78 protein-coding genes (2 of these 78 only partly in view) are annotated in these 115,343 nt (G+C 71.3%); 34 read left to right on the top strand and 44 right to left on the bottom strand.

Features of this window, described 5'->3' with window-relative positions; translation table 11 throughout:
• Positions 1-675, bottom strand: partial view of a cellulose binding domain-containing protein gene (locus VKK44_RS10280; RefSeq protein ID WP_343446653.1) — the 5' portion only. It extends 501 nt beyond the left edge of the window; the window shows 675 of its 1,176 coding nt (coding positions 1-675); the start codon lies at positions 673-675; its stop codon lies off the left edge, out of view.
• Between the two features lie 124 nt (positions 676-799).
• Between VKK44_RS10280 and VKK44_RS10275 the strand changes: the two genes are divergently transcribed.
• Together VKK44_RS10275 and VKK44_RS10270 are read left to right on the top strand one after the other, a co-directional pair.
• Positions 800-1,786 (top strand): TIGR01777 family oxidoreductase, encoded by a 987-nt coding sequence (locus VKK44_RS10275; RefSeq protein WP_343446651.1) that lies wholly within the window; start codon positions 800-802, stop codon positions 1,784-1,786.
• A gap of 56 nt (positions 1,787-1,842) precedes the next feature.
• Complete coding sequence (locus VKK44_RS10270) at positions 1,843-3,357, top strand: cellulose binding domain-containing protein (RefSeq protein WP_343446650.1); 1,515 nt, start codon at positions 1,843-1,845, stop codon at positions 3,355-3,357.
• A gap of 58 nt (positions 3,358-3,415) precedes the next feature.
• Here the strand turns inward: VKK44_RS10270 and VKK44_RS10265 are convergent, their stop codons facing one another.
• Entirely contained in the window at positions 3,416-5,821 is a 2,406-nt protein-coding gene (locus tag VKK44_RS10265) for an ATP-binding protein (protein ID WP_343446648.1), read from the bottom strand.
• Positions 5,822-6,085: 264 nt separating this feature from the next.
• Here VKK44_RS10265 and VKK44_RS10260 point away from each other — a divergent pair, with 264 nt between their 5' ends.
• Both VKK44_RS10260 and VKK44_RS10255 read left to right on the top strand, forming a co-directional pair.
• The gene (locus VKK44_RS10260; protein ID WP_343446647.1) at positions 6,086-8,842 is read left to right on the top strand and encodes a glycosyltransferase; all 2,757 of its coding nucleotides are present in this window, start codon (positions 6,086-6,088) and stop codon (positions 8,840-8,842) included.
• A complete protein-coding gene (locus VKK44_RS10255; RefSeq protein ID WP_343446646.1) occupies positions 8,842-10,296 on the top strand; it encodes a radical SAM protein in 1,455 nt (484 codons plus the stop codon). Before VKK44_RS10260 ends, VKK44_RS10255 begins: the two co-directional genes overlap by 1 nt.
• Before the next feature lie 4 nt (positions 10,297-10,300).
• Here VKK44_RS10255 and VKK44_RS10250 read toward each other — a convergent pair whose 3' ends face one another.
• From VKK44_RS10250 to VKK44_RS10205, 10 genes are read right to left on the bottom strand one after another with little or no spacing between them, the layout of a single operon-like run.
• Entirely contained in the window at positions 10,301-11,542 is a 1,242-nt protein-coding gene (locus VKK44_RS10250; RefSeq protein ID WP_343446644.1) for an MFS transporter, read from the bottom strand.
• Positions 11,539-13,302, bottom strand: a complete 1,764-nt coding sequence (locus tag VKK44_RS10245) for a carbamoyltransferase family protein (RefSeq protein WP_343446642.1) — start codon at positions 13,300-13,302, stop codon at positions 11,539-11,541. Before VKK44_RS10245 ends, VKK44_RS10250 begins: the two co-directional genes overlap by 4 nt.
• A gap of 37 nt (positions 13,303-13,339) precedes the next feature.
• Positions 13,340-14,698: an ATP-grasp domain-containing protein gene (locus VKK44_RS10240; RefSeq protein ID WP_343446641.1), complete on the bottom strand. Its 1,359-nt coding sequence runs from the start codon at positions 14,696-14,698 to the stop codon at positions 13,340-13,342.
• Positions 14,686-14,925, bottom strand: coding sequence for a hypothetical protein (locus VKK44_RS10235; protein ID WP_343446640.1), 240 nt, complete (start codon positions 14,923-14,925; stop codon positions 14,686-14,688). The genes VKK44_RS10240 and VKK44_RS10235 overlap by 13 nt, the downstream gene beginning before the upstream one ends.
• Positions 14,926-14,942: 17 nt before the next feature.
• Complete coding sequence (locus tag VKK44_RS10230; protein ID WP_343446639.1) at positions 14,943-15,869, bottom strand: ornithine carbamoyltransferase; 927 nt, start codon at positions 15,867-15,869, stop codon at positions 14,943-14,945.
• The gene (locus VKK44_RS10225) at positions 15,866-16,924 is read right to left on the bottom strand and encodes an ornithine cyclodeaminase (RefSeq protein ID WP_343446638.1); all 1,059 of its coding nucleotides are present in this window, start codon (positions 16,922-16,924) and stop codon (positions 15,866-15,868) included. Before VKK44_RS10225 ends, VKK44_RS10230 begins: the two co-directional genes overlap by 4 nt.
• Complete coding sequence (locus VKK44_RS10220; protein WP_343446637.1) at positions 16,921-17,841, bottom strand: diiron oxygenase; 921 nt, start codon at positions 17,839-17,841, stop codon at positions 16,921-16,923. Before VKK44_RS10220 ends, VKK44_RS10225 begins: the two co-directional genes overlap by 4 nt.
• Complete coding sequence (locus VKK44_RS10215) at positions 17,838-18,848, bottom strand: pyridoxal-phosphate dependent enzyme (protein ID WP_343446636.1); 1,011 nt, start codon at positions 18,846-18,848, stop codon at positions 17,838-17,840. Before VKK44_RS10215 ends, VKK44_RS10220 begins: the two co-directional genes overlap by 4 nt.
• A 3-nt stretch (positions 18,849-18,851) precedes the next feature.
• Entirely contained in the window at positions 18,852-20,255 is a 1,404-nt protein-coding gene (locus tag VKK44_RS10210; RefSeq protein WP_343446635.1) for an amino acid permease, read from the bottom strand.
• Between the two features lie 3 nt (positions 20,256-20,258).
• On the bottom strand, positions 20,259-21,704 hold the full coding sequence (locus VKK44_RS10205; protein WP_343446634.1) for a coproporphyrinogen-III oxidase family protein: 1,446 nt from the start codon (positions 21,702-21,704) through the stop codon (positions 20,259-20,261).
• Positions 21,705-22,244: 540 nt separating this feature from the next.
• Between VKK44_RS10205 and VKK44_RS10200 the strand changes: the two genes are divergently transcribed.
• Positions 22,245-22,667 carry a YbaK/EbsC family protein gene (locus tag VKK44_RS10200; protein WP_343446633.1) on the top strand — a complete coding sequence of 141 codons (423 nt, stop codon included), beginning with the start codon at positions 22,245-22,247 and terminating at the stop codon, positions 22,665-22,667.
• 3 nt (positions 22,668-22,670) lie between these two features.
• Here the strand turns inward: VKK44_RS10200 and VKK44_RS10195 are convergent, their stop codons facing one another.
• Complete coding sequence (locus VKK44_RS10195) at positions 22,671-23,879, bottom strand: MFS transporter (RefSeq protein ID WP_343446631.1); 1,209 nt, start codon at positions 23,877-23,879, stop codon at positions 22,671-22,673.
• The gene (locus VKK44_RS10190; RefSeq protein ID WP_343446630.1) at positions 23,876-24,841 is read right to left on the bottom strand and encodes a GNAT family N-acetyltransferase; all 966 of its coding nucleotides are present in this window, start codon (positions 24,839-24,841) and stop codon (positions 23,876-23,878) included. Before VKK44_RS10190 ends, VKK44_RS10195 begins: the two co-directional genes overlap by 4 nt.
• A 493-nt stretch (positions 24,842-25,334) precedes the next feature.
• Here VKK44_RS10190 and VKK44_RS10185 point away from each other — a divergent pair, with 493 nt between their 5' ends.
• From VKK44_RS10185 to VKK44_RS10155, 7 genes are read left to right on the top strand one after another with little or no spacing between them, the layout of a single operon-like run.
• On the top strand, positions 25,335-26,363 hold the full coding sequence (locus VKK44_RS10185) for a hypothetical protein (RefSeq protein WP_343446629.1): 1,029 nt from the start codon (positions 25,335-25,337) through the stop codon (positions 26,361-26,363).
• Positions 26,360-26,968 carry an anthranilate synthase component II gene (locus VKK44_RS10180; protein ID WP_343446628.1) on the top strand — a complete coding sequence of 203 codons (609 nt, stop codon included), beginning with the start codon at positions 26,360-26,362 and terminating at the stop codon, positions 26,966-26,968. The genes VKK44_RS10185 and VKK44_RS10180 overlap by 4 nt, the downstream gene beginning before the upstream one ends.
• Positions 26,961-28,367 (top strand): coproporphyrinogen-III oxidase family protein, encoded by a 1,407-nt coding sequence (locus tag VKK44_RS10175; RefSeq protein WP_343446627.1) that lies wholly within the window; start codon positions 26,961-26,963, stop codon positions 28,365-28,367. Before VKK44_RS10180 ends, VKK44_RS10175 begins: the two co-directional genes overlap by 8 nt.
• 7 nt (positions 28,368-28,374) lie before the next feature.
• Positions 28,375-29,697 carry a chorismate-binding protein gene (locus tag VKK44_RS10170; RefSeq protein WP_343446626.1) on the top strand — a complete coding sequence of 441 codons (1,323 nt, stop codon included), beginning with the start codon at positions 28,375-28,377 and terminating at the stop codon, positions 29,695-29,697.
• A 13-nt stretch (positions 29,698-29,710) separates the two neighbouring features.
• Positions 29,711-31,507 (top strand): carbamoyltransferase family protein, encoded by a 1,797-nt coding sequence (locus VKK44_RS10165; protein ID WP_343446625.1) that lies wholly within the window; start codon positions 29,711-29,713, stop codon positions 31,505-31,507.
• Positions 31,497-33,296: an anthranilate synthase family protein gene (locus VKK44_RS10160; protein WP_343446624.1), complete on the top strand. Its 1,800-nt coding sequence runs from the start codon at positions 31,497-31,499 to the stop codon at positions 33,294-33,296. Before VKK44_RS10165 ends, VKK44_RS10160 begins: the two co-directional genes overlap by 11 nt.
• Positions 33,281-34,582 (top strand): hypothetical protein, encoded by a 1,302-nt coding sequence (locus tag VKK44_RS10155; protein ID WP_343446623.1) that lies wholly within the window; start codon positions 33,281-33,283, stop codon positions 34,580-34,582. Before VKK44_RS10160 ends, VKK44_RS10155 begins: the two co-directional genes overlap by 16 nt.
• On the opposite strand, the gene VKK44_RS10150 is transcribed toward VKK44_RS10155, so the two are convergent.
• Genes VKK44_RS10150 through VKK44_RS10135 form a run of 4 tightly spaced genes read right to left on the bottom strand, consistent with a single transcriptional unit; the run spans position 34,547 to position 43,336 of the window.
• Positions 34,547-36,094, bottom strand: coding sequence for an amino acid adenylation domain-containing protein (locus VKK44_RS10150; protein ID WP_343446622.1), 1,548 nt, complete (start codon positions 36,092-36,094; stop codon positions 34,547-34,549). The two genes, VKK44_RS10155 and VKK44_RS10150, sit on opposite strands and share 36 nt — an antisense overlap.
• A complete protein-coding gene (locus VKK44_RS10145) occupies positions 36,091-36,852 on the bottom strand; it encodes a hypothetical protein (protein ID WP_343446621.1) in 762 nt (253 codons plus the stop codon). The genes VKK44_RS10150 and VKK44_RS10145 overlap by 4 nt, the downstream gene beginning before the upstream one ends.
• Positions 36,849-39,800 (bottom strand): type I polyketide synthase, encoded by a 2,952-nt coding sequence (locus tag VKK44_RS10140; protein ID WP_343446620.1) that lies wholly within the window; start codon positions 39,798-39,800, stop codon positions 36,849-36,851. Before VKK44_RS10140 ends, VKK44_RS10145 begins: the two co-directional genes overlap by 4 nt.
• The gene (locus VKK44_RS10135; RefSeq protein ID WP_343447736.1) at positions 39,797-43,336 is read right to left on the bottom strand and encodes an amino acid adenylation domain-containing protein; all 3,540 of its coding nucleotides are present in this window, start codon (positions 43,334-43,336) and stop codon (positions 39,797-39,799) included. The genes VKK44_RS10140 and VKK44_RS10135 overlap by 4 nt, the downstream gene beginning before the upstream one ends.
• A 172-nt stretch (positions 43,337-43,508) precedes the next feature.
• Between VKK44_RS10135 and VKK44_RS10130 the strand changes: the two genes are divergently transcribed.
• Positions 43,509-44,705: an MFS transporter gene (locus VKK44_RS10130; protein WP_343446619.1), complete on the top strand. Its 1,197-nt coding sequence runs from the start codon at positions 43,509-43,511 to the stop codon at positions 44,703-44,705.
• An 87-nt stretch (positions 44,706-44,792) separates the two neighbouring features.
• Positions 44,793-45,851, top strand: a complete 1,059-nt coding sequence (locus VKK44_RS10125; RefSeq protein WP_343446618.1) for a thioesterase domain-containing protein — start codon at positions 44,793-44,795, stop codon at positions 45,849-45,851.
• Positions 45,852-45,889: 38 nt separating this feature from the next.
• Here the strand turns inward: VKK44_RS10125 and VKK44_RS10120 are convergent, their stop codons facing one another.
• Complete coding sequence (locus VKK44_RS10120; protein WP_343446617.1) at positions 45,890-46,429, bottom strand: copper resistance CopC family protein; 540 nt, start codon at positions 46,427-46,429, stop codon at positions 45,890-45,892.
• On the bottom strand, positions 46,426-46,899 hold the full coding sequence (locus tag VKK44_RS10115) for a hypothetical protein (protein ID WP_343446616.1): 474 nt from the start codon (positions 46,897-46,899) through the stop codon (positions 46,426-46,428). The genes VKK44_RS10120 and VKK44_RS10115 overlap by 4 nt, the downstream gene beginning before the upstream one ends.
• A gap of 251 nt (positions 46,900-47,150) precedes the next feature.
• Here VKK44_RS10115 and VKK44_RS10110 point away from each other — a divergent pair, with 251 nt between their 5' ends.
• Positions 47,151-48,506 carry a squalene monooxygenase gene (locus tag VKK44_RS10110; protein WP_343446615.1) on the top strand — a complete coding sequence of 452 codons (1,356 nt, stop codon included), beginning with the start codon at positions 47,151-47,153 and terminating at the stop codon, positions 48,504-48,506.
• Positions 48,507-48,565: 59 nt separating this feature from the next.
• Here VKK44_RS10110 and VKK44_RS10105 read toward each other — a convergent pair whose 3' ends face one another.
• The 8 genes from VKK44_RS10105 to VKK44_RS10070 form a co-directional block, all read right to left on the bottom strand.
• The gene (locus tag VKK44_RS10105) at positions 48,566-49,414 is read right to left on the bottom strand and encodes a maleylpyruvate isomerase N-terminal domain-containing protein (RefSeq protein ID WP_343446614.1); all 849 of its coding nucleotides are present in this window, start codon (positions 49,412-49,414) and stop codon (positions 48,566-48,568) included.
• 224 nt (positions 49,415-49,638) lie between these two features.
• Positions 49,639-50,694, bottom strand: a complete 1,056-nt coding sequence (locus tag VKK44_RS10100) for an enediyne biosynthesis protein (protein WP_343446613.1) — start codon at positions 50,692-50,694, stop codon at positions 49,639-49,641.
• The gene (locus VKK44_RS10095) at positions 50,691-52,616 is read right to left on the bottom strand and encodes a CRTAC1 family protein (protein ID WP_343446612.1); all 1,926 of its coding nucleotides are present in this window, start codon (positions 52,614-52,616) and stop codon (positions 50,691-50,693) included. Before VKK44_RS10095 ends, VKK44_RS10100 begins: the two co-directional genes overlap by 4 nt.
• Positions 52,617-52,754: 138 nt before the next feature.
• On the bottom strand, positions 52,755-54,050 hold the full coding sequence (locus VKK44_RS10090) for a cytochrome P450 (RefSeq protein ID WP_343447735.1): 1,296 nt from the start codon (positions 54,048-54,050) through the stop codon (positions 52,755-52,757).
• Between the two features lie 62 nt (positions 54,051-54,112).
• Complete coding sequence (locus tag VKK44_RS10085; RefSeq protein WP_343446611.1) at positions 54,113-54,646, bottom strand: flavin reductase family protein; 534 nt, start codon at positions 54,644-54,646, stop codon at positions 54,113-54,115.
• On the bottom strand, positions 54,643-55,083 hold the full coding sequence (locus VKK44_RS10080) for an acyl-CoA thioesterase (protein WP_343447734.1): 441 nt from the start codon (positions 55,081-55,083) through the stop codon (positions 54,643-54,645). The genes VKK44_RS10085 and VKK44_RS10080 overlap by 4 nt, the downstream gene beginning before the upstream one ends.
• Positions 55,084-55,085: 2 nt before the next feature.
• Positions 55,086-60,872 (bottom strand): type I polyketide synthase, encoded by a 5,787-nt coding sequence (locus VKK44_RS10075; RefSeq protein WP_343446610.1) that lies wholly within the window; start codon positions 60,870-60,872, stop codon positions 55,086-55,088.
• Entirely contained in the window at positions 60,869-61,864 is a 996-nt protein-coding gene (locus VKK44_RS10070) for a DUF1702 family protein (protein WP_343447733.1), read from the bottom strand. The genes VKK44_RS10075 and VKK44_RS10070 overlap by 4 nt, the downstream gene beginning before the upstream one ends.
• Before the next feature lie 945 nt (positions 61,865-62,809).
• On the opposite strand from VKK44_RS10070, the gene VKK44_RS10065 reads away from it, so the two are divergent.
• The 4 genes from VKK44_RS10065 (at position 62,810) to VKK44_RS10050 (ending at position 67,953) form a co-directional block, all read left to right on the top strand.
• Positions 62,810-63,634 carry an AraC family transcriptional regulator gene (locus VKK44_RS10065; RefSeq protein WP_343446609.1) on the top strand — a complete coding sequence of 275 codons (825 nt, stop codon included), beginning with the start codon at positions 62,810-62,812 and terminating at the stop codon, positions 63,632-63,634.
• 1,144 nt (positions 63,635-64,778) lie between these two features.
• Positions 64,779-66,323 (top strand): MFS transporter, encoded by a 1,545-nt coding sequence (locus VKK44_RS10060; protein ID WP_343446608.1) that lies wholly within the window; start codon positions 64,779-64,781, stop codon positions 66,321-66,323.
• Positions 66,301-66,951, top strand: coding sequence for a MerR family transcriptional regulator (locus VKK44_RS10055; RefSeq protein WP_343446607.1), 651 nt, complete (start codon positions 66,301-66,303; stop codon positions 66,949-66,951). Before VKK44_RS10060 ends, VKK44_RS10055 begins: the two co-directional genes overlap by 23 nt.
• Positions 66,952-67,074: 123 nt before the next feature.
• Entirely contained in the window at positions 67,075-67,953 is an 879-nt protein-coding gene (locus VKK44_RS10050; RefSeq protein ID WP_343446606.1) for a S41 family peptidase, read from the top strand.
• 182 nt (positions 67,954-68,135) lie between these two features.
• Here VKK44_RS10050 and VKK44_RS10045 read toward each other — a convergent pair whose 3' ends face one another.
• From VKK44_RS10045 to VKK44_RS10020, 6 genes are all read right to left on the bottom strand, one after another.
• A complete protein-coding gene (locus tag VKK44_RS10045; RefSeq protein ID WP_343446605.1) occupies positions 68,136-69,716 on the bottom strand; it encodes an alpha/beta hydrolase in 1,581 nt (526 codons plus the stop codon).
• A gap of 127 nt (positions 69,717-69,843) precedes the next feature.
• Positions 69,844-70,497, bottom strand: a complete 654-nt coding sequence (gene dpgB / locus VKK44_RS10040) for an enoyl-CoA-hydratase DpgB (RefSeq protein WP_343446604.1) — start codon at positions 70,495-70,497, stop codon at positions 69,844-69,846.
• Between the two features lie 98 nt (positions 70,498-70,595).
• Positions 70,596-71,684 carry a 3,5-dihydroxyphenylacetyl-CoA synthase DpgA gene (gene dpgA / locus VKK44_RS10035; RefSeq protein WP_343446603.1) on the bottom strand — a complete coding sequence of 363 codons (1,089 nt, stop codon included), beginning with the start codon at positions 71,682-71,684 and terminating at the stop codon, positions 70,596-70,598.
• 1,094 nt (positions 71,685-72,778) lie between these two features.
• The gene (locus VKK44_RS10030; protein WP_343446602.1) at positions 72,779-73,939 is read right to left on the bottom strand and encodes an epoxide hydrolase family protein; all 1,161 of its coding nucleotides are present in this window, start codon (positions 73,937-73,939) and stop codon (positions 72,779-72,781) included.
• 122 nt (positions 73,940-74,061) lie between these two features.
• A complete protein-coding gene (locus VKK44_RS10025) occupies positions 74,062-75,243 on the bottom strand; it encodes an acyl-CoA dehydrogenase family protein (protein WP_343446601.1) in 1,182 nt (393 codons plus the stop codon).
• Positions 75,244-75,381: 138 nt separating this feature from the next.
• Positions 75,382-76,764: an FAD-dependent oxidoreductase gene (locus tag VKK44_RS10020; RefSeq protein WP_343447732.1), complete on the bottom strand. Its 1,383-nt coding sequence runs from the start codon at positions 76,762-76,764 to the stop codon at positions 75,382-75,384.
• A gap of 588 nt (positions 76,765-77,352) precedes the next feature.
• On the opposite strand from VKK44_RS10020, the gene VKK44_RS10015 reads away from it, so the two are divergent.
• Together VKK44_RS10015 and VKK44_RS10010 are read left to right on the top strand one after the other, a co-directional pair.
• Positions 77,353-79,023 carry a B12-binding domain-containing radical SAM protein gene (locus VKK44_RS10015; RefSeq protein WP_343446600.1) on the top strand — a complete coding sequence of 557 codons (1,671 nt, stop codon included), beginning with the start codon at positions 77,353-77,355 and terminating at the stop codon, positions 79,021-79,023.
• A 578-nt stretch (positions 79,024-79,601) separates the two neighbouring features.
• A complete protein-coding gene (locus VKK44_RS10010) occupies positions 79,602-80,801 on the top strand; it encodes a pyridoxal phosphate-dependent aminotransferase (RefSeq protein ID WP_343446599.1) in 1,200 nt (399 codons plus the stop codon).
• 93 nt (positions 80,802-80,894) lie between these two features.
• Here VKK44_RS10010 and VKK44_RS10005 read toward each other — a convergent pair whose 3' ends face one another.
• Positions 80,895-85,832, bottom strand: coding sequence for an amino acid adenylation domain-containing protein (locus VKK44_RS10005; RefSeq protein ID WP_343446598.1), 4,938 nt, complete (start codon positions 85,830-85,832; stop codon positions 80,895-80,897).
• Between the two features lie 803 nt (positions 85,833-86,635).
• On the opposite strand from VKK44_RS10005, the gene VKK44_RS10000 reads away from it, so the two are divergent.
• Positions 86,636-87,838 (top strand): FAD-dependent oxidoreductase, encoded by a 1,203-nt coding sequence (locus tag VKK44_RS10000; RefSeq protein ID WP_343446597.1) that lies wholly within the window; start codon positions 86,636-86,638, stop codon positions 87,836-87,838.
• Positions 87,839-87,945: 107 nt separating this feature from the next.
• Positions 87,946-88,743 carry a hypothetical protein gene (locus VKK44_RS09995; RefSeq protein WP_343446596.1) on the top strand — a complete coding sequence of 266 codons (798 nt, stop codon included), beginning with the start codon at positions 87,946-87,948 and terminating at the stop codon, positions 88,741-88,743.
• A gap of 596 nt (positions 88,744-89,339) precedes the next feature.
• Here the strand turns inward: VKK44_RS09995 and VKK44_RS09990 are convergent.
• Complete coding sequence (locus VKK44_RS09990; RefSeq protein ID WP_343446595.1) at positions 89,340-90,335, bottom strand: DUF1702 family protein; 996 nt, start codon at positions 90,333-90,335, stop codon at positions 89,340-89,342.
• Positions 90,336-90,392: 57 nt separating this feature from the next.
• A complete protein-coding gene (locus VKK44_RS09985; RefSeq protein WP_343446594.1) occupies positions 90,393-91,472 on the bottom strand; it encodes a carboxymuconolactone decarboxylase family protein in 1,080 nt (359 codons plus the stop codon).
• A 309-nt stretch (positions 91,473-91,781) separates the two neighbouring features.
• Between VKK44_RS09985 and VKK44_RS09980 the strand changes: the two genes are divergently transcribed.
• On the top strand, positions 91,782-92,594 hold the full coding sequence (locus tag VKK44_RS09980; protein ID WP_343446593.1) for a TIGR03084 family metal-binding protein: 813 nt from the start codon (positions 91,782-91,784) through the stop codon (positions 92,592-92,594).
• 345 nt (positions 92,595-92,939) lie between these two features.
• Positions 92,940-93,839 carry an AraC family transcriptional regulator gene (locus VKK44_RS09975; RefSeq protein WP_343446592.1) on the top strand — a complete coding sequence of 300 codons (900 nt, stop codon included), beginning with the start codon at positions 92,940-92,942 and terminating at the stop codon, positions 93,837-93,839.
• A gap of 70 nt (positions 93,840-93,909) precedes the next feature.
• Here the strand turns inward: VKK44_RS09975 and VKK44_RS09970 are convergent, their stop codons facing one another.
• Complete coding sequence (locus tag VKK44_RS09970; RefSeq protein WP_343446591.1) at positions 93,910-94,359, bottom strand: SCP2 sterol-binding domain-containing protein; 450 nt, start codon at positions 94,357-94,359, stop codon at positions 93,910-93,912.
• Between the two features lie 301 nt (positions 94,360-94,660).
• Between VKK44_RS09970 and VKK44_RS09965 the strand changes: the two genes are divergently transcribed.
• From VKK44_RS09965 to acs, 7 genes are all read left to right on the top strand, one after another.
• Positions 94,661-95,191, top strand: a complete 531-nt coding sequence (locus VKK44_RS09965) for a DUF5987 family protein (RefSeq protein ID WP_343447731.1) — start codon at positions 94,661-94,663, stop codon at positions 95,189-95,191.
• Positions 95,188-96,825 (top strand): GMC family oxidoreductase, encoded by a 1,638-nt coding sequence (locus VKK44_RS09960; protein ID WP_343446590.1) that lies wholly within the window; start codon positions 95,188-95,190, stop codon positions 96,823-96,825. The genes VKK44_RS09965 and VKK44_RS09960 overlap by 4 nt, the downstream gene beginning before the upstream one ends.
• A gap of 70 nt (positions 96,826-96,895) precedes the next feature.
• Complete coding sequence (locus tag VKK44_RS09955) at positions 96,896-97,984, top strand: carboxymuconolactone decarboxylase family protein (RefSeq protein ID WP_343446589.1); 1,089 nt, start codon at positions 96,896-96,898, stop codon at positions 97,982-97,984.
• A 442-nt stretch (positions 97,985-98,426) separates the two neighbouring features.
• Positions 98,427-98,867 carry an SgcJ/EcaC family oxidoreductase gene (locus tag VKK44_RS09950; RefSeq protein WP_343446588.1) on the top strand — a complete coding sequence of 147 codons (441 nt, stop codon included), beginning with the start codon at positions 98,427-98,429 and terminating at the stop codon, positions 98,865-98,867.
• 430 nt (positions 98,868-99,297) lie between these two features.
• Positions 99,298-100,608, top strand: a complete 1,311-nt coding sequence (locus VKK44_RS09945) for an extracellular solute-binding protein (RefSeq protein ID WP_343446587.1) — start codon at positions 99,298-99,300, stop codon at positions 100,606-100,608.
• A 476-nt stretch (positions 100,609-101,084) separates the two neighbouring features.
• Positions 101,085-101,903, top strand: a complete 819-nt coding sequence (locus VKK44_RS09940) for a methyltransferase domain-containing protein (RefSeq protein ID WP_343446586.1) — start codon at positions 101,085-101,087, stop codon at positions 101,901-101,903.
• A gap of 137 nt (positions 101,904-102,040) precedes the next feature.
• A complete protein-coding gene (gene acs, locus VKK44_RS09935) occupies positions 102,041-104,020 on the top strand; it encodes an acetate--CoA ligase (RefSeq protein ID WP_343446585.1) in 1,980 nt (659 codons plus the stop codon).
• A gap of 263 nt (positions 104,021-104,283) precedes the next feature.
• Here acs and dpgD read toward each other — a convergent pair whose 3' ends face one another.
• Both dpgD and VKK44_RS09925 read right to left on the bottom strand, forming a co-directional pair.
• Positions 104,284-105,075, bottom strand: a complete 792-nt coding sequence (dpgD, locus tag VKK44_RS09930; RefSeq protein ID WP_343446584.1) for an enoyl-CoA-hydratase DpgD — start codon at positions 105,073-105,075, stop codon at positions 104,284-104,286.
• Positions 105,072-106,544 (bottom strand): FAD-binding oxidoreductase, encoded by a 1,473-nt coding sequence (locus VKK44_RS09925; RefSeq protein WP_343446582.1) that lies wholly within the window; start codon positions 106,542-106,544, stop codon positions 105,072-105,074. The genes dpgD and VKK44_RS09925 overlap by 4 nt, the downstream gene beginning before the upstream one ends.
• Before the next feature lie 631 nt (positions 106,545-107,175).
• On the opposite strand from VKK44_RS09925, the gene VKK44_RS09920 reads away from it, so the two are divergent.
• Entirely contained in the window at positions 107,176-108,786 is a 1,611-nt protein-coding gene (locus VKK44_RS09920; protein ID WP_343446581.1) for a condensation domain-containing protein, read from the top strand.
• A 368-nt stretch (positions 108,787-109,154) separates the two neighbouring features.
• Here the strand turns inward: VKK44_RS09920 and VKK44_RS09915 are convergent, their stop codons facing one another.
• The 3 genes from VKK44_RS09915 to VKK44_RS09905 all read right to left on the bottom strand — a co-directional run bounded on the left by VKK44_RS09915 (position 109,155) and on the right by VKK44_RS09905 (position 113,489).
• Positions 109,155-110,144: an LLM class F420-dependent oxidoreductase gene (locus VKK44_RS09915; protein ID WP_343446580.1), complete on the bottom strand. Its 990-nt coding sequence runs from the start codon at positions 110,142-110,144 to the stop codon at positions 109,155-109,157.
• A gap of 94 nt (positions 110,145-110,238) precedes the next feature.
• The gene (locus tag VKK44_RS09910; protein WP_343446579.1) at positions 110,239-111,807 is read right to left on the bottom strand and encodes a 4-hydroxyphenylacetate 3-hydroxylase family protein; all 1,569 of its coding nucleotides are present in this window, start codon (positions 111,805-111,807) and stop codon (positions 110,239-110,241) included.
• Positions 111,808-112,286: 479 nt separating this feature from the next.
• Complete coding sequence (locus VKK44_RS09905) at positions 112,287-113,489, bottom strand: MFS transporter (protein ID WP_343446578.1); 1,203 nt, start codon at positions 113,487-113,489, stop codon at positions 112,287-112,289.
• 724 nt (positions 113,490-114,213) lie between these two features.
• Here VKK44_RS09905 and VKK44_RS09900 point away from each other — a divergent pair.
• Entirely contained in the window at positions 114,214-114,777 is a 564-nt protein-coding gene (locus VKK44_RS09900) for a dihydrofolate reductase family protein (RefSeq protein WP_343446577.1), read from the top strand.
• A gap of 142 nt (positions 114,778-114,919) precedes the next feature.
• Here VKK44_RS09900 and VKK44_RS09895 read toward each other — a convergent pair whose 3' ends face one another.
• Positions 114,920-115,343, bottom strand: the end of a protein-coding gene (locus VKK44_RS09895; RefSeq protein WP_343446576.1) for an acyltransferase family protein. The gene runs 689 nt beyond the window's last position; 424 of the gene's 1,113 nt are visible here — the last part of the coding sequence; its start codon lies off the right edge, out of view; it ends in the stop codon at positions 114,920-114,922.

The following is a 115,343-nucleotide window of genomic DNA, read 5'->3' as shown; positions in this document are numbered from 1 at the left end:
GCTGAACCAGCCGTCGAACCGGTAGACGTTGTAGCCGAGCACGCCGACGTCGTCCGTCGACGGCGACCAGGACAGCGTGGCGGTCGAGGCGGTCACCTCGCCGACGGTCAGGTTCCCCGGGGCGCTCGGCGGGGTGGTGTCCGGGCCGGTGTCCGTCACCGGGGTGACCACGGTCACCGTGTTGCTCGGGGCGGAGCGGTGCCCGAGGCTGTCCCGGGCGGACAGCCGGAACGAGTACTGCCGGCCCGCCCGGAGGTAGCCGGTGATCGTGGTGGTGGTGACGTCCCCGACGCTGGCGCTGTAGATGACGTCGTCGAACGCCTGGTAGTACGTGATGTCGTAGCCGACGACGGGGCAGCAGCCGCGGGTGGCGGCGGTCCAGGTGAGGGTCACCGACCCGCTCCGTACCTCGCTGGCGGTCAGGTCCGTCGGCGCGCTCGGCGGGAAGGGTGTGGTGCTCGGCGTGCTGGGCGCCGTGCTCGGCGCCGGCGGCCCGGTCGGCTCGGCGGCGGGCGCCGGAGCCACGCCGGCGTACGCGGCGGGCGCGGCGGTGCCGGCGTCGGCCGTCGGCGCGGCGATCGGTGCGGTTGCGAGCACCGCCGTCGACAGCACGACGGCAACCGGCAGACCCCACCGTGGACGGCGGAACAGCGCGGACGAGTGGACGCCTCTCATACCTCGACGATGCCGCTAGACATCGATGATCGCCAACATGTCCCACCCCTCGGTCGATCTTGACGGTCCGGCCGCACCGCCGTAGAGTTGAACGTGTTCAAATCAGGTCGGGCGAGGAGGGACCGTGAAGGTCGTCATCCCCGGCGGCACCGGGCAGGTCGGCACGATCCTGGATCGGGCGCTGACCGCCGAGGGCCACGACGTCGTGCTGCTGACCCGCTCGCCACGGGGCGCCCGCCAGGTCCGGTGGGACGGCTCCACGCTCGGCGACTGGGCCGAGCACATCAGCGGCAGCGACGTGATCGTCAACCTGGCGGGGCGCAGCGTGAGCTGCCGGTACACCGCAGCGAACCTCGACGCCATGATGAGGTCACGGGTGGAGTCCACGCGGGTGGTCGGCGAGGCCATCGCCCGGGCGGCCCGACCGCCCCGGGTGTGGTTGCAGATGAGCACCGCGACGATCTACGCGCACCGCTTCGACGCCGCCAACGACGAGCACGGCGGTCTGCTCGGCGGCGACGAGCCCGCCGTGCCCGGGTACTGGGCGTACAGCGTCGAGATCGCCCGGAACTGGGAGGCCGCGCAGGAACAGGCGGCAACCCCCCACACGCGCAAGGTCGCACTGCGGTCGGCCATGGTGATGAGCCCCGACCGCGGTGGCGTGTTCGACGTGCTGAGCCGGCTGGCACGACTCGGACTCGGTGGACCGGTCGCGGGCGGCCGGCAGTACGTCTCCTGGATCCACGACCGGGACTTCGTCCGCGCCGTCCGCTTCCTGATCGCCCGCGACGACCTCGCCGGGGCCGTGAACCTGGCCGCGCCGAACCCGTTGCCGCAGCGGGAGTTCATGCGGGAACTACGGTCGGCCTGGCGGATGCCGGTCGGCCTGCCCGCCACCGGATGGATGGCGGAGATCGGCGCGTTCGCGCTCCGGTCGGACACCGAACTGCTGCTCAAGAGTCGGCGGGTCGCCCCCGGACGACTCACTGCCGCCGGATTCGCGTTCACCTGCCCGCACTGGCCGGCCGCAGCCGGTGAGCTGGTCCGACGGCGTCGCCGACAGCGGTGCGATCCGTCGACGGACCGCACCGGCCGATCCCCGGCAGGTTGACTCCTGCCGGGCGTCCTGCCTGTCCCCCCACATCGGACGTTGCTTGACTCAGCGTCATGACACACATTCGGAAAGCGATCACCCGTACGGTGGTCGCCGGAGCGGTGATCGGCGCGACGACGCTCACCGGTCCCCTCGCCGGGCACGCGGCATCCGACCGGCCGGGGGCGGCCGGCACCCACAGGACCATCCTCGACGTCATCCCGACGCAGACCGTGGACCGGATGGTCGCCCAGGCCCCGCTGGTCGACGCCGCAAACGTCATCCGCACCGCGGTGGAGCGCACGCCGGCCCGCGGCTACGCCGGCATCGGCCTGGTCGACGACCACGTCACCCTGTGGTGGAAGGGTGCGCCGCCCGCCGACGTCACCGCGGCCGTCACTGCCGCCCGCCGCACCGCGCCGGTCGAGGTGGCCGGCGCCGCCTACTCCCGCGCCGACCTGCGCAAGGCCGCCGCCCGACTCACCCCGGTGGTGGAAGCCGGCCCGGCCGGCGCCGGCCGCTCGGTCCGACTGCGCACCGACGGCAGCGGCATCGAGATCGCCGTCGACCGCACCCCGGGCGTCGCGCTGCCGAAGCTGCCGGTCACCGGCGTCCGTACCAGCGTGGTCACCCGCGACCGGCTGGTGCAGCGGTCGCGGGCCGACGACGCCGCGCCGTTCGACGGCGGGGCGGGCATCGGATTCACCACCCCCGGGTGCACCGCCGGCTTCGGCGTCCGCAACGCGGACACCAACGCCGGCTACGTCCTCACCGCCGAGCACTGCGGCGCCATCGGCTCGCCCTGGCACGTCGGCTGGAACACGTCCACCGGCACCGGCACGCTCGTCGGCTACGCCGTCGACAGCAACGACGACCACGACACGATGATCATTTCGACGTCCGCGCCGGGCGACCACATCTACGTCGGCGGCCAGCACGACGAGGTCCGCGCCCGGGTGACCGGCTGGACCGAGGTCTTCCCCGGCCAACTGCTGTGCCAGTCCGGGTACACCTCCGCGGGTGTGCTCGGCGGCCCCGTCTGCGACCTGCGGGTCGAATTCCACTACGACGACATCGAGGACCTCGTCGAGGCCACCCAGCTCGACGGCGACGAGGCCGCCCGGGGCGGCGACAGCGGTGGTCCGGTCTACGCCGTCAACGCCGACGGCACCGTGCTCGCCGCCGGCACCACCACCCGGTCGGCAGGTCCGGGCTTCGGCTTCCAGGACTTCGCCACCGCCCGCGACGACTACGGCAACCTCGTGCCGGCCACGGCGACGGCCAGCACCTGCCGGGTCTCCTTCGTCGTCACCAACTCGTGGGGCACCGGATACGCCGCCAGCGTCACCGTCTACAACGACGGCCCGGCCGTCAACGGCTGGTCGCTGGGCTGGACCTTCCCCGGCGGCCAGGTCGTCCAGGGCCACTGGAACGGCGTCTTCCAGCAGACCGGCCCGGCGGTGACCGTCACCAACGAGGGGCACAACGCCACCATCCCCACCGGCGGCGCCGTGAACCTCGGCTTCACCGCCGACGGCTCCCCCGCCGTTCCGGTGCCGTTCACCCTCAACGGCACCACCTGCAACTGACCTTCCCCACCAACCCGGGCCCCGCCGCATCGCCGGCGGGGCCCGGCCGCCGTGCCGGTCAGGGCCCGGCCAGTTCCCGTCGCAACGTGGCGCGCAGCGTCCGCACCTCGGGGGCGTCCAGTTCGCCGCACCGGTCGAGCGCCCGCCGGCGCAACCGGCGGGCGTCGTCGGCCAGGTCCGGGTCCGCGTCGGCCAGCGCCGCGAGCGCGTACAGCGTCTGCGCCTCCCACCACGGGCAGGACAGCGCGGCGTACAGGGCCAACGCCGCCCGCAGCGCCTCGGCCGCCGCCTGGGCCTCACCCAACGCCTGAAGCGCGAGCCCGTACCGGTGCACGGCGTTGGCCTCGCTGAACGTCGCGCCGCACCGCTGGAACACCCGCCGGGCGCGGGCGTACTGGTCGGCGGCGTCCCGCCACCGGCCCATCCCGGCCAGGTCCGCGCCGAGGCTCATCATCGCGCCGGCCGAGGCCACCGCCGCGCCGGTACGACTGAGGCCGTTGCCCCGGCCGTGGAACGCCAGCACGTCGCGGTGCAACTCGGCCGCCTCGGCGAACCGGCCGAGCGCGGCCAGCGCCGCGCCCTGCACGCTCGCCGCGCTGTGCTCGCCGAGCGCGTACCCGATCGCGCGGAACAGGGCGACGGCCCGGTGGCTGTGGTCGACGGCCGACCCGCCGTGCCCGGTCCGGACGTGGATGGCGGCGATGTAGGTCAGCGCCCACGCCTCCTCGCGGCGGTCCCCGATGCGCCGGGCCAGGTCCAGCGCCCGGCCGAAGGCGGCCAGCCCGTCGGTGTTGCGGTCCCGGCAGAAGTACCGGGCCCACCCGAGGAAGTTCAGCAGGACGGCCTCGTCGTGCGGGCTGCCGGCGGCCCGGGCCGCGGCCAGCCCGAGCGAGAAGATCTCGTCCCAGGAGTGCCGGTGGCTGTTGGCGTCGGAGTACCAGTGCAGTGCCCGGGCGACGGCGACCACGTCGGCGTGCCGACCGCGCCGGGACGCGTCGCGCAGCGCCGCCAGCCAGTTGCCGGACTCCCGGTCCAGCCAGTGCGCCGCCGCCCGGTCGTCGTCGAACTCCGAGTCGGCCCGGCCTGCCACCGGTTCGAACATCGCCCCGGCCTGCCGGGTACGCCGCAGCAGCCAGTCGACCATCCGGTCGTGCGCCCTCGTCCGGGAGCTCCGGTGCTCCTCGACGTCGAGGCGTTCGGAGGCGTAGAGCCGCACCAGGTCGTGGAACTGGTACCGGTCCCCCGCGGGCCGGAGCACGCCGGCCTCGACCAGCTCCTCCAACGCCGCCGCCGCGGTGTCCTCGTCGGTGCCGGCCACGGCGGCGACCAGCGCGGCGGCGAAGTCGGTGCCGGGGATCAGCGAGGCACGCCGGAACACCCGCGCGGTCGTCCGGTCCAGCTGCCGGTAGGAGACCTCGAACGCGGACCGGACGTCCAGGTCGCCGGCGGTCAGCACGGTCAGCCGTCGGCGCTGGTCGTGAAGCAGGTCGACGAGCCGGCCGACCGACCACTGCGGTCGGCTGGCGAGGCGGTTGCCGGCGATCCGGAGGGCCAACGGCAGCCGGCCGCAGAGCTTGACGAGTTGATCCGCGGCGGCCGGCTCGGCGGCGATCCGGTCGGCACCGACGATCGCGGTGAGCAGCAGCCGACCGGCCGCCGGGGAGAGCAGGTCGAGCGGCTGACGGACCGCACCGGCCAGACCGGTCAGCGGACGTCGACAGGTGACCAGCACGAGGCACCGGTGCCCGGCCGGCAGCAGTGGACGCACCTGGGCCTCGTCCGCGGCGTCGTCCAGGACCAGCAGCAGCGGCCGGTCCCGCGAGAGGGTGCGGAACAGGCCACCCCGTTCGGCCGGTGACACCGGTACCCGGCCGTCCGGCACCCCGAGCGACCGCAGCAACCCGGCCAGCGCCTCGGCCGGGTCGACCGGCCCGGCCGGCGGGACCCCCCGCAGGTCGACGAAGAGCTGCCCACCTGCGAAGGCCGGGCCGAGTCGTTGTCCGGCCGCGACGGCGAGGCTGGTCTTGCCGATCCCCGGCGGACCGTGCAACACCACCACCGAGGCGGTGTCCGGCCGCCCGGCGGCGGCGTCGGCGGCCAGCGTCGAGAGCCGGTCCAGGAGCTCCGCGCGGCCGGTCAGGTCCGGAAGGGGCGCCGGAAGCTCCCCGGGCACGACCACCGCCGGGTGGTCGTCCGGCACGACCGGGCGGTCGTACGACTGCCGCTCGGCCCGGGCCAGGGCGACGAAGCGGTCGCGGTCCGCCCCGGCCAGCCGCAGGGCGTCGGCGAGCAGCACCACGGTCCGCCGTTGCGGGCTGCGCACCCGACCGCGCTCCATCTCCCGGATGCCGCGGACGCTGGACCCGGCCGCCTCGGCAAGCTCCTCCTGGGTCAGCCCCCGTTCCAGCCGGAACCCCCTGAGCACCGCCCCGAACCGGTCACGCTGCACCTGACCTGTCGGCATGTTCCCCCAACCACCCGACGCCCGCAGTGACGTAACGCGGATCGATGATCCCATGACGATCACCCTCCGGAGGTCACTGTGGACGGACTGTGAGCATCACCATGTCGGGCGGGGCACCACCCGTAGGGCGTCCTAGGACACTGGTTCACTCACGGGGACCTGTCGACCGCAGAGCGTCAGTCGGCGGGGCGTCGTAGGCTCGGCAGATCGCCACCGCTGCGGCGCGTGATCGCCGTCCGTGCCTTTCGGACAAGGGAGATCCGGATGCACCTTCCCCTCGACACGCCACTGGCGAGCGAGCCGAAGACCGCCGTCCTCTGGGGTGTCTCCTTCGACGCCACGCCGGTGTCCGGAATCGTGGTCGAGTTCATCAAGCTCGCCGACGTGTTCCGCCGACGCGGCCACCGCGTGCTGCTGGACATCGGGTACGACATCAAGGAGGACAAGAACCGTTTCTTCGATCCCTACACCGACGAGGCCCGGTGCCTGCCGTCCTGGATCGAGCTGGCCCGGGTCGACGGGCTCGCCGACGTCGCCGGCTACGACCCGGCGTTCGTCCGCGACACGCTGCACGCCGTACGCCACGGCGGCACCCTGCCGTCCCGGACCGACGCGGTCAGCGACGCGATCGCCGACCGGATCGTCGCCACCTGGCGTCGCCACTCGGTGACGGCTGTGCTGGTGGAGAACGGCACGCTGCCGGAGAACATCGCGTACACCCGGGCGCTCCACCGCGCCATCGAACGGTACGGCCGGGAAAAGGGCCTGGGCACCTACGTGCTGTGGCGTGACCACGACCTGATGTGGACCAGTGAGCCGGCCACCGGAAAGTACGGCGTTCCCCCCTATCCGCACGCGGTGCGCCCGGTCGACTCGCCGCACATCCGCTACCTCGCCCTGCACGAGCAGGCCCGTCGCCGCACCCTGGACTGGTCCCCCGGGCTACGGGACATCCGCGTGCTGCACAACTCGTTCCGGTTCGAGCCGGCGGAGCCGGACCGGATCGACCGGCGGTTCCGGGCGCACCACGGGATCCCCGACGACGCGGCCCTGATCGCACGCTTCACCCGGCTGGTGCCGCAGAAGCGGATCGACCGCGACATCGACCTGCTCGCCCGGTTGATCCGGTGGTTCGCCGACCGAACCGTCGACCGGAAGGTCTACCTGTTCGTCGCCGGCGATCCCACCGAACACCCGGCCACGGCCGCGGCGCTGCGGGCGTACGCCGAGCACCGGCAGGTCGGACACCGGGTGGTCTTCGGTGGCCGGCTGGCGCCCCGTGACGTGCCCCCCGGCCCGGAACGCGGCCACACGGTGGCGGACCTGCTCGCGCAGGCCGACCTGACGTCGTTCCTGACCTCGTACGACTACGAGAGCTACGGGAACCCGATCGGTGAGTCGATCGCCTCCGGGGTGCCCTACCTGACCACCCGCTACGAGATGTACGACGCCGTGTACGGCAGCAAGGGGCTGCACGCACCGGTGCTCGACGTGACCACCACCGACGAGGCGCCGATCACCGACGCGTTCGTCGCCGAGGTCGCCGAACTGCTCACCAACCCGGTCCTGCACCGCCGGGTGGCGGCGTTCAACCACACCCGCGGCAAGCGCTATTTCGCCGCCAACCGGGCCGCGGAGGTGGTGGACGAGTTGCTCGGTGCCGCACCGGCGCCCGCCCGCCGGCCCGGGCCGGCGGCCCCCGAGGTGTACGGCCGGGTGGGGCGGGACGCCGTGCCCGCCCTGCCGGCGGGCACCCGGATGACCGTCGTCCTGCCGGTGCTCAACGAGGCGGCCAACCTCGCCGCGGTGCTCGGATCGCTGGCCGGCCAGCGCGGGCCCGACGGCCCCCTCGACCGGGCGCTGTTCGACGTGCTGCTGGTCGACAACAACTCGACCGACGACACCGTGGCCCGGGCGCGCCGACTGGCCGCCGCCCATCCGGGGTTGCGCGTGCACGTCATCGGGGAGTCCGCGCAGGGCGTGTCGTGCGCCCGGAAGGCCGGCATGGACCTCGCCGCCGAGCGGGCCCGCCGGCGCGACGCGTCCGACACCGGCCCGCGCCCGTTCTACCTCGTCTCGGCGGACGCCGACTGCCGCGTCGACAGGTACTGGTTGTCGACGCTGCTGACGGCGATGGACGGCGGCAAGGCCGCGATCGGGGTCTGCGACTACTACTACGACCGGGAGCACTTCACCGACCGGCCGTTGCTCTGGGACGCGATCGACCGGACACTGCGGTGCCGGGCGGTGACGTTCGGCCTGTTCGGCGGCTTCCCCGACGGCAAGGGGTTCGCGGTGGAGCGGCAGGCCTACGAGCGGGTGGGCGGCATCGAGCTGTCCTACCAGCTCAAGGACGGCCGGTTCGTCAACCACCTCTCCGACGACTGGGACTTCGGCATTCTGGTCCGGGCCAGCGGCGACGACATCACCTACGTGCCCGGTTCCCGGGTGGAGATCAACCCTCGCCGGGTCGACCACGCGATCGACGAGGTGATCGCCGGACGGGCGTACGGCGCCGGCGGCATCATCACCATGCGCGACATCCGCCCAGCCGCCGCCCGCTCCTCGGTCGTGGACCTCACCGAGGACGAGGCGGTCCAGGCGTGGGAGTTCTCGATCAAGGACTTCGTGCCGAAGAACATGATCCTTCCGGTGCTGCTGACCCCGGCCCTGCTCCACGAGCGCGCGGTGATCGAGTTCTTCACGCCCGCGCTGGCGGACCGGCTGGCGCGACGCATCGCCGAGATCAGGGCCGAGAGTCGGTTGATCGACTTCGTGCCCATCCACTCCTACAAGTCCCCCAGCTTCCGGCTCTACTTCGAGTTCGCGGCGGAGCTGTTCGCCCGGCTCCGCGCCACGGTCGGGCCGGACATCGGATATCCGCCGCCGCTGCCGGACTGCCTCCAGGACATCCGGGAGGAGGGCGATCCCGGGCGGTTCCGCGACTTCGTCCGCCACTACTGCGAGGACCGCGAATCCGGCGCGGCACACGACTACTTCGGCAACGGAGGGGTGTTCTGATGAGCGACGCCTACGAGGACGCGCTGACCTCGCTGTCCCGCCTGGATCCCGGCCATCCGCGACCCGCCGTCGTGGACGTGCTCGCCGCACCGGAGAACCGCCGGCTGCTCGAGTACGTCGCCCTCGACCCGTTCGGGTCGCACGTCTTTCCCGGCGACATCCCCGACGCACCCGTGGACTCCTTCCTCGACGACCTCAACGCGCAACTGGCGAACACCCGGCCCATCCACCTGTGGTCCTACATCCCGACCTGCAGTTACCGGTGCCGGTTCTGCCAGTACCCGGTGGTGCTGGTCAAGGGCGACCCGACGGTCACCCGGGCCAAGGTGGACCGGTGGGTCGACCTCAACATCCGGGAGGCCCGGCTCTGGCTCGACCGGGTGCCGAACCTCCGCGACGCGCCGATCGGCGAGTTCAACGTCTTCGGCGGCACCCCGTCTCTGATGTCGCTCGACGCGGTGGCCCGGCTGCTCGACTTCTACCGCAACAACTTCGCCTTCGCCCCGGACACCCCCATCCGGTTCGAGGGCGATCCGACCACCTTCACCGAGCCGCTGTTGGAGTTCCTGCTGGAGCAGGGCTGCCGCAAGCTGTCCTGCGGAGTGCAGTCGTTCGACGACCCGGTGCTGCGGCTGTCCGGGCGGGAGCACGACGCCGTCGAGTGCCGGGCCTTCCTGGCGAACACCCGCCGGCTCGGCTTCGACTGGGTGACCGTCGACCTGATGTACGGACTGCTCGACCAGACCGTCGACAGCGTGCGGCGTGACCTCGACACCGTACGGGCGTACGAGGTGCCCGGCCTGGTCTGCACCAAGCTGCACCTGCGCTCGTACGCCGACACCCGCACCGGTGTCTCCGGTGACCGGCCCGCCGCCTGGCAGTTCGCCGGCTACCGGGACCGGCTCGCCGCCGCCGGCCACCACTGGCCCACCCTCGGCGAGCAGTACCAGATGCGCGACGTGCTGGCCGGTGGGTTGACCGCGGCGGGCTACCGGGAGCACCCGACCATGTACTTCCACCGGGCCGGGCACGCCCCGGAGACGTGGAAGGCCATCATGGTGGACCAGGACCGGCAGGACGCCGAGGTCGCCATCGGCCTGGGCGGCAGCTCCAGTTGCCGACGCTCGGAGGCGATGACCGAGGTCAACGAGAGGCGTTACGTCGAGGCGGTGGAGGCCGGTGTGCTGCCGCTGGCCTCGGTCACCCGTTTCGGCCCACTGGCCACCGAGTCCCGGTCGATCAAGATGGCCCTGTCGACGCTGCAACCGCTGCGCGACGACCTGCACCGGGAACGGTTCGAGGGCCGGTCCCTGTTCGACGAGCCGTGGGGCAGCGCCTTCGCCGCCCTGGAGCGCCGCGGCCTGCTCGCCACGGACCGCGACGCCGGCTCCGTCACGCTGACGTCCACCGGCGAGGTCCTGGTGGAAGCCATCATGCACACCGAGCTCGGGTAGCGCCTCACTGATCCGCGCCTCGACGGCGGAGCCCGACGTGTGACTGGACCAGGTACATCACGCCGGCCAGGAGGGAGAGCACGCCGGAGAGGACGACGGCGCCCCGGTAGCGGCCGGCCGACATCAGGGTCCCGTAGGCGAGCGAGGCCACGGCGCTGCCGGTGAAGATGCCCATCCGCTGGACACCGTTCACGAAGGCGCGGGTGCCCTGCGCGGCCCGGCTGTTGGCGAGGTTGTCGAGGACCGGCATCTGGGCGTAGTGCGCCCCCTGGCGCAGCAGGTACCAGAGAACGAAGAGGCTGGCCGTGCCGGCGGTGGCGCTCAGCACCTGGAGGAACAGGGCCGCGATCATGGCGAGGCCGGCCACCCGGAGGGCGCCGCCGCGCTTCATCAGGGGGAACAGGACGAAGATGCCCAGGACGCTGGCCAGGCGGTCCGCGACCAGGAGCCAGCCCAGCGACTCGGTGGCCAGGTGCAGGTAGTTGACGGCCACCAGGTTGATGAAGCGGATGGCGAGGACGCCGGCGCCGCCGACGAGGACGGCGAGGACGAACAGGCCGGCGAGGTGACCGGCGTTGGCGCGCAGCGCCGGCAGCACCGGGGGGCGGGACTCGCCGGGCGCGAGCGCCGGCCCCGCGTCGCGGCGCCACATCGCGAGCCGGGCGACACCGATCAGCACCGCCAGGACGGCCGAACACAGCAGGTCGAAGCGGTACCAGCCGGCGCTCTCCTCGCCGACGCGCGCGAGCAGCACGCCGACCACGTTGCCGACCGCGGAGGCGGTGAGGAAGGCGACGAAGCCGGTCCGGAACAGCGCGAAGCGTTCCTGCTCGTCGTGGATGGCCGAGGCGAGCACGGCGTTGACACTGACCAGCATCAAAGCGGAGCAGACGCTGTTGAGACCGAACAGCAGCAGGTGGCCGGAGAGGCTGTCGACGAACGGGATCGCCAGCATCGTGCCGGCGAAGCCGAAGCTGCTGAGCAGCATCATGGGTTCCAGGCCGAGCCGGTCGGTGAAGGCGCTCAGCGGCAGCACGATCACCGCCATGACGGTGAAGCCGACCGAGAAGACCTGCCCCGCGCCCGCCGGCGGGATGCCCACCTGCCCCAGGAACAGCGCGTAGTACATGTCGAAGAGGCTGGTCGCGAGGCCGAAGAAGACCTGGCTGACCACGAATCCGGTGCGGACCCGCCGCAGGTGGTGCTCGCGGCGGGTCACGGAACCGGTGTCCGGAAGCAGAGTCACCGAGCATTGTCTCCTGTCAGCGGGGTGCGCGCGGGGTGCGACGCGCCGAGCTCGCGCCCGGACTTGGACACCAGGATGCCGTCCAGGTACAGGTGGTCGAGTTCGGTGCGGACGAAGGTGCAGAGGGCGTGCAGCGGTGTCTCGACGATCGGCTCACCGGCGTCGTTGTACGACGTGTTCAGCACGATCGGCACCCCGGTCAGCTCGTGGAAGGCGGAGATCACCGCGTGGTAGGCCGGGTTGTCGGCCGCCGAGACCGTCTGGAGGCGGGCGGTGCCGTCGACATGCGTGATGCTGGGCACGCTCTCCCGGCGGGCCGCCCTGACCTGCGGGACGAGCAGCATGAACGGGCTTTCGCCGGTGAAGTCGAACCACCCGTCCGCGTGCTCCGCGAGCGCGGACGGGGCGTACGGGCGGAACGGTTCCCGGTGCTTGACCACGTTGTTCAGGTAGTCGCGCATCGCGGGGTGCCGCGGGTCCGCCAGCATGCTGCGGTTGCCCAGCGCACGCGGGCCGATCTCGGAACCGCCGCTGAACCACCCGACGACCCGGTGCGCGGCGAGCAGCTCCGCCACGTCACGGGGGCCGGCCTCCCGTGCGGTCAGCTCGACCCCGGTGTGGTCGGCGACCGCACGCAGCGCGTCCCGTACCTCGTCCCTGGTGTACGCCCGGCCGAAGGACGCCGTCCGCATCACCGAGGGACGCCGGTTGCCGAGCAGCTCGACGCTGCCGTGGAGGGCCGCGCCGATCGCGACACCCGAGTCACCGGCCGCCGGCGGGATGAAGATGTCGCGGAACGGTGACTCGGCGCGGACCCGTTCGTTGGCGACCGAGTTGAGCATGACGCCACCGGCCATGCAGAGGTTGTCCGAACCGGTCAACTCGTGCGCGACGCCGGCGAGGTGCAGCATCGCCCGCTCCAGCTCGGCCTGCACCTGGTAGGCGACGTCCTCCGCGAACGGCGACTGCCAGCGCAGCGGATCCGACGGGTCGTAGTCGGCCCCCTCCTCGGCGAGCAGCCGCTGCCAGATGTCCTCCAGATCCTTCTGCGAGGAGCGGATGTCGAAGCCGTCGAACGTGAGCCAGTGCCCCCAGTCGGGACGCGGCCGGCCGTAGGGCGCCAGCCCCATGGTCTTGCCCGCCTCGGGATAGCCCCCGCAGCCGAAGACGCCGAAGTCGGGGGTGCCGTACCGGGTGACGAAACCCAGCCTGGTGGTGAAGAAGTCGTAGAAGAGGCCGAGGCTCAGGTCGGAGTAGTCGGCCGGGTAGCGACAGGCGGCCACCGGCGCCAACCGGTCGGCGTCGCCCCGGAAGAGGGTGTGCTTCTCGATGGTGCCGTCCGGGAACCGGGCGCCGGCCTGGTCCACGACGAGCACGGCCGCCTCGTCGTACCCGGACGGGTAGTAGGCGACGGCGGCGTGTGCGCGGTGGTGTCCGGGCAGCGGCAGCGCGCGGACCTTGGTCTTGTCCCTGATGGGCAGCTCGCGCAGGATCCGGCGGACCGCGCCGTCACCCAGGGGTCGGTTGCCGACCACCAGGTCCACGTCGTCGATGCCGGCGCCGACGGCGTCGAGGCAGTAGGCGACCGCCTTCATCGGCAGGGTCTTGGTGATGCGCTCGAAGTGTCCCTGCACGAGGAAGCCTTCGGAGTGCTTGATGCGGTCCAGACGCTCCTCCTCGACGGCGACGGCGATCTCGCCGTCGCGGACCAGGCAGGCGGAGCGGTCGTGGCTGAGGTTCAGACCGAGCACGAGGGACATCGGACTCCATTTCCTATGTCGGAGCGGTGCGGGCTGGTCACGGCGTCTGCCGGCCCCGGTCCATCGCCTCGGCGAGGCCGTCGAGGATCCGGATCGCGTCGTCGCGCAGCGTCAGCGGATCGGTGGTCCGCAGGAAGAGCAGGCCGGCATAGCCCAGGACACCGTTGTGGGGGTGGTAGCGGGGCATCGGGCTGCCCGGCTCCTGCGACTGGCCGCGCACCAGCTCGACGGTGGTGGCGGGCGACACGAGCGACGACCAGTCGACCCGGTCGGGATCGAACGGGGGCAGGACGGACCAGGGCTTGCCCGCCGAGTCGGACGCGATGACCGAGAGGGACGCGGCGGCGCAGGTGGCGTCCGCGGGCAGGAGCAGCCGTCCCGGCAGGTCGGGCCGGTCGCCGAGCGCGGCGGTGTGCTGGAGGGCGACGAGGTCGATGCCGTAGACCTCGAGCAGCTCGCGGGTGACGGCCGCACCGCCGGCGCGGGCTGCCGACTCCAACAACCGCACCGTGCCGTCGGCCATCAGCTTGAACTCGGTGTGCGTGGCGCAGGTGTCCAGGTCCAACGCGTCGACAGCGCGACGGGCGACGTCGGCGATGCGCTGCTGCAACTCCGGTGCCAGCACGCACGGCGCCTGGTTGCTCAGCTCCACGTACACCGGGATCGTGGGCAGCCGCGCGGTGATCGCCAACGGGTGGTAGGTGCCGCCCGCCACCAGCCCCTCCACGCTGAGGTAGTCGCCGAAGCCGGGCTCGGTGTACCAGCCCTCCGTACTCGAATCGATCACCTCTTCGGCCAGGAACCGAGGGCCGCTGGAGGTGCCGTGCTCGTACATGCCCGACCTCTTCGCGGCGTCGACGGCCGCCGCGAGCTCCCGCCACACCGGCTCGACGTCGTCGCCGGGCTGGATCGTGGCCTGCCCGATCGAGCCGGCGCCCAGCACGGACTTGACGATCACCGGGCCGGCCAGCTCGGCGCAGGCCGCGGTCAGGTCGTCGCACGAGTCGACCGGCCGGAACGCCGGGTTCGGCACCCCCGCCGCCTCCCACGCGCGGCGCATGAGCAGCTTGTTGCGGGAGGTCGCCGCGCCGGGGCCGGGCCCGGGCAGGCCGAGCCGCCGGCAGGCCGCCGCGGTGGGTACCACGCAGTACTCGGAGAACGTGAGCACGGCGTCGGCGCGGACGGCCGTGGCGTGCGCGACGATCTCGTCGGCCAGCGGAGCGTCCGGCCGGGCGTGGTGGAGCCGGCGGCACAGACGGAACAGCAGCTCGCGTTGCCACGGCTGGGGCTCGCCGACCAGCAGCACGTCGACGATGGCACGGCTGGTCAGCCTCGGCAGCAGATACTCCAGCGCGGGACCGCCCTTGCCGTACACCAGCAGGGTCACTGGTTGCATACGTCATCGCTCCTGTTCACGGGGGCCGGCCGGGGAAAGCCGGTCGGCGTCTGCCAGAGGTGGGTACGCAGGGACGTCCGCATGGCGCGTAGCTGTCCGTCGATGCGGTGGAGGTCTTCGCGGCTGGGACGCCGTGCTGCCGACCCGAGCAGGGGCAGCAGCACCTCCACCGCTTCCAGCAGGCACAACACCGCGTCCCGCTCGGCGGTGACCGGCCCGGCGTGCACCGCGTCCGTCAGGCGGCTCAGGTGCCCCAGAAGGTCTGTAGGACGGCCGTCGCGCTGTCCAGTTTCATCCGCGCCTGCTGCCACACCAGGCTCCGCGGCGACTCGAGGACGGCCGCGGACACCTCCTCCCCTCGATGTGCCGGCAGGTCGTGCAGGAACACCGCCTGCGGCCAGCGACTCAGGAAGGCCTCGTCGATGTGGAAGGGCCGGAAGGTCTGGCGCCACAGCGGGTCCTCCTTGACGGTTCCGGTGGTCTGCCACCGGGTGGTGTACACGCAGTCGGCGGCGTCCGGCAGGTCGTCCCGTTCGTGGGTCTGGCACACCCGTGCGCCGGTCACGGCGTCCTGCGCCGCCGCGGCCACGACCGCGGCGTCGAGGCCGTAGCCCGGCGGGGTGTAGAGGGTCAGCTCGGCGCCCGGGATCCGGGCCAGCGCATGCGCCAGCGCGGAGGCGGTGTTGTTGCCCTCGCCGACGTATACCACCCGGATGCCGTCGAGCGGGCCGAGATGCCGTCGCAGCGTGGCCAGATCACACACCGCCTGCGTGGGGTGCTCCTCCCGGGCCATCGCGTTGATCAGCGGCAGGTCTCCGGCGTCCCGCATCCGACCCAGCTCGGCGACGGTGCGGGTGCTGCGGATCACCACCCCGTCGAGCATCAGGCCGAGAATCCGCGCGGTGTCCTCGGCGGACTCGCCGGTGTTGGTCTGGAGGCTCTCCGGCCCGTAGGGCAGCACCTGCGCGCCGAGTCGGAGCGCCGCCACGCTGAACGCGGTGCGGGTCCGGGTCGACGTGCGTTCGAAGAGCGTCGCCACCACCGCGCCGGTCAGGCTCGGCGGCACCGCGGCCGGGTCGTCGGCGACCCGGACGGCGGCCTCGACCAGGGCGGTGAGCTGAGCGGCGGTGAGGTCCCGCAGGGATATCAGGCTGCGCCGGTGGCCGGTCATCCGAGGTCCACCGTCGACCCGAGGCCCGCACCGGCGGCGTGGCGGCGTACCTCGTCGATCAGGGCGACGTCGAGCACGCCCATGCCGAAGGGATTCACCACCGTGAACGAATCCGTGGGGACGAGCCGGTGCCGGCCGGTGACGAGGCCGCCGATCGTGCCGTCGATCGCCCGGCCGGTGGCCGAACCGGGGCGGGTGACCCGGCCCTGCGCCATCAGGTCACCGAGCGGGCGCCGGGGATTCTCCGCGACCAGGTCGACGTCGTCGACGTAGAGGGCGCCGGCGGCGAGCAGCGCCTCGGTGGTCAGGTCGGCCAGCGACACGTTGACGACCAGGGCGCCGGCGGGAATCCACTCCGGCGGCAGGTAGCCCTCGTCCGCCGTGGTCGTGGCGATCGTCACCTGCCCGGCCGCGACGGCGCCGGCCGCCTCGCCGACGACGCGGACGTCGAGCTCGGGACGGAGCCGGCGCAGGCGTGCCGCGAGCCGGCGGGCGGAGGCGTCGACGCGGTCGTGGAGGGTGACCCGGGACAGGCCCGGCAGCGTTTCGAGGAGCAGGGCCGCGTGGGTGCCGCCCTGCGCTCCGCAGCCGAGCACGGTCAGGCTCTCCGCGTCCGTGTGCCCGGTGAGGTCCACGGCGACGGCGGAGACGGCGGCGGTGCGTACGGCGCTGACGATCCCGACCTCCACGACGGCCGTGATCCGGGCCGTTTCCGGGTCGAAGCAGAGCCCCACCCCGCTGGCGCGCTCCAACCCGGCCTCCGGGTTGGAGACGCTGGCGTTGATGATCTTCATGCCGTAGGCGCCCGGCACCGCACCGGGCATCCCGATGGAACGGGTGTACGCGCCCCGGCTGTTGTCCCAGCGCAGGTAGGCCTCGCCGGGCAGCACGCAACGCCCCGCGTCGTGGTCGGCGAGGGTACGCCGGACCAGCGCCACCACGTCCAGCGCGTCGAGGCAGCGCAGGACGTCCGCGCGGGACAGCACCGCGACGCTGCCCGGCCCGCGGAGCCCGGGCAGCCCGGCCGTGAACCATCGGTCGACCGAGGTGGTCACAGGAGTCCCTCCTCGTGGAAGGCGTCGAGCCCCTCGGGCAGGTCGAGAACCCCGCAGGAGCGGAACAGTTTGACGGACTGGACGGCCTGGTCGCGCGTGGCCCGGCGCACGGACTCCGGTGGGTAGACGTCGCGTACCAGCTCCTCGATCTGCGTGGGGGTGAGCCCCGCGGCGGCGAGGTTGGCCCGTACCGGCCGCAGGTCCGGCCGCAGGCTGTGGCCGATCAGCCGGGGCAGACAGCGCGCGGTCTCCCGACGTGCGGCCGGGTCGAGCCCCGCCCACACCTCGCGGAACAACTGCGAGAAGAAGGCATGGTGCCGGCCCTCGTCCCGGGCGTGGTCGCGGACCGTCTCGCGGACCAGCCCGACCAGGTCCGGGTCGTTCGGCAGCTCGGCCAGCAGCGTCGTCACCAGCGTCTCGAAGACGACGACCTGCAACAGTTGCGGCAGCGTCCCGCGCTGCGGCATCGCGCCGGACGAGATGTCGTCGAGGCGGTTCAGGAAGGGGGTGAAGTCGTACGGCAGCGCCTCGACCCGGCTGGCGGACTCCAACTGCCGCACCACGTCGAACGAGTAGAGCGCGTGGTACGCCTCGTCGCAGTAGATCTTGTACGCGTCGAGCCGCACGTCCCGGCGCAACGGCGCGTCCACCCGACCGTTCGCGAGCAGTTCCGCGGCCCGGTTGACCACCCTCGTCTCAAAGTGGGCGGTGAACGCGAAGTAGTGGTACGTGTGCCGGGCCACCAGCGCCGTCCGGGCCTCGTCGGCCAGGCCCTCCAGCAGTCGATGGTCGACGTAGGGGATCAGCCTGGTCGGGAAGAGCACCTTGCCGTCGCCCATCTCGTCGGCCAGCACCCGGCGCGGATCCACCCGTACCCCCGCGCGGTCGAACCAGTCCCGCAGCGGATCGGCGTTCACGCGGCGCTCCATTCCACCGGGCCGCGGACGACCGCCGGTGGGTCCACGCGGAGCCCGTGCGCCGCCCGCCAGATCGGGGAGTACACCGTGTCCAGGTAGTTGCCGGCGCCGTCGGCGCAGACGCAGACGACCTCGGTCAACCGGTCCCGCGCGATCAGCCGCAGGGCCGCCGCGACCAGTGCCCCCGAGCTGGCACCCACCCCGATACCGGTCTGCTCCGACAGCCAGACGCAGGCGGCGACCGCCTCGGCGGGGCCGATGCGTTCGACCGGCCCGTCGCCCGCGGTGACGAAGCCGGAGCACTTGCTGGAGCCGATGCCGGACAACAGCCGCCGACCCTCGGTGTGCCCGACCGCGTGCGAGCCCGGCACGTCGACGCCGACGACCGTCCACTTCGTCGCCCGGGCGGCGTAGCTGCGCAGGCCGGACAGGGTGCCGCCGGTGGAGACGGCGGCCAGGACGACGGTGTCCGCGGGCACCTGCCGGGCCAGCTCCGGCGCGGTGCCCCACTCGTGCGCGGCCGGGTTGGCGGGATTCTCGTACTGGTTCGTCCAGCGCAGGGTGGGTCGCTCGGTGAGCATCCGTTCGACCAGGGCGAGCCGGCTGAGCAGATAGCCGCCCCGGCCGTCGTCATCGGTGGCCACCACCACCGAGGCGCCGAAGCGGCGCATCTCGCGTACCGCGTAGGCCGGGGTGCGCGGGTCGACGACCGCCGTGAACGGCACGCGCGCGGCGGACGACAGGGCGGCCAGGGCCACCCCGAGGTTGCCCGACGTGGACTCGACGATGCCGGTGACCGGGTCGACCTGGTCGGCCACGGAGCCGAACAGCGCGACGGCGGTGCGGTCCTTGATCGATCCGCACGGGTTGAAGGACTCGAGCTTGAGCCGCAGCGTCCCCTCCCGGCCCCCGGCCGTGACCGGCACGGAGACCACTGGGGTGTCGCCCACGACCAGCGGGATCAGCCCTGGCCGTGGGGTCGGGACGGCGAGGTCGGGACCGGTCATCGGTCACCGTGCCCCGACGGGCTCGGCGGCGTCCGGGTCCGGCGTCCCGGCCGCCCGACGGCGCCGGGCGTAAACCGCGTACGCCACCGGAACCGCAAGCAGCAACGGCACCCCGCTGAGCATCGGCAGGCCGAACGTGTCGCTGAACGCCATGGACACGAGCACCGCGGCCAGCACGACCATGGCCAGCACCACGGCCACGGTCAGTCCGCGGTCCGCCGGACGTTCCGCGCGCCGGTAGGCGAGGTAGGTGGCGAGGATGAGGATCCAGGTCAGCAGCGCGCCCGACAGCGAGAAGCCGACCAGCGCCAGGAACGCCCGCTCGGGGGCGACCGCCGCGAGCAGGGCCGCCAGCAGCAGCCCGGCCCCGGAGACCAGCAGCGCGGGCAGCGGCACGCCGCGCCTGTCGACCCGGCCGAACAGCCGTGGCGCCTGGCCGCTGCCGGCCAGTCCGTGCAGCGTGCGGCTGGCGACGTAGACGTTGGTGTTCATGGCGGACAGCGCCGCGGTCAGCACCACCGCGTTCATCACGTGCACCGCGGCCGGGACCCCGGCGATGTCGAACAGTCGGACGAACGGGCTGGCGTCCACCGAACCACCCGCCGCCGCCTCGTTCCACGGCACGATCGAGACGACGACCGCGGTGCCGAGGACGTAGAACAGCAGCAGCCGCAGCACCACACCGCGGGTGGCGGAGACCAGGTCCCGGCTGCCGGCGCGCGCCTCGCCGGCGGCCACGGCCAGCGCCTCGGTGCCCATGTAGCTGAAGGTCACCAGCACCATGGCGAGCCAGATGCCGCTCACGCCGTGCGGGGCGAACCCGCCGTGGTCGGTCCAGGCCGACAGGCCGGTCGCCGACCGGCCCCCGAGACCGACGAAGATGGCGACGGCGCCCAGGCCGACGAAGACCACGATCGTGATCACCTTGATCATCGCGAGCCAGTACTCGAACTCGCCGAACACGCCGACCGTGAACGAGTTGACCACCAGCACCAGCGTCGCGAAGAGCACCGCGGGCACCCACAGCGGCAGCCCCGGCCACCACAGCTTCAGGTAGATGCCGACCGCCAGCGCCTCGCTGCCGATGTTGACGACCCCGGCGATCCAGTACCACCAGCGCTGCGCGAACGCGGGGCCCGGGCCCAGGTAGCGCTCGGCCATGCCGCCGAACCCGCCCGCATCGGGATGCGCGGCGATCATGCGGGTGAGCGCGTACGCGAGGGTCACCGCGACGGCGCCCCCGACGGCGTAGGCGACGGTGACCGCCGGACCGGCGGTCGAGATCGCCTGACCCGAGCCGAGGAAGAGGCCGGTGCCGATCGCGCCGCCGAGGCCGATCATCCGCAACTGACGCCCGGAGAGGTCCCGCCGCAGCGAGGTGCCACCGGATGGGGATTGTGCGGTCATGGGCTAGTGCTCGACAGTCGGCAGCAGCGGGCGACGACCGGCGGTGGACACGCCGGCGCCGACCGGGTCACGCTCCAGCGGCGAGAAGTCGTACCGGTCGAGCGGATCCCGCTTCAGGTCGACGATCCGCGAGTTGGCGTCCTGGACCCGGGTGAGGACCTGTGGGCTCACCAGCCGCAGCGCCACACTGTCGGCGACCGGTACGCCCTTGTCGGTCAGGCGGATGGCGTCGTCGTCGATCCGGATCAGGTCGTGCTCCCGGTAGGGCGCCAGCTCCGCGGCGAAGTGCTCGGCGGGGTCGACGCCGTAGCGGCGACGGAAGTCCTCCCGCCCGACGCCGCGCGAGCGCAGGTTGAACATGACCGCACGGCGCATCCGCTCGTCGGTCGACAGGTGCACGCCGTGCCAGACCGACGGTCGGCCCGCCTCCACCCGCTGCATGTAGCCGTCCATGGTGCAGTCGTTGTAGTACTGCGTGTTCCCGACGTAGCCGAACCCGGAGACCCCGAACGGGAGCAGGTTGGTGTCCTCGATGGAGTCGTACTTGTTCTCCTGCTGACGCGAGTGGGTGGCCGCCTTCGAGTAGTAGAAGAGCGGACCGCGCCGGAAGCCGAGCCGGCGGGTCAACGCCTCGGTCATGAAGTGCATGAGCAGCCGTCGCCGCAGGTCGGGGAAGATCCCCGGCTCGTTGCGGTAGTGCGCCGAGATCGGGTCGGCCTGCTTGAACATCAGCGGGAAGATGTTGAACTTGTCGACGCCGTACCCGATCAGGCTGGTCAACGTCGTGTACCAGTTCTCCTCGGTCTGGTACGGCAGCCCGAAGATCAGGTCGACCGAGTGGTTGTCCAGGCCCCGCTCGTGCAGCAGGTCGAGCAGCCGGTAGACGTGGGACGCCTCGTGCCCGCGGTTGAGCTTTCGCAGCACCCGGTCGTCCATGGACTGCACGCCGAAGACCCACCGGTTCACCCCGGCGTCGCGCAGCGCGTCGAGCCGGTCGGTGTAGTCGGGCGCGTCGATGACCGACGGGTGGAGCTCGAAGGTGATCTCGGCGGTGTCCGGGACGTCGATGTGCCGCCGCAACCGGGCGAAGAGCGCCGTGATCTGCGCGGCGGACAGGTAGGACGGGGTCCCGCCGCCGAAGTACACCGTTTCCGCGGTGACCGGGTGCGGGAGCATGCCGGTCACGATCTCGAGTTCACGGTGCAGTGCGGCGAGGTACCGGGTCACCCGGGGCGAGTCCGGCCGGATCTCCTTGGCGAAGTGGCAGAACGTGCAGCGCTGCTCGCAGAACGGCAGGTGCAGGTAGATATTCGCGTTACGGGTCAGACCGGCGAAGGTTTCGGTCGGGGTGATCTCCCCCATTGCCTTGAGGGGCGGGTACGTGCCGACCAGGTAGTAATTCTCGATCGGCTGCAGAATGCCGATCTCGGCAAGCTGTTCGATCGGCATCGCGTCCAGGCTCCGCTGGGCCTCCGCGACGATTTCCGCAAAAGGCGGAAAGGATCGAGACATAGGTAAGCCTCCTGTGGTTCCGGGCAGACGGAACGGCATGTGTGGCGGCTTCAGACGTGCGGTGGCCGCCACCGCGATGTGGTGGCCGTACGCACGGAAGAGCAGGCAGAAGCGGTCACCACGGCGACAGCGCAGGGCGACATCAACAGGTCAACAGTCAGATCAGGTCTGCCGAATGGCGTGGCTCATGCGCGAAAACCCCCGTGTCAGCGCTGCGTCGAGTTACCGCGTAGACTCCGCGGAACACTCTTGTGGCCGTGAAATAGTTAACTCCCGCCCGGGGTTGATGTCAATGGAACTCCCATGATCCTTTGTTTGCATTGGCCGACACCACTGACACTTCCCCACCGAACCTACAAGTCGGACACCGCCGGGATACCCGGGCGCGGGACCGGTAGTGTCGGCGACATGACACATTCCCGCGATGCGGCGCCGACGCCGATGCGCATTCTCGACCGAGCCGGGGCAACCTATGCGGTGGCCACGCATCGGGCCGTCCGTACGGGCGACGACGTGGCGGCGTTGCGCGAGTTCCCGGTGGAGCGATCGGTGAAGACCCTGGCCTTCGAGGGCCCGCCGGACACAGTGGTGCTGGCGGTGCTGCCCGGGCCGGCCCGGCTCGACTACCGGGGCCTCGCGGAAGCCGTGGGCACCGCACGGTCACGGCTGCGCCCCGCCGACCCGGCCGTGCTCGACGCGCTCGACATGGAGCCGGGCGGCGCCAGTCCGCTCACCGACGCCGACGGCGTGATCACCGTCTTCGACGTCGCGGTCGCCGGTATGGGCCCCGTCTACTGCGGCAGCGGCCGTAACGACCGCACGCTCCAGGTCGACGGTCGTGACCTGCTCCGGCTCGCCCGCAATCCCCGCGAGGCACGCATCACCCGGGCTGCGGGCTGACGCTCACCCGGGCCGGGCGAGCGCCGTCCGTCGGAGCATCGCGCCCCGCAGGGCGAAGGCCGCGGCAGCCGCCGCGATGCCGGACACGGCGCAGCTCCCCCACAACGTCGTCGGCCCGGCCGCGTCCAGCACCGTGGTGCCGGCGAGCGGCCCGACCAGGCTGGAAGCGCCGTACGCCATGCCGAACAGACCGCTGTAGCGCCCCTCCGACCCCGGCGCGGCGATCTCCGTCACCAGGGTCGGGCCGACCGTGGCCACGCCGATCTCCCCCAGCGTCCAGATCAGGACCGCGAACGCGTAGACAGGTACGCTCCGCGCGGCGGCGAGCAACCCGAAGCCCAGCCCGGTGACGGCCAGGCTGCCGGCGTAGACGGTCGGTCTCGGCCAGTCGGCCAGCCGCCCGGCGAGCAGCGGTTGCAGCACCAGGATCACGATCGGGTTCACCGCGATGACCAGACCGTACGCCGTGGGAGGCAGCCCCTGGTCGAGCATGATCAGCGGCATCGTCACGTACGCCTGCGCGAGCAGCACCGCGAACACCAGGAAGGTGCCGGTCACCGCCCACAGCAGGGCGTCGGAGCCCGGGCCCGCCGCGCCGCCCCGGCCGCCGTCCCGGGCGCTCCGCCGGTCGGCGGGCAGCAGTCGCACCGCGACCAACGCGAAGATCACGCAGCTCGCGGCGTCGACCGCGAACAGCAGCACGAAGCCGCGCGCAGCCATCAGGCCGCCGGCCAGTCCCGCCACCGCGCTGCCCAGGTTGACCGCCCAGAAGATCAGGCCGAAGGCACGTGCCCGGTGCTCGCCGGGGACCGTGGCGACGACGAGAGCGGCAAGGGCCGGCCGGTAGAGGTCGACGGTGAGGCCGTAGAGCACCACCGCACCGACCAGAAGGGGCACGGTGCCGGCCCAGGGGATCGTCATCGCCGTCACGGCGGTGGCCAGCAGACCGGCGACGAGCGTGCGCCGCCCGCCCCACCGGTCCGCCAGCCAGCCACCGAGCGGCTGTGAGACCACGGCTCCGGCGCCGAAGCTCGCCAGGACCAGGCCGACCGTGCCGGGCGACAGGCGCCACTGGCCCGACAGGTACAGCGCGAGGAACGGTTGGATCAGGTAGCCGAGCCGGTTCACCAGGCTGCCGGTCCAGAGCACCCAGAACGCCCGCGGCAGCCGTCGCCGTCCGGTGGCGGAACTCTCCTCGACCAGGTCCGTCATCGCCGCACGGTCACCCGGTCGCCGCCGGTGGACTCGAGTTCGCCGATCACCCGGTCGAAGAACTCGCGCAGTCTGGCGCGCATCGGCGCGAACACGGCGGGGTCGGCTCCGGACACCCCGCCGATGTGGTTGGCCAGCAGGTGGTAGGTGTTCGCCCCGACGTCGAGTTTCTTGACCTCGTTGCCGCGTCCGAGGCTGAAGACACCGATGCCGTGGCCCTCGCCCCAGCGGAAGAGTTCGTAGAACGCGGCGCGGTAGACGTTCTGACCGGGCGTCACCAGGGCGGGGTCGATGCCCTGGGCGAGGATGGTCAGCTCGGTGCCGGTCGGGTCGAGGAAGCAGAGCACGACCTGCACGGTCGCGCCGTCGGCACGCGACTGTCGCAGGAAGAGCCGCGTGCGGTCGCGCAGCGGGGAGTCCAGAACCAGTTCCAGGGCGGTGGACGACAGGTGGTTGTAGCGGTGGCCGTACTTGGCCAGGTTGAGCGCGTGCAACCGGTCGAAGTCCTTGAGCGCCGCGGGGTCGGCCGCGGCCCCGGCGCCGTCGAGGACGCGGTAGTCGTACTCGGCAGCCGCGCGGCGCACCAACCGGCGCAGGTCCCGGTAGCGGGAGTTGCCCAGTTGGGCCCGCAGGTCGTCGTCGACGCCGGCACGCACCTGGTACTGGGCCTCCATGAACCAGGGCAGGTCGAGGAAGCCGTCCCGGGCGAGAGCGGTGGTGTCGCCGGTGGTGCGGATCTGCGGGTAGAGCAACCAGTCCGCGCCGGACTGCCGGGCGCGGTCACGATCGGTCCGCCGCCGCTCGTCGCCGGGCACCGGGATGTGCATCTCGTAGAAATGTCCGGCCGGCACGAAAGCCGTGCCGAGATTGCAGTCGTCGTCCTGCATCCCGATATCGGCGGTGACGGCCCACCAGTGGATTATCTTGCGCAGCGGCACCGCCGGTTCGGCTACCCCGTACATCCGGCAGAACATTTCCTGGAAAGCCGACCCGGCCGTTTCCCACATGTCGAAGTGCCCTTTCCCCGTATCGCTTCCCGCGACGCCCCCGTCACCTGCTCCGCGCCCATGATGTCAAACCGCGCGCCCGCACGCGCACCCGAGAAGTGGGAGCTTTGTCGGATATGATGGCTTTTTATCTCACCGGGTGGGGTTTTCCGATCACTCTCGCAGACACTCAGGGGGCCCGACTCCGAGCGCCCTGAACTGGCGAAACCGCCCTCGCATAGATCAACGGCTAACTGTCGTCCACTTATCGGGTGGACGACGATGCCGCCGCGTGTCAGGATGGGCGAGCCGTCGCGGCGTTGACCGGAGTGGGACACGACGACGTTCCCCACGGTTTCGCAGAGCCAGATTCCTCGTTCTGGCGGCCAGCCCTGCCGCCGAACGCGACAGTCACCACGGGGAGGGCGTCATCGTCATTCGACGTGTCCGCGGAATCCGGTACGACGAGGTGCAGGCCTACTGGCCGGCGTCCCGAGACGTCATCACACAGGCCGATGTCGACGCCGCCGTCGAACAGGTCACGAGGGAGCCGGGCGCCGAGTGCCTGCGCGTCGTGGTCTTCGGCGACGCCGAGCTGGCACCCGAGGGCGAGCGGTCCCTGCGCCCACTGACCGCCGGCCCCCAGTATGCGGCCACCGGCCGGCCCGGCGTCGAGATCACCGCGATCGTCCCGCTGCCCGGCGCGGAGGTGCAGGTGGTCGCGCTCGACGCCGGCACCCGCCTGGTCCGCACCCACGAGGACGGCGCCGAGGTCCGACGGCTGGTGCACGTCGCCGCGCCCGGTCGCGACGGGTCCACGTTCGAGCAGACGCTGGCGGCGCTGCGCGGGCTGGAGGCGGCGCTGGCGCAGGCCGGCATGGCCCCCGGTCACCTGGACCGGACCTGGTACTTCCTCGCCGACATCGAGGAGACCTACGGCGAGCTGAACAAGGCACGCGACGCCACGTTCGACAGGTGGAAGCTCACCACCTATCCGGCCAGCACCGGCATCGGCGCCGGGCTGCCGCCCGGACAGGCGGTGGCCGTGATGGCCGAGGCGGTCGCACGCGACGGCGAGGCGGCGGCCTCCCCGTTCGGCACCGACCTGCAGTGTGCGCCCTACGACTACGGGCCCCGCTTCGTGCGCGCCAACCGGTCGCGTCGCAACGGCTGCCAGGTGGTGCACGTCTCCGGCATCTCCAGCATCGACAAGCACGGCGTCTCGCTGCCGCAGCACGACGTGCGGGCCGCCGTGGACTACGCGATGGCCAGCTTCACCGACCTGCTGGCCGGCGCCGGCCTGTCCCTGGCCGACCTGGTGAGCTGCTACGTCTACTGCAAGGACGCGGAGGCGAGGAGCGCCTTCGAGGCACACTGCGCGGACGCCGGGCTCACCGTGCCGCACCTGTCGAACACCGTGGACGTCTGCCGTCCGGAGCTGCGCTTCGAGATCGAGGGGCGGGCCGTGCGGCGGGACGCGTGGAGGGAGCAGGAATGAGCCCCCGCGTCGTCGTGCTGGACAACTTCGACTCGTTCACCTACAACCTGGTGCAGTACCTGGCGGTCGCCGGCGCGCGACCGACGGTCCTGCGCAACACCGCGGAGCTCCACGAGATCGCCGCACGGCGCCCCACCCATCTGGTGCTGTCGCCCGGTCCGGGCTCCGTCGAGAATCCCGGTTCCTACGGCGTCTGCCTCGCCGCCCTCGCCCACTACACCGGCCGGATCCCGGTGCTGGGCGTCTGTCTCGGGCACCAGGCCATCGGCCGGTTCTACGGGGCGCGCACCACGCGACTCGCGACCGTGCGGCACGGCCACGTGTCAACGATCCGGCTGCGCCGAACCAGCCGGATCTTCGCCGGGGTGCCCAGTGGCTTTCCCGCCATGCGCTACCACAGCCTGGCGATCGCCGCGGCGACCCTCCCGGACGACCTGAGGCTCGTCGCCAGTGCCGACGACGACGAGTGCGTGATGGCCGTCGAGCACGCCAGGCAGCCGGTGTACGGGGTCCAGTTCCACCCGGAGTCGATCGGCACGCCGGCCGGGCAACTGATCATCGAGAACTTCCTGTCCGTGACAGGTTCGAGGAGCGACAGTGGCTGAGGAATTCATCTTCGATCTGACAGACGCCGGCCGGTCGGAAGTCGTCGACCAGCTCATCGAGGCCGACGAACACATACCGGGGCTGGTGTTCACCTATCCGCCGATCTCCCTCTGGGAGCCGCGGGACGCCACCGCCTCGGACCCCGACACGCTCTGGGCCGGCAGCGACACGTTCTCGCACAACCTCTACATCCACATTCCGTTCTGCCGCCAGAAGTGCAGCTTCTGCTACTACAGCGTGGCGGTCGTCCAGAACGACACCCAGGTCATCTGGGACTACCTGCACTGCCTCGAGAAGGAGGCGTTGCAGTACCTGCCGATGATGCGGACCAAGAAGATCGAGACGGTGTTCGTCGGCGGCGGCACGCCGAGCCGGCTCAACCCCGAGCAGATCGACTTCCTGTTCGAGCGGGTCATCCGCCGCTTCGACCTGTCCGAGTGCCGCGAGATCACCTACGAGTGCTCGCCGGACTCGGCCACCGAGGACCGCATCGCGGCCATGGCGGCCAACGGGACGAACCGTCTCTCCATGGGTGTGCAGTCGCTCGACCCGGAGATCCTGCGCAAGTCACGCCGCGCCGACACCCCGTCCAGTGTGGTGCGCACCTATTACCACATGGCCGACAGCGGTGTGCCGAACGTCAACATCGACCTCATCGCCGGCATCGAGCGTGAGGCCTTCGACAACATGCAGCGGACCATGGACGCCGTCACCGCGCTGGAGCCGATGCCCACCCAGATCACCCTCTTCACGCTCTCGGTACGCAAGGGCGCGATCAACGACACCACGCTGCGCGAGGAGGACCACGCCAAGCTCTTCCGGCGCAGTCTCGCCCTGTTCCGGTACGCCAAGCGCCGGATGACGGCGAACGGCTACTGGCAGTACTCCCGCAACCTCTTCCCGCGCGACAACTGGATCTTCCACTACCAGGACAACCACTGGGGCAACAACGGCTACGTCCTCGGGCTCGGCGCCAGCTCCTACAGCCACTCGCACGGCTACACGTACGGCAACGCGTTCACCTTCCGCGAGTACATGCGCCGGATCCAGGCGGGCGGGTCGGCGGTGGAGAAGGCCTTCCCGCTCTCGGAGGACGAGTCCCTGCGCCGGCACCTCGTGCTGGCGATGAAGCACCGCGAGCTGGACGTCGCGCGGTTCAACTCGTTCTATCCGGCGGGCTCCGAGCCGCTCCGGCAGTTCCAGCCGGTCTTCGACGCGCTCGCCGCGATGGGCATCGTCACGGTGGAGGACGGGCGGATCGCGTACACGGAGGACCATGCCGACCTCAGTGACCGCTACACCCGGTTGTTCTACTCCGACGGGGTCAGCGACGCGGTCAGGCGCGGCGTCGGGCAGCTCACCGGCGCCGGCAGCAACGCCTTCAACTTCACGCTCTAGGGCGTCGATGTCGGCGCCCGCATCCACCGCCACGTCCGCCCACGTCTCCTTCGCCGGGAACCCGCACGATCTCGTCGAGCCGTTGGCGGAGCGCTTCGGATCGCTGTTCTGCTACCGCCTGCCGGGGCGGGAGCGGCGTACCCTGTTCGCGTCCCTGTCCGACGTGTGGCGGGTCACGACCGACGGGATCGCGCGCGGCGGCGAGCGGTTCGACGGCGACGTCGCCGCCCTGCTCGACCATCTGCTGGCCGACGCCCGGCGCGGCCCGGGCGCCGACGTCGCGTTCGCCTTCTCCTACGACCTGTCGCTGCGGCTGCGGGCCGAGGCCGGCATCCCGGGCGGGCCGCCGCCGACCACGGCCCCGGGGCGGCTGCTCGGCTTCGCCGGGCCGCTGCGGCGCGCGGTGGTCCACGACCCGGCCACCGGCACCCTGAGCTGCGCCGCGGAGGACCGGGCGGACGTGGTGGCGGCCTGCGCCCGGACCACGGCCCGGACCGCGCCGCCGCTCACCGCGCCGCTGACCGACGTCGTGGCCGACATCGATCCGGTCCGGTACGCGGGCCAGCTCGCCCGGGCCCGTGACCATCTGCTGGCCGGCGACGTCTACCAGGTCGTCCTCTCGGTGCCGGTGCGGGTACGCCCCCGCACGCCGCTGCCGCGCTACTACGCCGACGTCGCCGCGCGGTACGCGACGGCCGACTACTCCTACTGGTTCAACCTGGACGCGACCACGGTGTTCGGCAACTGCTCCCTGCCGCACGTGCTGGCGCGCGACGGTCGGGTGAGCAGCCGGGTCTTCGCCGGCACCCAGCCGGCAGCGCGAGACGAGCGGGAACGACGGGATCGGGGCGCGCTGCTGCGCGACGACCCGAAGTACTTCGCCGAGCACATCATGCTCGTCGACCTCGAACGCAACGACCTCGGCTCGTACTGCGAGCCCGGCACCGTGGTGGTCGACCGGCTGTGCGAACCGCTGGTGATCGGTCCCACGACGTATCTCGCCAGCGACGTCTCCGGCGGGTACGACACGACGCGCGGGCTCGGCGGTGTGCTGCTGGCGAGTTTCCCGCGCGGGGTGGTGGTGGGCGCGCCCAAGCTGCGCGCCCAGGAGGTGCTGGCCGACCTGGAGGGCGAGCCGCGTGGGTTCTTCGCGGGCGCGGTGGGGTTCTACGACGCGGCCCGCGACGCGTTGACCTCCAACACGATCGTCACCTGCGCCGAGCGGGACGGGCCGGACGTCCTGCTGCGCTGCGGCGGCGGCGTGGTCGCCGGCTCGGACGTCGCGCAGGAGCTGGCGGAGTTGGAACTCAAGCTGCGGTATCTGCGATAGCGGGGTGTTGCGCATGATCGTCGTCGGGTTCAACGGTTTCACGCGGTCCGCGGAGTTGTTCGGTCGCCTGTACCGGCGCTCGGGCCGCGACCGGCACCGGGTGCTGGGGCACGACGCGGCAGTCGCCGTGGTGGTCGACGGCGAGCTGGTCGCCGCCGTGGAGGAGGAGCGGCTCAGCCGGGTCAAGAAGACGTCGGACCTGCCGGTCAACGCGCTGCGCTGGGCCCTGCATGAGGCTCGCGCCGAGCTGGCCGACGTGGACTGCTTCGCCCTGCCGTGGAGTTTCACCCCGGAGATCTGGGCGGCGGAGCGGGCCGGGGTCCTCCGGTCGGCCTCCTCCGAGCAGGAGCGGGCCGACCGCCTGGCCCGGCTGGAGGAGCTGCGCACGACGCTGCTCACGCCGGAGGCGATCCGGGCGGACTTCGCGGCGCGTACCGGCTTCACCATCCCGGCCGACCGGCTCCGGCTCGTCCCGCACCACCTCGCCCACCTGACGTGCGGCTACCACACGGCCGGCTGGCGGGACGCCGCGTTCCTGGTCAGCGACGGGCGCGCGGAGCGCTACTCGTCGATCATGGGTGAGATCCGCGACGGCGAGGTGACGATCCTGCCGGACGCCACCGTCGACATCGCCAACAGTCTGGCGCTGCTCTACAGCAAGGTCACCCGCTATCTCGGCTTCATGCCGAACAACGACGAGTACAAGGTGATGGGGCTCAGCGGCTTCCATCCGCCGCTCGGGGCGGACAACCCGCTCCTGCGCGAGGTGGTCACGCTGGAGGATTCCGGCGGCTATCGACTGCGGGTCGGCAACCCGCTGCTGGACACCCAGGCGTACTACCCCTTCTTCGACGAGATCTTCGGATGCACGGGCGACCGCACCGACTGGGACTTCCGGTGCCGGGTGGCCCGCGCGGTCCAGGACACGGTCGAGGTGGTCACCCGGCACCAGGTGGCGGTGCTCGAGCGGCGGACCTCCGCGCGGCATCTGATCATCGAGGGTGGCCTGGCGCTGAACTGCGTGAACAACACCAAGCTGCTGGAGGGCTCCCGGTTCGAGGACGCCTCGGTCAGCTTCGGCGCGAGCGACCCCGGCGTGACGATCGGCGCGGCGGTGTACGCGGCACGGGAGCTGGGCCACCCGGTGCGCCCGTCGCCCGCCCCCTACCTGGGGCCGAGCTACACCGACGACGACATCCGCGCCGCCCTCGCGGCGGTGGGCGACCGGGTCGAGTGGCGTGAGCTGGCCGCGGACGAGCTGTTCACCGAGGTGGCCAAGCTGCTCGTCGACCCGGTGGTGATCGGCTGGTTCCAGGGGGCCGTCGAGTACGGCCCGCGTGCCCTCGGCAATCGCAGCATCCTGGCCAACCCCGCCTTTCCCGATATTCAGGACGTCATCAACATCCGGGTGAAGCGGCGGGAGCCGTTCCGGCCCTTCGCGCCGGTGCTGCCCGCGGCCTCCGCGCCGGTGGTCCTGGAAATGGGCAAGAAGAAGACCTCGCCTTACATGACATTCGTCTTCCCGGTACGACCCGAATACCGGAAGCTCGTTCCGGGCGCCGTCCACGTGGATGGCACGGCTCGCGCCCAGACCGTCGACGAGGCCGACAATCCGCTGCTGGTGGGCCTGCTGCGCGCCTTCGAGCAGGTCACCGGCGTGCCGTGTCTGATCAACACATCCTTCAACGTCGCGGGGCAGCCAATCGTCGGGTCACCGGCCGATGCGCTAGGCTGCTTCCTCGATACGGAAATCGATTACCTGGTGCTACACCACTTTCTGATCAGCAAGGTGGCTTCCGGTGAGTCTTGACTTTGTCAGCCCTTATTGCCTCATTCATTCCGAGGGCAAGGTCAACTACGCCCGCGGCGAGACCGTGCGGTCCTGGTCACTCGCCGAGGTGCCTCGCCCGGCCACGCACCCGGTGCTGACCATGGTGCCCTACGCGCAGCTGCGCGAGCGCGGCTACGTCTGCCACGACGACGGCGAGCCCCTCATCTCGCTGGTGCCCAGCGAGTTCCGTGAGGTCGAGCTCGAGTCGTTCGCCGACGTGCACGCCGACGTCCGGGTGATCTCCGACCCCGTGCACACCCCCGGCGACGAGGAGTTCGCCGCGCGGATCGACCGGGTGATCAAGGAGGAGATCCAGCGCGGCGAGGGGTCCAACTTCCTCATCTCGCGGCGCTGCGACGTGACCATCGGCGACTTCGGGCCCGAGGTCGCGCACACGATCTTCGCCCGGCTCGCCCGCAACGAGATCGGGGCGTACCTGACGTTCTGCTTCTACGACGGGGAGCGCTACTTCATCGGGTCCTCCCCCGAGCGGCACCTGACCTACCGTCGCGGCACGGTCACGATGAACCCGATCTGCGGCACGCTGCCGCGGGCGGCGTTGCAGAAGCGGGCCGACCTCATCGAGTTCCTCTCCGACCGCAAGGAGGTGAACGAGCTCTTCCAGGTCGTCGACGAGGAGCTCAAGATGATGTCGCGGATCTGCGGCGAGGGCGGCGTCGTGCACGGGCCGTACCTGAAGGAGATGAGCGCGCTCGTGCACACCGAGTACGTGCTCGAGGGCAGCGCCACCATGAGTCCGCTCGACGCGTTCCGCGAGTCGATGTTCGCCGCCACCATGGTCGGCAGCCCGCTGGAGAACGCCGCCCGGGTCATCCACCGGCACGAGTCCGAGTCCCGTGGCTACTACTCGTCGGCCCTGATGATCCGCGGCCTCGAGGACGACGGCCAGGAGTGGCTGGACAGCGCCATCACGATCCGGACGATGGCGGTGGACGCCGAGGGCCACGCCGTGATCCGCAGCGGCGCCAGCGTCGTGCGCGACTCCGTGCCCGCGAAGGAGTGCCGTGAGGTCCGCACCAAGGCCGAGGGGCTGCTGAAGGCGATCACCACCGCGGAGCCGCCCGGCCCCTTCCTCGACCGGTTCGTGGACGACAAGGTCATGGAGGTGCTCAGCAGCCGGAACCGTTACCTGTCGCGCTTCTGGATCAACCGGCAGGTCGACGACCGGTACGCCGCCCCGGCCCTCATCGGCCGCTCGGTGCTGATCGTCGACAACGAGGACCAGTTCACCGAGATGCTCAAGCACATCCTCGAGCACCTCGGGCTCAAGGTCACCATGCGCGACTACCGGGAGTCCGGCATCGGCCTGACCGGTTACGACCTGGTGCTGGTCGGGCCCGGGCCCGGCGACCCGAACCAGTTGGACGACCCGAAGATCGCCCAACTGCACCGCATCGTGGGCGACCTGATGGCGGCCGGCACGCCGTTCCTCGCGGTCTGCCTCGGTCACCAGATCCTCTGCCGTCTGCTCGGCATGACCGTGCATCCGGTGGACCCGCCGTTGCAGGGCGTGCAGGAGACGGTCGACCTGTTCGGGCGGGCCGAGCCCGTCGGCTTCTACAACACCTTCTTCGCCGACGCCCCGGCCGCGGCCCCGGCGGGGGTGACCATCGCCGTGGAGCCCGACGGCCGGGTCGTGGCGCTGCGCTCCGAAGGCTTCACCAGCTTCCAGTTCCATGTCGAATCCGTCCTCACCACCAACTGCATCACCATCCTCCGGGAGGCGCTGTTGTGGCTGTTGACCTGAATCTGCCGTTGTCGGCGGGTTACGGCGATCTGACGCTTCTGGTCTGCGGGTTGTCCACGGACGGCACGCGCGAGCGGTATCTCTTCGTCGACCTGGGCGCCCGCACGGTGCGGGAGACCACGATCGACATCGGTGACCTGCGCGCCCGCCAACTGGCGGTGCTGCGGGACCGGCTCGGCGACGGTCCGGTGCCGTACGGGCTGGGTCGGCTCGAGGATCTGCTCTCGTACTTCCTGCACCCGCACAGCTTCGTGCAGACGGCGGACGGCGAGGTGGTCGTCTCCTTCAAACAGGCGCCCTACCTGCGCCGGCTCGGCCGCGACGGCGGCTCGCACCTGTGGCCGCCGGCGACCGAACTCGACTTCGCCGCGATGCAGAGCTCCACCAAGTGCGAGGTCGAGCCGGGCGTGATCGCGTTCGCGATGACCGACACCGAGGACCGCCTGCGCCGCTACCACGATCAGGACCAACAGTTGCGCAGCAGCGCCTGGCGCTACGACCTGCGCACCGGCGCAGCGACCCGGCTGGGCGACCTGCCCGGGTTCGCCTGCGACACCATCCACGAGCTGGAGACCTCGCCGAACGGGTTCATGGTCGGCGTCGACATGGACCTGTCGGTGCGCCCGGGCGGTTCCGACGGCCGGGTGCTGGGCACCGACGGCGGCACGTTCGACGTCACGCGGTACGCCGCCAACGAGTTCCCCACCGGCCGGTTCGTCGTGGCCGACGAGAAACTGACCCGCGCCTCGGTGCACACCACCGGCGCGAGCTGCTCCGCGCACGTCGACGTCGACCTGGACGACCCGGACGTCTTCTACGTCTCCTGCAACAACATCTCCAAGTGGCAGAACAACGTCGTCGTGCACGGGCCGGGTGTGCTCGAACGGTGGCGGTACCGGGACGGTGCGGCGGTCCGGGAGGCGGCCCACACCGGGCCGACCTTTCTGCGCATCACCTCGCAGCAGTTGTTCCACCGCGACGGCCGCCAGCTGATCGCGGTCACCGGCTTCCCGAACCGGCTGTTCGTCCTCGACCCCGCCGACATGTCCACGGTGTTCGACGTGGAGCTGTTCGCGCACGAGCCGGTCCAGCCTCCCTTCATCTGCGCGAAGAACAGCCAGTCGCCGCTCTACCTGGCGGTCGAGCCCACCGGCCGGTACGTCTTCATGACCGGCGCCTCGACGCTCTTCGTGGTGGACCTCGACGAGGGTCGGGTCGTCGAGCAGGTGCCGTTCTGCGAGCCCGGCTCGCTAATGGCCACCGCCCACATCGGGTTCGTGCGCTGACCGACGCCGGCGTCGTGGTGGTTCCGGCAGCGCCTGACGATCCAGCTTGCCGTTCGCGGTGAGGGGGAAGGCGTCCAGGCGCACCAACCGGGCCGGAACCATCGACGCGGGCAGCCGCTGGGCGAGGTGGTTCCGCAGCTCCCGCTCACCGGGACCGTCCGGCGGCCCCACCACATAACCGACCAGGCGTTCGGCGCGTCCCTCGTCCCGGCGCAGCACGACGACGGCGCCGCTCACGGCCGGGTGCCGGCGCAGCGTCTCCTCGATCTCACCCGGCTCGATCCGCTGCCCGCGCAGTTTGATCTGGTGGTCGAGCCGGCCGAGGAACTCCAGCACCCCGCCGGGCAGCCGTCGCACGAGATCGCCGGTCCGGTACAACCGGCCGCCGTCGGCCCAGGGGTCCGCCACGAACCGCTCCGCGGTGAGGCCCGGCCGGCCGAGATATCCCCGCGCCAGGGCGTGGTCGCCGCCGAGGTGGAGCTCCCCCGGCTCGCCCTCGGGCACCGGCTTCCCGGCCGCGTCGAGGACCCGCACCACCACGTTAGCGATCGGCCGGCCGATCGGTACCGAGTCACCGTCCTCCACCGGGCGGCACGGCCACCAGGTCACGTCGATCGACGCCTCGGTCGGCCCGTACAGGTTGTCGATCCGCGCCCGGCTCCGTTCGCGGAATCGGCGCACCGCGGCGGGCGGCAGCGCCTCACCACTACAGACGACCAGCCGCAACGCGTCGCACCCGTCCCAGCCGGGCTCGTCGAGGACCGACTCCAGCATGGACGGCACGAAGTGGACCACGGTGATCCGCTCCCGCCGCATGACGGCCATCAGGTATTCCGGGTCGCGCTGCCCGCCGGGCCGGGCCAGCACCAGACGGGCGCCCTGCGCGAGCGGCCAGAACAGCTCCCACACCGACACGTCGAACGTGGCGGGCGTCTTCTGGAGCACGGAGTCGGCGCTGGTCAGGGCGTACTCGTCCTGCATCCACCGCAACCGGTTGACGATGCCGCGGTGCGGGACGGCGACGGCCTTGGGACGCCCGGTGGAGCCGGAGGTGTACAGGACATAGGCAAGCCCCAGGTCCGAGCGGAGCGGCACCGGTGGAGCCGGGACGCCCGCGCGCAGCTCGCCCGCCGAGACGGCCAGCACGGGACGGCTCCCGGCGACGGCCTCGGCCACGGCCTTCAGCTCGGGCTCGGTCAGCACGAGGACCACGCCGGCGTCGTCCAGCATGCCGGCGAGTCGGGGCGCGGGATCGCCCGGGTCCAGGGGAAGGTACGCGGCACCGCTGAGCAGCACCCCGAGCAGCAGCACCGGGAAGCGGACCGACCGTTCGGCGCAGACCGCCACGACGGCGTCCGGCTCCACCCCCGCCGCGGTGAGCAGTCCGGCCACCACGCCGGCCTGCCGGACGAGTTCCTCGTACGTCAGCGACTCCCGCTCGTCCACCACGGCACACGACCCGGGGGTCCGGGCAGCCTGCGCCAGCACCAGCTCGGACAGGAACCCCGTCACCGGGCCACCGCCGTCGGTTCGGTCAGCGCGAGCAGGGCGGCCCGGGTCGCCGGCGCGGTCGGCACCTCGTCGGCGGACAGGTCGAGCCGGAGCGTCTCGACACCCGGGTGCTCGCCCGCGTACTCCCGGCTGGCCAGCACCACGTCGGCGGGCCGGGGCGGCACCGGGTCGGCGGACGCCGAGAGCAACACGTGCAGCCAGGCCACGTACCGGTCGACGAGCTGCTCGCGGGTGTCCTGACGTTCGTCGTCAGGCAGGTCGTACGCCGCGGCGAACGCGTCGAGGTCGCCGACGAGCGTGCTCGTGATCACGCAGAGGGCCCGGGCCGGGTCGGCGTCGAGCGGCACGGCGGCCGGCTCGCCCTCGCGCAGGGTGGCGCGGAAGGCGCGGAAGTCGTGCTCCACGGCGGCCCGGTCCTGCCAGGTGGGCTCGACCAGGGCGAGCGGCACACCGGTCAGCTCGGCGGTGCGGATGGCCGTCGGCGTGGCGCTGCAGTAGCCCACGATCAGGGCCGGGCGTGACGGCAGCCGACGCACGGCCGCGGCGTACTCCTCGGCGAGGTCGGTGGTGCGGCGGAACCCGTCGGCGCCCAGGAGCGTCTCGACCGGGTCGGCGCGGTACACGGGCCGGCCACCGGGCGCCGACGCGAGCAGCTCACCGAGCCCGGCGCCGGCGGAGATGCGGATGAAATCGATGATGACGAGCGGTGCGCCCGGACCGTCCGCGAGGACTTGCAGGGCAGGCGCCGATGCGGTCACTGTCTCTCCCCCTGTGTCGCCAGTTCACCCGGGTCCGGCAGGCGGTCGAGCGCCGCCCGCGTCAGCCCGCGCACGGTAGGGTCCTGCGCCAGGATCCGCAGCGGTACCCGAACACCGCACCGCTGTCGCAGCCGGCTGAGCATCCGCACGGCGACCAGCGACTCCCCGCCCAACGCGAAGAAGTCGGAATCGGGTACGACGTCGGTCGCCCCGAGCAGGTCCCGCCACGCCGCGATGATCTCCCGTTCCACGGCGACGGCGGGCGTCTCGGGTTCGTCGGGAACGGCGGGCGTCCCGGGGGCCGCCGGCCCGTCCTCCGCCACCGCCGCCGGTGCGGAGATGTCGACCCAGTGCCGGACCCGTTCGAAGGGGTACGTCGGCAGCGGCACCCGCCGGGCGGCCGGGTCGAGCCGGAACGCGGCCCAGTCCGGCTCGACGCCGCAGGTCCACGCCGTCGCGAGAGCCCGCAGCAGCGTCGGCAACGCGGCGGAGCCGGGCTCGGCCGGCATCGTGGGCGCCACCGGGACGCGCCCGCCGCCGGCCGCCCGGACCAGCGCGGTCAGCGCCCGGCCCGGCCCGACCTCGAGGACGACCGGGTGGCGCGTGGTGAGCAGCTCGGCAGTCGCCTCCCGGAACCGTACCGGCTCGCGCAACTGCCGCACCCAATGCTCGGCCGGGCGGGTCGCGCCCTCGACAACCGGCTCGCCGGTCAGGCCACAGAGGACGGTGGTGGAGACCGGGTGGTGCGGCACCGCGCCGACGGCCGCCCGGAAGTCGTCGAGGACCGGGTCGAGCAGGCCCGAGTGGAAGCCGTGCGCGGCCGGCACCGGGCGTACCCGGATGCCGGCGGTGGCGCACCTGTCGGTCAGCTCCCGTACCCCGGCCGGCGGGCCGGAGACCACGGTGACGCCGGGAGCGTTGTCGGCGGCCACCTGCACGTCGGGTGGCAGCAGCGCGGCCACCCGGTCCCGCCCGGCCAGCACGGCGGCCATCCGGCCGGGCGGGGTGCGCTCCACCAGCCGTCCGCGTGCCACGAGCAGCGCCAGCGCGTCGGCCAGCCGCAGGCCACCAGCCAGGCAGAATGCGGCGTACTCCCCGACGCTGTGCCCGATCATCCGCTGCGGTCGCAGACCCCAGTCGAGGAGTTGGGCGCCGAGGGCGTACTCCACCAGGAAGAGGGCGGGCTGGGTGATCGAGGGACGGGCCGACTGCGCCGCGGCGTACGGGTCCAGGAGCGCGGCGCGTACCGGGTCGGCGCTGCCCGCGGGCAGGGCGTCCAGGCCCGCGTCGAGCCGCTCGCGGACGCCGGGCAGCCTGGCGTGCAGGTCGGCGGCCATGCCGGGGAACTGACTGCCCTGCCCGGGGAACGCGAACGTGAGCGTCGCCCGGCGGGGCACGACGACGGGCTCCGACCCGGTGTCGAGCTGCCGCAGCAGGTCGGCGCGGTCGGCGGCGACGATCGCCCGTCGGACCGGCCAGGCGGTACGGCCGACGCGGCTGGTGTGCGCGACGTCGGCGAGTTCCCATCCGGGCGCCTTCGCCAGGTGGTCGGCGAGCCGCCGCGCCGCCGCCCGTACCGCCTGCGGGGTGCGCCCGCTCACCACCACGAGATCGGCTTCGGTCGCCGCCCTCGACGGGACCGGGTGCGGTGGCGCCTCCTGGAGGATCACGTGGGCGTTGGTGCCGCCGATGCCGAACGAGCTGACGCAACCCCGGCGCGGCCCGCCCCGCGCGGGCCAGGGCTCGGCCGTCGTGTTGACGCGCAGGCCGGCCTCGGCGAACGGGATGTCGGGATGCGGCCGGTCGTGGTTCACGGTGGGCGGCACGACCCCGTGGCGCAGGGCGAGCAGCATCTTGATCATCCCGGTGATTCCCGCAGCCGCGTCGAGGTGGCCGAGGTTCGGCTTCACCGACCCCAGCAGGCGTCCGCCCGCCGGCCCGTCCCGGCCCAGTGCCTCACCGAGCCCGGCGACCTCGATGGCGTCGCCCATCTCGGTGCCCGTGCCGTGTGCCTCCACCACGTCGACGCTCGTCGGGTCGAGGCCGGCCCGGGCCCAGGCCATGCCGATCACCTCGGCCTGACCGGCGACCGAGGGCGCGGTGTAGCCCACCTTCGCCGCCCCGTCGTTGTTGACCGCGGAGCCGAGCACCAGCCCCAGGATCGGATCGCCGTCGGCCAGCGCGTCGGAGAGGCGTCGCAGCACGACGATCCCGGCGCCGTTGCCGGCCACCGTCCCGGCGGCGCTGTGGGAGAAGGCCCGGCAGTGCCCGTCCGGCGCGCCGATGCCGTGCGGTTCGTAGCGGTAGCCGCGCTGCTGCGGGGTGCTGACCGTGGCGCCCCCGGCGAGGGCCAGGTCCGTGTCCCCGCTGTACAGGCTCTCGCAGGCGAGGTGCACCGCGACGAGCGAGGTCGAGCAGGCCGTCTGGACGCCGATCGCCGCACCGCGCAGCCCGAGACGGTACGCGATCCGCGTCGCGGCGTGATCCTTCTCGTTGCCGATGATCGTCGGGAGCGCGCCCAGCTCGGCGAGCAGCTCCGGCCGCCCGAGCAGATGGTTCGCCAGGTAGGTGTTGACGCCGGTGCCCACGAAGACGCCGATCCGGCCCGGCTCCCGGCTGGGCGGGTGGCCCGCGTACTCGAGAGCCTCCCACGCGCACTCCAGCAGCAGCCGGTGCTGGGGGTCGGTGATCATCGCCTCCCGGGGTGGGAGACCGAAGAAGGCGGCGTCGAACTCCTCGATGCCGTCGAGCACGCCGCGCACGGGCACGTAGTCCGCGTCGCCCCGCTCCTGCTCGGTGACGCCGGCGGCGGCGAGCTGCTCCGGCGTGAACCGGGTGAGCAGCTCCCGACCGTCGACCAACGCGTCCCACAGTTCGTCGAGCCCGGTGACGCCCGGAAAGCGGCCGGCGACTCCCACCACGGCGACCGGCTCGCGTCCGACGCTCATCGGGTCACCCCCGCGGTCGCCGGCCCCGCACCGCGCAGCCACCCGGCGAGCGCGTCCACGGTGGGGTGCCGGTAGAGGTCCAGCAGGACGATCGACCGGTCGGGCAGTCGGTCCCGCAGCAGTCGGTGCACCTTGGCCAACTGCAACGAGTCGCCGCCCACCTCGAAGAACGACTCGTCGAAGTCGAAGTCGTCGTCGCCGAGCACGGTGGCCCAGACCTCGGCGATCAGCGCTTCGAGATCCGCCGCCGGCGTGCGGGGCGGTGCCGGGGCCGCCGGAATCGGCCCCTCTTCGACCCGGCGCAGGATGCTCCGGGTGTCGACCTTGCCGTTGGCGGTGAGGGGAAGGGCGTCGAGCACCACCCAGCGTTTCGGCACCGCGTACGCCGGGAGGCTCCGCGACGCCAGCGCGCGCACCTCCTCGACGAGGCCGGCCTCCGGCGGGGCGACCAGCGCCGCCACCAGGAAGCGGCCGTTCTCGGCGTCACCGGCGACCACGACGGCCACGTCGGTCACCCGCGGGTGCGCCGACAGCCGGTGGGCCACCTCGTCCTGCTCGACCCGGTGTCCGTCCAGTTTGATCTGCCGGTCGCGGCGGCCCAGGAAACGCAGTCGCCCCTGCTCGTCCCAGCGCACCAGATCGCCGGTCCGGTAGGCGCGGGTGCCGTCGCCGAGCCGCCGGAACGCCTCCCCGGTCCGCTGCGGATCGTCGAGATAGTCCACCGCCAGGCCGGTGCCGACGGCGCACAGCTCGCCCACCGCGCCGGGCGGCAGCAGCTCGCCGTCCTCGTCGACGACCACGACGCCGGTGCCACGGACGGGCCGACCGATCGGGACGTCGTCCTCCAGCTCGCACGGGTCGTCGACGTGGTGCACGGTGGTGAAGACGGTGTTCTCGGTGGGGCCGTAACCGTTGGTGACCCGCAGACCCGGGCAGGCCCGCAGCACGGCCGCGACCTGACCGGCCGGGACCACGTCGCCACCGGCGAGCAGCTGCCGGAGCCCGCCGAACGCCGCCGGGTCGTAGTCGGCGAGCACCCGGAACAGGCCGGCGGTGAGCCAGGCGGTGGCGACGTCACGCTCGGCGAGGAAGCGGGCCAGTTCGCCGGGGTGGGGAACCGGACCCGGAAAGATCTCGACCCGACCGCCGGTGAGCAGCGGGACGAACAGCTCCATCGTGGACGCGTCGAAGGCCAGCGGCGCGAGCCGCAGGAACCCGTCACCCGGCTCGTGCGGGAACACGTGGCGGTCGTGCACGAGCCGCAGCACCGCGGCGTGGGTGATCCGAGCAGCCTTGGGCTCGCCCGTGGACCCGGAGGTGAACGCCAGGTAGGCGACCCGCTGCGGATCGGCCGGCGCGGCGCCGGGCGGGGTGGCGCCGGCGGGCCCGGGTCGCCCGGTGAGAGCCGTGCCGACCCCCGGGGCGAGTCGGGCGATCCGCGGGTCACCCACGACGGCGGCCGGGCGGCACCGGGCGAGCTGCGCCGCCACCCGTTCGTCCGGGGCATCGGCGTCGACGCCGACGTACGCCGCCCCCAGCCGCAGCGTCGCCAGCACGGCCACCACCTCGGTGGTGGAGGCCGGAGCCGCCACCACCACCGTCGAACCGGCCGTCACCCCGGCCTCCGCGAGGTCGGCCGAGAGCCGCTCGGCGAGGTCGAGCAGTTCGGCGTACGTGGTGCTGCCCTCGGGGCCGCGCACGGCGACCGCCCCGGGCCGCCGGCGGGCCTGTTCCGAGAACGCCTGCCACAACCCGGTCCCCGGGTCGGCGTCCGGTCCACGGCCCCAGTCGTCGAGCCGGGCCCGCTGCCGCTCGGACATCCCCCGGACCGTCCGTAGCGGCAGGTCACGGGCGCGCGCCAGCGCCACCAGGGTCGCCTCGAACGCCTCGGCCAGCTCCGCCGCGCCGGCCGGGGAGAGCGCCGCCAGCCGGTGCTCCAGCGCGAAGCGGGGGCGCTCCCCCCACGCCTGGAGGTAGAGCATCGCGTCGAAGACCGAGCCCCCGTCGTGGCCCTCGTGGACGGTCGCCGTCCCGTCCGGTCCCGGCAGCGCGGTGGGGATCAGCTCGTCGTGGGCGGCGAACCCGATCTGGACCAGCGGGTTACGGTCGATCGCCCCGGCGGCGCCCAGCTCCGACACGAGCGCCTCGAACGGCAGCTCGGCGGCGGCGACCGCGTCGGCGAGGGCGTCGGCCACGGCGGGGCTCAGCGCACTCGCGGGCGCCTCGTCGTCCCACCGGCAGCGCACCGGCACGACGCGGGTCGCGAGCCCGACCATCTCGCCCAGCTCGGCGGTCGGGCGCCCGGCGGCCGGCACCCCGACGAGCAGGTCGTCGACCCCGCACCGGCGGGCCGTCACCAGCGCCCACGCGGCCAGCAGCACCGCGGGACGGGTCACACCGGCGTCGCGCGCCAGGTCGTCGCACGCGGCGGTGGCCCCGGGCCCGAGCGTGAAGGTCAACCGCGAGCCCGGACGCCCCGGCCGGTGGGTGGCGCCGGGCCGGCCGGGCAGCTCCACCACCTGCGGCGCCCCGGCCAACTGGTCGGCACGGTGCCTGAGCAGCCCGTCCGGGAGCGCGGGGCACCCGAGCAGGACGTCCGGGGGGACGCCCGGCCCGGCCGGCGGCATGGTGCCGCCGAGGTACGCCACGGCCAGTTCCCGCAGGAGCAGCCCGACCGCCCAGCCGTCGAGCAGGGCGTGGTGGGCCAGCAGCGAGACGACGTGGCTCTCGTCCCCGGGCAGCTCGGTCAGCAGCCACTCGGCGGGTGGCCGGCGGAACGGGTCCAGTCCGGGCGCCAGCTCGGCGAGGTGGGCGTGGGCGGCGGCGACCGGGTCGCCGCCGGGGGTGTAGCGCCCCTGCTCCCGCAGCACCGGACGCCACCGGCGCAGGACGCGGCGCCCGGGTTGGTCGGTGTCGGCGTCGAACACGGTGCGCAGGGTCTCGTGTCGGGCGGTCAACGCGTCCAGGCAGTCGCGCAGGTGCCGGGCGCGGGCAGGCCCCGGACAGCGGAGGCTGAACAGCAGGCGGTAACCGGTGCCCGGCCACTGCTGCTCGTGCACCAGCATCGCGTGCTGCGCCGGCAGGAGGGGACGCCGGTCCGCCACCGGGCGCTCCCGGCGCTCAGCACGCTCCAGCGGCCCGCTCCGGCGCAGCGCCGAGGTGAGCGGCCCGGGACGCAACAGGTCGGCGAGGTCGATCCGCAGACCGAGCTCACGCTCGGCCCGGGCGACCAGCCGCATCGCCCGCAGCGACGTGCCGCCCAATGCGGCGAAGGATTCCGTGGAATCAGCGGGAAACCGATTCTCGGAAATGTCGAGAACGTCGCGGGAGAGCTGAAGGAGGGCAGGGGAAAATGCATTTTCCAAGACGTCAGAACCCCCGTTTTGACGACGCCTGCGCGAGCGCGGCCCTCCCGTGGGAGGCCCGCAGCGGACCGTAGCACGCGGCGGTGGCACCGAGCAATCCACGACGGTCAGTGCCGAGGCCCGTGACGGTGGTGCTGTTAGAATCGCTCGCGTCAATGCGCGTGCAGGCATCCCGTCCCCGTGGACACAAAGATCAAGCAGCCGGGATTCGCCCTCTCGCACGCGGATCACGCAGCTCAAACGGGGGAACGGCATGGCGTCACCGCGGTCCACTCTGTCCGACGCCGGAGGCGGTGGGGCGCCGCGGGGGCGACTGCGCTCCGCGCTCGGCGCTCTCGTTCCGGTGACCGGCCCCGCCCGCTGGCTCGCGGTCGCACAGCTGGCCGGCAGCATCGGCGCCGGCCTCTATCTGGCCGGCGCGCCGGTCTACTTCCTCCGCGCCGGTGACCTGACCGTCGGCCAGGTGGGGGCCGGGCTCTCCGCCGCCGCCCTCGCCGGCATCGCGGCGAGCGTCCCGGCCGGCCGGCTGGCCGATCGTCACGGTGCCCGCCGGATGTCCATCGTGTTCGTGCTGCTCCAAGCGCTGTTCGTGCTCCTGCTGCTGGCGGCCGGCCAGTTCTGGCTCTTCGTGCCGCTGGTCGCGCTGGTCGCCGTCGCCGAGCAGTCCTGGGACGTCAGCCGGGACGGCATGATCGCGGCTGCGGTCACCGGGAGCGACCGGGTGCGCGTCTCGGCGTACCTGCGGAGCGTGTTCAACGCCGGTTTCGCGCTCGGCACCCTGGCGGCCGGTCTGGTGCTCGCCGTCGACTCGCGGGCGGCGTACGTCGGAATGCTGGTGGCCGTGGCCGCGTGCTGGGTCGCGGTCGCGGGCCTCTACCTGCTGCTGCCGGCGTGGCCGAGGCCCGCCTCGACGGAGGGCGCCCGGCAACGCGTCCGGCCCCTCGCCGACCTGCCCTACCTGCTCGTGGCGCAGGTGAGCTGCCTCACCCGGATCGGCGAGACGATCCTGCTGGTCGGCCTGCCCCTCTGGATCGTCTCCGCCACCGACGCGCCCCGCCCGCTCGCGGCGTGGCTGACCGGCATCAACACCGTGCTGGTCGTGCTGCTCCAGGTCCGGGTGTCGCGGGCCGGTGACACCATTCCGGCCGCCGCGCGCCTCCAGCGGTTCGCGTTCCTGCTGCTCGCTGCCGCCTGCCCGGTGGCCGCGCTGACCGGCCGGCTGCCGACGGTGCCCGCGATCGCGGTGCTGGTGCTGGTCGCGGTCCTGCTGACCTTCGCCGAGCTCGGCGGTGAGACGGCGCGGTGGACCATGCAGTTCGGTCTCGCCCCGGAGCGCGCGCAGGCCCGCTACGCCGGGGTGTTCCGGCTCGGCCAGGCGGTCCCGGCGGTGGCGGGCCCCGCCCTGGTGACCGGCCTGACCGGCGGTCTGGGCGCCGCCGGCTGGCTCGTCCTCGCCCTGATCCCGCTGGCCGGCGCCGCCCTCAGCGGCCCGGTCGTGGCCTGGGCACGCCGCACCCGCCCGGAGCCGGCCCCGTCCTGACCGGCCGGGCCGCTTCGCGCGTCACGACACCACCAACGCCGCGGGCCTTGCGTCCGCGCCAGTCGACCGCCAACGGGGGACACCGGAATGACACAGACGACCGAGGCCGTCCGGGACGGCCGACCACGCGACGCCATCGAACTGGTGCTGCTGCGCATCTGGCGCGATCACCTGCGCAACCCCGCGCTCGGCGTCGACGACGACTACTTCTCCCACGGCGGCACGTCCCTGGCGGCCGTGCGCACCCTGTCGGAGATCCGACGGCGCACCGGGGTGTCCCTGCCGTTACCGGTCATGGCGCGGGCCAGCAGCGTCACCGCGATGGCCCGGCTGCTGCGCGACGGGTTCACGGACACGCCCACCCCCGTCGTGCCGATCCGACCCGGGGACCCCGACGGCCCGGTGGTCGCCTGTGTGCACCCGCTCGGCGGCAGCGTCCTGTGGTACAGGCACCTCGCCGACGCGCTGCCGCCGGGCCACACCTGCGTCGGACTACAGGCGCGGGCCCTCGATCCACGGATGCAGCCGGACCACACCATCGGTGAGATGGCCGCCGCCTACCGCGCGGAACTGGCCCGCACCTACCGTCCGGAGCAACTCGTCCTGGTCGGCTACTCGTTCGGCGGGCTGGTCGCGTACGAGATGGCGAGCCGGATGGCGGACGACGGCGAGCGCCCCGCCGCGGTGGTGCTTCTCGACACCGCCGTCACCCGCCGCGAGCAACCGCCGGCCTCCCGCGCCCGGCTGCTCTGGTCCCTGGTCAACCACAATCTCGGTCTCGACCTGCCGGTGGACGAGTTGGCGGTGCTCTCCCCCGAGGCGATGTGCACGCGCATCCTCGACGAGGGGACCGCCCGTGGCGTCCTGCCGCCCGGCTTCGGCGCCGAACGGCTGCGCCGCCTCGTCGAGATCTACCCCGTCAACGCCGAGGCGGAACGCGTCTACCGTCTGCCGTCCTACCCCTGGTCGCTGGAGCTGGTCCGCCCGCAGGAGCCTCGCGTGGACGACGAGAGCCTGGAGATCTGGTCGGAGCGGTGCCGGGGCGGCGTACGCGTGCACCGGGTCCCCGGCTCCCACCTGGATCTGCTCGCCCCGTCCCACGCACCGGCGGTGGCCGAGGTGATCGCCGCACTGGGCACCGCGTGATCACCGCCTCGACGCGGCCCGACCCGGGAGCGGCCGGTTCAGCGCACCCGTGGCCGGCGCAGCAGGACCGACACCAGGCCGGCCACCAGCACCAGGTCGATCAGGACGAGCACCAGGGTGCTCGTGTCACGCTCCAGGTGGTGTTCGTGCGCCGCGCCGGCGGCCTCGACCGGCCCCGCGGTGGTCGGCGCCCCCTGGCCGACCGTGAAGGTGGCGATCCCGGCGACGGGCGTGCCGTCGTCGAGTTCCACGTGGTAGCCGACCTGATAGGGGCCGGGCCGGCTGGCCGAGACCGGGACGCTGATCAGGTTGTCGTTCAGGACCGGATCGCCGCTGCTGACCTTCTCCCCGGCGGGGCCGACCACCGTGAGGTGCATGACGCGCGGGTGCGGGGCGGTGTTGAACCGCAGCGAGACCCTGGTGGGAGAGGCCACGACCGACGTGCCGTCGGCGGGCTCGACGGCCTCCAGACGAGCCGGCGCCGCCCCGCCGAAAGCGAGGTAGACCACCAGCAGCGTCAGCCCGACGCCGGCGGCACCGAGGAGCAGCCGGCGACGGGTCGATGACACGGAGATCATGCCGGCAGCGGACGGCAGCTACAGATCATGTCGAGCGACTCGGCCCGCGAGGGCCGCAGGTGGTAGTACATGGCGACCACCATCGGCAGGAACACCACCGTGTTGTAGAACAGGTGCAGTTCGACGCGGGGCAGCACCAGTTGCAGGATGCTGGTCGGCACCGTGCGGCCGGCCAGGAAGTGCCCGCTCTGCGCCTGGACCAGCAGCAGGAAGTGCTCGATGTGGTGCCAGAACTGGATGGCGAGCGCGACCGTCCACCATGTCCGGCTGCGGCCGACGAAGCCGGGGCGCAGCAGGAACAGGAAGACCAGCATCACGATCGCGTAGCCGTAGTGCAGCCATTCCGACTTGATGAGCCACGGGAACGGCATCCCGAGCACGCCGCGCGCCTGCGCGGGTGTCCAGCCCAGCACCCAGATCTGGTAGGCCTGGGTGAGGTGCTCGGCCCAGTGCGCGAGGACGATGACCATGAAAACGGAGAGAGCGGCCCGGTGGTGGCGACCGTTCAGCCCCCAGGGGCGGCCGGTTCTGGTGTCCGGCGCTGAATCTACGAGGTTGGACACTGCGACTCCCAATGTCAACGAACACGCGTCGCTCCATTGTGCGACCCCACCGACACGGACCGCTATCTTCGTCCGTGCGGTCTCGACCCGCCGCCGCACTCGTCGAGGTGCGCACGCCGAGAGGCGATGCGGCCGTCCGGCCCACCTAGCATCACGCCATGGTCTCCGCAGGCAACGCCGTGGTGCTCGGCGGCAGCATGGCCGGCCTGATAGCCGCCCGGGTGCTGAGTGACGCGTACGACACCGTCACGATCGTCGACCGCGACCCGTTGCCAGACGGGGCGGCGGCACGGCGTGGAGTTCCGCAGTCCCGCCAACTGCACGTGCTGCTGGCGCAGGGGCGGCGGGCGCTCGACGAGCTCTTCGAGGGGCTCAGCGACGAGCTGTCCGCCGCCGGCGCGCCCCTTGTCGACCTGCACGATCAGGTGCACTGGTGCAACGACGGCCACCCGATGCGTCGCGCCGCGTCGGACCTGGTCGGCGTGGGGGTCAGCCGCCCGCTGCTGGAGGGCACGCTGCGCGCCCGGGTACGGAAGCTGGGCAACGTCCGCTTCTGCCCGCCCGCGGAGGCGACCGCGCTGCTGAGCACCGAGGACCGTGGCCGGATCATCGGGGTGCTCGTGACGCCACGCGTCGGCGCCGCGTACCCGATCCACGCGGACCTGGTGGTCGACGCCTGCGGTCGGGCGTCCCGCAGTCCGGTGTGGCTGGCCGAACTCGGCTACCCGACCCCACCGGAGCAGCGGGTCCCGGTGGACGTCACCTACGTCACCCGCACCTACGAGCGCGAGCCCGGTCATCTCGACGGTCTGCTCGGCGCGCTGACCAACGCCGTGCCGGGGCGTCCACGGACCGGCATCGTCGCCGCCCAGGAGGACGGCCGCTTCGCGGTGGCGCTCAGTGGCATGCTCGGCGAGCAGCCGCCGGCGGACCACGAGGGTTTCACGCGGTTCGCCGAGTCGCTCGGCATGCCGGTGATCAGCCGGTTCGTGCGCGACGCCGTCCCGGTGGGCGGCCCCGCCCAGATGCGCTACCCGGCGAGCGTGCGCCGACGCTACGAGCGGCTGCGCCGCTTCCCGCTCGGCTACCTGGTGGTCGGTGACGCCGTGTGCAGCTTCAATCCGGTGTACGGGCAGGGCATGACCGTCGCCGCCACCGAGGGCCTGCTGCTGCGCTCGGTGCTGGCCGGCGGCCCGGAGCAGCTGGCCCGGCGCTTCTTCCGCGGCGCGGGCAAGCTGATCGACGGCCCGTGGTCCATCGCGGTCGGCACGGACCTGCGCTTCCCGCAGGTGCCGGGGCCGCGCTCGGCGCGGGTGCGGCTGGTCAACTGGTACGTCCACCGGCTGCACGCGGCGGCCCGGACCGACGCCGTGCTGGGCGAGGCGTTCCTGCGCGTGCTCAATCTCGTGGACCCGCCGACCCGACTGCTCCGCCCCGCGATCGCGCGCCGGGTCCTGCGTGGTGGTGGAGGCGCGGAGCCGGTGCCCCCGGCGGGCGTGACGGGCGGCCGGTGACCGGTGCCCGGGGTCACCACGCTGCCGACGCGCCGGGGGCCACCGGCCTCCGCGCACCGTCAGCTCGGGCAGCGGACCTTACGCATGAACGCGAGCATCAGCCACGGCCTGGGGCCGCCGACCCGGACGCCGCCGGAGAGCATCGCCCGCACGGGTGAGACCCGGCCGAAGAGCATCAGGTTGAGCACCACCGGGTCGTAGGTGACCCGGACGTCCGGGCGGGTGCCCGGATCGGCGACGCTCACGACGTTCCGGTCGAGCAGCAGGGTCACCGGGCGGGTGTGCCGCGACTGGAAGGCGACCGCCACGCGCACGTCGGGCAGCGGCTTCGGGGTGTCGAGCAGGTGGCCGTACCCGTCGCGGACCAGCCCGACGAAGAAGACCTCGAAGAACGACGCCGCCTCGCCGGGCGGGATCACGTGCGGGAGACCGGCCGCCCGGGCGATGTCCCAACCGTGGATGTTGAACTCGTTGATGATGTGGGCGAACAGCCCCGCCATCGTGAGCGTCGAACTGCCCAGCCAGGGCAGCGGCGCCGACGGGTCGACGCCGCTGGTGGCGTCGAGCATCGCCGCGCAGTTCGCGCGGATCCGGGCCGCCAGCGCCCCCGGGTCACGCTCCTCGCACAGGCGCATCACCTCGACGTTGAGCAGTGCGAGATCGTCGACGTTGGTGCGCTGCCACTGCTCGTGCAGGCCGGGGTGCGGAAACGCCGGTTCGGGGTAGGCCCGGGTGATGACGGCGTCGAGGTCGGTCACCGTGACCAGGTGGACCGCGGTGTCGACGACCGACCATTCCCGGGTCGCCCGCACGTCCGCCGGGGCCTTCTCGACCAGGGCGGCGAACCGCTCACCGGCGGCGGTGAGGTCGTGGCGGATCGACTCCCACTGCTGGGTGGACACTTCCATGCCGGTGCCTCCGTCCGGTTGCCGAGCATCGTCGAGGAACCAGCGGTGACCGAACATCGCGGGTACCCAGAGTGCACAGTAGACGACGGAGGCGACAGCCGGGGCAAGCAGTCTCGCGCGGCGGTGACGGGAATGCGACCGTCAAGACGGCCGGACCGCCCTCCCGACCGCGGTGCGCCGCGGGCGTGGAGGACGGTCCGGCCGGTTCGCGCCGGGTGGTGGGATCAGCGGGCGATCGGCAGTTCGACCGCCGCGGGCGGCGGCACCGGCTGCACCGCGGTGCGCTCGCCGCGCCGCTCCAGCAGCCACTTGCCCCACCAGAACAGGCCCCGGGCCAGACACACGATGGTGACCGCGAAGAACAGCGTGTAGACCACGTTGAACAGCATCAGGACGCCGTACACCATGGCCACCGAGGAGCCGAACATGAACTGGTTCCGAGCTTTTGACGGGGTGGTGCCCGGGTCGGTGATCATGTAGTTGGTGAACAACACGAACGCCACTCCGGTCATGATGCTCAGCGCCGACCAGAGCTGCACGTCCCAGACGTAGTGCCGGATCAGCGCCTGGATGACGAAGCCGCCGACCCATCCCACGATCAGCGCGACCTTCTTGGTGAGCATCGCGTTGAGGATGGTGCCCGCGGTGAGGACCACCATCGGGATGAACATCCGGAAGACGTCGGGCACGTTCTCCGTGAAGTGGTACGGCGGTGCCACGTTGACCCACGAGAACGTGACCAGCGCGACCGTGATGCCGAAGTTCGAGGGGTTCATGAAGTGCCGCATGCGCCCGTTGATCGGGGCCTGGAGCACCGCCTTCTGCCCGATGGCCACCACCACGGCGAAGGCGATCGGCCAGAACATGTCGTTGGCGTAGAGCAGCATGTTCACCGCGAGCGCGGTGATGTGGGTCGGCAGCAGGAACGTGTAGACGCCCCAGGCGCCGTTGCCGCTGTAGGCCGGCCGGCGGCCCAGGGACCGGGCCGCCACCGCCTCGATCACCAGCTCCACGGTGTACCCGAGCGCCAGGACGAACAGCGGCCAGGTCCAGGGCTGCTCGAACCCGAGGATCGTGTACCCGAGGATGTTGAGGATGGACATGGAGATGGCGAAGTTGCGCAGGGCGAGGTAGCGGGGGTCACGCTTGTCCACCCGGGGTACGGGCGGGCGGCTGTCGACGCCGCCGCGGGCCCGGCCCGGGCCGGCGCCGTTGCGGGCCGCGTCGGCGGCCTCGACCGTCGTGGTCGCGCCTTCCGGGGCGCGTTTGACGTCCGTCATGACTTGGTCAGCTCCTGGGCTCGGTCGGTGAGCATGAGGTCATGCCACCCGGCGGAGAGGGACAGCGTCTGCTGGTGCCGGGCGCCGGAGAGATCGCGCCAGCTCAGCTCGACGCTGACGGGTGCGGCGCCCTGGGCGCCCAGCCCGAAGAACACGTCGAAGCTGCGCTTGCCCGAGTGCCCGCCGCCGCCGTCGAGCTGGGCGAGCTGGGTGCGGCCGTCGGCCGTGGTCACCCGCGCCTGTGCGCCGTACGCCGGGGTGCCGGCGTCGCCTGCCGGGCCGGCGCCGAGCGCGGGCCGGTGCAGCCGCAGGCCGAGGAAGTCGCCGGTCTCCGTCTTGGTGTTCTTGTAGAAGGCCGGTGGCCCCCACTGCCGCGCCACCGCGAAGTCCTGGCGGCCGTCGCCGTCGGTGTCCCCCACGGCGACCCCACGCGTCGGGGTCCGGTCGGCGAGCCCGAGTTGCGGGCTCAGGTCCACGTAGCGGCCGTTGCCCTCCGGTGCCCAGAACGCCAGCGCGTTGGAGCCGGCGATGTCGTCGCCCGGCTGGGCGTTGGGCCACATGTCGGGCTCGCGCAGCATCAGGTCGTTGCTGGCAGCCAACTCCTGGAGCCAGTTGAACCGGTTGATCGTGCCCTTGACGAAGCCGCAGGACTGCACCACGACGAGCCGGCCGCTGTTGTCGAAGTCGGCCATCTTCGCGTCCCAGCCCCAGCCGACCCAGGCGAGGTTCTTCGCCGCCGCCTTGTTCTCGAAGGGCGCGATGCCCTTGCTGAGCCGGTCCCGCGCCTCCTGCGGCGTCTTCGCGGTGTTCAGCCAGACGAAGTTGCTCTCCTCCAGGCCCCAGGACTCGGTGATGTTGCTGACGAAGGCGTCGAACCGGCCGGTGCCGGCCAGGTCGGCGAAGTCGACGGACATCCCCTTGAACGAGTCGTGCCCCATGACCAGCGACTTCGGGTCCAGCGGACCGCGGCGGCCCTCGGCCAGGCTGAACTTGATGCGGCCGGGCACCGACACGTTGTGGAAGAACCGGTCGTTGCCGAAGTCGTTGGCGAGGTACAGCTCGGGCAGCAGGTCACCGTCGAGGTCGGCGGAGGCCGAGGCGAGGGTCCACCCGGTGGCGTACCGGGGGTCGATCGCGTCCTGCACCTCGTAGGTGACACTCGGCTCGGCGCCGCTGGTGGCCCCGGTCCACCGCAGGATGTGCGCCCCGCCCGCGTTCTGCGCCCGGGACATGGAGTGGTTCATCTGCACGTTGGGCAGACCCTGCGGGTCGAGCACCTGGGAGTCCGGGAAGTAGTTGAAGATGCCGATGTCGGGTCGGCCGTCGCCGTCGAAGTCGGCGATCGCGGTCGCGTTGGTGTTCCACAGCGGCCCGCGGTACAGGCCGTCGGTGGTCTTCTGCTGCGGGATCAGCTCGACCGGGTGGTACGACGCCAGGCTCAGGCCCTTGGCGTCGCCCTTCTGGAGGAACACGACGGGCGTGCGACCCCAGTAGATGACCAGCAGATCGGTCCGGCCGTCGACGTTGAAGTCGCCCGGCACGCACCCCATCGGGGCGATCGCCGGGCCCATCGGCAGCGGCGCCGGGTCCACCACGAACGGCGCGTACGTGGCGCCCCCGCCGGGTGCGGGGGTGACGACGACGCTGTCGCTGCGCGGGTCGACCAGGCAGAGGTCGTTGGCTCCGCCCTGCCCGTCGAGGTCGTTGAGCGCCACTCCGGCGCCGACCGACGAGATCCAGGAGCGGATGTGCTTGTACTTCGGGTTCACGGTGCGGACCGTGCGCTGCGGCAGGCCTGGCGGGAACGCGATGGGCAGTTCGGTGAACGCGAACCGCGATGCCATCGCCTCCCGGTCCGCCGCGGACGCGGACGGCAGTCGCGAGATCGTGAACAGCCCCGCGACGAGCACCAGGACGAGCATGACGGGAATGAGCCGGCGCAGCGGACCCACTGGTTTCGGTGGCAACGGTCCCCCTCGGGTGACGCCCGCCCCGGCGAGGACGGGCTCTTGGGTGGTGCGGTCATGGGTGACCGCGGTCCGCGGTCACCCGGTCGTCCGTCAGTCGGCCGAGCTGACGGTCATCGGCATGCCGCCGCGCATGCGCAGCGACAGCATCGGTTCCGGTACGACGTCGTGCGTGGCGACCTTGGTGAGCCTCAGGTCCCGGCTCAACATCGCGAGGACGAAGGCGGCTTCCATCAGGCCGAGGTGGTTGCCGACGCAGAACCGCGGTCCCGCGCCGAACGGGATGTAGGCGTACCGCGGGCGGTCGGTGGACCGGACCGGGTCGAAGCGCTCCGGGTCGAACTCCTCCGGGCGGTCCCAGAAGTCCCGATGCCGGTGCAGCGTGTAGGGGCAGATCAGCACGTCGACGCCCGCCGGCACGTGGTACCCGCCGACGACGTCTTCGGCGAGCGTCTTGCGCGGCAGGATCCACACCGGCGGGTACAGCCGCACGACCTCGTCGATGACCATCGCGGTGTACCGCAGCCGGCCCAGGTCGTCGAAGGTCGGCAGCCGGTCCCCGAGCACCGTGATCGCCTCCTCCCGCATCCGGTGGCGCACCTCGGGATGCCTGTCGATCAGGTACAGCGCCCAGCTCAGCGTGCTGGCGGTGGTCTCGTGCCCGGCGAGCAGCAGCGTCACGAGTTCGTCGCGCAGCCGCTGCCGGCCGACCCGGGGGTCGGACTCGGCCCGGGCGGACACGATGAGCCGCGACAGCACGTCGTCGCGGTCGCCGGAGTGGCCGCCGCGCTCGTCGACCAGCTGGTCGACGATCGTCTGGAGGCGACGACGGGCCCGCCGGAACCGCAGCTGACGCGGCAGCGGCACCCAGGGCGGCACGGCGCTCAACGTCGCGAGCTCGAACATGGCCTGGTCCTGCACCGCGGTGAAGTCGCGGCCGATCGACGGGAACCGGCCGAGGTCGGTGTCGAGCAGGGTGCGCCCGAGCACACCGAGCGTCAGGCCCGTCATCTCGTGGAACACGTCCACCGGGCCGTTGCGACCCAGCGTCCGCAGCCGGTCGACGAGGGCGGCTGCCTCCTCGGCGACGATGCCGGCCTGCGCGGCGATGCGCCGGCTCTGGAACGCCGGCTGCACCACCTTGCGCTGTTTGCGCCACAGGTCACCCTCGCTGGTGAGCAGCCCGTCGCCGAGTGCCCGGCGGGCGTGCACCAGGCCGATGCCCTTGTGGTAGTTGGCGGCGTTGTCCGCGAGCACGTGCTTGGCGTGGCCGGGGTGGTTGAAGAAGTAGAGCGTCTTCGGTCCGACCGGCAGCCGGGCGGCGTCGCCGTAGCGGGCCGCCGCGGTGGTCATCATGCCGAGGCGGTCGCGGTTCATCATGATCAACATGTTGATGGCGGCGGCCCGCGACGGCCCGTTCAGCGCCGGCGACGCCGGGCGGACGGCCGCGGTCACGACGTCACCACCGCGGACGGCGTCATGTCGAGCCGGCGGAACCGGCCACCGAGGAAGACCAGGGCGTCGCCGTCGCCGTACCGGCGCATGCCCCGCGGGCGGCCCAGGAAGATCGTGTGGTCCCCCCCGTCGTACGACCGCCACAGCTCGCACTCGAAGTGGGCGACGGCCCCGGCGAGCAACGGCGCGTCCGTCCTCCCGCCGGGCCGCCAGTCGGCGAACTCGAACTGTTCCGGTCCGAGCGGGCGGCGCCGGTCGGCGTAGTAGCGCGCCACCGCCTCCTGGTCGGAGGCCAGCACGGAGACACCGAAGGTGCCGGCGCGGCTGAGCACCTGGTGCATGAGGGCGTCCCGGTCGACGCACACCAGGACCAGCGGTGGATCGAGCGACACGGCGCTGAACGAGTTCGCGGTCATCGCGTGCGGCTCGTCCCCGCCGACACTGACCACCGTGACGCCGGTGGCGAAGGTCCCGCAGACGCGACGCATGTGCGCCGAGTCGGTCACCTCTTCGGTGTCGAAGGTCGTCATCGCCGGGCTCCGACGACGAGGTACGGCTCAAGGGCGTCCTCGAGCGCCTCCGGAACCCGGGTGGGCACCGTCCGGTTGTTCGGGCCCCGCATGCAGGCGACGCGCTGGGTCCCCCGGGCGGCGAGCGTCTCGCCGGCCGGGCCGAGGCGCACGTAGTCGAAGCCGAACTCGAGTTGCGTCTGCGCCAGTTCGATCAGCCGCATCCGGACGGCGATCTCGTCGAACGCGGTGAGTTCGGAGAAGAACTCACACTCGACCTTGAGCGTGAAGAGCTTGAGGTCGGCCTGGAGGTCGGCGAGGACGGCCGGTGCCCGGTCCTTGAGGAACATCTCCCGGCACCGGCCCTGCCACCGCAGGTAGTTGACGTAGTAGACGTTGCCGACGATGTTCGTTTCCTCGAACCCGATGATGTGCCGCAGCTCGTAGTAGCTCTCCATGGTCATCCCTTCGCACCAGCCAGAACAGTGATCACCACTTGCCCCTCGCCGCCGCGCAGACTGGTGACGAAGGAGGCCGCCCGGGCGCCGCCGGCGCCGAAGAGCACCCAGCCGGGACGGTCCGTGCCGGACACGACGAGCGGTCCGTGCATCGGCAGTCCGGCCTTCTGCATCGCCTCCATCGCGGTCCAGACACGGGTCGCGGCGAGGTCCGGCGTCTCACCCGGGTGGCCGGCCAGAAGCTCCGCCACCCCGGCGTGCGGGCCGAGCAGTCCCTGCCACTCCTCGGGGCCGCGCGGCGCCACACTCTCGACGTCGCAGCCGAGAAGGCCCTCAGCGGCGACGGCCAGCGTGATCCCGGCGCCGTGCGCGATCGAGATGGTGCGTTCCCCGGCGACCTCGGGTCGCCCGTCGGGCCGGTACGTGATCTCGACCGGCTGTCCGAGCGCGTGCCCGGCGGCGACCGCGCTGGTCCGGCGACGCGCGGCGGTCCGCTCGGCCGGGTCCGCCGGCACGGGCCCGTCGGGCTCGATCGCGACCGCCACGTCGGTGATCCCCAGGTCGCCGAGCGCGCGCTCCAGGAAGGGACCGAGCAGCGGGGCCACCCACGGGCCGGATCCGTCCTGCTTACGGACCGCGCGCAGCCGCAGCCCCTCCCACCGCTCGACGGTCGTCCCGGCCTCGTCGCGCAGGGCGATGTCGTAGATGTAGGTGTCGCCGTCACGCTCCCGTTCGGTGGCGCAGTAGCGCAGCTCGCGGGCGTTGAAGAGCTTCGCGCCGCCGGGATGGATCCGTTCCACGCCGGCGGGCAGCAGCGTGGCGTCCGGCACGCACACCTGGTTGCCGTGCATGAGCGCGTCGCGGACGCCCGGGTCCCCCAGCAACAGCGTCGGGGAGACGTACGGGGCGAACCACTCGGTCGAGTCGTCGGCCGCCAGGATCGCGTCCACGTGACGGGCGGCGGCCCGGTGGTACTGCCGGAGTCGCTGGAACCGGGCGCCCTGGAAGAGGATCACGCCGTACAGGTCGTCGGAGGGCGCGATCGGGGCCGGCGTCAACCCGTCCGACACCTGGTCCGGGGGGCCCGCCGGGGCGCTGTCGCCGTCGAGGCGCAGCCGCGCGGTGAAGTGGTCGGCGGCGAAGCCGGTCTCCTCGCTGCGGATCGCGACCTCGACGGTGTCGTCGTCCGTCAGCAGCGCGGCCACCTGGATCTTCGTGTGGCCGTGCGGCGAGACGATGATGGGGCGCAGGAACTCCGCCCGTTCGATGACCGGGACGGCGTCCGAGCCGGAGACGGCCGCGGCCACCTGCGCCATGGCCTCCATCCCGAACACCGCGGGGAACAGCAGGTTGCCGTCGAGATCGTGGTCCGCGAGGTAGCGGTCGGCGCCGACGTTCAGCTCCGTCTCCACCACCAGTTCGACCTCGTGGTAGCGGATCAGCACGCGGTCGACGAACCGCAGCAGCGGCAACGACGGCTGGTGGTACCGAACCGTGTGGACGCTCTCGGTGCGACCGCTGATCACCACCACCACCGGGGCCGCGGTGTCCGAGACCAGCCGCCGCAGGATCGCGATGCCCTGGCTGGGGGTGATGGGCGTGACGCCCTCGCGGCTGAGCGACTCGACGACCGACAGCCGCTCGCCCATGCCGACGCCCGACCAGACCGACCACTCCAGGCACAGCGTGCGGCACTCGGGATACGCGCGGGCGAACGCGGTGGTTTCCTCGGCCAGCCAGTCGTTGGCGGTGGCGTAGTGCGCCTCGCCCCGCAGACCCGCCCGGCCGATGATGCTGCCGAGCGTCACGAGCAGCCGGAGCCGGGACGGGTCGACCGCGTCGAGCACCGCCCGCAGGCCGTCGACCTTCGGCGCCAGGGCGGCGCGGAACGCGGCCGGGTCCAGGCTCGTCAGTGCGGCCGGTTCGTTGCGGCCCGCGCCGTGCAGGACCGCGGTGACCGGGCCGAGTTCGTCGGACAGCTCCCGCACCGCCTGGCGTACGGCCGCGGCGTCGGTGACGTCGGCACGGGCGTACCGCACGGTGACGCCGGCCTCCGCGATCCGGGCCAGGTTGGCCGCCAGCTCGCTGTCCTGGGCGGGGTCGGAGCGGCCCAGCACCGCCAGCCTGGCGCCGCTGTCGCCGGCCAGGGCGAGGGCACACTCGGCGGTGATGCCCTTGCCTCCACCGGTGACCAGCAGCACGTCGTCCGCGCCGAGCGGGGCCACCGGGGCCTCCGGGCGCACCGGCATCGCGCGCAGGGTCGGGACCCGCCGGACACCATCGTCGTAGTGCACCTCGCTGAAGGAGGTCGTCGCGGCGACCTCCTTCACCACCAGCTCGATCGCGGCGTCGGTGGCGGCGGGCAGGTGCACGACGGTGACCAGCACCGACGGCGCCTCCAGGTGCAGCGTCCGGGCGATCGCCGCCGCGCCGCGACCGTGCCCGACCAGGACGAAGCGGGTGCTGCCGGCGGCGAGGGCCTGCTGGGCGCCCCGGAGAGCGGACTCCAGCTGTTCCTCCGTGCAGTCGGGCGGCAGGCAGACCAGGACACCGCTGCCGAGCCCGGACTGTTCGAGCGTGCTCGCGAGCGCCGCGGCGAACGGGTGGTCCGCGTCGGCGTGCAGCTGCCACGGGCCGTTCTTGGCGGCGGCGTCGGCGGGGACCGCCGGCAGCGGCACCTCGTCGAGGTCGACCCGCCAGGGCCGGGCCCAGGCGGCCACCCCGGCCACCACCGGAGCGGCGGCGGCATCGCTGTCCCGGGCCGTGTTCGCGAGGGCCTCCATCGTCTCGGCGAGCTCGCGGATGGTGGCGGTGGCGAAGTTGATCGGCATCTGGGCCGGCGGCACGTCCAGGCGCTGGGCGAGCTGGTTCACCACCTGACCGACCGTGATCGAGCTGAGGTGCAGGTCGTCGAGCAGCCGGCTGTCCGGCCCGACGAGTTCGAGCGGCAACTCGGCGCGGTCCGCCGTGAGCCGTCGCAGCAGGTCCTGGGTGGACTCACCGGCCGGCCCGGCGGATTCGGCGACGACGGGCGTCGTCGCCACGGCGGGGCCGCGCTCGATCGTCGCGCCGAGCTCCGGCGCCTGCTCGCACGGGCTGGCCAGGAAGGAGAACGTGGCGCCGACCTCCAGCGGCCGCACGAGGCGGCCGTCGAACAGCGCCGCCGGGGCGGGCGCGGCGCCGGTGACGTACGCGGCGCCGGCGACCCGGAGCAGACTCGCGAGCGATTCGCTGTCGGTGTCCAACGCGACCACGGGAACATCCGTGACCGTGCCGGCCAGCCCGGTGAGCACCTGCCCGGGCCCGACTTCGACGAACAGGTCGGTGTTCTTGGCGGCCAGCGCGACGGCCTGGTTGAACAGGACCGGGTCGGTGATCTGGCGGCGGAGCAGCGCACGCACGTCGGTCCGGGCGGGTAGCACGTCACCGGTGACGGTGGAGACGACCCGGGCGCCGACCCGGTGGAAGGTCTCGTCCGCGAGCGTGTCGGCGAAGGCGTCGGCGGCCGGAGCCACCAGCGGGGAGTGGAAGGCGTGCGAGACCCGCAGCCGCGTCGCGGTCAGTCCGGCCGCCTGGGCCTTGCGGCAGACCGCCTCGACCGCGTCGACCGAGCCGGAGACGACGGTGTGCTGGGGTCCGTTGTAGGCGGACACGACCACCGGGAGGTCCCCGATGATCGCGTCGAGCGCCTCGGGCGGCGCCCCGATGTCGGCCATCGTGCCGGCCCGGCTGTGCCCGGCCATGGTCCGGCCCCGCAGGCCGGCCACCCGCAGCAGGGTGTCCTCGTTCATGGCGCCGGCCCATTGCAGGGCCACGATCTCACCGAGGCTGTGCCCGATCGCGGTCGACGCCTCGATGCCGAGCAGCGCCAGGGCGTGCTGCCCGGCGACGGACCCGGTGACGATGCGCGGCTGGGCCACCTCGGTCGCCACGACGTCGCTGCCGGTCGGCAGCGCGGCGCGCAGGTAGACGTCCTCGACCTCGGCGAACCGCCGCCGCAGCGCGCCGCCGCTGACGCCGCGTCCGGAGCCCTGCCCCGGGAAGAGGAAGCTGATCCGGGCCGGGCCGCTGACGTGTCCGAGCAGGAAGCGGCCGTCCGGACGGATCAGCGTCGCCTCGCCGGACTCGACGGCCTCGCGGGCCGCGGTCAGCAGCCGCTCGGCCTCCTCCGGCGAGGAGGCGACGACCGCCGCCCGGAACGGCCGGCCCCGCAGGTCGCGGTGCAGCGTCGCGGCGAGGTCACCGAGTTGCGCGTACGAGATCGTCGGCACGAAGGCGCTCAGCTCGGCGAGCCGGGCGGCGAGTTCCTCCGCCGAGGCGGCGTCCACCAGCAGCAGTTCGGCGTCCTGGACCGAGGCGGCGAGGGCACGCACCCGGCGGTCCGGCACCGACCGGCGCGGCCCGTGGCGTTCGAGCACGACGTGCGTGTTGATGCCACCGAAACCCATCGCGGTGATACCGGCCCGCACCTCCACCTCGGCCGGCCACGGCTCGGCCTTGCGCAGCGTGCGCAGCCGGGCGCCGTCGTCGGTGAGGATCTCGTGCGGGTCGACGGAACCGACGCTCGGGGGAAGCACCTCGTGGTGCACGGCCATCGCGGCGCGGATGAACCCGGCCACCCCGGCGGCGGCCTTGGTGTGGCCGATCATGCCCTTGATCGAGCCGATCACGGCCGGCGGCGCCTCGGGGTTCGCCGCCTCGCGGGCGCTGGACAGCGCCGTCAGCTCGGTGGCGTCCCCGACCTTCGTGCCGGTGCCGTGCCCCTCGAAGAGCCCGACGGTGTCGACGCCGAAGCCGGCCCGGGTGTACGCGCGGCGCAGCGCGAGCCGGTAGCCGTCGACCTCGGGCCTAGTGATGCCACCGTGGCCGTCGGAGGAGATTCCCCAGCCGGCGACCGAGGCGTAGATCCGGTGGCCGGCCTCGACCGCCCGGTCGGTGCGCATCAGGACCACCATGCCGCAGCCCTCGCCGGGCCAGAACCCGTTGGAGGCACGGTCGTAGACCCGCATCTCACCGGTGGCGAGCGCGCCGGTCTTGGCGAAGCCGATGACCTCGAACGGGTCGATGGACAGGTCGACACCGCCGGCGACGGCGACGTCCAGGTCTCCGTCGAGCAGCGCCCGGCACGCGGTCACCACGGACAGCAGCGACGAGGAGCAGGCGCCGTCGACGGTGTATCCGCCGCCCTTGAGGTCGAAGTAGTTGCAGATGCGGCCGGCGATCGTGTTCGACAGCGCGCCGGCGAGGGTGTCCTCGTCGAGCGGCGGGAACGGGCTCTTGTACGCCTTCTCGTAGCTGGCGAGGAAGGTGGACAGCTGCTCGTCGTCCCAGCCCTCCGCCCGCAGCGCCGCCGCCACGGTCCGCCGCACGTACGGCCAGCGCAGCCGCATCTGGTTCGCGCGGGAGAACTCCCCGGTCAGGGTGTTGCCCACGATCACCCCGGTCCGCTCCTGCGGCAGGCCCTCACCCATCGGGAACCCGGCATCGGCCAGCGCCGTCGCGGCGGTGTCCAGGGCCAGCCAGTGGGCCAGATCCGTGGACCGGTACGTGCTGCCGGCGACCTTGTAGGCGACCCGGTCGAACTCGTAGCCCTCAAGGACGGCGGCGTTGCGCGCGTAGAAGCGGTCCGGGGCGGCCGGGTCCGCATCCCAGTAGTCGTCATGGTTCATCCGGACGTCGGGGAGCCGCCGGAACGCCCGGCGACCCGCGATGGCGTTCTCCCACAGCTCCTGCGGTGAACGCGCGTCGGGGTAGTGGCACGCCATCCCGACCACGGCAATACTGGTCATTGCTCACTCGGCTTTCGTGTCGCTACCAACGGAACGAAGGCGCTCTTGATGCGCTGGCGCCAGACTTCGTAGGTGGGCAGGACGTCGTCGGCGGGCAGTCCGGCCCGCGCCTCGTCGGTCACTTGTGTCGCCTCGCCCACGGACATTCCACAGAGGACGCCGGTGGCCAGTTCGTTGTGCGGCATCACCAGACCGGCTCGTTGGCGTGCCGCGGCGCCGAACGCCGCGCCTTGCGCGAGTTCCAGCCGGTACTCCCCCGCGGTCCGGGCGAGCCAGGTCAGTTCCTGTTCACTTGCGCCGCCGGCGTAGCAGACGGCGAGCCCGGCGCCGGCGTACAGGTCGGGGCGACGGTGTGCGGGGAACGCGTCCAGGAGGCGGACGAGCTGCCCGGCGTCCGTTCCGGCCACGAACCAGCAGGCCCGTCCGATGCCCTGGTCGATCGCTCGCAGGGAGTAGTCCCTGGAGTAGTCCCGTGGACCGTCGGTAGGCCATGGAAAGACCGACGGAGCGTCCCGCCGGCGAACGTACCGATCGGTCCTAAAGTAGGCCTGGTGGAACCCGTACCCGTCGAGGACGAGCCAACGCAGCAAGGGGTCCGGGGCGTGCAGGCGCGACCACAACGGACGCGGCAGGCGGGCCATCGCCCAGCCCACCCCGACGTACGCCATGTAGACGTGTTCGTCGTGGTCGGCGAGGAACCGGGCGACGTGCCGCGATCGCCCGGGCAGGGCGTCGCGGATCGCGAAGGCCATCGCCGCGCCCTCGTAGGCGAAGCCCCGGAACGCGGCCGGCGCCGACTCGACCACGGGTGCCGCCTCCGGCGGTCCGTCCGCCTCCGCGGCGGCGGCGAACCCGTGCAGGAACGAGCTGCCGACCGTCTCGAGGCGGTCGCGGGCCTGTTCGTCCTTGAGGTGAAATCCACGCGTACTGAGTTTCGTCTGCCCCACATCGGGGGTCAGAATGCGGCGTCGAAGCTTGCTCCAAGCAGTCATCATCTTCTCCGGTCTGCCCACTTAGGCCTCATTGTTACGCATCCGTGGGCAGAAAATTCTCCTGCATTGCGGTCGTTCGCATTCACTGCGACGACCGCACCACCGAACCGCGAAAAAGCCGACCCTGAGCACTGCGGAAATAGGAACTGGAGAGTGGGAATTACGGTTTCCCGCAGATCAGCGCAATGCAGGAGTCGAGCGCGGAGGCCCCGCCGTAACCACGATGGCTGCCATCGGCCCCCATCCGGAAGCCACATCCGGACCTCGGTAAAGGAGCGTGCCGTGGATTCCGACGAAGCGGCGGAACACCGGATGCGCACGAATGGTTCTGAAGGCACCCACCATCGCGGCCTAACACGGAATGGACTTTCCGCAAATCTACGCAGCGCCCGATGGACCGTCATCTTCAAACTTGCCTACCCGATGACTGCCCGTAATTACGGCTTGACCAGCGCGGACACCCGTCGACAGGCGGCGATGGAAGTCGCGCTCCCCCGCACCGGACAGATGCGGCGATTCCCGAACATCCACACCGCGACAAGGTGGCACCAAGTGCGGCGCTTCGGAGGAAATGGACCCGCCGAATTATGGCGACTGGACATTCGTACTATCAGCAGCGGAGTGCACCGCTATCCGCCCGCCGGCATCCCCCTATACGGCGCTGACGTGCGAAGACGGCACTTCTGCGTGAGCCACTCCATGACTGCGCTCCGTGGTGGAGCCGTCATTGACGGTGTTGCCAACCCCCCATGGCTCGGCTAACCTCGACGCCAGCAATACCGCCCGTACCGGGAGGGGGGAAGAGGCCAATTCCGCGGACACTCGCATAAATTCCAGTGGCTGCGACAGCCGCCAATATACCGACACATCTAGCAGACCAGGCCCACGAGCCGCCCGCTACGCAGTGTCAAAATGATGAAATTGCAGGTCATTGGGGGAACCGCTGTGGACGATCCAATCGAGAAAGCTGTGCGGCGCGCCATCGCCGCCATGCACGAGAAGCTCGGCGAGCAGCTCACGGTAGACGACATGGCCCGCGCCGCCATGTTCAGCAAGTTTCACTTCACGAGGGTGTTCCAGCGGGCCACGGGCGTGACGCCGGGCCGCTTCCTGTCCGCCCTACGTCTCCAGCGCGCCAAGCACCTGCTCGTCTCCACCTCATTGAGTGTTGCCGATATCAGCATGCGGGTGGGATACAACAGCGTCGGGACTTTCAGCTCCCGGTTCACCCGGAGCGTGGGAATGCCGCCCACGACGTACCGCCGGCTGTCCGGATATGCTCCGCAGATCGCGACCGACCCCGACTACCGGACGGGGCACCCGCACAACGCCCGCGTGCAGGGTCGCATCTGGGCGCCCGAGTCGCACGCGGACAGCCCGGTGTTCCTGGGCCTGTTCCAGGACCGCATCCCGGAGGGCCAACCGGTCCGCTGCACGATCCTGGCGCGCCCCGGCGCGTACCAGCTCGACTGCGTGCCGCCGGGTAACTGGTTCCTCCTCGCCCAGTCGGTCAACGGGGACCTGGACTCCGACATGGACGCCGGCGACGAGCAGGCCGTCTGCGTCGCCACCCACGGGCCCCTGCACATGCGGGGCGACGGCGTCGCGCACGCCGACCTCGATCTGCAGCCGGCCCGCGCGATGGATCCCCCGGTCCTGCTGGCGCTGCTCGACCAGCGCAAGCTCGCGCTGGCCCGGGTGGCCGAGGAGCGGGTGGGGGCGGTGTCGTCGATCGGCGCCGCGGTCACGTCGGGCCGCTCCGCCGCGTGAGCGGTCCGACCCGACTCCGACCAGGACAGTGTCACCGGTCCCGGCCCGACGACCTCGGGGCGGGCCGGCCACGGGTCGACCGGGCGGGGCGCGGCCCGCTCGTGGGCCCGCCACCACTCGTAGCGCGGTAGCCCGCCGCCTGCCGGCTCCGCCCTGGCCGCCGCGTTCGTGACCGTGCCGTCAGGCCGGTCGGCGCGACAGTTGCCGCCTCCGGTTGCCGGGGCAGCCGGCCCGCGCGGACGCCCACGCCCTCGCCGCGACCACCGCCCGCGCCGCCGGCGCCGGACGCGGCGGCCACGTCCCCGCGCGTCGCGCCCAGGACGGTGACCGTCACCCGCGCGCCGCTCGTCCGCGACGCCGCGTAGCTCCCCCCGACGAGGTCGAGCCGGCGCGACGCACGTGGGGTCGCGCCGTGCGCGACCCCGACCCACCCCGCGACCGCCCGCCGCATCCGCGTGCGGCGCGCGGCCGGGATGGCGCGCTCCCCCATTCGGGGCACGCTCCACGACGACGACGGGAACGTCCGGACTTCGGGGATTCCAACGCGGTGGGAAAGTGTTTGTCTATCCATTGTGGTCAATGGGAAGCAATCACGGAGGTGCACCCGTCACGGGCCTCCCACACGATTGAGCCGCGAATGCCTGAACCCACCGACAGGAGGCGACGCCGTGACACCCGACGACCCGAGCGGCGAGCGGACGACGACGCCGGAGGCGTTCGCGGGCACCATTCCCGGTGAGAAGCGGTAGTCCGCCGACGTGAGCGTCGCCGGTGTCCCGGCCGGTGGTGGAGCCGTCGGGTCAGCCTGGTCATACTCCGTGCCGCGGCCCTCGACACCGGCGCGCGGATGAGCAACGCCGAGGCGGCGCTCCGGGCCACCCGGACCTCACCACGCTCGGCTTCCGGAACACCCGGTGCCCCTCGCCGCAGGCGACGCCCGGTGTGGCGGTGCGGGAACGCGGGCCGTGGTCGCCCGGAGCCGGGGACCAGGACGAACACCACTTCACACACGCCTGCGGACCGGAGCGCCGACCGGCGCCCCCGGTCGTCGACCCGGCGCCGTACCGCGCACTCGCCACCGTGCGGCACGTCGATGACCGGCGACGCCTCGGCACCGTGGCCGGGAATCGATCCGAGGAGTGACATGCCCCACCGACCGGCTGACCGCAACCCGTGGTCCGTCCTCGCCGTGCTCTGTCTGGCCAACTTCCTCATCCTGCTGGACACCACGATCGTCAACACCGCGGCGCCGCACATCATGGCGGCGCTGCACACGCCGGTGGACGGGGCGCTGTGGGTGCTCAACGGCTACCTGCTGGCATTCGCCTCGCTGCTGATCCCGTTCGGGCGGCTGGGCGACCGGGTCGGCCCGCGCCGGGTCTTCGTCGTCGGGCTCGCCGTGTTCACCGTCGCATCGGTCTGGTGCGCGCTGTCCCGCACCACGGGCGAGCTGGTCACCGCCCGGGTCCTCCAGGGGATCGGTGCCGCGGCGTTGCTGCCACAGGCCCTGGTCCTGATCTCCGCCGTCTTTCCCGCCCACCGTCGCGGCGCCGCCTTCGGCATCTTCACCGCGGTGGCCGGCGTCGCCGCGGTGAGCGGCCCCACCCTCGGCGGCCTGCTCGTCACGAAGGCCGGTTGGCAGTCGATCTTCTACCTCAACGTGCCGGTGGGTCTGGCCGGCCTGCTCCTCGCGCTACGTCACCTGCCACGCCTGCGGCCGGCCCGGGCGCACCGGTTCGACCTGATCGGCGTCGTGCTCGCCACCGCGGGCCTGCTGGCCATCGTGTTCGGTCTCGTCGAGGGGCAGCGCTACGCGTGGGGGCGGGTGCTGGGACCAATCGGCATCCCGCACATCCTCCTCGCCGGCGCGGCGCTGCTCGCGCTGTTCGTCTGGTGGGAGCGGCGTGCGGCCGAGCCGCTGCTGCCGCCGGACCTCTTCGGCGACCGGCACTTCACCATCGCCACGGTCCTGACGGCCATCAGTTCCCTCGCCCTGTACGGCTTCCTGTTCGTCTTCGTGCTGGAGACCCAGAACATGCTCGGCATGAGCCCGCTCGCCTCCGGTCTCGCCGCGCTGCCGTGGACGGTCACCCTCAGCGCCGTCGCGCCGGTCGCCGGCCGGCTCGCCGACCGGGTGGGCGGCCGGATCCTCCTCATGACCGGCCTCGCCCTCCAGGCCGTCGGCGTGCTCGGAGTCGCGGTGCTGCCCGGACCCTCGTCGTCGTGGCGCACCTTCGCCGGGCCGCTCGTCGCGATCGGCGTCGGTATGGGCCTGTCCATCGCGCCCACCATGACCGAGGCGATGCGCGGCATCACCCCGCAACGCGCGGGCGCGGCGTCCGGCCTGCTCAACACCGCCCGCCAGGCCGGCGCCGCGCTCGGCGCCGCGCTGATCGGCGCCGTGCTGCAGAGCCGCCTGCCCGACTCCACGAACCGCGCCGCGTTCCGCGACGGCTTCGCCACGGCCAGCCGGCCGGCGCTCGCGGTGGTCGCCGGCGTGTTGCTTGCCGGCGCCGGACTGGCCGCCGCGATGCGGCCCCGCCCGCGGGTACCGATGGATTCCGCCTCGCGGGAGCAAGTTGCACCAAACGCAACATCGAAGGTGACGAACCTGCACCCCGGCCCGTATTCTGGTCTGGCCGGTGCTGTCGACAGCGGGGAACCTGATGCGTATCTCAGATCTCAGTAGGCAGACAGGCGTACCGATCGCAACGATCAAGTTCTACCTCCGGGAGCGCCTACTCCCCCCGGGCACCCCGACCGGCCGTAACCAGGCGGCGTATGGCGAAGCCCATCTGCGGCGGCTGCGGCTCATCCGCGCACTGACCAACATCGGCCAGCTCGAGCTCACCTCGGTGCGTGAACTGCTGACCGCAATAGAGAACGACAAGGTACCACTTCCCGCCCTGTACGCGCTCGTCGACCGCGCATTGTTTCCACAGGAGCCGGCGCTGCACAGCGTGGAGGGCGCGAAACAGGTGCGTGCCGACGTCGACCGTTTCGTCAAGGAACTCGGCTGGTCCCCCGACATGGACGCGCCCAGCCGGGACCGGCTCGCGCTCGTGGTCCTCACCCTGCAACGGCTCGGCTGCGAGTGCGGGATGGAGTACTTCCTCCCCTACGCGGAAGCGGCCGAAAAGCTCGCGGTGCAGGATCTGGACCTGCTCCCCGCCGACGGCGTGGGCGCCGACCGGGCCGCCGTGGTGGTGCGGGGCGTCCTGCTCGACGTGGCGCTGTCGGCGTTGCGCCGGATGGCCCAGGAGCACCACGCGACACTGCGCTTCGGCGCGACGAAGGCCGACGTCCGACACGCCTGACGCGCCGGGCGTCGGCCTGCGATCCGCCCGTCGGCCACGCACCGCCGCGCACTGCCCCGGGCCGGCCTGGCCGCGGCGACGGCACCGTGGCGACGGCCATCCACTCGACGAATGTGAGTTCGCATGATCGTCACCCCCACCGGCACGGTGAGCGTCCACCCGGTCGAGCGGGCGATCGAGCTGCTACGGGACAGGTACGTCTTCCCGGAGCGGGCCGAGGCGGCCACCGCGACGCTCCGGCAGCGGCTGGCCGACGGCGCGTACGACGGTCTGGACGACTCGACGCTGGCCGAACGTCTCACCGCGGACCTGCTCGACGTGTGCCCGGACGCGCACCTGTGGGTCCGGGTGCGCGACGAGCGCCGCGCCACCGCCAGGGCCAGCATCCGCCGGGTCGAGATCCTCGACGGCAACGTCGGATACCTGGACGTGCGCCGCATCAGTGGCTCCACGGGCGGCGGCCGGGCCGTCGTCGGCGCGATGGAGCTGGTGTCGCGCACCGACGCGCTCATCCTCGACCTGCGTCACAACGAAGGCGGCTCGCCGGACGGCGTCGTGCTGTGGAGCAGCTACTTCCTGCCGGCCGAACCGACACACCTCAACAGCATCCACGACCGGGTCACCGGCCGGACCCGGCAGTTCTGGAGCCTGGCGTGGCTGTCCGGCGAGCGGTACCTCGACCGGCCGCTGTACGTGCTGACGAGCGACCAGACGTTCTCCGGCGCCGAGGATCTCTGCCTCAACCTGAAGGTGCGCGGCCGGGCCAGGTTGGTCGGTGAGACGACGCGTGGCGGAGCGAACCTCGCCACCGTCCTCGCGCTGACACCGACGCTGGAGATCGCGGTGCCGCACGCCTACTCGATCAATCCGATCACGGGCGGCAACTGGGAGGGCACCGGCATCGAGCCCGATCTCGCGGTGCCGGCGGCGACCGCGTTCGACGTGGCGTACGCGGAGCTGCGTGAGCGCGAGCCGGGGGCACAGGAGCCACCCGGGCACTGAGCGACGGCGCCGGGCAACAGCGGCCGGCCCGCGCCCCGGGACGAAACCGGGAGAAGCACCGACGGCCCGGTCGCCATGCGACCGGGCCGTCGTGCTGGTACGTCCGCCGCTCCCGCGGCCGTCGGTGGGTGTCCGCCGCCGGCGTCCCGAACGTGGCGGCACCGGACGGGAACGGAGATGCCTCAGCGGCGCACCGCGTACCCCGGCACACGCACCGCGCCGCTGTCGATCCGCGGCGACGCCGCCGTCGGGTCGGGCGGCGGCAGGGTGTCGCAGGTCGCGTCGGGTCGGTTACCGGGCTTGCGCGCCGGCAGCCGGCCCGTCGCGAGGTAGTCGGCGATGACGCCGGTGACGCACGGGTTGCCGCTGAACGAGAGGACGTGGGTGGTCTGGCCGACCTCCGCCAGCAGCGCGCCGTTCGGGAAGCGGCGCCGCGCCTCCAGGCTGCCCTCGAACGGCGTGGCCGCGTCCAGCGTGCCGCCGACGAACAGCACGCTGCTGACCTTCGAGCCGTCGACCTGGACCGGCTGGGAGACCTTGCCCGGCCAGAACAGACACGGCGCGTTGTTCCAGGCGTTGTACCAGGTGGCGAACGGCGCGCCACGGAACGTACGCCAGTTGTCACGCCGCCAGGTGGGCCAGCTCCGCGGCCACCGGGTGTCGGTGCACTGCACCGCGTTGAAGACCGCGAAGACGTTGTCGTCGGCCGGGCGGAAGGAGCTCTCGTACGCCGCGACCATCAGCTCGGCGTCGGGGTCGTCGACGGCGCTGACGAACAACTCGGCCAGGGTCGGCCAGATCGCCTGGAAGTAGCCGGCGTAGACGAAGATGTCGGTGAACTCGGCCGGGCCGACGACGCCGCCGGCCGGTGCCGTGCGCAGCCTGCCCTGCGTCGCGTACCAGCGCTGTCTGACCTGGTCGGCGGTCTTGCCGAGGTGGTAGACGCCGTCGTACTTCGCCACCCACGCGAACCACATGCGCAGGCTGCGTTCGAAGTTCACGTCCTGGTCCAGGGCGGCCTGGTACCAGACCTTGCGCGGGTCGATGTTGCTGTCGAGCACCATGCGGCGCACCGTCTCCGGGTACACCGTGCCGTACACCTGACCGATGTAGGTGCCGTAGGAGATGCCGTACAGGTTGACCCGGCCGACGCCGAGCGCCTTGCGGATCGACTCCACGTCCCGGACCGTGTCGAGCGTCGTCATGTGGTCCAGCAAGTCGCCGCCGGCCGCACGGCAGGCGTCGGCGTACTCCTTCGACCGGCGCAGCCAGGTGCGCTCGATGTTCCGGCTCCCGGGGACGTACTCCGGGCGCGGCCCGTCGAGGTAGTCGCTGTCGCAGGACAACGCGGGCACACTGGAGCCGACGCCACGCGGGTCGAAGCCGATCCAGTCGTACGCGCCCCGGACGGCGGCGGGGACGCACACCGCCGCCGAGGTGCACAGCCCGGAGTTGCCGGGTCCGCCCGGCAGGGAGATGATGACGCCCTGGTAGTCCTCGGCGGCCACCGTCGCCCTGATCCGCGAGACGGCGATCTGGATCTTTCTGCCGTTCGGCCTGCGGTAGTCCAGCGGCACGTCGAGCAGGCCGCACTCAGCGTCGACCCCGTGCGGATCGGGCGTCCCGCACGGCTTCCAGGTGATCCCGGCGGTCGCGGCCGGGCCCGCTCCGGACGCCGCCGAGGCGCCGTTCACCGCGGGCACGACCGCCACCGTCGCCGCGGCGACGAAGAGGGCGAGGCCCTTCGTGATCTTTCGATCCACAATTCCCTCTCATCGTGGGAGTGGGCGCGTTCGGGCATCGGCTCGGTCCGCACGATGGAACGCTGCCCCGTTTCGGGTACGACGGACGCGCACGGCTTGCGCAGGACCTATCTCTCCACGGCCCGGCTCACCCGGACCCCTCCCGTTCCGCGGGCTGCGGATCCCCTGTCGCGGCCTCGGTGGCGGTCGACCGCCGCAGGGCTCTGTCGCAGGCCGCGAGGTGGCGGCCGAGGGCATCCTCGAAGCTGGTGGTCGGGGCGTCGAACATGAGTTGCCGCCGGATGGCCAGCTCCCTGCCGGAGAGACCGCTCACCATCTCGGCGGTGGCGGTCAGGGCCATCGCCGGATGGTTGGTCAACTCGTCGACGATGCCCAGGTCGACGCTCTCGGACCCGTCCAGGTGGGCGCCGAACAGGATCGCCCGGCGCAGCCGGGTCCCGCCGGACTGCTGTGCGAGTCGAAAGATCGCCATGCCGGGCCAGGTGGCTTCCCCGTCGACGAACAGGGACAGCCGGATGTCAGGCGTGGCGATGCGGTAGTCGGTCGCCAACATGGCGTCCAGGGCGAGGCCCCCGCAGTCGCCGGAGGCGACCGCGACAGTCATCACGCTGAGCCGCTCGAGCCGGCGCAGTGACCGCTCCCACTTGCTGACCACTGCCACGTCCAGACCGTGTGTCCAGTCCTTGCCGGGCGTGCCGGTCACGTGCACCGCGAGCATGGTGGTGGTCTTGTTCGACTCGGCCGCCGCGCAGGCGGCCTCCACCGCGGCGACGGACTCCATCGTCAGGGGTTTCGAGCCGTCGATGCGAAGCTCGACATCACCTCGTGCGCCGTCAGCGGCGTAACGCTCGCCCCGGCCTGTCCGGACGGTTGCCGCGCTCACCACTGGATCAGCGCTGTCTCGATCGTGGAACCAGGACCCATCGTCATCAGCACTCCATAATCGCCCGGGGCGGTCACTCTCTCCTGCTGGAGGCGTTCGTACGAGAAAATAAACGAGCCGCTTGACACGTTTCCGTAGTCGCGTAGCACGCTGGTGGTGTGCCGGACCTCGTGGCGGTTCAGTCCCAAATTGACCGTCACCGCGTCGATGACCTTCTTTCCCCCGGCGTGCACGAGCCAGTGTGCGATGTCGCTACGAAGCAGACCGGTATTCGCCAGCAGACGGTCCGCGACGATTTCCGCATGAGCGCCCACGACATAGGGGATCTGCGGGTCGAGGAAGAAACTGAACCGGTTCTGGACGCTGTCCCAGTCGTAGCGCATGGCGTCGACCGCCTCGGGGATGATGCAACTGGCGAACTTGAGGATGCGGGGCCCGCCAGCGGCGCCCGAGGAGTCACCACCGGCCACGCCGAACGAGTCGCCGCCGGCGACGCCGAAGGAGTTGCCGGCGGGGCGGCCGACAACGGCCAGCGCCGCGGCGCCGTCGCCGAACAGACTGTTCACGACCGCGGTGCGCATGGTCGAGTCCAGCACGTATGCGGCAGAACAAGCCTCGGTGCACAACACCACGGCAAGCTCGCCCGGGTTGGCCACGGACCAACTCGACACCACGTTCAGGGCGTTGAGCCCCGCGTTGCACCCCATTCCCACGATATCGGTCCGGCTGCAGTACCGGTCGATGCCGAGCTCACGGATGAGGAGGGCGCTGAGCCCCGGCGTGAGGAATCCGGTGGAGGTCACGCAGCACAGGTGGCGAATGTCGGAGATCGTCGCGCCGACGTCGTCCAGGCACGCCTGCAGGGCGCGCATCCCCATGTCCACGGCCAGCCTCTTGTGCCGGCCGAGCAGGTCTGCCTGGGTTTCCACGGACGGGCTGCCATCGGGTGCCGGCAGCGGCAGTTCGAGGAAGCGTCGCCGAATCGCGCTGTTGAGGAAGACCGAGCGGATCTTCGGATCGGAGATCGCGAAGGTGTCCAGCAGATCCTGCTGCGAGAAGGACGTGGAGGATGAGGCCGTGCCCACCCCGACAATTGTGGATTCGCAAGGGCTTGGTTGGAAAAAGGGAGACTCTGCTGCCAGTGTCCCATCGTATGACCTCTGGGTGTTGGCGATGTCAACGGTCACGCGCAGATCTTCCTTCCGCATCTCAGCCAGCTTGGCGTGTTTGGCCAAGCGCATTATGCCCGTACGCCTACGATGCAGTCCCAGGCGTGGACGCCGCATCTTGGAGGTTGCGGGGTGTCGGCTCAATTTCAGTGGCACCTGAACCGACACCGGATTGGCGTCCCGAGGCATTGCCGGAGGAGCTGATGAGCGCGCTCTCCCGAAACCACGCCATGGAAGCGGCGGCATCCCGGTGGAAAGACACGCTTACCCCCGACCAACAGTTACGAGGATATAGCCTGACGGATCCCTGCTCACGTCCCATAGTGCGCCCTCGAATTCCCCGGACACCAAATCCTGTTATCGAAAAATCGGTTGCCGGAGTGCGTCAGGGTCGCCCGACGCCTCGACGGCGGGGGGGTCGGGACCCTTTCCCGGGAAGGACGGCGGCAATCAGTCGGCCGACCGGTTGCGGAGCGCCCCGGCCCGGGCCTCACGGCAGCCGCCCCGGGCCTGCTGCCGGATCACGAGCAGCTCGACCGGCCTTCCACCCGCCTGGTCGACGCCTCCGGCGGACCACTCGTGGCGACCACCGACACCGGAGCCTGCGCGCCCCGCCGGCGAGGCGTCGGCAGCCGGTCCGGGAAGGACGAGCCCCCGCCGCGGCTCCGGGACGGCCGGGTCGATCGTCCCGGCCCGGGCGTCGCACTCCCGAGGCCGGCAGCCGTCGCGGGATGTCACCGGCTCGTCGCCGCGCTGGCCCGCCCGGCGCCGCGGGTCGCCTCCGCCCCGGCCGACATCACCGGCAGGTCGACGGCGCCCGCACTCGCGGAAGCGGCCATCGCGTCGGCTCATCCTTCCCCGACATGGTCGTCGCGAAGGACCGACGCGATGGCCGCCTCTCGTCCACACCCACGCCCGTCAGGGGCAGGTCGTCCACCACTGCGACCCGCGGTGGGCCCGTGCGGCCGACCGGCCGGCGGGCCCACGCGGGCCGCGGCGCACCCGTACGGTCAGCGCGCGAGCGAGCGGGCGAACGTGCGGATGTCGTCGACCAGAAGTTGGGGCTGTTCCAGAGCCGCGAAGTGGCCCCCCCGGTCGAACTCGGTCCACCGGCTGAGGGTCGGCAGGACCTGGTCGGCGAACCGGCGCACCGGCCGCACCGCGTCCTTGGGGAACGACGCGACGCCCACCGGCATCGTCAGCGGCCACGGCCCGGCCCAGGTCCGGATGAAGTCGGCGTCCATGCGGCTGGACTCGTAGTAGAGCTGGGCGCTGGACCCGGCCGTCGCCGTCAGCCAGTAGATGGAGACCGCCGTGAGGATGTGGTCGCGGCTCACGGCGTCCTCCGGCACCTTCACCGAGTCGGTCCACTCCTTGTACTTCTCGGCGATCCAGGCAAGCTGCCCCACCGGCGAGTCGGTCAACGCGTAGGCGAGCGTCTGCGGCCGGGTGGACTGGATCCGCTGCCAACCGGTCCCGTCCTGCATGAAGGTGCCGGTGAACTCCAGGCGGGCCAGGTCGGCCTCGCCCAGGCCCTCCATGGCCGCCGGATCGGGCGGCGGGAACGCCACGCACATGTTGAGGTGGATGCCGACGACGTGCTCGGGATCGGCCAGCCCCAGCCGCAGCGAGATCGGCGTTCCCCAGTCGCCGCCCTGCACCACGTACCTGTCGTAGCCCAGGCCGCTCATCAGCTCCTTCCACGCGCCGGCCACCCGACCGGTGTCCCAGCCCACCTGACCCGTCGGCCCCGAGAACGCGTATCCGGGAATCGACGGGATCACCAGGTGGAAGGCGTCGGCGGCGTCACCGCCGTGCGCGACCGGGTCGCTGAGCGGCCCGATGACGTCGAGGAACTCGGCCACCGTGCCCGGCCAGCCGTGGGTCAGGATCAACGGCGTCGCGCCCTCCTCGGGCGAGCGGACGTGCAGGAAGTGCACGTTCACCCCGTCGATCTCGGTGACGAACTGCGGGTACGCGTTCAGCCGCGCCTCGGCCGCCCGCCAGTCGTAACCGTTTCGCCAGTAGTCGGCCAGTTCCTTGAGATAGTCCAGCGGCACACCGCGATCCCAGCCCACGCCCGGCATCTCGTCCGGCCAGCGCGTGTGGTCGAGCCGCCGGTGCAGATCGTCGAGATCGGACTGCGGCACTTCGATACGGAACGGACGCATCTAACAACCTCCCTGTGTCAGTCGCGGGCCGCGTGCAGCGGCGCAGGGCTCGGATCGTGGACGGCGGCCGGCCGGAGCCCCGGGCGCGGACACGTGCCCCCGGTGGCCGGCGAACGCGCCGATCAGACGAACGGGGTGTTCGGGCCCAGACCGCAGAGGATCCGGCCGTAGAGCTCCAGGTTGGTGCTCGGGTGCAGGATGGCGTGCAGGTTGAGCGTCTGCACGTCCCGCTGGATGCGCTGGATCGGCACGTCGCGGTAGATCGACGAACCGCCGCTGGCGCCGACGAGGATGTCGACCGCCTCCTTGGCCCGCTGGCACGCGGCGCCCAGGTCGAGCCGCACGCGGGCCCGCTCCTCGAGCGTCCACTGCTCCCCCGCCGCTCCCTTGGTGTCGAGCATGCGGGCCGCCCGGTGGGCGTGGAACCCGACCTCGTCGATCTTGGTGACCGCCTCGGCGATCTCCAGATGGGTGACCGGCGCCTCGCTCTGGTTCTCGTAGCTGGTGTACGTGATCTTCCGGCCGGGCAGCCGCTCGAGGAACGCGTCCTTGGCGCCCATCGCGAGGCCGAGCGCGGGCGCGCTGATCGTCGCGCAGGCGGTGGGCATGAACGGCGCCTTGAAGATCGGCGAGTCCGCGTTCAGCTTGGACATGTGCTGACCCTGGAGCACCGGCCCCATCTGGAGCACCCGCTCCTTCGGGATGAAGAGGTCCTTCGCGATCGTGGTGACGCTGCCGGAGCCGCGCATGCCCGAGGTGTGCCAGTCGTCGACGACCTGGAGGTCGGAGTTGCGGATGAGCGTCATGACCGGCGCCATACCGCCGTCCTCGGTCGGCGTGACCGCCGCGTTCGTGTTCCACGTGCTCTGCTGCACGCCGGTGTTGAACGACCACTTGCCGTTGATGATGTAGCCGCCGTCGGTCGGCACGGCCACGGCGCCGGGGCTGAGGATGCCGCTGATCCGGACGTCGGGCGTCGCGAACACCTCGTCCTGCACCTCGTCCGGGAACAGCCCCATCATCCAGGTGCTGATCGCCCACACCGAGGCCGTCCAGGCGGTCGAGCCGTCGCCCCGCCCGAGCTCGGCGATCACGTCCACGACGGTCTCCATGTCGGACTCGAAGCCGCCGTAGCGGGTCGGGACCCGCATCTTGAGCAGGTCGGCGCTGGTGAGCGCGTCGATGACATCGGGATGGATCCGCCGGTTGTCGTCCATCCAGGGCGCCTTCTCCCGCAGGAGCGGCACGAGCTCGGACGCGCGATGAACGAGCTCGGCCTTGGCCGGTGCGTGGACAGTCACCATCGTGTTCCTCCTAGAACGGACGTCCGCTGACGCGGTGTCGCCTCGCAACGGGCGACGCGGGGATGGAGCTGAGCAGGTGGCTTGCGCGTAAGGGAGAGCAGACGATCTTGGAAGATGCGCGGGCGGCGCATCCCGGCGCTAGTCGCGGCCGGCGCTGAGCGGCGCCGCCGCCGGCGCCCGGTCCGGCCGGCGACCGGACTGCCGCAGCACCCGGAGCATCTTGCCCGGGCGAAGCAGTGCGGTCGGCTCGTCGATGAGGCCCGCCACCCTCATGAGGGCATTGGTGAGGCTCGCGTCGTGCACCGCGGCACGCTGGACCTTCGCCACGTAGGCGTTGATCATGCGGATCTTGGCGGTCCGTCGGCCCTCCACGCCCGCGTATCCGAGGTCCGCGGTCGCCGCGAACTCCCACGGCGAATCGATCTGGCGGGAGATCTCCTGGAAGAACTCGTGCGGATCCGGCACGGTCGTCCGGCCGAGCTTGTCGGCCAGGACGCGGGACTCGACGGCGGCGATGGCCATGCCCTGTGCGTAGATGGGATTGAAACTGCACACCGCGTCGCCGATGACCAGGAACCCTTTCGGAAACCGGGTCAGCCGCTCGAAACGGCGGCGAACGCTCGCCGGGAAGCGGAACATCACCGGGTCGTTGAGCGGCTCGGCCTCGCGGACGGACTCGTAGATCTCCGGCACCGGAACCGACCGGACGAACTCGAGGAACTTGTCCGGGTCGGTCGGCGGGTGGTCGCCGAGAACGCCGGTGAGCGACAGCTCGACCCGTCCGTCGTCGCCGGGGAGCCGGTAGTAGAAGGCCCCGCGCGGATGAGTGGGTGTCGCCGCCGCGATGACGGCGATGTCGCTGCCGAACGGGTCGGAACGGACCCGGTAGTGGCGCGTGGTGTAGGCGAGGTCGACCTTCACCCGGTCCTCGTCTGGCCGGGAGTAGCCGAGCTCCTCCAGCCAGGCCGGCGTCCTCGACCCCCGCCCGGTGGCGTCGATCACCAGGTCGGCACGGAGGGTCTCCGGATCCGAACCGCCGTCGCGACGCTGCACACGCGCGCCGACGATACGACCCTTGTCGGGCGTCGACTCCAGCCCGACGATGTCGTACCCCTCCAGGAAGCGTATGTTGCTGACCTTCTCCACCCTGTTGCGCACCTGGTGCTCGATGACCGGCCGGGTGCACGGCACCGAGAGCAGGCCGGTGTTCGCCTGGCGGAGCTGCATTCCGTTGAAGTACCAGCGGATCGCGCCGCTGAAGTCACCCGGCTGGACGCCGGCGGCTTCCATGTCGGCGGTCAGCCCGGGAAACTGCTTCTCCAGGATCTGTTGCCCGCGGGCGACCAGACCATGGGCGTGCCGACCGTGCGGAACGCCCTTCCGGTAACCCGCCACTCCGGCCAGCTCGTCGCGGTCTACCACGAGCACCTCGGGATACACCTCGGCGAGCACATTGGCGGCGAGTAGGCCGGCCAAGCTACCGCCAAGTACCACCGCGCGGCCGACAGGCTGTTCAGGCATCGCGATCGTCCTCCTCTGCGAACCAGAAACGTGTGCCTTCCCCATGCCGTCAGCCGCGATGTCGGACGAGCGAAGCCGCTGCCCGCTGCGTGAGCCCGGCAGGGCCGACTGGGTGTCAGAGCCATCTTCGGCGCTACCGGCGTCAATGGCGTCTTTTTCATTGCGGACCCGGCCCGGGCGAGAACGACGACCACGGGCCGGGATGCGTGCACCCCAGCAAGCTGCGAGATGCCCCTCTACGCGGTCACGATCAGAATGATTGCTTGAATGCGTTTGGTCAGACAGTTCCGCGTCGCGCGAACCGCGACCCGCGGCCAAGGGAGTAGCGATGCCCTGCGACGGGTTCCACGGCCAGGACACGAGGTCGGACGGCGAGCGGCCGAGCCGCGGTCAACCCCCGCTTCCGCGTGGTGCCGTCGCAGGCCGGCAGAAAAGATCTCCGTCCGCGCGGACCCGACCCACCGGATCCGCGTGACGAATTCACATATTCATGGCGGACACGGGACCGTTCGCCGGGAAGATGTGACGCTTTTCAACGAAATATTCAAACAGGGCCACAGGACCTGTGAATAGTCGGAGGTGGTGGCCATGAAGATGAGCCTCAAGCCCATTCAGGAAATCGTGGGGGCCGATCCTCGCTACCGCTGGGATTATCCCGGTCCCACGGTGCCGACGGCATCGAAGAAGCTCCGATCGGTGTGGTATTTCGGTCTACCGCTCACCTCCGCCCACCGCGACGCTCACGACGCCGGCAGCGCCATGCTCGACGGGAGATCCGAGGAAGAACGCCACCTCAACGAGGGATCCGTGTACCCGCACGCCGCCCTGGTCGAGATGATCACGTATCAGGCCCGGTGCTTCCCGGACCTCGCCTGGCGCTACATCGACATGAGCCATCTGGACTGGCAGCACGTCAGGACCGCCATCAACGAGGACCCGCCGGACGTCGCCGCCTTCACGGTCTACACGGCCACCACCCTGTGGGCCATGATCGTGGCGGCGGAGATCAAGCGCGTCAACCCCAAGGCCGTGATCGTCTTCGGCAACGACCACGCCGGCATCCTGTACCAGGAGACGCTTACCGGCAAGTACGGCAGCCGCCTGGTGGACTTCATCAGCACCGGCAACAACGGCCCGTTCACCATGATGGGCCTGTTGACCCACCTTCAGGGCGGGCTGGAGCTGAGCCGGGTCCCCTCCGTGGCGTACCGGACAACCGGTGGCGAGGTCGTCAACCAGGACGCCGGCACGTTCCCGCTGGACCGCCGGATCCTGCCCGACTACCGGCTGATCCTCGACCAGCTCGAGAAGCACTACGACCGCGCCTTCAACATCTGGTACTCCCAGCACTACGACCTCAAACGGATGGTCACGGTGCCGCTCGACGGTGGATGCACCTGGGGGAAGCGGCCGGGCCGCCGGTGCAAGCACTGCTCCATCCAGGGCCTGACCCCCAAGACGACGGACGTCGCGTCGGCGATTCCGGTGCTGGAGAACATCGTCGGAGACATCGGCGCGAACGTGTACGCCGCCGGCGACTCCACCCTCGGCTTCTCGCGCGAGCAGTGGGAGGGCAACATCTCCTACCTCAACGACATGGCGGAGGCCTGCGCCAAGTCCCCGATCCTGCAGAAGCACCGGTTCATGCTGGCCTACGGACTGGTCTACGAGTTCCTCGAGTCGGCGGAGCTGTGCAAGGGGTTCGTGCGCACGTGGAACGTGGGGCTGGAGGCATTCGACCCCAAGTTGCTCAAGGCGGACTCCAAGGGGATCAACAAGGGCCCGGAGCGGATCGGGGAGGCGTTGGAGCTGGCGCGTGACCTCGACTACAAGCTGTACGCATCGGGGATCATGGGCCTGCCGGGAACGACGATGAAGAACCTCAAGACCGAGGTGAACAGCTGGCTGTCGATGGCCGAGGAGTACCGCGACCTGATCACCAGCATCTCGGTCGCGGCGCCCGGGATCATCCCCGGCTCGCGCATGTACTGGGACACCTACAACGAATCCGCCCAGGTTCGTGCCTGGCACGGCGAGATCCTTCCCGCGAGGCGGATGACGGCCCTCTACATCCGCGAGAACACCGAGGTGGAGCTCGAGGACGTGGAGGCCGCGATCACCGACCTCAGGAACGGCATCCTTCAGATCAACGGTCCGATGGAGCACATGAAGTTCGGCTACTACATGCTGGGCGGCCGAGACGAGGACGAGGCGGCGGAATACCGCCTCCTCGAGGAGATCTGCGCCCAGCTCGACTAGTCACCTGTGCCGCACCCCCCTGTCGAGATGTCCACGAGCCGCGCCGTCGCCCCGGGCTGGCCCCTCGGGCGGCCCGGCTCGTGGCCGGACCCGCCGCGCGGCCGGTCGCGTGACCGGCGCCGGCGGCCGGGCCGTCCGCTCGCGCGGCACCGCGATCTCCGCCGCCGGCCCGGGATCCGTCCGCCCCGTTCGACCGGCGGCTCCCGTCGCCGCGCGTTCGACCTCCCGTCGAGCCCCGGGCACGCGCCGACCCGCACCACGACTCCGCACGTTCCCGCGAACAGCAGCCGGCGGGACGGGCCGAGGACGACGGTGGAGATGTCGGGAGACGAGCCCCGGGGCATCTTCCTGTCCCGCTTCGCCGGTCAGGCTGCCGGTCGCCCGCGGGCGAAGGGCTGGGTGATCGCTCTGGTCAACCAGCGCGACGTTCCCTTCGACGACGGGGTCGGCCGGCCAGGACGCTCATCACCGGAGGCCCGTCACCCACGGCCCGACGTGCCGACCGACGGCAGTCGGACCGCGCAGACCTTCGGGATCCCACCCCGACCGCCACGTCACATCCTGAGAGGAACCAGCTCATGTCGGTAACGCCAGATCTGGAGAACATATTCAGATCGCCAGCGAACATACCCGTTGGCGAGTCGGTGATCCGCGGCATGACACGCGCGTGCCAAGAGGCGGACGCCGTGAACTTGGCACAGGGCATACCGCACTACCCACTGCCGCTGAGCCTGCAGGAGGCCGCCGTGGCGGCCATCCGGTCGAACGACAACCAGTACACGTCCCCCCGCGGCAGCGCGCAGTTCCTCCACGCCATCAGCGGATTCGAACAGCGGCGCTGGGACATGCCGACGCCCTACGACCCGGAGACGCAGATCTGCGTCACGTGCGGGGCGACCGAGGGCATGCTGGCCGCGCTGCTCGCCGTGGCGGAGAAGGGCTCCAACGTCATCATCGTCGAGCCGGCCTACGAGTCCTACGCGGTCAACCTGCGACTCATCGACGTGGAGGCCCGGCACGTCCAGCTGAAGGGCCCGGACTGGGTGCTGGACCCGGCGGAGATCGCCGCCGTCGCCGACCGGAACACCCGAGCGGTCATCATCAACTCACCGCACAACCCGACCGGGCGCGTCTTCACCCGGGAGGAGATCCAGGGTCTGGCCGACGTGTGCCTGCGGCTCGGCATCATCGTCATCCACGACGCGATCTACGACGAGCTTTACTTCACGAGCGAGCGACCGGCCAGAATCTCCGACATCCCCGGGATGGACCAGCAGTCGATCACGATCAACGCGCTCTCGAAGATGTTCTCCGTGACCGGCTGGCGGGTCGGCTGGGTGACCGGGCCGCAGAGCCTCATGGAGCGCGTGGCGCGGGTGCACGACTTCCTCACGATCGCGGCGCCCACCCCGTTCCAGGCCGCCGGCGCCGCGGCGCTCTCGCTGCCGACGAGTTACTTCGAGGAGCTGAGAGAGGTCTACGGGAAGCGACGGGACATACTCGTCACCGGGCTGGAGAAGTGCAACATCGAGTTCCAGCGGCCGGCCGGCGCCTACTACGTCATGTGTGACGCCACCTCGTTCGCGCGCCCCGGGGAAGGGGAGGCGCAACTGGTCCAACGCCTGCTGCGGGAAGGCGGCGTCGGCGTCGTGCCCGGTCAGTGCTTCTACGGGTCGGCGCGGACCGGCCCGCCGCAGATCCGGATCGCGTTCGCGAAGGGCGAGGACACCGTCGCCGAGGGCGCCCGCCGCCTCTACAACTACCTGAGTACGGACTGACCGGAGTCCCGTCGCCCGCATCCCGCTGGCGGACGGTGACAGCGAACTGGGTCTGGTGGACGTTTCCACCAGACCCAGTTCGCTTCCGCCTTTCTACGCGGCGCTCGTGCTCGCGCTGCGCTGGTCCGTGTTCGACAGGGCCACCTGGCTGGTGACGCCGTTGACGGAGGGGTTGGCGAGGAAGGTCTTCAGCCCGATCTTGATGTCGAGCTGGTCCTCCAGCCGGGCCAGGAGGATGGCGGCGAGCAGGGAGTGGCCGCCCAGGTCGAAGAAGTTGTCGTCGACCCCGACCCGGTCGACGCCCAGGGCCTGGGCGAACAGGTCACACAGCACCGACTCGCGCGCGGTGCCCGGTTCCTGGCCGCTGGCCACCGCGCTGTAGTCCGGCACCGGCAACGCCCGCCGGTCCAGCTTCCCGTTCACCGTCAGCGGCAGCGCATCCATGACCACCACCGCCGACGGCACCATGAACTCCGGCAACGTCCGCGCGATTTCCTGCCGCGCCGCGGCCGGATCCACCCGGCCACCGGACGTCGGCACCACGTACGCCACGAGCCGCCGGTCGCCGGGACGGTCCTCCCGGGCCACCACCGCGGCCTGACCCACGTCCGGCTGGGCGACCAGCGCCGCCTCGATCTCGCCCGGCTCGACCCGGAAGCCCCGGATCTTCACCTGGAGGTCGACGCGTCCCACGAACACCAGCAGGCCGTCGGCGTTCCACCGGACCAGGTCACCGGTGCGGTACATCCGCTCGCCCGTCTCGAACGGGCACGCCACGAACCGCTCGGCGGTCAACCCGCGCCGGTTCATGTACCCCCGCGCCATGCCCGCGCCGGCGATGTACAGCTCGCCCGTCACGCCCACCGGCACCAGCCGCAGGGCGCTGTCGAGCACGTACAGCCGCATGTTGGCCATCGGGCCGCCGATCGGCACCGGCTGCGCCGCCTGCTCGTCCGAGAACTCGGTCATCGCGTGCAACGTCGTGAACGTCGTCGACTCGCTCGGCCCGTACCCGTTCACCATGATCACGCCCGGACACCGCTCGACCACCCGCCGCACCGCGGTGCCGGACACCGCGTCGCCGCCGACCACCACCATCCGCAGCCCGGCGAGCGCCGACGGCTGCTCCGCCGCCACCGCGTCGAACAGCGCCGACGTCAGCCACATGGCCGTCGGGGCCGCCCAGGCGATCACCTCCGCGAGGCGGGAGATGCTCATTTCCTCCGCCGGCGCCGCCACGTGCGTGCCCCCGCGCAGCAGCGCTATCCACAGCTCGTACGTCGAGATGTCGTACGAGTGCGGCGAGTGCACCAGCATGCGTTCGTGCACGCCGTCCGGCCACGCCGGGTCCAGCACCATGTCCACCACGTCCTGGTGCGTCACCGCGACGCCCTTGGGCACCCCGGTCGACCCGGACGTGAAGATGACGTACGCCAACTGGTCCGGGTGGATCTCCGCGACGGTGAAGTCCTCCCGCGTCCCGGTGGCGGCGTCCCCGGCGGTCGCCAGCAGGATCGGCGCGCCCTCCGGCCGCACCTGCCCGGCGAGGTCCGTCAGCTCCTCGTCGCACAGCACCGCCACGGCGCCCACATCGTCGGCGACGAACGCGATCCGCGACACCGGCCAGCTCACGTTGACGGGCACGTACACGCCGCCCGCCTTCAGGACGGCCAGCAGCGACACCCACAGTTGCGCCGAGCGCCGCATCACGACCAGGACCCGCGACTCCGTGGTGACGCCCGCGTCCACCAGCTTCGCCGCCAGCCGGCTGGACCGCTCGTCCAGCTCCCGGAAGGTCAGGCTCGTCTGGCTGTCGACCACCGCGACCGCGTCCGGGGTCCGGGCCACCTGCGTCGCGAACACCCCGGGCACCGTCGCCGGGGCCACCGGGAGGGCGGTGTCGTTCCACCGGTGCACCACCAGCTCCCGCTCAGCGGGCGTCAGCAGGTCCAGCTCGCTGATCCGGCGGCCCGGGTCGGCGACCGCCTGGCTCAGCAGTCGCGCCAACCGGCCACCGAGGGCGTTCACGGTCGACTCGTCGAACAGGTCCCGGGCGTACTCGAACGAGTAGCGGATCCCGGCCGGCGAGCCGTCGGCGGCGTACTCCGGGCGGAAGAACATGCTGAGGTCGAACTTGGCCGTCTCGCCGACCAGCGACTCGGACTCCGCCTCCAGGCCCGGCACCTGCCACTGCCTGCTGGTGTCGTCGTCAATGGTGAGCATCACCTGGAACAGCGGGTGCCGCGCGGCGGACCGGACCGGGTTGAGCTCCTCCACGAGGCGCTCGAAGGGCACGTCCTGATTGGCGAACGAGGTCAGGTCCAGCTCCCGCACCCGGCCCAGCAGCTCGCCGAAGCCCGGGTCCCCGGACAGGTCCGTCCGCAGCACCAGCGTGTTGCCGAAGAACCCGACAAGATCGTGGAGCGCCTCGTCGGTGCGGCCGGCCACCATCGTGCCGATCGGGATGTCGGTGCCCGCCCCGGAGCGCGACAGCAGCATGGCCAGCCCTGCCTGCAACACCATGAACACCGTCACCCGGTGGGCGCGGGCCAGCTCCTCGACGGCGCGGTGCAGGCCGGCGTCCAGCTCCAGCTCGACCAGGCCGCCACGATGCGACGGCTGCGGCGGCCGGAGCCGGTCGGCCGGCAGGTCCAGCTGGTCGGGCAGCCCCGCCAGCGCGGAGCGCCAGAACTCCAACTGCCGAGCCAGCACGCCGTCGCCGGCCCGGTCCTCACCCAGCAGCCGGCGCTGCCACAGCGTGTAGTCGGCGTACTGCACCGGCAGCGGCGCCCACTCCGGCGCCCGCCCCGCCAGCCGCGCCCGGTACGCCTCGCTCAGGTCCCGGACCAGCACCTCGGCCGACCAGGCGTCGCTGGCGGTGTGGTGCATCACCACCACCAGCACGTGCTCCGCGGGCCCCGTCCGGAACAGCCAGGCGCGCACCGGCAGCTCGCCGGCCAGGTCGAAGACGTACCGCACGGCCTGCTCCAGCAGGCCCGGCAGGCTCGCCCGGTCCGCCGCCGCCATCGTCACCTGCGGCACCGCGACCGCGGCGTCCATCACCCGCTGGTACGGCTGACCGTCGGCGACGGCGAAAACGGTACGCAGCGCCTCGTGCCGGCCCACCACGTCCCGTAGCGCGGCCGTCAGCGCCTCCGCGTCCAGCCCGCCCCGCAGTCGCCACGCGAACGGCACGTTGAACAACGGGCTCGGCCCGTCGTACTCGTTCATGAACCACAACCGCTGCTGAGCGAACGACAACGGCAACTGCTCGGGGCGGTCCACCACCCGGGTCAACGGCGTCCGCGCGCTGCCCGCCTCCTGGAGCGAACGGGCCAGCGACCGGACCGTCGGATTCTCGAACACCATCCGGATGTGCAACTCCGCGCCCAGCGTCGACCGCACCCGGCTGATCAACCGCGTCGCCATCAGCGAATGGCCGCCCAGGTCGAAGAAGTTGTCCTCGACGCCGACCCGGTCGACCCCCAGGACCTGCGCGAACAGTTCACCCAGCACTGCCTCCTGCGGGGTGGCCGGCTCCTCGCCGCCGGCGGCGGCGCTGAAGTCCGGCGCCGGCAGCGCCAGGCGGTCCAGCTTCCCGCTCACCGTCAGCGGCAGCTTGTCCATGACCATCACCGCGGCCGGCACCATGTAGCCCGGCAGCGTCCGGGCGGCCTCCTGCCGTAGCGCCGCCGGATCCACCTGGTCACCGGGCTTGGGCGCCACGTAGCCGACCAGCCTCGGGTCGCCGGGACGGTCCTCCCGCACCACCACCACCGCGCGGCTGACGCCGGGCTGCGCGGCCAGCACCGCCTCGATCTCGCCCGGCTCGATCCGCAGTCCCCGGATCTTCACCTGGTCGTCGGCGCGTCCCAGGAACTCCAGCTGGCCGTCACCGGCCCACCGGACCAGGTCCCCGGTGCGGTACATCCGCTCCCCCGTGCCGAACGGGCACGCCACGAACCGGTCCGCCGTCAACGCCGGCCGGTTCAGATATCCCCGCGCCAGCCCCGCGCCCGCGAGGTACAGCTCGCCGGTCCCGCCCATCGGCACCGGCCGCAGCCTGTCGTCCAGTACGTACACCTGCGCGCCGGGCAGCGGCCGGCCGATCGGGACCGGGCGGTCGTCCAGGTCGGGCCCGGCCGCCACGTCGCCGGCGGTGGCGTACACGGTGGCCTCGGTCGGCCCGTACGCGTTGACCACCCGGGCGCCGGGCACCGCCGCCCGTACGGCCCGCACCACCGGGCCGGTCAGCGCCTCGCCCGCCAGCACGACTGTCTGCGCGGTCGCGGACGTCTCCGCGGCGGCGAGCACCCCCGCCATCGCCGAGGGCGCGGTGCTGATCAGACTTCCCGACCATCCGCCCCGCGCGAGTACCAGCACGTCCTGCACGACCTCCACGCACCCGCCGCAGGCCAGCGGTCCGAACACCTCGAACACCGAGACGTCGAAGCTCAACGACGTCGACGCCAGCACCCGGCTGAACCGCTCCGCGCCGAACGTCGACGCCGCCCACGACACGAACCAGGCCGCCGAGTGGTGCTCCACCGTGACGCCCTTGGGCCGGCCCGTCGACCCGGACGTGTAGATCACGTACGCCGGGTGCCCGGGCAGCAGCGGCGCGAGCCGGTCCGCATCGGACACCGCGGTACCGGGGAGAGCGGCCACGGCGGCGTGGACCGCCGGGTCGTCCAACATGATCATCTGATCGCCGCCCACGCCCGGGCGCGCGCCGTCCGACGCCGCGCCCACCGCGGTCGCGGCCAGGGCACGTGAGGTGAGGATGGCGGCGGGGGCGGCGTCGGCGAGCATGAACGCGATCCGGTCGGCGGGGTTGGCCGGGTCGATCGGCAGGTACGCCGCGCCGGCCTTGAGCACCCCCAGGACCGCGACGATCATCTCCGCGGACCGTTCCGTCGCCACCGCGACCAGCCGCCCCGGCCCGGCCCCTCTCGTGACCAGGTACCGGGCCAGCCGGTTCGACCTGGCGTCCAGCTCCGCATACGACAGCGACGCGTCCCCGGACACCACCGCCGTCGCGGTAGGGGTCCGGGCTGCCTGCGCCGCGAACAACTCACACAAGAGTTCCTCTGCCGGAACAGCAGAATCCGGCGTTACCTGGTCACTGACGCGCGTTGTCACGGCTGCTCCACTCACCCACAGTCGGCTTTGATCGGGCTGTTGAGCCACATGTCGGCCCAATGCTCTTCACGTACTCGAGGCAAGCTGTGCTGGCCCTCGTTATCACGAGAACCAGGTAAAGGACTTGGCTTGCTCACACCGGTCGATGACCCAGCGTCGCACCGGGTTTCCGTCGGCGCATCTCCGGGAGTGCTGGGCCTCCGTTTTATCCGGCGGCGGCACGAGTCCTGTCAGATGCTGCGGGATAACCGCACGGCAACTCCCGTTGCCGGACGCGGCGAGACATCCTGCTCAGGCCCGGGGCCCTGCCGAAGGAGTAGCTCGGAGCTTGCGGAATGTCGCTGCCGACGCCCTCCGACCAGTCACCGGACGCGCCTATCCCCCATCGCCTCGACAATGAGAAGAACACATATGAACGACGCCGCGGAACGCGCTTCGAATGCCATTCGGAAAGGCTCGGGAGACACTTTTACGCCCCCGTGTCACCCGGCGCAGAAACGTGACCGTTCTCGCATCGGTCGCCGGCACCGGTCCCGAGGCGCCGAGCCGGCGTACCGCTGCCCACCGGCGGCGCCAGCGCGATCGGCGCTGCCCGGAATCTGCCGTCTCGGCCCGGTTCGGCCGGGAGATCGCGCCGCAGGTCGGGCACGGGCAAAGTTGGTCGGGCCGGTGACCGGCCCGACCATGAAGGGGTGACCTACGACGCTATTGTGGTGGGGGCGCGGTGTGCGGGTGCCACAACGGCGCTCCTGCTCGCCCGAGCCGGACACCGGGTGCTCCTGCTGGACCGTGCCAAGTACCCGAGCGACACCCTGTCCACGCTGTACATTCACCAATCCGGGGTCGAACGACTCGCCCGCTGGGGCCTGCTCGACCAGGTACGACGGTCCGGCTGCCCGCCGTTACAGACCGTCAGCTACCAGGTCGCCGACGTCTACCTGCGCGGGCCGGCACCCACGCTGCCGGGTGTGGTCGGCGCCTTCGCCCCCCGTCGCTACATCCTCGACCCCATCCTTGCCGAAGCCGCCGCAGCCGCCGGCGTCGAGGTCCGCGAGCAGACCCTGGTCACCGGCCTCACCACGGAGGACGGTCGGGTGACCGGCGTCCGCCTGCGGACCGGGAACGGCGCCGAGACGACCGAACGTGCCAACCTCGTCATCGGTGCCGACGGGATGCGGTCCACCGTCGCCAAACTCGTCGACGCGCCCCACTACGCCGAACACCCCAACCTCACCTGCGTCTACTTCACCTACTGGTCAGGCATACCGGCCCACTTCGAGATCTACGAACGTACCGGCGGCTGGGTCGCCGCGGTCGGCACACACGACGACCTCACCCTGATCGCCTCCTACCTGCCCCAGGAGCAGTTCGCCCAGGTGCGACGCGATCCCAAGGCGGCCTACCTGGCCAACATCCAGGCCACCGCGCCTGCCCTGTGGGAGCGACTCGCCGAAGCGACCATGGCCGACCGTCTCTACGGAACCGGCGACCAACGCAACTTCTTCCGCCGCGCCCACGGCCCCGGCTGGGCCCTCGTCGGCGACGCCGGCCACCACAAGGACTCCATCAACGCACACGGCATCACCGACGCGTTCCACCAGTCGGAGCTGCTCGCCACCGAACTCAACAGTGGCGACGACCCGACAGCCACGATCAACGACCCCGTCCGGCAGCACGCCGCCCTCGCCCGCTTCGCCAGCGCCCGAGACGAACACATGAAACCGACCTACCACACCAACCTCGTCACCGCCCGCCTCGACCCGGACCCCCACCTCCTCACCCTCCTCCGCGCCATCCAGGACTCCCCGGAACTCACCGAACGCTATTTCAGCGTGGTCGCGGGCATCCTCTCGCCGGAGGACCTCTTCACCAGAGACCTCCTCGCCCGGCTGTGAGGCGGCGGAAGCAGACGCGGGACCGCATCGTCCGACAAGAATTCCTGCGCCGGCGCCGGGGCGATGGCCATGAACGGCGCGCGGTGACACGAGCGGATAGGGATGACATGACGCGTTCAGACCTCGACGAACCGGTTCTCCGGCGGCTCAGCCCCGGCGAGGCCGATCCCATCCTGGTGGCCGACTTCCAGGCGTTGTCCATGGCGCCGCGCCTGAGCGAGATGCTCAGCGAGCGCGTCCACGGCAGGCCGGTGTTCCAGATCGACCCCATCGGCGCGCTCAGCGGCAAACGCCTCTACATTCCGGTGCCGGAGCTGGCCGAGGCCTGCGCGGACGAGTTCCTGAGGTCCGGCGCCGACCAGGGCCATGTGTACGTGATCGGGCACTGCAGTTCCTCGGCGCTCTCCCTGCGGGTCGCGGGCCTGCTGGCGTCCAGCCGTCCGGTCACCGCCCTCCTGGTGCAGCCGGGGTGGCCCGACGACGAGCTCGTGCGGGAGAAGTTCGACGAGTACCTCGCGAAGTTCGGTCCGGCCAAGCGTTCGTGCCCGGAGCTGGACGGGGACCCGTGGGCGGTCGTCGCCGCGATGGAGCAGCTCTTCCATGACGAGGTGGCCGCGCTGGCGGCCGGCCGGGGCCTCACCGGCACGATGGGAGCCTTCTCCGACCTGATCGTGTGGTACCGCGGCTGGCTCGCCTTCCTGCTGGCCTGCCGCAACGACACGTCCAGCACGGAGGCTGTCGGTCGGGCGACGGTGACGGCGCTGACCGACTCCCCCTCGACGGTCGAGGTGAAGGGCCTCGGTCGGGACGCCTACCAGGTGGTGGAGCTGCCGACGACGCAGCCGGCCGGTCCGATCAAGCCCGAGCTGGCCGAGTTCATCGCGACGCAGGTCGAGCCGCACTGAGCAGCCACCCGTGCGGGGTGGCCGCGGCGACGAACCCGCCCGACCCGACCTGTGCCGGCGACCGGCCGGCACAGGTCGGTCGGGCTTACCGGGCAGGTCCCGCCGGCCGGGGTCGCGCGTTCGACGCTGCCCCGACGTCGCAGCACGCCGGCCCGGGTGGCCGTCGGTCATCGAATTGAGCGGGTCCCCGGCCTTCACCACCGCCCCGGTAGCCGCGGCCGGTGGACGATGCGCGGGAACGCCCTTTGTATTCGCTCGGGTCCGGGTGCGTCGCAATTCTCTCGGCGGTGGCGACGTCGCGGCGCGGGCGAGCTGAGCCGCGATTTCGGGAACGCGCAGAAGGCGTCCGGTCCAGCCGATCCGGTTGGAGGGGCCGAACGCGGTCGTCGTCAATTCGATCGACCGCGCCCAGCCCGGCTTCTCAATTCTGCGGCCCCGGGCGACGCGTGCACATCTTCAGCGGTGCGGAGCACCATTTCCGATGCCCTGTGCGCGTCGATGTCTCCGGTCGGGCCGCACCACCGTCTCGTCGATGTGCGGTGGAACCGCCGGCCGGGCCTCCCGTTGCGCCCGTCCGCCGGCGGCGGGAAACGGCCTCAGCGCGCGTCGTGCGCGGTCGAGGCCGCGACAGCGGTGCGGATCCGCTGCCGCCATTGCTCGTACGCGGGTGCGGCGCCCGCGTCCTGTTCGGCCACGGCGACGTCGTCGGCGAGCAGAGCGGCCTTCTCGACGGTGAGGCCGGCCAGCGCGGCGACCGCGGTCTCGGTGTGTGGCGGCACGGTGCCCGAGTAGTGGCGCGCCTTGGCGGCGAACACCGAGCCCTGCGCCAGCTCCGTCCACGACGGCCCGGCCAGGCGCCGTAGCGTGGCCAGGTCGCCGGGCGCGCAACCGCCGGCGAACGTCGCCGCCAGCCCGACCCCGCTCCACAGGTCGCCCTGCCGCTGGGTGGCGAATCGCCCCACCGCCGCGGCCACGTCGGACACCCGTCCGTCGTGGATGAACCACAACGCCCGGCCGATGCCCTGGTCCACCGCGCGGGTGAAGTACTGCGGACATCCCTGGAACGGATACGTCGCCGGCACCCGCTGCTCGTCGACCCACCGGTCGGTCTTGAAGTAGGCCAGGTCGAAGCCGTATCCGTCGACCGCGAGCCAGCTCATCGTCGGGTGGTACGGCGTGCCGTCGAGGTCGGGGACGATCCGCTTCCACAGCGCCCGCGGCAGCTTCGCCATCGCGAAGCCGATGCCGATGTAGGCCAGGAAGATGTGCGGCTGGCCCGGTCCGCGCAGCAGGTCACGGGTGCGGTGCCCGCGCCCTCCTCGCATCGCGTCGAGGACCGTGAACGCCATCGTGGCGCCCTCGTAGGCGAACCCACGCTGCTCCGCCTCGATGAGGCTGAGCCGCCGCTCCACCTCCCACTGGTCGCGGGCGTCGATCCCCCACTCGAAGCCACAGATCACCGCCTGCGGGATCGCTTCGAGGCGGCTCGCCGTCGACGACGACGCGCCCGGGAAACCGCGACGTTCGAACGTCACCTCGCGGAGCGAGGGTGTCAACACCAACCGGCGTAGCGATCCGAGCGTGGTCGGCACGAGGCCCCCCCAAACATTGACATCTCGACACAGACTGGTTTATAAGCCACGGAAGTGCTACTCCGGGAGTGCGTTGCTCCCGGTGGTGACCTGCCTCGCGCCCACCTGCCTGGCAGCTGCGTAGCTCGCCCACGCGACGACCTCCACCAGCGCGGCGTCGCTCGGCTCCCGGGCCCGGAACTCGGCGACCACGTCCTCGTCGACCTGGTAGGACGCGAAGGCGGTCAGCAGCGCGAGCCGGCCGGCGGCGCGGTCCGCCTCGGGCAGATCGGCGATCAGCCGTTCGCACCACTCCCGGCTGTGCCCGGACTCCTCACCCCGCCAGGTCGACAGGCGCTCGCGGACCAGATGCCGCACATCCGGGGACAGCGCCCGCTCGCCGACGGCGTCCAGCGCCGCGAAGGAACGCGCCACGGCCGCGGCCACGACCGGGTGGCCCTGAGCCCAGGCCGCGTCCGCCGGCAGCGGGGCGTCGTGCAGAAGCGCCAGCGCCCGGCCCGACAGGCGGGTCTCGCGCAACAGCGGGCTCAGGACCTGACTCAGCCCGTGCTTGAACCGGCGCCGGGCGTTCGGCCCGAATCTGCGCGGGACCAGGAAGCCTGGCAGGAACACGTTCACCACCCGGGTCAGGTAGTGGAACGTGACCGCCACCCCGACGAGCTCCGGCCGGTCCGACGGGGAGAACGGCGGCTGGCGTACGGCCGGCTCGTCCGGTCGGTGCGCGACCCGCGCCCAGCCGGCCACGGCACGCAGTCCCGGGTCCGTGACCTCACCCGCGCGGTCGGCGACGATCGCCTCCGCGATCTGTTCGGTGGACAGGTCGTACAGGCCGATGCTGTGCATGTCGACGCAGTACGGGCAGAGGTTGGCCACCGACACCGCCGCCGCGACGGCCTCCTTGCGGGCGCGGTCGACCCGACCGGTCGCGGTGAGCGTCTCGCGGGTGAGTGTCCAGTAGGCGGCCAGCGACGGCGGCGACGGGGACTGCGCGAGGATCGGCGGGATCACCACCCGCATCTCGTCGGCGGCCTGCGCGTAGACCTCGGCGACAAGGCCGGTGGCGGCCGTGGGCGGCACGGCGCTGACGTACTTGACCTGCCGCTGGAGCACGGAGGAGATGACCCGTTTGGCAACCATGGCCTGGTCTCACGAACTCGGTGCGGTGAGGTGCCACGGCGGGGTCGGGATTGGCGGTTCCAATCGGGGAAGCGGATGGGTGACCATGTCCTCAGCATGGGCGGGGCGGCCGGCGATATCGTCTCCGTGAATGCGCAACAGGCGGGGTTAATTGCGCGACCGGGCAGACTCCGCACGCATGCGGAGGACGTCCGCACGGACGGAGATGAACGCCGACAGGGCTCGGTCATGCTGAATAGACCGCGCTCAGTCAACCTGCGTACCCATTAGTGACGCCGGACGCGCGGACTTTCCAGAAAGGACAGTCTGTTGCCCGACCATGAGCAAATCATCTCCGCATTGGTCGCCGACGGCGACGATGTCGACCGCCTGGTGGCAAACCTGACGCCGGACCAGTGGGCGCTGCCCACGCCCGCCGAGGGCTGGACCATCACGCACCAGATCGCCCACCTCACGGCCACGTTCCATCTGGCCGGTACCGCCGCTTCCGACCCGGCGGGTTTCACCAGGATGGCCGCGACGTTCACGCCGGACTTCGACGCCAACGTCCGGGGCGCCATGCAGCGCTTCCTCAACGACCCGCCGGAGGTGCTGCTGGGGCAGTGGCGCACCGTGCGGGCCGCCGCCGAGAAGGCGCTCGCCGCCGCGCCGCCGGATCAGCCGGTGCCCTGGCTGGTCCGGCCACTGCCGCCGGGCGTCCTCGCCGCCGCCGGCATGATGGAGCTGTTCGGGCACGGCCAGGACATCGCCGACGCGCTGGGGGTGCGGCGGACGTACACCGACCGGCTGCGTGTCCTGGTGGCGTTCGCGGTGCGGGTCTGGGACTTCGGTTACCTGGCCCGCGACCTCACCCCACCGGACGTGGAGTTCGGCTTCGACCTGACGGCGCCCTCGGGCGCGCACTGGCGGTTCGGTCCGGACGACGCGACGCAGCGGATCACCGGTCCCGCGGCCGACTTCTGCCTGCTGGTGACCCGTCGTCGGCACCGCGCCGACCTCGCCGTGACCGCGACCGGGCCGGACGCCGAGGCCTGGCTGGACATCGCGCAGGCGTACCGCGGACCGGCCGGGTCGGGGCGCCGGCCGGGCCAGTTCGCCCACATCGAGGCCGCAGCCGGCTGACACCGACGACGTCCACACGCCGGGCACGGGGCCGGTCGTTCAACGGGCGCATCGACGGATTCCTGTGCGAAGGATCCGGCCCCACCGCCGCCGTGTCGACAGGATGCGGACAGGCGCCCACACCACGCGTCACGCAATCCTGGAGATGCGCCCCGGTCAGTCGGATCAGAGACTTCAGTGGGCGAGTGGGTGGGTGGGTGGCAGGCGCCGTGGGAGACCGCCGCCGACTGGTGGCGGCTCTTCTCCGAAGCCCTGTGGCCCGATTCCCGTCTGCGCTCACGATGTCGATGCGGCGGAGCGGCGTGCTACCCCGAGAGCGATCCTTGGGGAACCGGGGGAGGCGACATGGACAAGGCAATCGAGCAGGCGGTCTACCGGGTCATCAGATGCATGCGGGAAAGGCTCGGCGAACCGCTCACGATCGACGACCTGGCCCGCACCGCGATGTTCAGCAAGTTCCACTTCTCCCGGATCTTCCAGCGGGTCACCGGCCTGTCGCCGAGGAAGTTCCTCTCGGCGATGCGCCTCCAGGAGGCGAAGCGTCTCCTCGTCTGCACCTCCCTGAATGTGGTCGACATCAGTCACCTGGTCGGCTACAACAGCGTCGGCACCTTCAGCACCCGGTTCACCAGCAGTGTCGGGGTATCACCGACGGCCTACCGTCGGTACGGCGGCCTGGTGCCGCGGATCGCCGTCGACAACCAGTCCGACGCGGCGCGCAGCCCGTCGGCGACCGTCGGCGGCATCGTCTCCTCCCCGCCGGACGCCCCGCTCGGCCACACGTTCATCGGCCTGTTCCCGCAGCAGATCCCGCAGGGGCGGCCGGTGAGTTGCACCGTGCTCGATCGACCGGGGCCCTACCTGCTGGACAAGGTGCCGGAAGGATCGTGGTTCCTGCTGGTGCACGCCCTGCCGCCGGGGGTGGTGAACGAGCCCGCCGCCCGCGGCGTGCGACCGTACGTGTTGCGGCACGGGCCCGTCCAGGTCCGGGACGACGACGATGTCGCCCTGCCCGAGCTGGCGCTGCGTCCGCTGCGCCTGCTCGACCCGCCCGTGCTGCTGGCGTTGCAGGACGTCCGCTCGACGGCCCGGCGCATCGTCGAGGCGCGCACCCGGCCGGAGGGGCACGGGTTCGACCCGTCGGCGCCTGCCGAACCGGACGCCGGCCGGCCGGAGCGCGGCGGCAGGGGCGGGCGCCGCGGCCCGGCCACCCGTGCGCCGGGCAACGCCGCCCGCGCCGCCTGACATCGCCACCGCGACGAATTCGGCGCCCCCGGATGACCGGGGGCGCCGAATTCGTCGCGGTGTTGGTGCGTCAGGGCTTCGGCACATCGAACAGGCTGGGAAACTTGGCGGTCAGCGCGAGATCGCCCTTGGTCTTCAGCTTGCCGCGCATGACCAGCCCCACCGCGTGTGCATTTCCGGTAACCAGGTTCAGGAAGTCCACCGCACCGAGCGCGAGGGTCAGATCGGGCTCCGCCCGTGGCGCCGGGGACAGCGCACACGTGCCGCCCGCGATCACCATTTCGTAGGTGTCCACACCGCCGTCGGGCCGGTCGCCGACGAACCAGTGAATCACCGCGTCGAGGGTGCGCGCCCGGTCGGCCCGGAACACCCCGGGCATGCGGGAGAAAAGCTCGTCGAGCACGACCGAACGCCGTTCACTGTGCATCATCTGGCGCAGCTCGGCGGTCGGCGTCCTCTTGACCAGCCGGGCGAACTCGCGCGGATCCATCGTCGCCGGGTTGGTGTCATTGATAGCCATAGGCACTCCTCAATGGGTGGCCGGTGTGCGCACTGGCACTGGCGTCGATTGTTGTGCAACAGTCACGAATGTTCCGACTCCGAGGTTGCGTGACCGCGACTAACACCGGCGACGCAACGCGGGAGATGCATCAGCCTGTTTAAACCGGCCACGATGGTCCTATCGCGAACGGAACCGCCCAACTCTGGTCCGCGGCCCCCGGCCGCCAGAGACCGCGTGCAATCCCGTCCAAACGGCAGCACGACCAACTGGGAGAGACGCCGTGCAACCCGACATGCTAGACGCCGATCCGGCGCGGACAATGACAATCGAGGCGTACGCCGACACGATCGTCCCCGGAGAGAAGCGTTCGCCCGACGACCGTGCCATCGCCGGTGCCGCATCCGGCGGCGGCGCTGTCGCATCGGGCGCCATCGAACTATTGGAGACGCCCGGCGGTGGTCTGGCACCCGCCCTGGACGCGCTCGCCATTTCCCTCAACGACCACGCCACCGAGTACGCGCAGGAGCGCGGCCTGGTTCTGGACGACGACGTACCCCCGTTCGTGGGGTTGTCGTTCGACGACCGCACGGCGCTCGTCCAGCTGCTCACCGCTCCGGAGAACCCGGAGAAGCAGATGTGGGTGGCCCTCGCGCTGTTCAGCAACATGGCCTTCGACAGTGCCGCGCACGTGGGCACGCTCGACGCGATCGCCGCCGGGCATCCGGGGTTGCTGACCATCGGCTACTTCCGGCCGGACACCGATGGCGTCTGGCGCTTTCCCCAGTTCTCCTACGGCCGACGACTGGCCGACTCCCACCCGAACACCACCACGACGGGCAGCCCAGCGTGACCGCTACCGAGTCAACCGACGTCCTCGTGATCGGCAGCGGCTTCGGCGGCGCGATCGCGGCCTACCATCTCGCCGCCGGCGGCGCGCGCGTCACCGTTCTGGAGCGCGGCCCCTGGCTCACCGCCGAGGAGTTCGACCACGACTTCCTGCTCGGCTCGTCCTACACACGCATCTTCGACTTCGTGGTGGGCGACGGCATGAGCGTGCTCGGCGGCAACTGCGTCGGCGGCGGCAGCGTGGTCTACTTCGCCACGATGCCGCGCGCGCCACGGTTCGTCTTCGAACGCCGTGGCAGCATCGGCCGGCGGATGTGGCCGGCCGGAATCAGCCGGGACACCCTCGAACCCTGGTACGACCGGGTCGCCGAGGCACTGCCGGTGCGGCTCACGCCCTGGGAGCAGGTGCCGTTCGCCGGTGGGCTCTTCGCGGCGGCCTGCGCCCACGCCGGCCGCACCGCGAACCCGGCGCCGTCCGCGATCGACCTCGACCTGTGCACCAACTGCAACTGGATGATGGCCGGGTGCAGGTTCGACGCGAAGCGTTCGCTGCTGCTGAACTACCTCCCGGCCGCGCTCGCCCACGGCGCCGAGATCCGGCCCAAGCACGAGGTCCAGTACCTCTCCCGCAACGACGACGGCGGCTACCGGGTGCACTACCGGATCGTCGACGACGTCGACTACCGGGTCCTGCACGACGAGGGCGCCATCGACGCGAAGATCGTCATCCTTGCCGCCGGCGCGGGGGCCACCCCGGTCATCCTGCAACGCTCCGAGCCGCGACTGGGCCCGATGCCGCACGCGGTGGGCCGCTACTTCTCCGGCAACGGCGAGCGCCTCAACACCGCCGTCTTCGACGAGGACCGGGTACGCGAGGTGCTCGGCCTGACCCGCGACGGCGGCCAGGCCTACGCCGCCTACCAGATCGGCCGCGGGCCCACGGTGGCGAGCTGGGACCAGCTCGACGGCAGCCTCCCGGAGTACGAGCGCTTCTCGCTCGAGCAGCTGTACTTCCCACCGGGCCTCGGCACGATCCTGGCCCAGGCGCCCGACGCCACCGGGCCGACCTGGTTCGGCGTGGAGAAGAAGGAGATGATGCGGCGGTGGCAGTCGTGGCTCACCATCTTCACCATGTCGGAGGACGACAACGAGGGCGTCTTCGGGCCGCCGCCCGAGACCGGCAACTCACACCGGCTCTCGCAGCAGATGCTCGGCAACGGCCCACTGCGTTACAAGCCGACCGCCAACACCTGGCGCGGCTGGTCACTGTCTGACGCCGCGGTCAAGGACACCCTCGAACGCGACGGACTGGCGCGGGTCATGCCCTGGACCAACGATCTGGTCGGCGCGTACACCGTGCACCCGTTGGCCTCCTGCCGGATCGGCGACGACCCGGCGACCTCCGCCCTGGACGACGGCCACCAACTGCGCAACCATCCGGGCATCTTCGTCACCGACGGCTCCGCCGTACCCGGTGCGTTGACGGTGAATCCGGCGATGACGATCGCCGCCCTGGCCGAGCGGGCCATGCCCGGCATCGTCCGGGCCGCCCAGGAGCGTGGTGTGGCGGTACGCTACGGTGCGCCGTCGCCCGACGGTGAGACCGCTGGTCGACGCGGGGTCACCCGCGCGGCGTAGCTGAGGGGTGCCGGCGCACCGCGCGCCGGCACCAAGCCGCGACCCCGTGCCACGTGGAAAGAAGTCCGTTGTGGTAACCCTGTTCGCCCGCGCCACCCGTCGGGTGTCGGTGACGCACATCCGCCACGTCGCCCCGGTCTCGCTCCGCGCCGCGACCGGCTTGACCGCCCGCGTCTACCGGCAGATGGAAGCCGACTTCGGCATGGTCGCGCCACCGGTGATGCTGCACGCGCCCGCGCCCGACACGCTCGCCGCCTGCTGGTCGATCCTGCGCGAGACGATGCTCGCCCCGGGCCTGGTCGACCGGTCCGTCAAGGAGGCGGTGGCCGCCGCGGTGTCGCTCGCCAACCAGTGCCCGTACTGCGTCGAGGTGCACGGTGCCGCACTGGCCGGGCTGGTTCGTGGACCCGACGCCCTGGCGGTCGCCGTGGACCGGGCCGGCGACATCACCGACCCCGGCCTGCGGGAGTTGGCGCGGTGGGCCCGGGCCAGCGGGAACCCGTCGGCGCAGGCGCGCCACCCGGCACCGTTTCCGCCGGCGCAGGCACCGGAGCTGATCGGGGTCGCGGTCACGTTCCACTACATCAACCGGATGGTGAACGTCTTCCTGCGTGACTCGCCGATGCCGCCGGCTCCCACCCCGGTGCTGCGGGTGGTCCGGCGGGTCGCCGCCCGACTCATGCGTGACATGGCGAGCCGGCACTCGGACCCCGGAAGGTCCGGCGACCTGCTGCCCGACGCTCCGCTCGCGGCCGACCTCGCCTGGGCGGCCGGGCCACCGCACATCGCCGGCGCGGTGGCCCGGGCCGCCGCCGCTGTCGACGCCGGCGGCGCGCGAAGCGTGCCGGAACGGGTCCGCCGGTTGGTGGTGGCCCGGATCGCGGACCGGACGCCCGAGCCGGCCGTGCCCCGCAGCGACCCGCGGTGGGAGTCGGCGGTCGCCGAGCTCCCGGACGACGAACGTCCCGCCGCGCGGCTGGCGTTGCTGACCGCGCTCGCGTCCTACCGGGTCACCGACGCGGTCATCGGGGACTTCCGCGCCCAGGGCCACGACGACCGGGCGACCATCGAACTCACCTCCTGGGCGAGCTTCGCGGCAGCCCGGCAGATCGGCGCCGAACTGCACCGCGACCTCGCCGCGGACCCGGAGACGCGATAGCCCGCCGGCACGGCCGGGCTCCGTGCCACGCCGCCGGGCCCGGCACGATCGGGTCCGTGGACCGGCTCGTCCCGGGCCGGGATACGCACCCCGTCATCCGGGGCCACCGCCGGTCGGGCGCCGTTCCCGCGTGCCTCGGCGCGTCGGGCGGATACGCGGGTGAAGTGAACCCGCACCGCCGGGGCTGTTCGACCATGAATGCTCCGCCGGCCGGACGGTCGGCACGGAATCGAATTCTCATCCTCCTTTTCCGCAATTCGGCTCGCACCCCTGCGGCGGGTCGGGCGATACCCGGGCGCGGCAACACCGAAGATGCACCGATCAGGTCACGGTGCGATTGTCGTTACGTCGGCGGGCCGTTGTCTGCGCCGAATACGCCGACGCCCACCCATCACGCCACGGCCGAACGAGCCGCCACCGGCCTCATGGAAGCGAGCACGGCATGACGACGAAGAACTCCGCACCCAACGGCGCCAAGACCGCGGACCAGGACGCGGACCAGGCCGAAATCGCCGCCCTCCCCGCCCGCATGATCGCGACGTGGGCGGCGCACGACGCCGACGGTTTCGCCGATCTGTTCGTCGAGGACGGAACGCTCATCCTGCCCGGCGTGTACAAGAAGGGCCGCGCGGAGATCCTGCAGTTCATGGCGACCGCGTTCGCGGGCCCCTACAAGGGCACCCGGGTGACCGGGCAGCCCATCGACATGAAGCCGCTCGGCCCCGGTGCGGTCGCGCTGATCAGCCAGGGCGGTGTCATTCCGGCCGGTGAGACGGAGCTCCCCGACACGGCCGCGATCCGCGCCTCGTGGATTCTCGTGAAGCGTGACGGGCAGTGGCGTCTCGCCGTCTACCAGAACTGCCCGCGCAACCGTCCGGAGTAGCGCGACCGGCCCGGGCCGCGGCTGCCGGAGCAGCACGCCGTTCGGCCGGCCAGCACGTGGACCGGACGCGGCGGGCGTCCGGGATCGCGGATGCCGGGTCGGGGCGCCGGATTCTGGACGGCTGCTGCCACCCGGCGCCCGTGCCCCGGCCCGGGCCCGCCGCTTTCGCCCCGAGCCGCACGGCCGGCGGGAGAACCCGTCGGTCGGGCCGTGCCGGACGTCGGCACCGAGACGGCCGAATCGCATCCGCGCGACGAAATGTAAGCGCGCCGCACAGCCGAGCCATAAGCCCAGCAAAGTCGAAGTTGCGGCCAGCGCCGCGCCACTGGGACGCTGACCCGAGCTAACTTCTTGTCACCATAGAAATTGGCCCGCATTGATAATGACGGAGGGTTAGTATATGGCCACGAGGACCGGTATCAGCGTGTGGTTGAGCGATCCCGCCAGCTACAAGATGGCAGATCAGCCGGACATCGCGGTGACCGCTGCCCAAGAGTTCAACGAGAAGCACCCGGAATATCTGGTCGAAATCAAGGCCCAGGACTTCTACACGATGCCCGAAGCCGTGACCCGAGCCGTCGAGCAAGGGAATCCGCCCGATGTCGCGGAATTCCACTTCACGCTGACGCGGACCATGATGGACACGCTCAAGAACGACGGCTCGCCGCTGTTCACGTCCATCGACGGGGCCATCGCGGGGCGAACCGAGATCCTCGGTGAGCCGATCGTGCTCGGCGACATGCTGCCGGCGGCACGTGACTTCTTCCGCTACGCCGGTGATCTGGTCTCCATGCCCCGGACGGCGTCCACCCTGGTGCTCTACGCCAACATGAGCATCCTCAACCGCGCCGGCGTGACCAAGCCCCCGCGTACCTGGCGCGAGGTGGAGGCCGCGTGCGAGGCGGTGGCGAAACTCCCCGACGGGCCCTCGCACCGCATCGCCTGGCCGAACTGCTACTGGTTCTTCCTCCAGTCGGTCGCCCAGCAGGGCGGGCTGATCGCGGACCACGACAACGGCCGCTCGGCACGGCCGGAGAAGGTCAACCTCGCCTCGGACGAGATGATGGCCTACGTCGAGTGGTGGCGACGCCTGCACCGCAACGGCCACTATCTGTACACCGGAACGGCAGGGGACTTCCTCGGCTGCTTCAAGGCGTTCGAGAACCAGGAGATCGCCCTGCTCATCACGTCATCCGTCGATGCCACTCACCTCATTCAGCGAGGTGAGCGTCACGGCTTCACGGTCGAGGCCGGCCGTATGCCGTACAACGACGAGGTTCCTCTCGCGGGCAACAGCCTGGGCGGGTTCTCGCTCTTCCTCGCCTCGGGTCTCAGCCAGGAGAAGCAGGACGGCGCGCTGGCGTTCATGCAGTACCTGAACAGCCCTCGTTACGTCGCGGAGTGGGCGAAGCTGCACTGGCGCATCCCCATCACCACGCCGGCGCTCGACGCACTCGCCGCCGAGGACTGGTTCGCGCGCAACCCCAACCTGCGACCGGCCAGTGAGCAGGCGGCGGAGACGGACGGCTCGCCGGCGTCGCTCGGACCCCTCATGGGCGACCACGCCGCCATCGTCGGCAAGCTGGTCTCCGCGATGCAGGACGTGCTGGTCGACGATGCCGAGCCGGCCGCCGCGTTCGCCAAGGCGAACGAGGAGGGTCAACAGATCCTCGAAGCCTACAACTCGTACGTCGACGGGCCGCCCCGTCGGACCCCCCGCGACTACACCGTCAGCATCTGAGTCCGCTCCCCCGGCCGTACCGAAGGACCGCGCTCCGTCGCACCCGACGGCGTCGATGATCGCGGTCGCGCAGGCAGGTGCGGCGAACGCAGTCGGGTCGCCACCTCCCGGACACCCGGGGGGTGGCGGCGGCGTTTCGCCGGGTGGGCGGTCACCGGCGTCGGCCGTCCCGTGGTCGGCCGACAGCCCCGCACGGTCGGAGATGCCTGACGGCGATGTTGCGGCTGGACTGAGATGGCACGTCGAAACACGAAAGGAGCTTCCACCATGACCACGCCGCTGGAGAGTCGTCCCACCGAGACGCGATCGTCCGCGGCACCGCCCTGAGGTGGCCGCCGACGCCCCAGCGGACACCAACGACGACGCCGCCCCCCGACGCGCCGGTGTTCCGGACGCGGCACTTCGACATCTCAGCAAACGCACCACACTCCCCCCGGCCGCGCCGCGGCCCCGACCAACGAGGGAAGTCAGCATCGATGATTCGCGAGGACCAGTACTTTCTTGGCTACCGGAGCGCCGAGCACGAGCGGCTACAGGCACAGGCGGAGGACTTCCACTCCGAGGCGGCATGGTTGTTCGACCAGGTCGGCCCGCTCGACGGTAAGAACGTCGTGGAGCTCGGCGTGGGGCCCCGTGGCTGCCTGGACGAGTTGGCCAGACGGGTAGGGCCGACCGGAACCGTGATCGGCGTCGAGCGCGACGCGGAGTCGGTCGAGCTCGCGCGCAAGTTCGTGGTGGACCGCACGCTGGACAACGTCGACGTGCGGCAAGGCGACGCGCGGGCGACCGGCCTCCCCGGCGACAGCTTCGACCTCGTCACCGAGCGGCTGATCCTGCACAACGTGCCGAGGCCCGAGGAGATCGTCGCCGAGGCGGTGCGGCTGGCCCGCCCGGGCGGATGGGTCGCGTTCCACGAGGGCGATCGGGTCGGGCAGGTGTGCGACCCGCCCGCCGAGTCGTGGAGCCGGCTCATGGCGGTCTCCCAGCAGTACGCGGACCGCAACAACATCAACCTGTTCGTCGGCAGGCGGATGCCCAACCTGCTCCGTCGCGCCGGCCTCGTCGACGTCCAGGTGCGGCCCGTCGTCTACATCGACCACGAGCCCGGGCACGAGCGGCGCATGGTCCTCGCCGACTTCGCCGAGAACCTGCGGGACCGGCTCATCTCGAGCGAGCTGATCACCAGAGAGGAATTCGACGAGCTGCACTCGGCGTTGAGCAGTCACCTCGCCGATCCCGGCACCACCGTGATCTCACACCTGTACGTCCAGGCCTGGGGCCGCAAGCCGGAGTGATCGCGTCCTGGTCCAGCGGAAGCCCGCCGACGGCGGCCCCGCTGGACCATCCGGCGTCCCGCACGGTCGGAGATGCTCGCCGGCGGCGTTGCGGCTGAACTGGGTAGCGCGCTGACGCCGCGAGAGGAGCTGCCACCATGACCACGCCGCTGGAGAATCTCTCCACCGAGACGCGAACGTTCGCACCACCGCCTCAGTTGGCCGCCAATGCCAACGTCACAGCGGACACCTACGACGACGCCGCCGCCGACACGCCGGCGTTCTGGGCCCGGCAGGCCGAGCGGCTCACGTGGGGGAAGAGATGGGATCAGGTCCTCGACTGGAGCAATCCGCCGTTCGCCAAGTGGTTCACCGGCGGTGAGCTGAACATCGCCTACAACTGCGTGGACCGCCACGTCGAGGCGGGCCGGGGCGACAAGGTCGCCATCCACTGGGTGGGCGAGCCCGGCGACACCCGCACGATCACCTACGCCGACCTGCTCAGGAGCGTCAGCCAGGCGGCGAACACGCTCACCGGCCTCGGTGTGACGGCCGGCGACCGGGTGGCCATCTACCTGCCGATGATCCCGGAGGCCGTGGTCGCGATGCTGGCCTGCGCCCGCATCGGCGCCCCGCACAGCGTCGTCTTCGGCGGATACTCGGTGGACGCGCTCTCCACCCGGATCCAGGACGCGGGCGCGAAGGTCGTCATCACCGCGGACGGTGGTTACCGGCGCGGGGAACCGTCGGCGCTCAAACCCACCGTCGACGACGCCGTCGCACGGTGCTCCAGCGTCGAGCACGTGCTGGTCGTCCGCCGTACCGGTGAGGACGTCACCTGGGGCGAGAAGGATCTGTGGTGGCACGAGACCGTCGAGCAGGCGGACGACCGGCACGAGCCGCAGGCGTTCGACTCCGAGCACCCGCTCTTCATCCTCTACACCTCGGGCACGACGGGTAAGCCGAAGGGCATCCTGCACACCAGCGGCGGCTACCTGACCCAGGTCTCGTACACCCACTGGGCCGTCTTCGACCTCAAGGCCGACACCGACGTGCACTGGTGCGCGGCCGACATCGGCTGGATCACCGGGCACTCGCACATGGTCTACGGTCCACTGTCGAACGGCGCCACCGAGGTCATGTACGAGGGCACCCCGGACACCCCGCACCCCGGCCGGTTCTGGGAGATCGTCGACAGGTACAAGGTCAGCGTCCTGTACACCGCGCCCACCCTCATCCGCACCATGATGAAGTGGGGCAGCGACATCCCGGCCAAGTACGACCTGTCGTCGCTGCGCATCCTCGGCAGCGTCGGGGAGCCGATCAACCCCGAGGCCTGGATGTGGTACCGGGAGCACATCGGCCACGACCGGACCCCGGTCGTGGACACCTGGTGGCAGACCGAGACCGGCGGCATGATGATCTCGCCGCTGCCCGGCGTGACCGCCACGAAGCCCGGCTCGGCGATGGGCCCGCTGCCGGGCATCTCCGCCGACGTGGTCAACGACGACGCCGAGTCGGTGCCGAACGGTGGGGGTGGCTTCCTGGTGCTCCGCAAGCCCTGGCCGGCGATGCTGCGGACCATCTGGGGCGACGACAAGCGCTTCGTCGACACCTACTGGTCCCAGTTCGGGGCCGGCGCCAACGCCGGCGACGAATGGGTCTACTTCGCCGGTGACGGCGCGAAGCGCGACGAGGACGGCGCCTTGTGGCTGCTCGGCCGGGTCGACGACATCATGGTCATCTCCGGCCACAACATCTCCACCACCGAGGTCGAATCCGCGCTGGTGTCGCACCCGGCGGTCGCCGAGGCGGCCGTGGTGGGCGCGGCCGATCCCACCACCGGCCAGGCCATCGCCGCGTTCGTCATCGCCCGCAGCACCGTGGAGACCGCCCACGAGAGTGGTGACCAGCTCAAGGCCGACCTGCGCGACCACGTCGCCAGGACGCTCAGCCCGATCGCGAAGCCCCGTTCGATCATCTTCGTGGGCGAGCTGCCCAAGACCCGTTCCGGCAAGATCATGCGACGCCTGCTGAAGGACGTCGCCGAGAATCGCACGCTGGGCGACGTCAGCACGCTGATGGACTCGACGGTCATGGACATGATCCGGGCGGGGTCCGGCACCACCGAGGACTGAGCCGGGGAGCGTTCCGCGTCAGCGCGTCGGTGGGCGCTCCCTCTCCCCGGAACAGTCGCGACCTCCGTTCTGTCCGCCATCATGGACGGGACGGAGGTCGCGGTTCCGGCGCCCGGTCCCGACCCGGCACCGCTCGGCCGGCCGGGCCGCGACGACCACGCTCGCCCCACCGGGTCACCGGTGGGGCGTCGTGGGCTCCGCGGCCCCGCTGGCAGCGACGAGCGATCGGCCGTGGCGGCCGGGTGGGCGTCCTGGTCGAACGCTCAGTTCCCCCGCCAGACCGGGTCCCGCCGCTGGGTGAAGGCGAGCGGACCTTCGACCGCGTCAGCGCTGTGCATGCGCTGCTCCTCCCAGACGTAGCGGGTGGCGAAGGCGTCGGCGAGCCGCAGGGTCGCTGAGGTAGCCGCGGCCTCCTTGATCGCACGCACCGACAGCGGGGCACAGCGCAGGATGTCCTCGACCCAACTCGCCACGCTCGCGTCGAGTTCGGCGGCCGGCACCACCTCGTTGACCAGCCCCAGCTCGTAGGCGCGTGCGGCGTCGAACCGGCGACCGCTGATCAGATGCCCGACCGCGACCCGGTAGGGCATCTGCCGGGTCAGCCTGAAGACCCCACCCGCCCCGGGAATCAGACCGAACCTGGCCTCGGTGAGACCGAAGACCGAACGATCCGAGGCGACGATGACGTCACAGGCCAGGGCCAGCTCACAACCACCGCCGAGGGCGTACCCGTCGACCCGGCCGATCAGCGGCTTGGCGAGACCGAACCGTTCGGTCAGCCGGGGCCAGCCCGGCTTGCCCCGGCTGCCGAAGGTGGACGGGGTGGCCTGACCCTGTTCGGTCAGGGCCACCAACTCCTTGAGATCCTGCCCGACCGAGAAGGCGCGCTCACCCGCTCCGGTGAGCACGCCGACCCAGATGTCGTCATCGGCTTCGAAGTCGTCCCAGATCTCCGCGAGTTCCTCATGCGTACGCAGGTCCAGCGCGTTCAACACATGTGGCCGGTCCAGGGTGATGTAGGCGACCCGATCCTGCTTCCGGTACCGAACGGTCACCTCGGCACGATCGACAGAGCGTGGTGGAACACGTTCCGCGGGTCGTACCGCTTCTTGATCTGCTGGAGCCGCGGATAGTTGGACTTGTAGTACAGCTCCGCCCACGACGTCCCCGACGTGTTCCAGGCCGGGTCGGCGAGATCGGCGTCGATGTAGTTGATGTAGCTGCCGCCGTTGATCGCGTTCGGCACCGGCACCCCGCCCGTCTCCGAGAAGACGTCGCGGTAGAACTCGCGAATCCACTTGATGTTCTTCGCGTCGTCGTCGGGCGAGGTCCACCGGCCGCCGGTGAAGTACACCCGCAGGATGCAGTCGCGGTCCGCGGTCGCGGTCGCGTCCGGGGCCACCGCGTTGATCCTGCCGCCGTACCCGGACATGGTGAGCGCGGCGCCCGCGTTCGTGGGCTCCGGGTCGGTCAGCCGACGGTAGATGGTCGCGAGCTGGCTGTCCGAGAAACCCTTGCGCAGGTTGGCGGCCTTGTCCTTGGAACGCGAGTCCGGCTCGCTCTGCCAGTTCCGGTCGTCGAGGTACGGCGCGAACTCGGTGGTGTCCGACGCGGGCTGCACGCCCACCCCCGACATGACCGCCTCGACGTGCGCGTCGACGAGGCCCTGGGCGCCCGGCACCCCACTGTCCACGCCCACGATGAAGCCGACCGGCCCGGCCGACTTGTGGAAGGTGAAGAACCCGCCCCACAGATTCGCATTCGGCGAGTCGGGCGCGCTGTTCTGCTCGTACCAGTTGGTGTAGTTCCGGAAGAACTTCAGGAACGAGGCGCGGTCCAACTGGTCCCAGGACATCACGACCGCTCGCCGGATCATGGTCGCGGGCGCCCGGGGCAGCAGGTCGGCGGGGTCGGTGGAGTCCGTGCCCGGACGTCGCATCCAGTAGCGCGTCACGACGCCGAAGTTTCCGCCCCCGCCACCGGTGTGCGCCCACCAGAGGTCCCGGTTGGGGTCACCCTCGTCACGCGTCGCGACGACGATCCGGGGCTTTCCCGACTTGTCGACGGTCACGACCTCCACGGCGTACAGGTAGTCGGCCGCGAGACCGTACCGGCGCGACAGGAAGCCGTAGCCGCCGCCGGCGATGTGGCCGCCGACACCCACACCGGGGCAGATTCCGCCCGGAATGGTGACCGCCCACCCCTTGACGAGGGTGTCGTACACCTTACCCAGCGTCGCGCCGCTTTCGATGGCGAACGCCCGCCGTTTGGGGTCGTAATAGACATCCGACATCTGCGATACGTCGATCAGTTCCTGAATGTCGGGAGAAGACGTCAGGTTCTCGAAAGAATGCCCGCCACTGCGTACCGCAAATCGCTTGTTCGCTGCGACCGCACCCCCGACGACCTCGGCGACCTGCTTTGCGTTGTACACCAGGTGCACATTCTGCGGGCTCCCCTGGAATCGCCTGTTCCAAGGGGTGATGAGGCTCGGGTATCGCGGGTCATTGGTCCCGACCGCCACCGCAGAAGGCGACGCGCACTTCGCGGCCGACGATTCTGCGTGGACACCCGGCTGCGCCGCACTCGCGCTGTTCCCGCTCAGTCCGACAGTGATCCCCCCGGCAACCGCACCTGCGAGAAGCCCACGGCGACTTAAATCCGCCATTTTCAGTTCCCCCAATCGTCACAGTGACGGGGTACATGAGAACAGCGACGCCGCCCGGCGGTCTACTTCAGAATTGCTCTATTCGGCGATTCAGGTAGCTCTTTTGGAGGTGTATCGCGGAGATCAGCCTGCGACAGTGACAAGCACAAGTGACTTCTGACGTGTGCCCCAACGCCCAATTAAGGCCTAATGCGAAGGAGTCGGGCGACCGTGACGCCGAGCATCAATGGCCAGGTGGCACCCGACCCGGCGGAGGAAACTTTGTGCGGGCTGCCCGGGAGCACGAATTCCCCAGGTGGCCGACGGTGGGTTCCGAGGACACGCCCCGGTCGCATGCGGAGCTGGACACGCGGGCGGCACCCGGGGCCGGCGCTGCCACCCGCCGGCACCAGAACCACCGACCAGGCACCGCAGCCGGCACCACCGACCGGCGCCTGAGCGACCCGACCTGTTTGCCGAACGCTAATCCATCCTCTAAGGAGCGGGCATGACGCAGCGAGAAGACCTGCGACACGACCCCAGCGGGGTCCTCTCACCGGACGAACGCCCGCGCGGCGAGACGGAGAGCACCATCGCGCGGATATTCGGCGAGATGCTCGGCATCTCCAGCCTGCCGCGCATGGCCTCCGTCTTCGACCTGGGCCTCGACTCGGTGGCGGTGACCGTCGCGTGTGCCCGGTTGGAACAGGCGACCGGGACCCGGGTCAGGTTCACCCAGCTCTTCCGGACCCCGACCGTCGCCCAGCTCGCGACCTGGATCGATGCCCACGAGAGTGCGAACGGCGGCCCCCGCACACCGGTCGCGCCGGCAGTCGAGAGAAACGCCGAACTCGTGGCGATCACCCCCATGCAGGCTCACACCGTCCCGATGGACATCGTGCCGCGGTTCGCCTGGTGGTTCGACGGCCAGGTCGACGACGAGGCGCTCGCCGCCGCCGCCACCGACGTGCACCGCCGCCATCAGGCTCTGCACGCCAAGTACCTCTTCGAGCCGGATCTCGGCCTGGCCGAGGTGCCGGCCGACCCGGGGCAGGCGCGGTTCGAGCGGCTGCCGGAGCAGAACGACGACGGCACGGCGGGTGACGCGCTCTGGGCAGCACTGGAGCAGCCGTTGCACATCGACCAGGGGGACGTCTGGCGGTGTGTGCTCGTGCACAGCAGGCAGAGCGGGCGCACCCTGTTCGGGGTGGCCGCGCACCACGCCGCGTTCGACGGCCGTTCGCTGGAGATCATGACGGCGGAGCTGTCGGCGGCCTACTCCGCCCGCACGGCCGGGAGGGCGCCGCAGTGGCCCGGCAGAACGGCGACACTCGCCGAGATGGCCGCGGACTACCGTCACCAGCTCAGGACGCAGGACGCCGAGGCCCAGCGCCGGTACTGGCTCAACGAACTGCGCGACCTCCCGCCCTGCCGGCTGCCCGGGCGCAAGGACGGGCCGACGGAGCCGAGCGGGCCCGCGTCGGACTTCTCCTTCACCATGTCCAGGAGCCGGTTGCGGGCCTGGGACGACTACGCCAGCGCCAACGGGATGCCGCCGTCCGTGGGCATGGTGGCGGTGTACGTCCAGTCGCTCATCCGGGCCGGCGCTCCGCACGACCTCGGGCTGATGGTCTCGATCGGGAACAAGGCCGGCGAGATGATCGACGGGACGATCACCACCCGGGTCGGCAACATCCTGCTGCGGCCGAACGGGCCGTTCCGGTCCGGCCCGCACCTCCTCGCCCGCATCCGCGACTCGTACCTCCAGGGCATGGCCGCACGCGACGTCCTGCTGGACATGAAGCAGATGGCCAGCATCCTGGGTGCGTTCGGCGGCCTGGAGGCGATGTTCATCGGCAAGCCGGCCGTGGTCTACAACTCGGTGCCGGCGCTCAGCCTCGGCAGCGTCCCCGGCGTGATGGATTCCAGGAACGACGACTGGACCGCGTCCGTGCACGACTTCGTCCTCGAGGTCCTGCCCGTCCCCGACGGCCTGGAGATGCACCTGGTGGTGCGGACCGACCTCTACGAGGGCAGCCTCTCCAACGAACTCGGCAAGCACTTCGCCGACATCATCGACAACGGGCCGGAGCAGCTTGAGGCGGAGACCGCGAGCTAGCCGTCCTCCCGAGGTCGGGCGCCGCGTGCCGGTGGCCGCCCGACGACGAGGTCTCCGGCGGCGGGGTTCGTCGACGAAGATGATCCCCGGTACCGGAGACCTCGTAGCCTCCGCGGCGGTGACGAGCGACGGGACCTGGCCGTGCCTCGCCGCCGCCTTCGCGCGGGCGGCCGGGTCGATCACGGGATGTGCGCGTCGGTTCGCCGTCGCTCGGGCCAGCGGGGTGCCGCAGGCCCGCACCTCCCGCACCAACCGGGCCGGCCTGCCGCCGTGGGATCGGGGCCCACGTACCGGGTCGCCCGAGCAGGACGCCACCAGCGGGCCCGAGGGCTCCGCCGGTGGCCGGTCACCTGCCTTCGAGACGCCGCCTAACCGATCAACTCCGGTATCACCTTGCCGGCGAACAGGTCCATGCTCGTCCGGTCGTAGGCGGCGTCCGCGAAGTAGGCGATCACATAGCCGACCCCCGCGTCGGCGGCCTTGGTCAGCCGGTCGACGATCTGCTCGGGCGTGCCGACGAGGCCACGGCGAAACACGTCCAACCAGGATTCGAGCGCCTCGGGCGGCATCAACGGCTGGTAGTGGGACCGCAACCTCGCCATGCTGTCGGCGACGTCCTTCTCGGTCTCGCCGATGGTCACGAGGTAGTAGGCCGACCGGGTGATCGCGTCGAAGTCGGTGCCCACGTCCTTGCAGTGCTGGGCGAGGATCCGGGACTTGTGCGCAAACTCGTCCAGGCTCAGCGTCCCGAAGTTCGTGTACTGCGCATACTTCGCCGCTGTCCGCAGCGTCTTCTTCTCGCCGGCGCCGCCGATCAACAACGGAATGCCACCGGACTGCAGCGGGAGCGGACGGCTGACCGCACCCTCGAGCTGATAGTGGCGTCCCGCGAACGTGGCCGTGCCGGTCGTCCACAACTGCCGCATGATCTGCACGCCCTCGTCAAGCATGCCGAGCCGATCGGCGACGCTGGGGAAACCGTAGCCGTAGCCACGCCATTCGTCCTCGAACCAGCCCGCGCCGACGCCCACGTCCAACCGGCCGCCGCTCATCACGTCGACGCAGGCCGCCATCTTCGCCAGGTAGGCCGGATTCCGGAATCCTATGCACGTGCACAACTGCCCGAGCCGCACCCGGGACGTGGAGGCCGCGAACGCGGCCATCATCGACCACGCCTCGAATGTCGACTCGTTACTCGGCGCCGGAATGGTGACAAAGTGGTCGCTGACCCAGATCGACTCCCACGGCCCGGCATCAGCGGCCTGGGCGAGGTCACGAATCCTGGGCCACTGTTCGGCCACCGGCATATTGACGAGTTCGATATTGAAGCCCTGCGGCAATTGGACACCAAATCGCATGTTGAGACCCTATCTATCGACCTACCCGGATGCTTCTCCCAGCGTGTCGGGTGCCATGGCCGCAACGCCGGATCATGCTGACCCCCCGCTGCCCTCAGCCGTTGAGCGTCCGGTCCCGCACCTCGCGGAGGTCCTCGAACGCGGACAGGTCGGGCACCGTCCAACCATCCAGGTCGTATTCGGAGAGGCACTCCGCCGCGAAGGCCTTGTAGTCGTCGACCTCACCGCTCGCGAGCTGCGCGGAGAGCAGCTCGACCCGGGTGTTCTCGTGGTTGCCCGCATAGTTGCGTTCGTAGAGTTCGTGGCGTCCGCCGAACTCGGTGCCGACGGCGTCCCACAACAGCTTCATGACCTTCATGCGCTCGAGCGCGTCGCTGCCGTCGGAGCCGCGGAGATACCGGTCCAGGTACGGCCGGATCTCCGGGTTCTTGAAGTCCTCGGCGCTGGAGTTGATGTAGATCAACCCGCTCGCGACGTCCTGCTGGACGATCTCCTTGATCCTGGGGTAGCCGATCTGCATGAACCATCGATAGGCCATGCCGTATCGGGGGTTGGGCAGGACCGCGCCGTTGTGCCATGGCACCGGGTTACGGGCCGCCGCGTCCGAGAACGCCCAGAACAGGTTACGCCAGGCCAGCACCTCACCGATCCGGGTCTGCACGCCACGGAAGTCCTTCGCTCCGGTGAGTTCCACCGCCCTGGCGAGCAGGCCGGCAATGAACTCGAGCTTCACCGCCAGGCGGGTGCACCCCTGGAACGTGAAACGTTCGGCGAAGCCCGACCGGCTGGGGAACAGCTGGACCTTGCCCAGGTGGCCGTAGATGAACACGTTCTCCCACGGGATGAGCACCTTGTCCAGCACGAGGATGGTGTCGTTCTCGTCCAGCCGGGACGAGAGCGGATAGTCGAAGGGGCTGCCCATCAGTGCCGCAGTGGCCGTGTAGGACGGACGACAGATCAGCTTCAGCCCCGGCGCCCCCATCGGAACGGTCGCCACGAGCGCGAACTTCTTGTCCTTGATCGGCAGGCCGTAGTGCGCGATGAAGTTGTAGTGCGTGAGCGCCGACCCGGTGGCGACCACCTTGGCGCCGCTCACCACGAGCCCGGCGTCGGTTTCCTTCTCCACGTGCACGAAGACATCGCCGACCTCGTCCGGGGGGCGATTCCGGTCGACCGGCGGATGCGCGATCGCGTGATTCCAGTAGAGGACTTTCTCCTGGGACTCCGCGTACCACCGCCGCGCATTCTCCTCGAACGGCTTGTAGAAGTCCGCGTTCGCACCGAGCGTGCCGAGGAAGGCGGCCTTGTAGTCGGGGCTGCGCCCCATCCAGCCATAGCTCATCCGGGCCCACGCGGCGATGGCCTTCTGGTGCTCGACCAGATCCTCCGCGGTGCGTGGCGTGGTGAAGAACTTGTGGGTGAAACCGTCACTGCCCGTGTCGGTGGGCGAGGTGAGCACATCGTGCGTGCGCGGGTCGTGCAGTGCGTCGTAGAGCCGCGCGGTCATCCGCACCGGATTGTAGAAGGCAGGATGACTGGTCATGTCCTTCACGCGATCACCGTAAAGATACAGACACCGGTCGTCCCGCAGCGATTCGATGTACTCGGCGCCGGTCATCGGCCGCGTCTTCCGCGGTTCATGCGCCTTCTCTGGATCCGCCATTCCGTTCCTCCGAACAGGCGATCGACGACTGGGCATCAGGGCGTGAGGGAACTCCTCGAACGGCGGAAATGACGGCCGCACCACAGATCATTCGCGAACCTGCGGGCAAGCGCATCTTCTGTGTTGCAGAGTGCTCCCCCGGCCGCCGGACCACCAGGAAATCCCCTGTCCGCAGCGGAGAAGTAATCCGCGTTCCCACCACCGGGTATGCTGCGCTGATTCGGGTCGGCGACGCCCGGCCAAAGGCTCGGCCGCAAATCTCGACCACCACGCTCCGGTCACCGGAGCCGGCACCTCGCCCCTGACGGTTCGGGGCTTGGGGAGTGTGGTCCAGGTCAGCCGCCACCTCGGTGATCGGCTGGTTCGTCTCGCAGACGACCCGGGAGCTCCCCGCACGGGAACTCCCGGGTCGAACCGCCACCTCTTCTCCAGGGACCGTCATTCAGGTCGCCGGAGCGTGCACTTCCTGTCGGATCGCCTTACTCGGCGACGGCCGGCGCCACCGCCGGAGCAGCCGGCGAGGCGTCCTCCTCCGACGCCTTCTCCTCCGCTGCGGGCCGGGTCCGCTCGCCCCACCGCGCCACGGCGGGCGCCAACAGGCCCACCAGGGCGAAGAACACGCCGATGCCGATCAGACCTGGCCGGCCGAGGCTCAGGATGAAACTGAGGAACAGCAACGGGGCGAACGCCTCGCCGACGCCGGAACCGATCCCGAGGAAGCCCATGTACTGCCCCTGTGCGTGCGCCGGCGGCAGACCGAAGTTGAGGGCGAAGGAGCCCGCCATGTACCACAGTTCGCCGTAGGTGTGCACGAGGACGGCCGCGATCAGCAGAAGCACCGCGGCCCAGCCGGGAAGTCCGCTCGCAAAGCCCATCCCGGCGCAACTGAACAGGAGGAGCGCCCCGGCACGCCGGATCGCGACGCCACCTTGCCGGATCGTCTTCACCTTGTTGCCGACGCGGACCATGAACAAGACGATCAGCGTGTTGTTGATGATGTAGAACACCGCAACCGTCCAGGTCGGAGCCTTCGTGGCATCGACCACCCACAACGGCAGCAGCATATTGATCATGAACAGCTGAAGGTTCATGGCGCCGGCGATCGCCGTCCACGCGACGAAGGGTCGGTCGGACAGCACACCCCAGCGGGACGCGGTTTCCGGCTTCGGCAACGGCTCGTAATCCGGCAGCCGCATGAAGACCAGCAAGGCGCCCAGGAAGCTGAGCGCGTCGAGAGCGATCATCAGGTGGTACGCGGTCGGAGTGCCGATCTGGATCACGACGGCACACCCGGCGGTGCCCAGGCCCATGGCGACGAACTGGATCGCGTGCACCTGGGCGCGGAAGCCGACCGCCTCGTCGCCGGCCACCCGGCGCAGCAGCGATTCGGATGCCGCCACGGACGCCTTCAACGCCAGCATGTCGAGCGTGGCGGCGATGACAAGTTGGACGAAATTGTCGATGAAGATGAATGTGGTAGCCGTCAGCGCCTGGATCACCAGCATGGCCTTGACGGTCTTCACCGGGCTCCACCGGTCGGCCAGGTTGCCGACCGGGACACCACTGATCAGGCTGATGGCGACGCCGATGGTGAGGGCAGCACCCACCTGCGAGGCGGGTAGCCCCACGATTCGGGTGAAATACAGGCTCATACTGACGACCAGCAGCCCGAACCCGAACATGTTGATAAAGGTGCCTAGCGCGTAAACCCGCTTCGGCCCAGCCTCTGGGACAAGGCCGCGAAGTTCCCTGATCGGGTTAAACCTCGGCATGCAGTACCACCATCTCTCGCCGTCCGCCAGCGGATGCTACCTATCGGAACCAGACCTTACTACCTTTTAGGCACGGAACCTCCGGCACAACTTCCAGATTGCTCTCCCCAACAAACGAAACGCTCTCCTGTTTAGCTCGGGTCTATTGCGGGGCGGCCTCCCCACGCAAGCCTGTGACCTCGGAGAAGGCAAAGGGATTGGTGGGATTCCCGCCCTACGGAGCGGCTCCCCTTTGGCACGTGCCGCCGCGTCCCCGGTCGGGACCGCCCGGTAGGCGGCGGAGTCGGCCGGCGGACCGTTCCGGCCACCGGCGGTCACCCCGCACCGTCGGATCCACGGCCGCCGTCGCGCCACTCACCACTGCGCGGGTCAGGCCGCTTGACACACCGCCAAAACCCGACAAAGCACCTAAGCGTCGGCATACACTCATCCCGCCTAGTCAGGAAATATGGGAGAACTCCGGCACGTCCACCGCGCCTCATCAATGAGGCCGGCGGAGGGACGCGACCGGAGACCCCGAGTGAATCCCCGATCGTCGGCGCACCCCACGACGAGGGTTCGCGCCGACGTGCACCAGGTGGACGCCACGCCGACGGAGTCCGGGTGGTGACAACCGATCATCGAGAGGTGGAGCATGGCAAAGCTGATCTACGTGACGAACGTGTCGCTCGACGGCTACATCGAGGACGAACGCGGCGACTTCAACTTGTTTCCGGTCGATGACGAGGTGTTCACCTGCTACACGGACATCGTGCGGTCGGCGGGCACCTTCCTCTATGGGCGACGGCAGTACGAAGCGATGGCCGTCTGGGAGACCAACGACGCGCTTGCCGCGCAGTCCGACCTCACCGCCGAATTCGCCAATGCCTGGCAGGCGGCGAGCAAGGTCGTCTACTCCGGGAGTCTCTCCTCGGCGCCGACTGCCGACACCAAGGTCGAACGTCGTTTCGATCCCGCCGCGGTACGGGAGATGAAGGCCACGGCCAGTAGCGACCTCACCGTGGGCGGCGCCAACCTCGCGACGCAGGCGTTCGAGGCCGGGCTGGTCGACGAGTGCCAACTGTTCGTCCTGCCCGTCGCCGTGGGCGGGGGGAAACCGGGACTGCCGACCGGCATGCGCACCGACCTCGATCTCGTCGACGAGCGGCGATTCCGCAACGGCGTCGTACACCTCCGATACCGGCCCCGCGTGCCGTGAGCGACAACCCCGACCATCCGGAACCGCCCGACGGGGCCCGCACAGTCGGATGGCCGGGACCGACGTGGACGCCGTCGGCGTCTTCGTCGACCCCGGCCACCCCGCCGGCCCGCTCAAGGACCCGGCGGCAACCGGCAGGCGATCAGTGGACCGTTGAGGGAACCTCCGCCGGCCGGGTCTGTCCCGGACGGCCCCACCGCCGCATCACCGGGCGCTCCACCAGGGAGTACAGCAGCCATGCGACGAACACACAGGCCAGATAGGAGCCGATGAGGAACGCGATCGCGGGCAGCGTGTCGAACGGGCGTGACGTGAACATCCCACCCAGGCCCCACTGGTGGTTGAACGCGGCCTGGAGCGAGAAGAACACGGTGATGTGGACGAGGTAGAAGGCGTACGAGATCTCGCCCAGGAAGACCATGACACGGGTGTTGAACAGCGTCCGGCGCCCGGCGAGGTCCGCCGCGGCCGTGCCGGTGATCGCCAGGGCGAGCGGGATGAGGAACACCGTCTGGTATCCCTCCTCGAACAGCTTGAGCGGCAGGGTCACCACGTACGCCACCGCC

The organism is Micromonospora sp. DSM 45708 (assembly GCF_039566955.1).
Classification (GTDB): Bacteria; Actinomycetota; Actinomycetes; order Mycobacteriales; family Micromonosporaceae; genus Micromonospora.
The sequence above is the reverse complement of the archived record's forward strand: the minus strand, read 5'-3'. Positions and strand labels throughout refer to the sequence as shown.

Bases quoted from the DNA above. Each gene is read 5' to 3' on its own strand.
- VKK44_RS10270 (WP_343446650.1), top strand. From the start codon at position 1,843: ATGACACACATTCGGAAAGCGATCACCCGTACGGTGGTCGCCGGAGCG.
- VKK44_RS09950 (WP_343446588.1), top strand. From the start codon at position 98,427: ATGACGACGAAGAACTCCGCACCCAACGGCGCCAAGACCGCGGACCAG.
- VKK44_RS10135 (WP_343447736.1), bottom strand. From the start codon at position 43,336: ATGCCTGCACGCGCATTGACGCGAGCGATTCTAACAGCACCACCGTCA.
- VKK44_RS09920 (WP_343446581.1), top strand. From the start codon at position 107,176: ATGACGCAGCGAGAAGACCTGCGACACGACCCCAGCGGGGTCCTCTCA.
- VKK44_RS10115 (WP_343446616.1), bottom strand. From the start codon at position 46,899: ATGGTCATCGTCCTCGCGCACTGGGCCGAGCACCTCACCCAGGCCTAC.
- VKK44_RS09975 (WP_343446592.1), top strand. From the start codon at position 92,940: ATGGACAAGGCAATCGAGCAGGCGGTCTACCGGGTCATCAGATGCATG.
- VKK44_RS10240 (WP_343446641.1), bottom strand. From the start codon at position 14,698: ATGCAACCAGTGACCCTGCTGGTGTACGGCAAGGGCGGTCCCGCGCTG.
- VKK44_RS10265 (WP_343446648.1), bottom strand. From the start codon at position 5,821: ATGCCGACAGGTCAGGTGCAGCGTGACCGGTTCGGGGCGGTGCTCAGG.
- VKK44_RS09900 (WP_343446577.1), top strand. From the start codon at position 114,214: ATGGCAAAGCTGATCTACGTGACGAACGTGTCGCTCGACGGCTACATC.
- VKK44_RS10230 (WP_343446639.1), bottom strand. From the start codon at position 15,869: ATGACCGGCCACCGGCGCAGCCTGATATCCCTGCGGGACCTCACCGCC.
- dpgB (WP_343446604.1), bottom strand. From the start codon at position 70,497: ATGGAGTCCGTCGCCGCGGTGGAGGCCGCCTGCGCGGCGGCCGAGTCG.
- VKK44_RS10255 (WP_343446646.1), top strand. From the start codon at position 8,842: ATGAGCGACGCCTACGAGGACGCGCTGACCTCGCTGTCCCGCCTGGAT.
- VKK44_RS09965 (WP_343447731.1), top strand. From the start codon at position 94,661: ATGACAATCGAGGCGTACGCCGACACGATCGTCCCCGGAGAGAAGCGT.
- VKK44_RS10095 (WP_343446612.1), bottom strand. From the start codon at position 52,616: ATGCTCGTCCTGGTGCTCGTCGCGGGGCTGTTCACGATCTCGCGACTG.
- VKK44_RS10050 (WP_343446606.1), top strand. From the start codon at position 67,075: ATGATCGTCACCCCCACCGGCACGGTGAGCGTCCACCCGGTCGAGCGG.
- VKK44_RS09995 (WP_343446596.1), top strand. From the start codon at position 87,946: ATGACGCGTTCAGACCTCGACGAACCGGTTCTCCGGCGGCTCAGCCCC.
- VKK44_RS10140 (WP_343446620.1), bottom strand. From the start codon at position 39,800: ATGAGCGTCGGACGCGAGCCGGTCGCCGTGGTGGGAGTCGCCGGCCGC.
- VKK44_RS10090 (WP_343447735.1), bottom strand. From the start codon at position 54,050: ATGTTGATCATGATGAACCGCGACCGCCTCGGCATGATGACCACCGCG.
- VKK44_RS10260 (WP_343446647.1), top strand. From the start codon at position 6,086: ATGCACCTTCCCCTCGACACGCCACTGGCGAGCGAGCCGAAGACCGCC.
- VKK44_RS09905 (WP_343446578.1), bottom strand. From the start codon at position 113,489: ATGTTCGGGTTCGGGCTGCTGGTCGTCAGTATGAGCCTGTATTTCACC.
- VKK44_RS10070 (WP_343447733.1), bottom strand. From the start codon at position 61,864: ATGACTGCTTGGAGCAAGCTTCGACGCCGCATTCTGACCCCCGATGTG.
- VKK44_RS10100 (WP_343446613.1), bottom strand. From the start codon at position 50,694: ATGACGGACGTCAAACGCGCCCCGGAAGGCGCGACCACGACGGTCGAG.
- VKK44_RS10170 (WP_343446626.1), top strand. From the start codon at position 28,375: ATGTCGGCGCCCGCATCCACCGCCACGTCCGCCCACGTCTCCTTCGCC.
- VKK44_RS10210 (WP_343446635.1), bottom strand. From the start codon at position 20,255: ATGACCGCACAATCCCCATCCGGTGGCACCTCGCTGCGGCGGGACCTC.
- VKK44_RS10055 (WP_343446607.1), top strand. From the start codon at position 66,301: ATGCGTATCTCAGATCTCAGTAGGCAGACAGGCGTACCGATCGCAACG.
- VKK44_RS10215 (WP_343446636.1), bottom strand. From the start codon at position 18,848: ATGACCGGTCCCGACCTCGCCGTCCCGACCCCACGGCCAGGGCTGATC.
- VKK44_RS10180 (WP_343446628.1), top strand. From the start codon at position 26,360: ATGAGCCCCCGCGTCGTCGTGCTGGACAACTTCGACTCGTTCACCTAC.
- VKK44_RS10030 (WP_343446602.1), bottom strand. From the start codon at position 73,939: ATGCGTCCGTTCCGTATCGAAGTGCCGCAGTCCGATCTCGACGATCTG.
- VKK44_RS10060 (WP_343446608.1), top strand. From the start codon at position 64,779: ATGCCCCACCGACCGGCTGACCGCAACCCGTGGTCCGTCCTCGCCGTG.
- VKK44_RS10080 (WP_343447734.1), bottom strand. From the start codon at position 55,083: ATGGAGAGCTACTACGAGCTGCGGCACATCATCGGGTTCGAGGAAACG.
- VKK44_RS09985 (WP_343446594.1), bottom strand. From the start codon at position 91,472: ATGGTTGCCAAACGGGTCATCTCCTCCGTGCTCCAGCGGCAGGTCAAG.
- VKK44_RS10110 (WP_343446615.1), top strand. From the start codon at position 47,151: ATGGTCTCCGCAGGCAACGCCGTGGTGCTCGGCGGCAGCATGGCCGGC.
- VKK44_RS10105 (WP_343446614.1), bottom strand. From the start codon at position 49,414: ATGGAAGTGTCCACCCAGCAGTGGGAGTCGATCCGCCACGACCTCACC.
- VKK44_RS10075 (WP_343446610.1), bottom strand. From the start codon at position 60,872: ATGACCAGTATTGCCGTGGTCGGGATGGCGTGCCACTACCCCGACGCG.
- VKK44_RS09915 (WP_343446580.1), bottom strand. From the start codon at position 110,144: ATGCGATTTGGTGTCCAATTGCCGCAGGGCTTCAATATCGAACTCGTC.
- VKK44_RS10015 (WP_343446600.1), top strand. From the start codon at position 77,353: ATGAAGATGAGCCTCAAGCCCATTCAGGAAATCGTGGGGGCCGATCCT.
- VKK44_RS10120 (WP_343446617.1), bottom strand. From the start codon at position 46,429: ATGATCTCCGTGTCATCGACCCGTCGCCGGCTGCTCCTCGGTGCCGCC.
- VKK44_RS10195 (WP_343446631.1), bottom strand. From the start codon at position 23,879: ATGACGGACCTGGTCGAGGAGAGTTCCGCCACCGGACGGCGACGGCTG.
- VKK44_RS10245 (WP_343446642.1), bottom strand. From the start codon at position 13,302: ATGTCCCTCGTGCTCGGTCTGAACCTCAGCCACGACCGCTCCGCCTGC.
- VKK44_RS09970 (WP_343446591.1), bottom strand. From the start codon at position 94,359: ATGGCTATCAATGACACCAACCCGGCGACGATGGATCCGCGCGAGTTC.
- VKK44_RS09940 (WP_343446586.1), top strand. From the start codon at position 101,085: ATGATTCGCGAGGACCAGTACTTTCTTGGCTACCGGAGCGCCGAGCAC.
- acs (WP_343446585.1), top strand. From the start codon at position 102,041: ATGACCACGCCGCTGGAGAATCTCTCCACCGAGACGCGAACGTTCGCA.
- VKK44_RS10025 (WP_343446601.1), bottom strand. From the start codon at position 75,243: ATGGTGACTGTCCACGCACCGGCCAAGGCCGAGCTCGTTCATCGCGCG.
- VKK44_RS10125 (WP_343446618.1), top strand. From the start codon at position 44,793: ATGACACAGACGACCGAGGCCGTCCGGGACGGCCGACCACGCGACGCC.
- VKK44_RS10190 (WP_343446630.1), bottom strand. From the start codon at position 24,841: ATGTACGGGGTAGCCGAACCGGCGGTGCCGCTGCGCAAGATAATCCAC.
- VKK44_RS09910 (WP_343446579.1), bottom strand. From the start codon at position 111,807: ATGGCGGATCCAGAGAAGGCGCATGAACCGCGGAAGACGCGGCCGATG.
- VKK44_RS10165 (WP_343446625.1), top strand. From the start codon at position 29,711: ATGATCGTCGTCGGGTTCAACGGTTTCACGCGGTCCGCGGAGTTGTTC.
- VKK44_RS10010 (WP_343446599.1), top strand. From the start codon at position 79,602: ATGTCGGTAACGCCAGATCTGGAGAACATATTCAGATCGCCAGCGAAC.
- VKK44_RS10205 (WP_343446634.1), bottom strand. From the start codon at position 21,704: ATGCCGATCGAACAGCTTGCCGAGATCGGCATTCTGCAGCCGATCGAG.
- VKK44_RS10020 (WP_343447732.1), bottom strand. From the start codon at position 76,764: ATGCCTGAACAGCCTGTCGGCCGCGCGGTGGTACTTGGCGGTAGCTTG.
- VKK44_RS10085 (WP_343446611.1), bottom strand. From the start codon at position 54,646: ATGACGACCTTCGACACCGAAGAGGTGACCGACTCGGCGCACATGCGT.